112 protein-coding genes, 1 tRNA gene, 1 pseudogene and 1 riboswitch (2 of these 115 running past the window's edge) are annotated in these 109336 nt (G+C 73.0%); of the genes and pseudogenes, 54 read left to right on the plus strand and 60 right to left on the minus strand.

The window, feature by feature from the left end; translation table 11 throughout:
- From O7607_RS10885 to O7607_RS10895, 3 genes and pseudogenes are all read right to left on the minus strand, one after another.
- A protein-coding gene (locus tag O7607_RS10885; protein ID WP_269706941.1) for a FecCD family ABC transporter permease crosses the window boundary here: on the minus strand, window positions 1–511 show its start. The gene continues 584 nt to the left of window position 1, outside the view; 511 of the gene's 1095 nt are visible here — the first part of the coding sequence; the start codon lies at window positions 509–511; its stop codon lies off the left edge, out of view.
- 77 nt (window positions 512–588) lie between these two features.
- Window positions 589–1521 carry an ABC transporter substrate-binding protein gene (locus O7607_RS10890; protein ID WP_269702878.1) on the minus strand — a complete coding sequence of 311 codons (933 nt, stop codon included), beginning with the start codon at window positions 1519–1521 and terminating at the stop codon, window positions 589–591.
- A 107-nt stretch (window positions 1522–1628) separates the two neighbouring features.
- A riboswitch (cobalamin riboswitch) is annotated at window positions 1629–1722 on the minus strand.
- Window positions 1723–1843: 121 nt separating this feature from the next.
- Window positions 1844–3163, minus strand: a pseudogene (locus O7607_RS10895) (M14 family metallopeptidase); the annotation flags it as partial.
- 207 nt (window positions 3164–3370) lie between these two features.
- Here O7607_RS10895 and O7607_RS10900 point away from each other — a divergent pair.
- Window positions 3371–4711 carry a C39 family peptidase gene (locus tag O7607_RS10900; RefSeq protein ID WP_269702880.1) on the plus strand — a complete coding sequence of 447 codons (1341 nt, stop codon included), beginning with the start codon at window positions 3371–3373 and terminating at the stop codon, window positions 4709–4711.
- Between the two features lie 111 nt (window positions 4712–4822).
- Here O7607_RS10900 and O7607_RS10905 read toward each other — a convergent pair whose 3' ends face one another.
- Genes O7607_RS10905 through mqnE form a run of 3 tightly spaced genes read right to left on the minus strand, consistent with a single transcriptional unit; the run spans window position 4823 to window position 6733 of the window.
- The gene (locus tag O7607_RS10905) at window positions 4823–5101 is read right to left on the minus strand and encodes a DUF4229 domain-containing protein (RefSeq protein ID WP_269702882.1); all 279 of its coding nucleotides are present in this window, start codon (window positions 5099–5101) and stop codon (window positions 4823–4825) included.
- A 26-nt stretch (window positions 5102–5127) separates the two neighbouring features.
- Window positions 5128–5556 carry a hypothetical protein gene (locus O7607_RS10910; protein WP_269702884.1) on the minus strand — a complete coding sequence of 143 codons (429 nt, stop codon included), beginning with the start codon at window positions 5554–5556 and terminating at the stop codon, window positions 5128–5130.
- Between the two features lie 7 nt (window positions 5557–5563).
- Window positions 5564–6733, minus strand: a complete 1170-nt coding sequence (gene mqnE / locus O7607_RS10915; RefSeq protein WP_269702886.1) for an aminofutalosine synthase MqnE — start codon at window positions 6731–6733, stop codon at window positions 5564–5566.
- Window positions 6734–6955: 222 nt separating this feature from the next.
- Here mqnE and O7607_RS10920 point away from each other — a divergent pair, with 222 nt between their 5' ends.
- The 3 genes from O7607_RS10920 to O7607_RS10930 all read left to right on the plus strand — a co-directional run bounded on the left by O7607_RS10920 (window position 6956) and on the right by O7607_RS10930 (window position 12574).
- Window positions 6956–8596: a C40 family peptidase gene (locus O7607_RS10920; RefSeq protein WP_269702887.1), complete on the plus strand. Its 1641-nt coding sequence runs from the start codon at window positions 6956–6958 to the stop codon at window positions 8594–8596.
- Between the two features lie 109 nt (window positions 8597–8705).
- Window positions 8706–10424 (plus strand): hypothetical protein, encoded by a 1719-nt coding sequence (locus O7607_RS10925; protein WP_269702888.1) that lies wholly within the window; start codon window positions 8706–8708, stop codon window positions 10422–10424.
- A 188-nt stretch (window positions 10425–10612) separates the two neighbouring features.
- Entirely contained in the window at window positions 10613–12574 is a 1962-nt protein-coding gene (locus O7607_RS10930; RefSeq protein ID WP_269702890.1) for a DEAD/DEAH box helicase, read from the plus strand.
- Window positions 12575–12650: 76 nt separating this feature from the next.
- Here the strand turns inward: O7607_RS10930 and O7607_RS10935 are convergent, their stop codons facing one another.
- The gene (locus O7607_RS10935; protein WP_269702891.1) at window positions 12651–12872 is read right to left on the minus strand and encodes a hypothetical protein; all 222 of its coding nucleotides are present in this window, start codon (window positions 12870–12872) and stop codon (window positions 12651–12653) included.
- Window positions 12865–13116, minus strand: a complete 252-nt coding sequence (locus O7607_RS10940; RefSeq protein ID WP_269702893.1) for a flavin reductase — start codon at window positions 13114–13116, stop codon at window positions 12865–12867. The genes O7607_RS10935 and O7607_RS10940 overlap by 8 nt, the downstream gene beginning before the upstream one ends.
- A gap of 159 nt (window positions 13117–13275) precedes the next feature.
- On the opposite strand from O7607_RS10940, the gene O7607_RS10945 reads away from it, so the two are divergent.
- The gene (locus O7607_RS10945) at window positions 13276–13485 is read left to right on the plus strand and encodes a helix-turn-helix transcriptional regulator (protein ID WP_041798756.1); all 210 of its coding nucleotides are present in this window, start codon (window positions 13276–13278) and stop codon (window positions 13483–13485) included.
- A 75-nt stretch (window positions 13486–13560) separates the two neighbouring features.
- Complete coding sequence (locus O7607_RS10950) at window positions 13561–14181, plus strand: putative glycolipid-binding domain-containing protein (protein ID WP_269702895.1); 621 nt, start codon at window positions 13561–13563, stop codon at window positions 14179–14181.
- A 9-nt stretch (window positions 14182–14190) separates the two neighbouring features.
- On the opposite strand, the gene O7607_RS10955 is transcribed toward O7607_RS10950, so the two are convergent.
- The 3 genes from O7607_RS10955 to O7607_RS10965 are packed head-to-tail and all read right to left on the minus strand — an operon-like array spanning window position 14191 to window position 16638.
- Window positions 14191–15285 carry a PLP-dependent cysteine synthase family protein gene (locus tag O7607_RS10955; protein ID WP_269702896.1) on the minus strand — a complete coding sequence of 365 codons (1095 nt, stop codon included), beginning with the start codon at window positions 15283–15285 and terminating at the stop codon, window positions 14191–14193.
- A gap of 22 nt (window positions 15286–15307) precedes the next feature.
- A complete protein-coding gene (locus O7607_RS10960) occupies window positions 15308–16138 on the minus strand; it encodes an SDR family NAD(P)-dependent oxidoreductase (RefSeq protein ID WP_269702897.1) in 831 nt (276 codons plus the stop codon).
- 41 nt (window positions 16139–16179) lie between these two features.
- The gene (locus O7607_RS10965) at window positions 16180–16638 is read right to left on the minus strand and encodes an Lrp/AsnC family transcriptional regulator (RefSeq protein ID WP_018787850.1); all 459 of its coding nucleotides are present in this window, start codon (window positions 16636–16638) and stop codon (window positions 16180–16182) included.
- Between the two features lie 257 nt (window positions 16639–16895).
- Here O7607_RS10965 and O7607_RS10970 point away from each other — a divergent pair, with 257 nt between their 5' ends.
- Window positions 16896–17162, plus strand: coding sequence for a BldC family transcriptional regulator (locus tag O7607_RS10970; RefSeq protein WP_013473529.1), 267 nt, complete (start codon window positions 16896–16898; stop codon window positions 17160–17162).
- Window positions 17163–17219: 57 nt separating this feature from the next.
- Here O7607_RS10970 and O7607_RS10975 read toward each other — a convergent pair whose 3' ends face one another.
- Window positions 17220–17864, minus strand: coding sequence for a UbiX family flavin prenyltransferase (locus tag O7607_RS10975; RefSeq protein WP_269702898.1), 645 nt, complete (start codon window positions 17862–17864; stop codon window positions 17220–17222).
- 144 nt (window positions 17865–18008) lie between these two features.
- Here O7607_RS10975 and O7607_RS10980 point away from each other — a divergent pair, with 144 nt between their 5' ends.
- A complete protein-coding gene (locus O7607_RS10980) occupies window positions 18009–18974 on the plus strand; it encodes a terpene synthase family protein (protein ID WP_269706942.1) in 966 nt (321 codons plus the stop codon).
- 51 nt (window positions 18975–19025) lie between these two features.
- Here the strand turns inward: O7607_RS10980 and mqnP are convergent, their stop codons facing one another.
- From mqnP to O7607_RS10995, 3 genes are all read right to left on the minus strand, one after another.
- The gene (gene mqnP / locus O7607_RS10985; RefSeq protein WP_269702899.1) at window positions 19026–19928 is read right to left on the minus strand and encodes a menaquinone biosynthesis prenyltransferase MqnP; all 903 of its coding nucleotides are present in this window, start codon (window positions 19926–19928) and stop codon (window positions 19026–19028) included.
- The gene (locus O7607_RS10990; RefSeq protein ID WP_269702900.1) at window positions 19928–21385 is read right to left on the minus strand and encodes a menaquinone biosynthesis decarboxylase; all 1458 of its coding nucleotides are present in this window, start codon (window positions 21383–21385) and stop codon (window positions 19928–19930) included. Before O7607_RS10990 ends, mqnP begins: the two co-directional genes overlap by 1 nt.
- Window positions 21386–21478: 93 nt before the next feature.
- Window positions 21479–22033: a carboxymuconolactone decarboxylase family protein gene (locus tag O7607_RS10995; protein ID WP_269702902.1), complete on the minus strand. Its 555-nt coding sequence runs from the start codon at window positions 22031–22033 to the stop codon at window positions 21479–21481.
- A gap of 63 nt (window positions 22034–22096) precedes the next feature.
- On the opposite strand from O7607_RS10995, the gene O7607_RS11000 reads away from it, so the two are divergent.
- Window positions 22097–22567 (plus strand): MarR family winged helix-turn-helix transcriptional regulator, encoded by a 471-nt coding sequence (locus O7607_RS11000; protein WP_269702904.1) that lies wholly within the window; start codon window positions 22097–22099, stop codon window positions 22565–22567.
- A gap of 44 nt (window positions 22568–22611) precedes the next feature.
- Window positions 22612–22836, plus strand: a complete 225-nt coding sequence (locus tag O7607_RS11005) for a hypothetical protein (RefSeq protein ID WP_269702905.1) — start codon at window positions 22612–22614, stop codon at window positions 22834–22836.
- On the opposite strand, the gene ccsB is transcribed toward O7607_RS11005, so the two are convergent.
- From ccsB to hemL, 6 genes are read right to left on the minus strand one after another with little or no spacing between them, the layout of a single operon-like run.
- Window positions 22802–23779: a c-type cytochrome biogenesis protein CcsB gene (ccsB, locus tag O7607_RS11010; RefSeq protein ID WP_269702907.1), complete on the minus strand. Its 978-nt coding sequence runs from the start codon at window positions 23777–23779 to the stop codon at window positions 22802–22804. The genes O7607_RS11005 and ccsB overlap by 35 nt on opposite strands.
- Window positions 23779–25398: a cytochrome c biogenesis protein ResB gene (gene resB / locus O7607_RS11015; RefSeq protein WP_269702908.1), complete on the minus strand. Its 1620-nt coding sequence runs from the start codon at window positions 25396–25398 to the stop codon at window positions 23779–23781. The genes ccsB and resB overlap by 1 nt, the downstream gene beginning before the upstream one ends.
- A complete protein-coding gene (locus O7607_RS11020) occupies window positions 25398–26312 on the minus strand; it encodes a cytochrome c biogenesis CcdA family protein (RefSeq protein ID WP_269702910.1) in 915 nt (304 codons plus the stop codon). The genes resB and O7607_RS11020 overlap by 1 nt, the downstream gene beginning before the upstream one ends.
- Window positions 26312–26887 (minus strand): TlpA family protein disulfide reductase, encoded by a 576-nt coding sequence (locus O7607_RS11025; RefSeq protein ID WP_269702912.1) that lies wholly within the window; start codon window positions 26885–26887, stop codon window positions 26312–26314. The genes O7607_RS11020 and O7607_RS11025 overlap by 1 nt, the downstream gene beginning before the upstream one ends.
- On the minus strand, window positions 26887–27534 hold the full coding sequence (locus tag O7607_RS11030; RefSeq protein ID WP_184681158.1) for a histidine phosphatase family protein: 648 nt from the start codon (window positions 27532–27534) through the stop codon (window positions 26887–26889). Before O7607_RS11030 ends, O7607_RS11025 begins: the two co-directional genes overlap by 1 nt.
- Before the next feature lie 3 nt (window positions 27535–27537).
- Window positions 27538–28875: a glutamate-1-semialdehyde 2,1-aminomutase gene (gene hemL / locus O7607_RS11035; RefSeq protein WP_269702915.1), complete on the minus strand. Its 1338-nt coding sequence runs from the start codon at window positions 28873–28875 to the stop codon at window positions 27538–27540.
- Window positions 28876–29021: 146 nt separating this feature from the next.
- Between hemL and O7607_RS11040 the strand changes: the two genes are divergently transcribed.
- Window positions 29022–29354 (plus strand): STAS domain-containing protein, encoded by a 333-nt coding sequence (locus O7607_RS11040; RefSeq protein WP_013283540.1) that lies wholly within the window; start codon window positions 29022–29024, stop codon window positions 29352–29354.
- Between the two features lie 96 nt (window positions 29355–29450).
- On the opposite strand, the gene O7607_RS11045 is transcribed toward O7607_RS11040, so the two are convergent.
- Window positions 29451–31043: an ABC transporter permease gene (locus O7607_RS11045; RefSeq protein WP_269702917.1), complete on the minus strand. Its 1593-nt coding sequence runs from the start codon at window positions 31041–31043 to the stop codon at window positions 29451–29453.
- The gene (locus O7607_RS11050) at window positions 31040–32002 is read right to left on the minus strand and encodes an ABC transporter ATP-binding protein (RefSeq protein ID WP_269702919.1); all 963 of its coding nucleotides are present in this window, start codon (window positions 32000–32002) and stop codon (window positions 31040–31042) included. The genes O7607_RS11045 and O7607_RS11050 overlap by 4 nt, the downstream gene beginning before the upstream one ends.
- Before the next feature lie 53 nt (window positions 32003–32055).
- Between O7607_RS11050 and O7607_RS11055 the strand changes: the two genes are divergently transcribed.
- Window positions 32056–32580, plus strand: coding sequence for a GbsR/MarR family transcriptional regulator (locus O7607_RS11055; protein ID WP_269702921.1), 525 nt, complete (start codon window positions 32056–32058; stop codon window positions 32578–32580).
- 4 nt (window positions 32581–32584) lie between these two features.
- Here the strand turns inward: O7607_RS11055 and O7607_RS11060 are convergent, their stop codons facing one another.
- Complete coding sequence (locus O7607_RS11060; protein WP_269702923.1) at window positions 32585–33142, minus strand: response regulator; 558 nt, start codon at window positions 33140–33142, stop codon at window positions 32585–32587.
- Window positions 33139–37503: a HAMP domain-containing protein gene (locus O7607_RS11065; RefSeq protein WP_269702924.1), complete on the minus strand. Its 4365-nt coding sequence runs from the start codon at window positions 37501–37503 to the stop codon at window positions 33139–33141. The genes O7607_RS11060 and O7607_RS11065 overlap by 4 nt, the downstream gene beginning before the upstream one ends.
- Window positions 37504–37673: 170 nt before the next feature.
- Between O7607_RS11065 and O7607_RS11070 the strand changes: the two genes are divergently transcribed.
- Entirely contained in the window at window positions 37674–39734 is a 2061-nt protein-coding gene (locus tag O7607_RS11070; RefSeq protein ID WP_269702926.1) for a SpoIIE family protein phosphatase, read from the plus strand.
- Window positions 39735–40260: 526 nt separating this feature from the next.
- On the opposite strand, the gene O7607_RS11075 is transcribed toward O7607_RS11070, so the two are convergent.
- Complete coding sequence (locus tag O7607_RS11075; protein ID WP_269702928.1) at window positions 40261–41787, minus strand: FAD-binding oxidoreductase; 1527 nt, start codon at window positions 41785–41787, stop codon at window positions 40261–40263.
- Window positions 41788–41887: 100 nt separating this feature from the next.
- Between O7607_RS11075 and O7607_RS11080 the strand changes: the two genes are divergently transcribed.
- Window positions 41888–43984, plus strand: coding sequence for a S9 family peptidase (locus tag O7607_RS11080; protein ID WP_269702930.1), 2097 nt, complete (start codon window positions 41888–41890; stop codon window positions 43982–43984).
- Window positions 43985–44019: 35 nt separating this feature from the next.
- Here O7607_RS11080 and O7607_RS11085 read toward each other — a convergent pair whose 3' ends face one another.
- The 4 genes from O7607_RS11085 to O7607_RS11100 all read right to left on the minus strand — a co-directional run bounded on the left by O7607_RS11085 (window position 44020) and on the right by O7607_RS11100 (window position 47398).
- Window positions 44020–45531, minus strand: coding sequence for an FtsX-like permease family protein (locus O7607_RS11085; protein ID WP_269702932.1), 1512 nt, complete (start codon window positions 45529–45531; stop codon window positions 44020–44022).
- Window positions 45528–46229, minus strand: a complete 702-nt coding sequence (locus O7607_RS11090) for an ABC transporter ATP-binding protein (protein ID WP_269702934.1) — start codon at window positions 46227–46229, stop codon at window positions 45528–45530. Before O7607_RS11090 ends, O7607_RS11085 begins: the two co-directional genes overlap by 4 nt.
- Window positions 46226–46762, minus strand: a complete 537-nt coding sequence (locus O7607_RS11095) for a PadR family transcriptional regulator (protein ID WP_269702936.1) — start codon at window positions 46760–46762, stop codon at window positions 46226–46228. Before O7607_RS11095 ends, O7607_RS11090 begins: the two co-directional genes overlap by 4 nt.
- 69 nt (window positions 46763–46831) lie before the next feature.
- Window positions 46832–47398: a TIGR03086 family metal-binding protein gene (locus O7607_RS11100; protein ID WP_269702938.1), complete on the minus strand. Its 567-nt coding sequence runs from the start codon at window positions 47396–47398 to the stop codon at window positions 46832–46834.
- A gap of 31 nt (window positions 47399–47429) precedes the next feature.
- Here O7607_RS11100 and O7607_RS11105 point away from each other — a divergent pair, with 31 nt between their 5' ends.
- The gene (locus tag O7607_RS11105) at window positions 47430–48218 is read left to right on the plus strand and encodes a helix-turn-helix domain-containing protein (RefSeq protein ID WP_269702940.1); all 789 of its coding nucleotides are present in this window, start codon (window positions 47430–47432) and stop codon (window positions 48216–48218) included.
- A gap of 304 nt (window positions 48219–48522) precedes the next feature.
- Here the strand turns inward: O7607_RS11105 and O7607_RS11110 are convergent, their stop codons facing one another.
- From O7607_RS11110 to O7607_RS11135, 6 genes are read right to left on the minus strand one after another with little or no spacing between them, the layout of a single operon-like run.
- Window positions 48523–50061: a SpoIIE family protein phosphatase gene (locus tag O7607_RS11110; RefSeq protein WP_269702942.1), complete on the minus strand. Its 1539-nt coding sequence runs from the start codon at window positions 50059–50061 to the stop codon at window positions 48523–48525.
- A 2-nt stretch (window positions 50062–50063) separates the two neighbouring features.
- Entirely contained in the window at window positions 50064–51410 is a 1347-nt protein-coding gene (locus O7607_RS11115; protein ID WP_269702944.1) for a sensor histidine kinase, read from the minus strand.
- Window positions 51407–52420: a SpoIIE family protein phosphatase gene (locus O7607_RS11120; RefSeq protein ID WP_269702946.1), complete on the minus strand. Its 1014-nt coding sequence runs from the start codon at window positions 52418–52420 to the stop codon at window positions 51407–51409. Before O7607_RS11120 ends, O7607_RS11115 begins: the two co-directional genes overlap by 4 nt.
- Window positions 52417–52836 (minus strand): ATP-binding protein, encoded by a 420-nt coding sequence (locus O7607_RS11125; protein WP_121684395.1) that lies wholly within the window; start codon window positions 52834–52836, stop codon window positions 52417–52419. Before O7607_RS11125 ends, O7607_RS11120 begins: the two co-directional genes overlap by 4 nt.
- Window positions 52833–53243, minus strand: coding sequence for an STAS domain-containing protein (locus O7607_RS11130; protein WP_194802097.1), 411 nt, complete (start codon window positions 53241–53243; stop codon window positions 52833–52835). Before O7607_RS11130 ends, O7607_RS11125 begins: the two co-directional genes overlap by 4 nt.
- Window positions 53243–54103 carry an STAS domain-containing protein gene (locus tag O7607_RS11135; protein ID WP_269702949.1) on the minus strand — a complete coding sequence of 287 codons (861 nt, stop codon included), beginning with the start codon at window positions 54101–54103 and terminating at the stop codon, window positions 53243–53245. The genes O7607_RS11130 and O7607_RS11135 overlap by 1 nt, the downstream gene beginning before the upstream one ends.
- 159 nt (window positions 54104–54262) lie before the next feature.
- Here O7607_RS11135 and O7607_RS11140 point away from each other — a divergent pair, with 159 nt between their 5' ends.
- Window positions 54263–54619, plus strand: coding sequence for an STAS domain-containing protein (locus tag O7607_RS11140; protein WP_018789120.1), 357 nt, complete (start codon window positions 54263–54265; stop codon window positions 54617–54619).
- Window positions 54620–54629: 10 nt separating this feature from the next.
- Here the strand turns inward: O7607_RS11140 and O7607_RS11145 are convergent, their stop codons facing one another.
- Window positions 54630–55898, minus strand: coding sequence for an MFS transporter (locus O7607_RS11145; RefSeq protein WP_269702951.1), 1269 nt, complete (start codon window positions 55896–55898; stop codon window positions 54630–54632).
- A gap of 49 nt (window positions 55899–55947) precedes the next feature.
- On the opposite strand from O7607_RS11145, the gene O7607_RS11150 reads away from it, so the two are divergent.
- The 4 genes from O7607_RS11150 (at window position 55948) to O7607_RS11165 (ending at window position 57862) form a co-directional block, all read left to right on the plus strand.
- The gene (locus tag O7607_RS11150) at window positions 55948–56631 is read left to right on the plus strand and encodes a FadR/GntR family transcriptional regulator (protein WP_269702953.1); all 684 of its coding nucleotides are present in this window, start codon (window positions 55948–55950) and stop codon (window positions 56629–56631) included.
- A gap of 40 nt (window positions 56632–56671) precedes the next feature.
- On the plus strand, window positions 56672–57142 hold the full coding sequence (gene mscL / locus O7607_RS11155) for a large conductance mechanosensitive channel protein MscL (RefSeq protein ID WP_187690944.1): 471 nt from the start codon (window positions 56672–56674) through the stop codon (window positions 57140–57142).
- A gap of 76 nt (window positions 57143–57218) precedes the next feature.
- Window positions 57219–57467, plus strand: a complete 249-nt coding sequence (locus O7607_RS11160; RefSeq protein WP_026268772.1) for a hypothetical protein — start codon at window positions 57219–57221, stop codon at window positions 57465–57467.
- A gap of 29 nt (window positions 57468–57496) precedes the next feature.
- Window positions 57497–57862 (plus strand): hypothetical protein, encoded by a 366-nt coding sequence (locus O7607_RS11165; RefSeq protein ID WP_269702955.1) that lies wholly within the window; start codon window positions 57497–57499, stop codon window positions 57860–57862.
- Window positions 57863–57866: 4 nt separating this feature from the next.
- Here O7607_RS11165 and O7607_RS11170 read toward each other — a convergent pair whose 3' ends face one another.
- Entirely contained in the window at window positions 57867–59078 is a 1212-nt protein-coding gene (locus tag O7607_RS11170) for a benzoate/H(+) symporter BenE family transporter (RefSeq protein ID WP_269702957.1), read from the minus strand.
- A 59-nt stretch (window positions 59079–59137) separates the two neighbouring features.
- Here O7607_RS11170 and O7607_RS11175 point away from each other — a divergent pair, with 59 nt between their 5' ends.
- The 5 genes from O7607_RS11175 (at window position 59138) to O7607_RS11195 (ending at window position 63824) form a co-directional block, all read left to right on the plus strand.
- Entirely contained in the window at window positions 59138–59701 is a 564-nt protein-coding gene (locus O7607_RS11175) for an XRE family transcriptional regulator (protein WP_269702959.1), read from the plus strand.
- A gap of 93 nt (window positions 59702–59794) precedes the next feature.
- Complete coding sequence (locus tag O7607_RS11180; protein WP_269702961.1) at window positions 59795–60514, plus strand: PP2C family protein-serine/threonine phosphatase; 720 nt, start codon at window positions 59795–59797, stop codon at window positions 60512–60514.
- Between the two features lie 52 nt (window positions 60515–60566).
- A complete protein-coding gene (locus O7607_RS11185) occupies window positions 60567–61766 on the plus strand; it encodes a GNAT family N-acetyltransferase (protein WP_269702963.1) in 1200 nt (399 codons plus the stop codon).
- A 39-nt stretch (window positions 61767–61805) separates the two neighbouring features.
- Window positions 61806–62555 carry a ZIP family metal transporter gene (locus O7607_RS11190; protein WP_269702965.1) on the plus strand — a complete coding sequence of 250 codons (750 nt, stop codon included), beginning with the start codon at window positions 61806–61808 and terminating at the stop codon, window positions 62553–62555.
- A gap of 114 nt (window positions 62556–62669) precedes the next feature.
- Window positions 62670–63824 carry a hypothetical protein gene (locus tag O7607_RS11195; protein WP_269706943.1) on the plus strand — a complete coding sequence of 385 codons (1155 nt, stop codon included), beginning with the start codon at window positions 62670–62672 and terminating at the stop codon, window positions 63822–63824.
- Between the two features lie 444 nt (window positions 63825–64268).
- Here the strand turns inward: O7607_RS11195 and O7607_RS11200 are convergent, their stop codons facing one another.
- The gene (locus O7607_RS11200) at window positions 64269–65351 is read right to left on the minus strand and encodes an NAD-dependent epimerase/dehydratase family protein (RefSeq protein ID WP_269702967.1); all 1083 of its coding nucleotides are present in this window, start codon (window positions 65349–65351) and stop codon (window positions 64269–64271) included.
- Between the two features lie 36 nt (window positions 65352–65387).
- On the minus strand, window positions 65388–65687 hold the full coding sequence (locus O7607_RS11205; protein ID WP_269702968.1) for a hypothetical protein: 300 nt from the start codon (window positions 65685–65687) through the stop codon (window positions 65388–65390).
- 182 nt (window positions 65688–65869) lie between these two features.
- On the opposite strand from O7607_RS11205, the gene O7607_RS11210 reads away from it, so the two are divergent.
- On the plus strand, window positions 65870–66253 hold the full coding sequence (locus tag O7607_RS11210; protein ID WP_269702969.1) for a DUF6223 family protein: 384 nt from the start codon (window positions 65870–65872) through the stop codon (window positions 66251–66253).
- Between the two features lie 48 nt (window positions 66254–66301).
- On the opposite strand, the gene O7607_RS11215 is transcribed toward O7607_RS11210, so the two are convergent.
- Together O7607_RS11215 and O7607_RS11220 are read right to left on the minus strand one after the other, a co-directional pair.
- A complete protein-coding gene (locus O7607_RS11215; protein ID WP_269702970.1) occupies window positions 66302–66964 on the minus strand; it encodes a response regulator in 663 nt (220 codons plus the stop codon).
- A complete protein-coding gene (locus O7607_RS11220) occupies window positions 66961–68127 on the minus strand; it encodes a sensor histidine kinase (protein WP_269702972.1) in 1167 nt (388 codons plus the stop codon). Before O7607_RS11220 ends, O7607_RS11215 begins: the two co-directional genes overlap by 4 nt.
- Before the next feature lie 130 nt (window positions 68128–68257).
- Between O7607_RS11220 and O7607_RS11225 the strand changes: the two genes are divergently transcribed.
- The 3 genes from O7607_RS11225 (at window position 68258) to O7607_RS11235 (ending at window position 69002) form a co-directional block, all read left to right on the plus strand.
- A tRNA-Lys gene (locus O7607_RS11225) sits at window positions 68258–68329 on the plus strand.
- A gap of 143 nt (window positions 68330–68472) precedes the next feature.
- Complete coding sequence (locus O7607_RS11230) at window positions 68473–68748, plus strand: type II toxin-antitoxin system Phd/YefM family antitoxin (protein WP_167493751.1); 276 nt, start codon at window positions 68473–68475, stop codon at window positions 68746–68748.
- Complete coding sequence (locus O7607_RS11235; protein ID WP_269702975.1) at window positions 68745–69002, plus strand: Txe/YoeB family addiction module toxin; 258 nt, start codon at window positions 68745–68747, stop codon at window positions 69000–69002. Before O7607_RS11230 ends, O7607_RS11235 begins: the two co-directional genes overlap by 4 nt.
- On the opposite strand, the gene O7607_RS11240 is transcribed toward O7607_RS11235, so the two are convergent.
- From O7607_RS11240 to O7607_RS11250, 3 genes are read right to left on the minus strand one after another with little or no spacing between them, the layout of a single operon-like run.
- The gene (locus O7607_RS11240) at window positions 68987–69703 is read right to left on the minus strand and encodes a hypothetical protein (RefSeq protein WP_269702977.1); all 717 of its coding nucleotides are present in this window, start codon (window positions 69701–69703) and stop codon (window positions 68987–68989) included. The genes O7607_RS11235 and O7607_RS11240 overlap by 16 nt on opposite strands.
- A gap of 22 nt (window positions 69704–69725) precedes the next feature.
- Complete coding sequence (locus O7607_RS11245) at window positions 69726–70403, minus strand: hypothetical protein (RefSeq protein ID WP_269702978.1); 678 nt, start codon at window positions 70401–70403, stop codon at window positions 69726–69728.
- A 45-nt stretch (window positions 70404–70448) separates the two neighbouring features.
- On the minus strand, window positions 70449–71087 hold the full coding sequence (locus O7607_RS11250) for an NAD(P)-dependent oxidoreductase (protein ID WP_269702979.1): 639 nt from the start codon (window positions 71085–71087) through the stop codon (window positions 70449–70451).
- A 72-nt stretch (window positions 71088–71159) separates the two neighbouring features.
- On the opposite strand from O7607_RS11250, the gene O7607_RS11255 reads away from it, so the two are divergent.
- From O7607_RS11255 to O7607_RS11265, 3 genes are all read left to right on the plus strand, one after another.
- Entirely contained in the window at window positions 71160–71672 is a 513-nt protein-coding gene (locus tag O7607_RS11255; RefSeq protein ID WP_269702980.1) for a MarR family winged helix-turn-helix transcriptional regulator, read from the plus strand.
- A gap of 174 nt (window positions 71673–71846) precedes the next feature.
- Entirely contained in the window at window positions 71847–74702 is a 2856-nt protein-coding gene (locus tag O7607_RS11260) for a hypothetical protein (protein ID WP_269702982.1), read from the plus strand.
- Window positions 74703–74791: 89 nt separating this feature from the next.
- The gene (locus O7607_RS11265; protein ID WP_269702983.1) at window positions 74792–75304 is read left to right on the plus strand and encodes a cupin domain-containing protein; all 513 of its coding nucleotides are present in this window, start codon (window positions 74792–74794) and stop codon (window positions 75302–75304) included.
- Window positions 75305–75387: 83 nt separating this feature from the next.
- On the opposite strand, the gene O7607_RS11270 is transcribed toward O7607_RS11265, so the two are convergent.
- Together O7607_RS11270 and O7607_RS11275 are read right to left on the minus strand one after the other, a co-directional pair.
- A complete protein-coding gene (locus tag O7607_RS11270; protein WP_269702984.1) occupies window positions 75388–76860 on the minus strand; it encodes an endo-1,4-beta-xylanase in 1473 nt (490 codons plus the stop codon).
- Between the two features lie 287 nt (window positions 76861–77147).
- On the minus strand, window positions 77148–77579 hold the full coding sequence (locus O7607_RS11275; RefSeq protein ID WP_269702985.1) for a winged helix-turn-helix transcriptional regulator: 432 nt from the start codon (window positions 77577–77579) through the stop codon (window positions 77148–77150).
- A 114-nt stretch (window positions 77580–77693) separates the two neighbouring features.
- Here O7607_RS11275 and O7607_RS11280 point away from each other — a divergent pair, with 114 nt between their 5' ends.
- Complete coding sequence (locus O7607_RS11280) at window positions 77694–78608, plus strand: NADP-dependent oxidoreductase (protein ID WP_269702986.1); 915 nt, start codon at window positions 77694–77696, stop codon at window positions 78606–78608.
- Between the two features lie 104 nt (window positions 78609–78712).
- Here O7607_RS11280 and O7607_RS11285 read toward each other — a convergent pair whose 3' ends face one another.
- The 5 genes from O7607_RS11285 to O7607_RS11305 all read right to left on the minus strand — a co-directional run bounded on the left by O7607_RS11285 (window position 78713) and on the right by O7607_RS11305 (window position 81912).
- Window positions 78713–79507, minus strand: coding sequence for an ABC transporter permease (locus tag O7607_RS11285; protein ID WP_269702987.1), 795 nt, complete (start codon window positions 79505–79507; stop codon window positions 78713–78715).
- Window positions 79504–80409 (minus strand): ABC transporter ATP-binding protein, encoded by a 906-nt coding sequence (locus O7607_RS11290; protein WP_269702989.1) that lies wholly within the window; start codon window positions 80407–80409, stop codon window positions 79504–79506. The genes O7607_RS11285 and O7607_RS11290 overlap by 4 nt, the downstream gene beginning before the upstream one ends.
- Window positions 80406–80777: a hypothetical protein gene (locus O7607_RS11295; protein ID WP_269702991.1), complete on the minus strand. Its 372-nt coding sequence runs from the start codon at window positions 80775–80777 to the stop codon at window positions 80406–80408. Before O7607_RS11295 ends, O7607_RS11290 begins: the two co-directional genes overlap by 4 nt.
- Complete coding sequence (locus tag O7607_RS11300) at window positions 80777–81379, minus strand: helix-turn-helix domain-containing protein (protein ID WP_269702992.1); 603 nt, start codon at window positions 81377–81379, stop codon at window positions 80777–80779. Before O7607_RS11300 ends, O7607_RS11295 begins: the two co-directional genes overlap by 1 nt.
- 71 nt (window positions 81380–81450) lie before the next feature.
- Window positions 81451–81912 carry a MarR family winged helix-turn-helix transcriptional regulator gene (locus O7607_RS11305; protein ID WP_269702993.1) on the minus strand — a complete coding sequence of 154 codons (462 nt, stop codon included), beginning with the start codon at window positions 81910–81912 and terminating at the stop codon, window positions 81451–81453.
- A gap of 94 nt (window positions 81913–82006) precedes the next feature.
- Here O7607_RS11305 and O7607_RS11310 point away from each other — a divergent pair, with 94 nt between their 5' ends.
- Window positions 82007–83098, plus strand: coding sequence for an epoxide hydrolase family protein (locus O7607_RS11310; protein WP_269702995.1), 1092 nt, complete (start codon window positions 82007–82009; stop codon window positions 83096–83098).
- 9 nt (window positions 83099–83107) lie between these two features.
- On the opposite strand, the gene O7607_RS11315 is transcribed toward O7607_RS11310, so the two are convergent.
- Window positions 83108–83593: a carboxymuconolactone decarboxylase family protein gene (locus O7607_RS11315; RefSeq protein ID WP_269706944.1), complete on the minus strand. Its 486-nt coding sequence runs from the start codon at window positions 83591–83593 to the stop codon at window positions 83108–83110.
- 164 nt (window positions 83594–83757) lie between these two features.
- On the opposite strand from O7607_RS11315, the gene O7607_RS11320 reads away from it, so the two are divergent.
- On the plus strand, window positions 83758–84639 hold the full coding sequence (locus tag O7607_RS11320; protein WP_269702996.1) for an RNA polymerase sigma-70 factor: 882 nt from the start codon (window positions 83758–83760) through the stop codon (window positions 84637–84639).
- A gap of 50 nt (window positions 84640–84689) precedes the next feature.
- Here the strand turns inward: O7607_RS11320 and O7607_RS11325 are convergent, their stop codons facing one another.
- Window positions 84690–85463, minus strand: coding sequence for an SAM-dependent methyltransferase (locus O7607_RS11325; protein WP_269702998.1), 774 nt, complete (start codon window positions 85461–85463; stop codon window positions 84690–84692).
- Window positions 85464–85578: 115 nt separating this feature from the next.
- On the opposite strand from O7607_RS11325, the gene O7607_RS11330 reads away from it, so the two are divergent.
- Window positions 85579–86061: a hypothetical protein gene (locus O7607_RS11330; protein WP_269703000.1), complete on the plus strand. Its 483-nt coding sequence runs from the start codon at window positions 85579–85581 to the stop codon at window positions 86059–86061.
- On the opposite strand, the gene O7607_RS11335 is transcribed toward O7607_RS11330, so the two are convergent.
- Together O7607_RS11335 and O7607_RS11340 are read right to left on the minus strand one after the other, a co-directional pair.
- Window positions 86034–88409, minus strand: a complete 2376-nt coding sequence (locus tag O7607_RS11335; protein ID WP_269703001.1) for a glycoside hydrolase family 65 protein — start codon at window positions 88407–88409, stop codon at window positions 86034–86036. The genes O7607_RS11330 and O7607_RS11335 overlap by 28 nt on opposite strands.
- A gap of 108 nt (window positions 88410–88517) precedes the next feature.
- Window positions 88518–89294 (minus strand): prepilin peptidase, encoded by a 777-nt coding sequence (locus tag O7607_RS11340; protein ID WP_269703002.1) that lies wholly within the window; start codon window positions 89292–89294, stop codon window positions 88518–88520.
- A gap of 559 nt (window positions 89295–89853) precedes the next feature.
- Between O7607_RS11340 and O7607_RS11345 the strand changes: the two genes are divergently transcribed.
- The 12 genes from O7607_RS11345 to O7607_RS11400 are packed head-to-tail and all read left to right on the plus strand — an operon-like array spanning window position 89854 to window position 98795.
- Window positions 89854–90420 (plus strand): hypothetical protein, encoded by a 567-nt coding sequence (locus O7607_RS11345; protein WP_433494707.1) that lies wholly within the window; start codon window positions 89854–89856, stop codon window positions 90418–90420.
- The gene (locus O7607_RS11350) at window positions 90414–91367 is read left to right on the plus strand and encodes a hypothetical protein (RefSeq protein ID WP_269703003.1); all 954 of its coding nucleotides are present in this window, start codon (window positions 90414–90416) and stop codon (window positions 91365–91367) included. Before O7607_RS11345 ends, O7607_RS11350 begins: the two co-directional genes overlap by 7 nt.
- Window positions 91364–92032, plus strand: a complete 669-nt coding sequence (locus O7607_RS11355; RefSeq protein WP_269703005.1) for an SAF domain-containing protein — start codon at window positions 91364–91366, stop codon at window positions 92030–92032. Before O7607_RS11350 ends, O7607_RS11355 begins: the two co-directional genes overlap by 4 nt.
- The gene (locus O7607_RS11360) at window positions 92032–92865 is read left to right on the plus strand and encodes a ParA family protein (RefSeq protein ID WP_269703007.1); all 834 of its coding nucleotides are present in this window, start codon (window positions 92032–92034) and stop codon (window positions 92863–92865) included. The genes O7607_RS11355 and O7607_RS11360 overlap by 1 nt, the downstream gene beginning before the upstream one ends.
- Window positions 92855–94393, plus strand: coding sequence for a CpaF family protein (locus tag O7607_RS11365; protein WP_269703009.1), 1539 nt, complete (start codon window positions 92855–92857; stop codon window positions 94391–94393). Before O7607_RS11360 ends, O7607_RS11365 begins: the two co-directional genes overlap by 11 nt.
- Entirely contained in the window at window positions 94336–95289 is a 954-nt protein-coding gene (locus O7607_RS11370) for a type II secretion system F family protein (RefSeq protein ID WP_433494703.1), read from the plus strand. Before O7607_RS11365 ends, O7607_RS11370 begins: the two co-directional genes overlap by 58 nt.
- Window positions 95286–96149 (plus strand): type II secretion system F family protein, encoded by an 864-nt coding sequence (locus tag O7607_RS11375; protein WP_269703013.1) that lies wholly within the window; start codon window positions 95286–95288, stop codon window positions 96147–96149. The genes O7607_RS11370 and O7607_RS11375 overlap by 4 nt, the downstream gene beginning before the upstream one ends.
- Before the next feature lie 25 nt (window positions 96150–96174).
- Entirely contained in the window at window positions 96175–96384 is a 210-nt protein-coding gene (locus O7607_RS11380) for a hypothetical protein (RefSeq protein WP_013283462.1), read from the plus strand.
- Window positions 96384–96866, plus strand: coding sequence for a TadE family protein (locus O7607_RS11385; RefSeq protein WP_269703015.1), 483 nt, complete (start codon window positions 96384–96386; stop codon window positions 96864–96866). Before O7607_RS11380 ends, O7607_RS11385 begins: the two co-directional genes overlap by 1 nt.
- On the plus strand, window positions 96863–97336 hold the full coding sequence (locus O7607_RS11390) for a TadE/TadG family type IV pilus assembly protein (protein ID WP_269703016.1): 474 nt from the start codon (window positions 96863–96865) through the stop codon (window positions 97334–97336). The genes O7607_RS11385 and O7607_RS11390 overlap by 4 nt, the downstream gene beginning before the upstream one ends.
- Window positions 97333–97764: a hypothetical protein gene (locus O7607_RS11395; protein WP_269703018.1), complete on the plus strand. Its 432-nt coding sequence runs from the start codon at window positions 97333–97335 to the stop codon at window positions 97762–97764. Before O7607_RS11390 ends, O7607_RS11395 begins: the two co-directional genes overlap by 4 nt.
- 14 nt (window positions 97765–97778) lie before the next feature.
- Complete coding sequence (locus O7607_RS11400) at window positions 97779–98795, plus strand: LysM peptidoglycan-binding domain-containing protein (protein WP_269703020.1); 1017 nt, start codon at window positions 97779–97781, stop codon at window positions 98793–98795.
- A gap of 1 nt (window position 98796) precedes the next feature.
- Here O7607_RS11400 and O7607_RS11405 read toward each other — a convergent pair whose 3' ends face one another.
- Window positions 98797–99648 carry a Rieske 2Fe-2S domain-containing protein gene (locus O7607_RS11405; protein WP_269703023.1) on the minus strand — a complete coding sequence of 284 codons (852 nt, stop codon included), beginning with the start codon at window positions 99646–99648 and terminating at the stop codon, window positions 98797–98799.
- A gap of 83 nt (window positions 99649–99731) precedes the next feature.
- Here O7607_RS11405 and O7607_RS11410 point away from each other — a divergent pair, with 83 nt between their 5' ends.
- Window positions 99732–100496, plus strand: a complete 765-nt coding sequence (locus O7607_RS11410) for a crotonase/enoyl-CoA hydratase family protein (RefSeq protein ID WP_269703024.1) — start codon at window positions 99732–99734, stop codon at window positions 100494–100496.
- Window positions 100497–100500: 4 nt separating this feature from the next.
- On the opposite strand, the gene O7607_RS11415 is transcribed toward O7607_RS11410, so the two are convergent.
- Window positions 100501–101985 carry a dihydrolipoyl dehydrogenase family protein gene (locus O7607_RS11415; protein WP_269703025.1) on the minus strand — a complete coding sequence of 495 codons (1485 nt, stop codon included), beginning with the start codon at window positions 101983–101985 and terminating at the stop codon, window positions 100501–100503.
- Between the two features lie 92 nt (window positions 101986–102077).
- Here O7607_RS11415 and O7607_RS11420 point away from each other — a divergent pair, with 92 nt between their 5' ends.
- Complete coding sequence (locus O7607_RS11420) at window positions 102078–103178, plus strand: serine hydrolase domain-containing protein (protein ID WP_269703026.1); 1101 nt, start codon at window positions 102078–102080, stop codon at window positions 103176–103178.
- Between the two features lie 432 nt (window positions 103179–103610).
- Here the strand turns inward: O7607_RS11420 and O7607_RS11425 are convergent, their stop codons facing one another.
- Together O7607_RS11425 and O7607_RS11430 are read right to left on the minus strand one after the other, a co-directional pair.
- On the minus strand, window positions 103611–104933 hold the full coding sequence (locus O7607_RS11425; RefSeq protein WP_269703028.1) for a cryptochrome/photolyase family protein: 1323 nt from the start codon (window positions 104931–104933) through the stop codon (window positions 103611–103613).
- A complete protein-coding gene (locus O7607_RS11430) occupies window positions 104930–105856 on the minus strand; it encodes a phytoene/squalene synthase family protein (RefSeq protein ID WP_269703030.1) in 927 nt (308 codons plus the stop codon). Before O7607_RS11430 ends, O7607_RS11425 begins: the two co-directional genes overlap by 4 nt.
- A 64-nt stretch (window positions 105857–105920) precedes the next feature.
- Here O7607_RS11430 and O7607_RS11435 point away from each other — a divergent pair, with 64 nt between their 5' ends.
- The 4 genes in view from O7607_RS11435 to O7607_RS11450 are tightly spaced (at most 29 nt apart) and all read left to right on the plus strand, a layout consistent with a single transcriptional unit that may run on beyond the window.
- Window positions 105921–107075, plus strand: coding sequence for a polyprenyl synthetase family protein (locus O7607_RS11435; protein WP_269703032.1), 1155 nt, complete (start codon window positions 105921–105923; stop codon window positions 107073–107075).
- Window positions 107076–107104: 29 nt separating this feature from the next.
- A complete protein-coding gene (crtI, locus tag O7607_RS11440) occupies window positions 107105–108586 on the plus strand; it encodes a phytoene desaturase family protein (protein ID WP_269703034.1) in 1482 nt (493 codons plus the stop codon).
- Complete coding sequence (gene idi / locus O7607_RS11445) at window positions 108583–109176, plus strand: isopentenyl-diphosphate Delta-isomerase (protein ID WP_269703036.1); 594 nt, start codon at window positions 108583–108585, stop codon at window positions 109174–109176. The genes crtI and idi overlap by 4 nt, the downstream gene beginning before the upstream one ends.
- A protein-coding gene (locus O7607_RS11450; protein WP_269703038.1) for a MerR family transcriptional regulator crosses the window boundary here: on the plus strand, window positions 109166–109336 show its start. Its footprint extends 777 nt past the window's final position; only the first 171 of its 948 coding nucleotides appear in the window; its start codon is at window positions 109166–109168; its stop codon lies beyond the right edge, outside the window. Before idi ends, O7607_RS11450 begins: the two co-directional genes overlap by 11 nt.

Raw genomic sequence — 109336 nt, forward strand, 5'->3', positions numbered from 1 at the left:
CGGCCGCGCCGAGCAGGTACGTCAGCACGACCGCGCCGAGCGAGCCGACGAACGCGGCGAGCGGGATGGTGATCGGCAGCCCGGTCAGCGCCCCGCCGGCTCCGGCGCCGAGCACGATCGCCGTGGTGACGGCGAAGCCGGCGCCGGCCGCCACGCCGAGCAGGTACGGGTCGGCCAGCGGGTTGCGGAAGACGCCCTGGTAGCAGCCGCCGGCCAGGGCGAGGAGCGCGCCGACGAGCAGCCCGAGCACGACCCGGGGCAGCCGCAGCTCGGTGATGATGGCGACTTCCCGCTCGGTGAGCCCGCTGTCGAGGTGCACCCCGGGTAGCAGGTTGAGCAGTTCGGCCGCGACGCTGCCGGGCGGCAGGCTGACCGGGCCGAGCGAGACGCCCGCGACCAGCGCGACGAGCACCGCCACGACTCCGGCGAGCAGCCAACGCTTGCGCAGCCCGGCGGGCCGGATCGGGGCGCCGCCCGCCCCGGGCGCCCCGCGCCGCCCGGGGCGGGACAGCGGCCGGATGCCCGGCCGGGACGCCCGAGGCGTTCCGGCCGGGTTCGGGGCGGAGTCCGCCTGTCGAAGGGCCACGGTCAGGCCGGGACCTTGGCGGTGGCGTCGACGATGACCTTCAGCAGGTCGACCACGCGCGGGCCCCAGCGCGAGGCGATGTCGTCGTCCAGTTCCACGATCTGGTTGTTCTTCACCGCGTTGATGCCGGCCCACCCGCTGCGCGCCTTCACCGTGTCGGCGCTCTGCTTGCAGCACTTGGTGTCGGAGAGGAAGACGAAGTCGGGGTTCGCCTTGACGATGACCTCCTGGGAGAGCTGCGGGTAGCCGCCGTTCTTCCCGTCGGCGTCGGACGCGTCGGCGATGTTCTCCAGCCCGGCGAGCGCGTAGATGGTGCCGATGAACGTCTTGCTGGTCGCGGTGTACAGCTCCGGGCCCAGCTCGTGGAAGTAGGTCAGCTTCTCGGTGCGCTTGGGCAGGTCCTTGGTCAACGCGGTGATGTCGTCCTTCATCTTCTGCACCACGGCGTCGGCCTCGGACCGGTGGCCGGTGAGCGTGCCCAGGTCGGTGAGCTGCCGGTACGTGTCGTCGAGCGTGGCCGCGGCGGGGATCTGCAGGACCGGGATCTTCAGCGCGACGAGCTGATCGGCGATCTTGTTGAGGTTGTCCGAGATCACCACGAGGTCGGGGTTGCGAGAGGCGACGGCCTCGGCGTTCGGCTGGTAGCCGGAAAGATCGGTGCGGGGCGCCTCGGCCGGGTAGTTCGACTGGTCGTCGACGGCGGTGACCTGCTTGCCGGCGCCGATGGCGAAGAGCATCTCGGTGGAGGTCGGCGAGAGCGAGACGATCTTCTCGGGCCGCTTCTCCAGCGTCAGCTTGCCGACGGTGGCCGGGAACGCGCCGCCGGAGCCACCGGCGGCGGGGGTGTCGGTCGAGGTCTTCTCGGCGCAGCCGCCGAGGAGCAGCACGCCGGCCGCGAGCGCGGTGGCGAAGAGCCGGGGGGTACGTCTGGACATGAAGCCTCCTGTCGGTCGAGGAGTGTGGTGCTTCGCCGACAGGAGAAAAGGCCCGCCCGCGAGGCGCCCTTCCTCGAGAGCGCGTGTCGCGACCGGGCCGCAGGCGACCTGGCTCGTCCCACGTCCGTCGGCGCCGGCGGAAGGCCGACGCCGCGCGTACGGGGCATCACAGTTGCGGGACAGCGCCGGTTTCGCACCGGCTTCGCTGTGGCACGGTCGGTGCCACGGTAGCGCACGACCAGCGGAGATCGTCCGGACGGTGGGGGGTGGGTGGGAACCCCGGCGGGGGTGGAACCGGGGTTCCCACCCGGTGGTGAGGTCAGCAGTACTGGCTCTGCTTCCCGATCGCCCGGTACGGGCAGTCGGCGTACTCGGACAGGATCAGCACGGCCTCCCGGTTGCGTGAGGTCTGCGCCGGGATCACCTCGTCCGGCGGGTAGAAGCCGCCGCCGGAGGCCGAGCCGGGGTACATCTCGAAGGTGTACGCCCAGATCTTGTGAGCGCCCCACATCCAGTCGATGCTGGTGCCGTCGGCGATGTAGAGGTCACTCGACTGTTCCGGGGTGTAGTTGTTCGTCGCCGCCATCTGCCGCCCGATGGTGGCGAAGGTGTTGTACTGGTCGGTGTTCATCCCGGTGGCGGTGTTGTTGTACGTGTACCCGTACGGCCAGAGCACCAGCTGCGAGTACGTGTGGAAGTCGATGTTCGCCTTGATCTGCTGCACCCCGCCGACGACGCGGCTGTTGACGAAGTTGCGCAGCGCCGCGGTCTCCGGGGCGGAGAAGGCGGACGGGCCCCGGTAGGTGTCCGACGACTTGGTGCCGGACGAGCCGCCGCAGCAGCCCCACTGGTAGCTCCAGTTGCGGTTCAGGTCGGTGCCGATGGCTGTGGAACCGCTGTTGGGCTGCCGGTTCTTGCGCCAGGAGCGGTACGAGCCGGTGGCGATGTCGTACTCGCTGCCGTCCGGGTTGACGGTGGGGACGATCCAGATCTCCCGGGTGTTGACGATGCTTGTGATCCGGGAGTCGCTGCCGTAGTTGTCGGTGAAGAGGTTGAGCAGGTAGATCGCCATCTCGACGGTCAGGTGCTCCCGGGCGTGCTGCTGCGCGTTGAACAGGATCTCCGGCTCGGCCTCGTCGGTGGCGACGTTGTCGGAGATCTTCACCGCCATCAGGTCCCGGCCCTGGTACGACGTGCCGATGCTCAGTTTCCGGGCGATGGTCGGGTGGTCGGCGACCACCTTGTTCACCACGGCGGTCAGCTCGGCGTAGTCGTGGTAGTTCGAGTCGGCGGGCGGGAACGCGTTGGCGGTCATGCCCCCGTCGGCGTGGTTGTGCTCCGGCACGACGTCCTTCTCGAGCCGGAATCCGAGCCGGGTGATCGCGTTGGCCTCGGCCTTTGTCGCCGTGACGTGCAGCACACCGTGCTCGGAGTAGTCGATCGCCGCGCCGGTGGAGGCGACGGCGGTGCGGTCGGCCGCCGTACGCGGTCCGAGCACCCGGTAGGCGACGGTGGACGGCTCGCCGGAGCCTTCCGGTGCGGGTCGCGCGACCGCCGGCGCGGCGGCCGCGGCGGCGATGGTGAGGCCGACGGCGGCGGCGAGCGCCAGCCGGCGGCGGAGCGGAGAGGTGCGGAAGGCCATGGACAACCTCCTGGGGGTACGGGAGAGCTCCCGTTGTCCGCACACTCCACCAGGAGACACATGGTCATATCAATATCTGTCTTTCTCTTTAGCCATCCCGACCTGATCGTCACTTCGGCAATGATTTTCTTGGCTCGAACATCTGGCGAAACTTCCCGCCAAGCGCGACAGTGAACGGCAACGATGCCGTCTCCCTGTGGAGCTGCCATGTTCGGAAGACCTATGCGCGCGGCCGCCCTCGCCGGCCTCACCGCGCTCACCCTCCTCGGCACCAGCGCACCGGTCCAGGCACAAGCCCCGCGACCGGGCGTCACGCACGACGAACAGATCACCTTCCAGGAGTTCTCCCGCTTCCCCGACTGGCGTACCGGCACCCACCAGGGCACCCGCGCCGTACCGGGCCGCCACCCGGCGCTGACCATCGACCGGCCGGCGGGCACCACCGAGTTCACCGACGAACACACCGGCACGACACGCACCTGGGAGTACGCCACCTGGACCTCGCCGGAGCGGCGGATCGGCTTCGACGCCACCGAGATGGTCGCGTCGTGGAACGCCGCCACCCCGGCCGGCACCTGGATCCAGGTCGAGCTGCACGGCACGTACAACACCGGGGCGCAGACCCCGTGGTACGTCATGGGCCGCTGGGCCTCCGGCGACCAGGACATCAAGCGGTCCACGCTGGACGGCCAGGGCGACCCGTGGTCGAGCATCTGGACCGACACGTTCTCGATCGACGACGCCGACGCCGGGGTGCTGCTGCGCTCGTACCAGTTGCGGCTGACGCTCTACCGCGCGCCCGGCCAGGCCGCCGCGCCGCAGGTCCGGATGCTCGGGGCGATGGCGTCGAACGTGCCGGACCGGTTCACCGTCACGCCGAGCCGCGGCGGCATCGCCTGGGGCACCGAGCTGGCCGTGCCGCGCTACTCGCAGAACGTCCACATCGGCGAGTACCCCGAGTACGACGGCGGCGGCGAGGCGTGGTGCTCACCCACCTCGACGGAGATGGTGGTCGAGTACTGGGGCCGCAAGCCCTCGGCCGAGGACACCTCCTGGGTCGACCCCTCCTACCCCGACCCGACCGTCGACCACGCCGCCCGGATGACCTACGACTACGAGTACGAAGGCGCCGGCAACTGGCCGTTCAACACCGCGTACGCGGCGAGCTTCCCCGGCCTGGAGGCGCGGGTCACGCGGTTGCACTCGCTGGACGAGGCGGAACGGTTCATCAAGGCGGGCATCCCGGTGGTGACCTCGCAGTCGTTCCTCGCCAGCGAGCTGGACGGCGCCAACTACGGCACCTCCGGGCACCTGTTCGTGATCGTCGGCTTCACGGCCGAGGGCGACGTGATCGTCAACGACCCGGCGTCCTCGTCCAACGACGCGGTCCGCAACGTCTACAAGCGGGAGCAGTTCGAGCAGATCTGGCTGCGCACCAAGCGCTACCGGGCCAACGGCACGGTGGCCTCCGGCTCCGGCGGCATCGCCTACCTGATCAAGCCGGCCGACCGGCCGTGGCCGGTCGTTCCGGGCTCGACCAACTGGTGAACGGCCCGGTCAACCGGTGAACGGCCCGGTCAACCGGTGAACGGCTCGACCGGCCGATGAACGACGAGGGGCCCGGCGCCGCAGATGGCGCCGGGCCCCTCGTTCGTCCGCTCAGCCGTCGCGGCGTTCGGCGTCCGGCTCGGCCTGGTCCTCACCGGCCAGCGCCGAGCGCAGCCGATCCTTCTCCACGCGACGCCGCTCCGCCGCCTCCGCCATCTCCCCGGCCATCTGGTCCCGCAGGCCCTTGAGCAGGAAGAACGACAGCGTGGCGGAGAAGATCAGCGCCAGCATCAGCCGCAGGAACATGTTCATGTCGACGAACCAGAGGGCCGCCAGCACGGCGACGAACAGCCCGATCCGGCCCAGCGTGTACTTGAGCGCCGCGCTCATTCCCGCATTCCCACTCTCTTCGTGCCTCAGCCCGTACGCCGGGCCAGCCAGTGCACGCCATGAAACCAGATGACGGCGTAGACAACGGTGAACACCGCCGCGGCCAACGCGCCGGTGACCAGCGCGGGCAGCCCGGAGGCCAGGCCCGCGGCCAGCAGACCGGCGACGATCCCGAGCCCGAGACCGGCCAGCGCGGCCACCACCCGGGCAGCGCCGAACTCCCAGGCCCGGAACTCGTCCCAGAACAGCCAGAGCGGCAGGATCACCGCGAGCCAGCCGTTTGTGCCCCCGAATCCGCTGTCGCCCACCGTGGCGAACGCGAACTCGAAGACCAGCAGCGCCAGCACCCCGATGACCAGGCCGGCCAGGGTCACGCCGAGCAGGTCACCGAGGGTCAGGATGCGCCCCTCGGCGTCGCGCCGGGGAAAGCCGCGCTGCTGTTCCTCGTCGCTCATCGCCAGGTCAGGCCCAGACCTGCTGCGGCTCGGACCGGCGCTCCGCCAGCGACGGCGGCCCGTCGTACTCGCGGACGATCTCGTAGCGGGTGTTCCGCTCGACCGGACGGAAGCCGGCGTCCCAGATCATGTGCAGCAGGTCGTCGCGGTGCATGGTGTTCGGCGTGCCGTACGAGTCGGCGTCGTGGGTGATCTTGTATTCCACGACCGAGCCGTCCAGGTCGTCGACGCCGAAGTTCAGCGAGAGCTGCGCGACCGACAGGCCGTGCATGACCCAGAAGCACTTGACGTGCGGCACGTTGTCGAACAGCAGCCGGGAGACCGCGAACGTCTTGAGCGACTCGGCCGGCGAGGCCATCGTGGTCCGGGCCTGGATCCGGTTACGGATCTTGCCGTCCGCCGAGTCGACGAAGTCGTGCTGGTAGCGCAGTGGGATGAAGACCTGGAAGCCGCCGGTCTCGTCCTGCAGCTCACGCAGCCGCAGCACGTGGTCGACCCGGTGCCGGGGCTCCTCGATGTGGCCGTAGAGCATCGTCGACGGCGTCTTCATGCCCTTCGAGTGGGCCAGCCGGTGGATGCGCGACCAGTCCTCCCAGTGGCAGTTGTGGTCGACGATGTGCTGCCGGATCTCCCAGTCGAAGATCTCCGCGCCGCCGCCGGTGAGCGACTCCAGGCCGGCGTCCATCAGCTCGTCGAGGATCGCGTCGGCGCTGAGCCCGCTGATCTTCTCGAACCACTGCACCTCGGTAGCGGTGAACGCCTTGAGGTTGACGTTCGGCAGCGCGGCCTTCAGCTCGCGCAGCACCTTCGGGTAGTAGCGCCAGGGCAGCGTGGGGTGCAGGCCGTTGACGATGTGCAGCTCGGTGAGCTGCTCGTCCTCCATCTCCTTGGCCTTGCGGACCGCCTCGTCGATGCGCATCGTGTAGGCGTCCTTCTCGCCCGGCTTGCGCTGGAACGAGCAGTACGCGCACGACGCCGAGCAGACGTTCGTCAGGTTCAGGTGACGGTTGACGTTGAACATCACCCGGTCACCGTTGAGCTCCGTACGCCTGTGGTGGGCCAGCCGGCCCAGCCAGGTCAGGTCGTCGCTGTCGTAGAGGGCGATGCCGTCCTCGCGGGTCAGCCGCTCCCCCGCGTACACCTTCGCCTCGAGTTCGCGCTTGAGTCCGGCGTCCATCCGAAAGCCACGTCCTTCCACCTGGGTTCCCGATCGAGCGTACGTCGCGGGTCCGACCGGCCGCCGACGTGGTCACGGCGGTTCACCCGTCGTCACGCTCCGCACATCGACATCGTCGCAACCGTGAGGTAAGACAGGGTGGGGCGGAACACACACCAGGGCCGTCCTGTCCCGACACGCCCCAACCACGCGTGACGGACCCCAGACCGGACGGGGAGCGGTATGGCTCACAGCACCAAGGCCCGACGGCGACGAGGACGGCAGCCGGTGATCTCACCGATCCTGCGCCCGGCGCTCTGGTCCGCCCTGCTGGGGGCGGTAGCGGCCGCGGCGCTCGCCACACCCGCCTGGGCCGACCCGCTGCCCGACGTGGTGCCCGACACCGGTTCCCGGCCCCAGGTCACCGGCCCCCTGCAGCTCCCCGGCGCGTCCGGCTCCGGCCGCGGCGCACCCGGCACCGTTCCCGGCGTACCGGGCACCGTCCCCGGCCTGCCCGGCACCGTCCCCGGTCTGCCCGGTGTCACCGTCCCGGGTCTGCCCGGCGCGGGTGCCACCACCGGCGTGACCAACCCGGCCGACGGCCCGCTGATCGCGCAGATCAACCAGCTCGACGTCCGGGTCACCCAGCTCGGCGAGGCGCTGCTCCGGATCAAGACCGAGCGGGACGCCGCACAGACCGAGCTGACCCAGTCCGCCGCCCGCCTCAAGGAGGCCCAGGACGCGCTCGCCCGCGCCCAGGACAACGCCAAGAGCGCCGCCGCCGACGCCGTGAAGGCCGACGCGGCGCTGCCGCCCGGCGAGTTCGGCGCCAGCCTGCGCGACTTCGCCAACCTCCAGCGCATCACCCGCGGCGACAAGGCCGCGGGCGCCACCACGTCGGTCACCGGCGAACTCCTCCGCGCCACCAGCGCCGAGCAGGTCGCCCGGGAGGCACACGAGTCGGCCCGGCGCCGGGCCACCGAGAAGGGCGCGGAGTACACCCGCGCCGAGGCCGACCTGCGCAAGCATGAGGCCGCGCTCGTCGCGCTGCGCAAGGAGAACGCGGCGAAGCTGCTGGAGATCGAGCGGCTGGCGGACGCCGCCGAGCAGCAGCTCGGCACCTCGTACGTGGTCGACCAGAGCATCGACGGCCTGGTGGCGGACCCGCGGGCGCTCGCCGCCGTGCGGTACGCCCTCGCCCAGCTCGGCGACCCCTACCTGTGGGCCGCGGAGGGCCCGGACCGGTTCGACTGCTCCGGCCTGATGCTCGCCTCCTACCAGGCGGCCGGCTACCGGGGCCTGCCCCGCGTCGCCAAGGACCAGTACTTCGCCACCCGTTCCCGCACCGTCTCGCCGAACGCTCTGCTCCCCGGTGACCTGCTGTTCTTCGCCTCGGGCAGCAGCTGGACCAGCGTCCACCACGTCGCCATGTACATCGGCAACGGCAAGATGGTCGAGGCGCCGCGGACCGGTGACGTCGTCAAGATCTCGGTGGTCCGCTGGTCGCGGCTCTACGCGGCGACCCGGGTGATCGGTGCGGTACCCGCCCCGGCCACTCCCGCCCCGCCGCCCACGCCGAAGCCGTCGACCACCCCCAAGCCGACGCCCACCACGCCTAAGCCGTCGACCACGCCCAAGCCGACACCGACGACGCCGAAGCCCACCACGCCGACGCCGGATCCGACGACGTCCAGCCCGGCGCCCAGCTCGCCGCCGCCCAGCGAGTCGGCGGAGCCGGAGCCGAGCCAGAGCGCGAGCGCCGAGCCGGACACCAGCAGCGCCGCGCCGAGCAGCAGCAGCGTCGCCCCGAGCACCAGCAGCGCCGCCCCGTCGAGCAGCACGTCCGGCAGCGGCTCCGCCAGCCCGAGCAGCAGCGCCGACTGACCCAACCGCCACTCCGGCTGTGCTCCCGGGCTGGAATATGGCACGGTGAGATCCAGGCACTTCCGGTCGACGCCACGGCCGGAGGCGAGCGTGGGTGCGGAGGGGCGAGATGGGCGAGCAGGACGTTCCGGCGGAGAAGGTCCACCCGGGACCGACGCCCGACCCCGCCGACCCGGCCGGCGACGACGACCGCGGTTCGGCCCCGGCGGTAGCCGTGGCGCGGGCACGGGTGTCGGTCGCCGGCGCGGCCGTGCCGCCGCCCTCCGGTGACGAGCAGCCGCTTCCGCAGGCCGGCCCCACGACGTACCGGGCGGGCACCCCGGCGGACACCCCACCGCCGCTGGATCGGCGCCTCCCCGGCGCCACCGTGCCACCGTCCAGTTGGTCCGCCTTCGCTGTGGCCGAACGCCAGGCGCCGCCCCAGCCCGCCACCGTGCCGCCCGCCTCGGCCGGCACGGCAGCCACGCCCGCCGCCGAGGTGAAGCCGGACGGCGACGCCTTCCCGGGTACGCCCGGCAGTGCTCCGGCGGCCATCCCGGCACCCCGCGTCTCCGGTTCCGCACGCGTGCCCGCATCCACTCCGCCCGCCGCCCCGGACGCCGCGGTCGTGGACGCCGCCGCACCGGCCGTCACCGCGCCGGACCGCGACACCGCACCGGCCCGGCAGGCGGACGCGGCCGACGGGACGGCCTCGGAGCCGGACGACGGCTCCCCGGCCGGGACCGCCGATTCGCTTCCGCGCGAGCCTGCCGACTCCCCGCCGGAAGCGGCACCGGTCTCCACCACCGACCGCCCCGCCGCGCTCGCCAGCGGTACCGGAGCGGCATCCGCCCGGGCCAGCGCGTCGGTGCCCGGCCTGAGCCGCGTCTCGGCCGAGGAGGTCGCCGCCTCCGTGGTGGCCGCTCCGCCCGCCGCCGCCACCGTCTACCGGGCCGGGCCGGTGAACCCGGAACCGCCGGAGCCGGTCCAGCCGCCGGAGCCGGCGCAGCCTCCGGCGCCGAACGGCCCGGAGCCCGAGCCGGCACCCACGCCGGTGCCCGGTCCGACGCCGCCGTCGCCCGCGCCGCCGGTACCCGAACCGGAGCCTCCGCTGCGGCCCACGCCGCCGCTGCCCGCGCCGCCCGCGCCGCCGACGCCGACGCCCGGACCGGTGCCGCCGATCCCCGGCCCACCCGTCCCGCCGCCGGGTCCGCCCGTACCCCCGCCGCCGCCCCCGCCGGGCCCGATGCCCGCGCCGCCGTTCCCGCCGCCACCGGCGATGACCGGCGGGGCGGACCCGCTGCCCGCGCCGCTGTTCCCGGCCCCGTCGGCCGCCCCGGCGTTCCCGCCCGCGCGGGCCGCCGTCCCGAGCCCGCCGGCCGCGCCACCGCCGCCGGCCCCGCTCGTCGCACCGCCGGTCGGCGCCACGCCGCCGTCGTGGGCCGCCGCGCCCGTGTCGGACCCGCCTTCGCCGGTGGTGCCGGCCCCGGCGCTGCCGACCTGGCCGCCGCCGGCCACGCCCGCCCGCGACGCCGACACGACCCGTCCGGTACGCCCGCAGCCCGCCGGCCCGGATCTCGCCACCGCCGCGTACGGCGGAACCGACGGGCCCGGTTTCGCCACCGTGTCGTTCCCGCAGGGCAACCCGCTGGAGAACTCCGGATCGCTGACCGGGCACATCCTGGCCCAGGGCTGGTCCGAGGAGAGCCCGGCGGCCCGGGGTGGCAACACCAAGGTGATCATCGTGCTGGCCGTCGCGCTGACCATGTTGATCGCGATCAGTCTGCTCGTGGTCTTCCTGGCCAACGACGCGTTGAGCGGGCTGACCGGGGCGATGCCGACCGAGTGACGGGGTGAGCCCGCCCACTACGATCTCGCGTCGCCGTGGCGGAGCGGGCTTTGCGCCGTACACTTGTCTCTGATCACTGACCTGGCGCGCCCGATGCGCGCGCCCATGGGCGATCTTGCGGGCGATTCGGCGGCGTGACAGGCCGCGGCGGGCCATCGCGAAGATGCGCCCCGCTCGAGAGGTATTTCTTGACCACCTTCGCTGAATCCAGCATGTCCCCGTCCGTCGACCCGACGCCCGAGACCGTCGACTTCGCCTCGCTCGGCCTGCCCCGGCAGCTCGTCGAGGCGCTCGCCCGGCAGGGCATCACCACCCCGTTCGAAATCCAGCGGGCCACCCTGCCCGACTCGCTCGCGGGCCGCGACGTGCTCGGCCGGGGCCAGACCGGCTCGGGCAAGACGCTCGCCTTCGGCCTGCCGGTGATCGCCCGGCTCGCCGACCGCAACCGGGCCCGGCCGCTGCACCCGCGCGCCCTGGTCCTGGTCCCCACCCGGGAACTGGCCATGCAGGTCAACGACGCGCTCGTGCCGCTCGGCAAGGCGGCGGGCGTGTTCCTGAAGACCGCCGTCGGCGGCGTGCCGTACGACAGGCAGATCGACGCGCTGCGGCGCGGCGTGGAGATCGTCGTGGCCACCCCCGGGCGGCTGGGCGACCTGATCGAGCGCGGCGTGTGCCGCCTCGACGACGTCGAGATCACCGTGCTGGACGAGGCCGACCAGATGGCCGACATGGGCTTCCTGCCCGAGGTCACCCAGCTGCTGTCGAAGACCCCGGCGGACGCGCAGCGGCTGCTGTTCTCGGCCACTCTGGACAACGACGTCGACACGCTCGTCAAGCGGTTCATGACCGACCCGGTCACCCACTCGACCGCACCGGCCACCGCCGCCGTGTCCACCATGGATCACCACATGCTGCTGATCCCGCCGCACGATAAGTTCGCTGTCGCCGCGTCCATCGCCGCCCGTGAGGGCCGCACCATGCTGTTCGCCCGTACGCAGCTCGGCGTGGACCGGCTCGTCGAGCAGCTCGCGGCCGTCGGCGTACGCGCCGGTGGGCTGCACGGCGGCAAGACGCAGCGCATGCGTACCAAGACGCTCGCCGAGTTCCGCGAGGGCCGCACGCCCGTGCTGGTCGCGACCGACGTGGCGGCCCGCGGCATCCACGTCGACGGCGTCTCGCTGGTGCTGCACGTGGACCCGCCGAAGGACCCGAAGGACTACCTGCACCGGGCCGGCCGTACCGCACGGGCCGGCGAGTCGGGCGCGGTGGCGACACTCGTGCTGCCCAAGCAGCGCCGCACCACGCTGGCCATGATGGAGAAGGCGGGCGTCGAGCCGGCCGAGACCCGGGTCCGGGCGGGCGACGAGGCGCTGGCCGAGCTGACCGGCGCGCGTGAGCCCAGCGGCGTACCGGTGCGGGACGAGCCGGAGCCGCGACGTGGTGGCGGCTCGCGCCGCTTCGGCGACCGCGACGGCCGGGGCTTCGACCGTGGCGGGCGCGGCTACTCCGACCGGGGCGAGCGCCGGTTCGGCGACCGTGACGGTCGTGGCGAGCGCCGCTTCGGTGACCGGCCCACGGGCGAACGCCGCTTCGGCGACCGGCCTGCGGGCGAGCGGTCCGGGGACCGGTTCGCGGATCGCGGCGGTGACCGCCGATTCGGCGACCGGCCGGCCGGCGAGCGCTACTCGGGCGAGCGGTCCGGCGGCGAGCGCCGCTTCGACCGGCCCGAGCGTCGCGACGACCGGAGCTACGGTGACCGGAGCTACGGTGACCGGAGCTACGGCGACCGGCGGCCCGACGACCGGCGCTTCGGCGAGCAGCGGTCCGACGACCGCGGCCAGCGCTTCGGCGGCCAGCGCGGCGACGACCGGCGCTTCGGCGACCGGGCCGACCGGCCGTACGGCGACCGGCAGCGGCCGGCGGCCGGACGCGGGTACGACCGCGACGAGCGGCGGTACGACGACCGGCCGGGCGGCTCGCGCGGCTTCGGTGACCGGCGCCAGGACGACCGCCCGCAGGCCGAGCGGCGTTTCGGTGACCGGGGCGACGCACGGCCGGCCGAGCGCCGGAGCGGCGGTTTCCGGGCCGAGGGGCGGGGCCGGGACGACAGGCGCGGCTTCGGCGGGCGCCCGCCGGCACGTACCCACTGATCTGAGCGCACCCACCGCCGCCGCCGAGCACCCGCTCGGCGGCGGCGGTGCGTCTGGGGTGAAGTCGGCTCCCGGTCTAGCTGCGCGGTGTGAGGACGGGATACCGCCGAGTCGGCTCATTCCACAGCGACAGGCGATGACGAGGCTGCCAGTCGGGCGGCGGCGTGGGGATGGTCTTGTCGATGGTCTGCCGCAGGCTGCGGCGAGCGGATCGGCCCCACGACCAGGCGACCCAGCAGCCGAACGCCTGGGCGATGACGGCGGCCAGCAGCAGGCCGGTGCCGATCGGGTCAGACATTGCGCACCGACCGCAGCCAGCCCAGGAACCGGATGTGCATCTCGGCGGGATCCGGCGGCTCGGAGTAGAGCCGGGTCAGGTCATGGGTTGCCTGCCGCATCAGGGCGGCCAGATCGACGGCGAGGTGACGCCGGTCGTGCTCGTAGTCAGCGACCAACTCGACCTTGGCGTTCTCGCACGGCCAGTTGAGCAGGTCTGCCGTACAGACCCAAAGGGGTTTCAGCGGAGCGTGGCGCTGGGTCACTCGGGCCTCCTGCAACGGTTCAAGCGTCAAGGTGGCACCCCCGTCCGCCGCGAACTCGCCACCGGGCGGGGGGCCTGATCCCATCGCACCCCAGCCCGCATGTGGTTGTCAATCTGTAAGTGACAAATGACCAGTAGGTGCCGTGCCTACTTTCGGCGTGTGAGACGACCACGCCTGTACGGGCCCGGCGAGCTGGCCGCCCTGTTCGGCGTTTCGCGTCAGCGGGTCCTCCAGATCACCCGCCGCCCCGGGTTCCCCGAGCCGCTCGCCCGACTGATCGGCATGAACGTCTGGGACGCTGATGAGGTCGACGAGTGGGCCCGCCACAACCGGCCGCCGCGCCCCACGGAGGGCGACGAGCAGGGGTAGTCAGTGGCCATCCGGGCGGCGGCGGCGTTCGCGCATCCGCTGCCGTCGACGGCCGGGTCGCGTAACGTCCGGACCATGCCGAAGTCGCTCTTCTGGGCCCGGACCGACACCGCCGGCTCCGAGCACGTCGTGCTCGGCGACGGTCCGGGGCTGACCGCGCAGGGTGCGGCGCTCGCCGTGGATCCGATCCCGTACACGTGCCGGTACCGGCTGGAGGTCGGGCCGGACTGGTCGACGAACCGGCTTGAGGTCGAGTCCGAGGGCGCGGGCTGGTCGCGGAGCGTACGCCTGGAGCGGGGCCGGGACGGGTGGCGCGTGCGTACCGGCGAGGAGGGCGACCTGGACGCGGCGCTGAGCGCGGCGGGCCACCCACCGGCGGGCCTGCCTGGTACCGACGACCCGGGCCGGCTGGCCGAGGCGCTCGACGTGGACCTGGGCGGCTCGCCGCTGACCAACACGCTGCCGATCCGCCGGATCGGGTTGGGGCGGCTGCCCGCCGACCTGGCGACGGCCGTGAACGTGGCCTGGGTGCTGCTGCCCGGCCTGGCCGTGGTGCCCGCCGAGCAGGTCTACACCTCGCTGGGCCCGGGCCGGGTCCGGTACGCGAGCGGCACGTTCACCGCTGACCTGGAGGTCGACCCGGACGGCTTCGTGGTGCGTTACCCGGGGCTGGCCGAGCGGGTCGATCCGCGCTGACCGCCCGGTTCAGGCCGCCGGCCAGGTGCCGTCGGTCAGGAACCGATCGATGGTGGCGAGGTGCGGGGCGAGGTCGAGGCCCTGCGCGGCCACCCACTCGTCCGAGTAGTAGGTGTCGGCGTACCGGTCGCCCGGGTCGCAGATCAGCGTGACCACCGAGCCGGTACGCCCGGCCGCGCGCATCTGCGCGATCAGCCCGAACGCGCCCCACAGGTTGGTGCCGGTGGAGCCGCCCACGCGGCGGCCGAGCACCGCCGAGCCGGCCCGCATCGCGGCGAGCGACGCGGCGTCCGGCACCTGCACCATCCGGTCCACCACGCTGGGCAGGAAGGACGCCTCGACGGTGGGCCGCCCGATGCCCTCGATCCGGGAGCCGCGGTCGGTGCGTACCGACCAGTCACCGGCCTGCCAGGCGGGGTAGAACGCGGAGTTCTCCGGGTCCACCACGCAGAGCTTGGTGGGCAGCCGGCGATACCGGGCGTACCGGCCGATGGTGGCGCTGGTGCCGCCGGTGCCGGCGCCGACCACGATCCAGGCGGGCACCGGGTGCCGTTCCAGCGCGAGCTGGGCGTAGATCGACTCGGCGATGTTGTTGTTGCCCCGCCAGTCGGTGGCCCGCTCGGCGTAGGTGAACTGGTCCATGAAGCGGCCGCCGCTGTCCTCGGCGAGCCAGCGCGCCTCCACCACGACCTTGGACGGGTCGTCCACCAGGTGGCAGCGCCCGCCCTGGAACTCGATCTGGGCGATCTTCTCCGGCGACGTGGAGGCGGGCATGACCGCGATGAACGGCAGCCCGAGCATCCGGGCGAAGTACGCCTCGGAGACCGCCGTCGAGCCGGACGACGCCTCGACGATCGTGGTGTCCGGGCCGATCCAGCCGTTGCAGAGGCCGTAGAGGAACAGCGACCGGGCGAGCCGGTGCTTCAGCGAGCCGGTGGGGTGCACCGACTCGTCCTTGAGGTAGAGGTCGATCCCCCACTCGCGGGGCAGCGGGAACGGCAGCAGGTGGGTGTCGGCGGAACGGTTGGCGTCGGCCTCGACAGTGGCGATCGCCTCGGTCACCCAGCGCCGGCTGGCCTCGTCGCACCTGTCGAAGTGAGTCACGTCGGCAACGTTACAAGCGAGGTCAGCTCGGGTTTCCCCGGACCCGGCGGGCCTGCCGCCGCTGACCGGCCCGCCCGGTGGCCCGGATCACCGGCGTGAGGGCCAGGGCGAGCCGGGGGAAGGCGTCCAGGAGCCGTACCTGGGCGCCGCGCCAGCGCGGCAGGCTGACCACCGGCCGGGGCCGCCGGGCCAGCCGGACGGCCCGCGCGGCCACCCGGTCCGGCGTGAGCAGCGCGCCGGTGAAGGACGCCAACGCGCCCGGGTCGTCCAGCTTGTCGTGCAGCATCGGCGTCCAGATGCCGTCCGGGCACAGGCACGACACGTGTACGCCCCGGACGCCGGCCATCCGCAGGTCACTCAGGGTGCCGAGGCTGAACGCGAGCAGGGCGTGCTTGCTGGCCGCGTACACCGTCTCGCCGGGCGCGGCGATCAGCCCGGCCAGCGAGACGACGTTGAGCACGTGGCCGCGGCCCTGCTCGCGCATCACCGCGACGGCGGCGAGCGTGCCGTTCATCGCGCCGAGCGCGTTCACCTCGACCACCGCGCGGCGGGTCCGGGCGTCGTGCGCCCAGGACGGGCCGGTGGCCAGGATGCCCGCGTTGTTCACCCAGAGCCCGAGGCCGCCGGGTGCGGCCGCCGCCTCGGCGGCGACGTCCGCGCAGGCGGCTTCGTCGCGTACGTCGAGCGGGCGGGACCAGCCACCCAGCGGCGCGGCGGCGGCCGACGCGGCCCCGGCGTCGACGTCGGTGAGCAGCACGTTCCAGCCGTCGGCGTGCAGCGCGGCGGCGATGGCCCGGCCCAGCCCGCCGGCCGCTCCGGTGACCACTGCGGCACCACGTCCCGAGGTCGTCATCGGCGCACGGTAACCGCAACGCCGCCGCGGGGCCAGAGGCGTCAGGCGGTGGGCGGTTCCAGCGGCTGCGGGCGGTTCTCCCACTTGGTCGACAGGGCGATGCTGGTACGGGTGGACGCCACGCCCGCCGTCCGGTTCAGCCGGACGATCAACTGCTCCAGCTCGGCGATCGTGCCGACCCGCGCCTTGAGCAGGAAGGACTCGACGCCGGCCATGAAGTAGCAGGACTCGATCTCGGGGATGCGGCGGAACGACTCCAGCACGTCGTCGGTGTCCGCGTCGGAGTCCTCGATGATGCCGATGAGTGCGGTGACCCCGAGCCCGATCGACTCCGGCTCGACCTCGGCCCGGTACGCCCGGATCACGCCGCTGGACTCCAGCTTGCCGACCCGCTCGTGCACGGCCGGGGCGGAGAGGCCGACCTGACGGGCCAGCTCGGCGTACGACAGACGGGCGTTGCCCCGCAACAGCTCCACGAGGCTCAGGTCGATCGTGTCCACGGAGAGTGACCCTATCCGTTCGGCGACCACGGAATACGGTCGGTACCCGTGGACCGGCCCTTCACAAACGTACGATCACGGGGGTTCTCCGCCGGTACCATTTCCTATCCTTCCCAGTGTGTGCGTTTTTCGCGTTTGGCGGACACGTCCGGTAGCCGGTGCTGTAATTGCCATACGTCCCTCATGACGGCTCTGGGCTCGCACCGGCCGGGGGCAGTGTGTTCAGCCGGGGGCTTCGTCGACGCGAGGAGGGGGCTGTGGACACTGGAGATCGCCTGCTGACACCGGGTGAGGTCGCTGCGCTGTTTCGGGTTGACCCGAAGACCGTGACCAGATGGGCAGCGGCCGGCCGGATCGGCAGTATCCGGACTCCAGGAGGGCACCGCCGGTTTCGGGAATCCGAGGTGCGGGCCCTGCTCGAGGGGGAGGGCATGCTGGACGAGGCGGAGGACATGGGCAAGGCCCGCAACATGGGCCCGACCGCTTCCACCGGCCCCGGACCGGCGAACGCCGGCATGTACTGAACGTGCGGGGCGCGGTCCGGTCGAGGGCCGCGCCCCCGCACGTCGGCCACGGGTCCGTCAGGCCGGATCCGCCTCCCGGCGACCGGCCGCCAGCTCACCGGACCATCGCCGGAACAGCGTGTGCTCGACGCCCAGCGCGTCGAGCACCTTTCCGGCCACGAAGTCCACGAGCTGCCCGGCGGACGCCGCCGCGCCGGCGCCGTAGAAGCCCGGACTGGCCGGCAGCACCACCGCACCGGCGTCGTGCAGCGCGATGAGATGTTCCAGGTGACTGCGGGTCACCGGCGTCTCCCGGGGCACCACGACGACCGGCCGGCGCTCCTTGAGGTTCACCTCGGCGGCGCGCTGGAGCAGATCCTTCGACAGCCCGATGGCGATGCCCGCGCACGCGGCGGTGCTCGCCGGCACCACCGCCATGCCGCGTACCGGATAGGAGCCGCTGCTCGGGCCGGCGGCCAGGTCACCGGCCGGCCAGTGCCGGAGGTCCGCGCCGGTGAGGTCGCGGTCGAGCCAGGCGGCCAGGTCCTCGGCCCAGTGCGCGTCCCGGAACGGCCGGCCGGTCTCGTCCAGCACTGTCAGCCGGGCCGCCCGGGAGACGATCAGGTCCACCGCCTGGCCGGCGTCGAGTAGGCCCCGGACGACAGCCGCCGCGTACGGCGTCCCGGACGCGCCGGAGACACCCACCACCCATGGTTCGCGCATGCCCTCAAGCGTGCCTGGTCGGCGCGGGCGGCGGGCGACGACCCCCGTTCGGTCGGTCCGCCCGGGATGTCCAGACGGTTCACGGAACGTCCCGCGGCATGAAATTCTTCGATCGGCGATCCCACTTTCACGGAGGGGCCGGTGATGACGGCGGCGGTGCTGCGGGCGCTCCGCTCCGGCTGCCCCATTCCGCCCCGCCTCTCCCCGTACGCCGACGACGTGCAGGGCTGGCTGGTGGAGCACATCGACCGGCTCGGCCTGCCGGCTGACCCGGCCACCCGGCGACGGCTGGCGGCGGCCGGTTTCGCCCGGTACGCGGGCCGCCTCTACCCGGACGCCACCGAGCCCGACCTGCGGGTGCTGACCGCGCTGTTCACCTGGTTCTTCCTCGTCGACGACGCCTGCGACGGGCGGGACGGGCTGACCCCGCCGCAGATCCGCGCGTTGCGCGACGGCGCGCTCGCCCTGCTGCGCGAGGGCCCGCGCGCCCGCCACCCGGGCTTCTCCGGCCCGCTGCGCCGCCTCCTCGTGCAGGCGTGGCGGGAGCCGCGCCGCCGGATGCCGGCCCGCTGGCGGCTGCGCTTCGCCGACGCGGTCGCCGACCACCTCGACGGCGTCCACCGGGAGGCCACCGCCACCGGGTCCGGCCGTCCACCGGGCGTCGCCGAGTACGTGCGGCTGCGCCGGGCCACGTCGGCGGCGTACGTGTCGTACCCGCTGATCGAGTTCGCGTCCGGGCGTCCGCTGCCCGACGCGGTCTACCACCATCCGGCGCTGCGGCGGCTCGCCGGCCTCGCCAACGACCTGCTCTCCTGGTTCAACGACATCGCCTCGCTGGAGCGCGACCGGGCCACCGGCGGCGGGCACAACCTGGTGCTCGCGACGGCCGCCGAGCGGGGCGTGCCGGTGCCGGCGGCGGTCGACCTGGTGGCCGCGCACTGGCGTGCCGAGATGGACCGGTTCGCGGCGCTCCGGGCGGCGGCGCCGTCGTTCGGGCCCACACTCGACGACGCCGTCGCCATCCACCTCGACGGGCTGGCCGCCGCCGTGCGCGGCACCGTCGACTGGACGCTGGAGAGCGCCCGCTACCCGCTCGCCGCGGCGTCCTGACCGGGGTGCGGCCCGGCGTCCTGACCGTCACCGGCGCCCCGGCGTCCCGGCTCAGGGCCGCAGGCCGAGCCGGACCACCAGGTCGAGCAGTGCGAGGACGAACAACGCGATGCCGACGAAGCCGTTCGCGGTGAAGAACGCCCGGTTGACCTTGCTCAGGTCGGTGGGGCTGACCACCATGTGCTGGTAGGCGAAGGCGACGGCGGTGAGCGCCAGCCCGATCCACCACAGCCAGCCGAAGCCGACCCAGGCGCCGAACCAGATGAACAGCGCGAACGTCACCACGTGCGCGACGGTGGAGGCGTGCAGCGCGAAGCGCCGGCCGTACCGGGCGGGGACGCTGTGCACCCCGATCTCCCGGTCGATCTCCGAGTCCTGGCAGGCGTAGATCAGGTCGAAGCCGCCGATCCACAGGCCGACGGCGGCACCGAGCAGCCAGGCCGGGCCGGAGCCGTCGAGCGTGCCGGTGACCGCCAGCCAGGCGCCGACCGGGCCGACCGCCTGGGCCACCGCGAGGATGGCGTGCGGCCAGTTGGTGAACCGCTTGCCGTACGGGTAGACCACCAGCGGCACCACGGCGAGCGGCGCGAGCACCAGGCAGAGCGGGTTGAGCAGGGCGGCGGCGGCCAGGAACACCACGAGCGCGACCGCCGCGCCGGTCCAGGCCGTCCGCACGCTCACCGCGCCGGTGACCAGTTCCCGGTTCGCGGTACGCGGGTTCCGCGCGTCGATCCGCCGGTCCAGGATGCGGTTCGCGGCCATGGCGAACGTCCGCGCGCCGACCATCGCCACGGTGATCAGCAGCAGGTCCAGCCAGCGCACCCGGCCGCCGTTGAGCTGCATCGCGGTCAGCGCCGACAGGTACGCGAACGGCAGCGCGAAGACCGAGTGCTCGATGGCGACGAGCTTGAGGAAGGACGAGACCCGGCCGGGACGTTCCTGCACCGCCGTCATCAGATTCCGTATTCCTTCCAGCGCTTGTCGACGAGCGAGACCACCTCGGGCGACATGCGCATCTCCTCCGGCCAGCCCCGGGTGTAGCCCTCCTCGGGCAGCTTGCGGGTCGCGTCGATGCCCGCCTTGCCGCCCCAGAACTGCTGGTACGAGGCGTGGTCGAGGTGGTCCACCGGGCCCTCGGTGAGCAGCAGGTCGCGGGCGTAGTCGACGTTGCCGAAGGCGCGGAACGCGACCTCGTTGTAGTCGTGCACGTCGCAGTCCTCGTCGACGATCACGATCAGCTTGGTCAGCGACATCATGTGCGCGCCCCAGATCGCGTTCATGACCTTCTGCGCGTGCTTCGGGTAGCGCTTGCGGATCGACACGATCGCGCAGTTGTGGAAGACACCGGCGGCGGGCAGGTCGTAGTCGACGATGTCCGGGATCAGGAAGCGCAGCAGCGGCGCGAAGATCCGCTCGGTGGCCTTGCCGAGGCCGTGGTCCTCCTGCGGCGGCTGGGACGTGACGATCGAGTGGTAGACCGGGTCGCGCTGCATGGTCATGCACTCGATGTGCATGACCGGGAACGGCTCGACCGGCGTGTAGAAGCCGGTGTGGTCGCCGAACGGCCCCTCGGGCAGGCGCTCGCCCGGCTCGATGTAGCCCTCCAGCACGATCTGCGCGTGCGCCGGCACCTGCAGCGGGACGGTCAGGCAGTCGACCATCTCGACCCGCTCACCGGCGAGGAACCCGGCGAACAGGTACTCGTCGATGTCGGCCGGTAGCGGCGCGCTGGCCGAGTACGCCACCACCGGGTCCGCGCCGATCGCGATCGCCACCGGCAGCCGCTGGCCGAGCCGCTCGGCGACCGCGTGGTGCGCGGTCGAGTTCTTGTGGATCTGCCAGTGCATGCCGATGGTGTTGTGCGAGTGCTGCTGGAGCCGGTAGAGCCCGAGGTTGCGCTTGCCGGTCTCCGGGTGCTTGGTGTGGGTCAGCCCGAAGTTGTGGAAGATCCCGCCGTCACCGGGCCACACCTGCAACCCGGGCAGCCGGTTGAGGTCGACGTCGTCGCCCCGGTAGACCACCTGCTGACAGGGGGCGGTCTTCACCTTCTTCGGCGGCATCGACTTGAGCTGCATGACCTTGCCCAGGCCGCCCATCATCCCGGAGAAGCCCTGCGGCAGTTCCGGCTTGAGCATGTCGCCGATCCGCTCGCCGATCTCGTCGAGGTTCTCCACCCCGAGCGCCATCGCCATCCGCTTCTCGGTGCCGAACAGGTTGATCGCCACCGGCATCTCACCCCGGGTGGGGCGCTCGAACAGCAGCGCGGGTCCGCCGGCCCGGACGGTACGGGTGACGATCTCGCTGATCTCCAGCGTGGGGTCGACCGGCGCGCTCACCCGCCGCAGCTCGCCCGCACGCTCCAGCGCCGCGAGGAAGTCCTTCAGATCGGTGTACGGGAAGCGAGCCGCCATACCGCCATCCTCCCGTACCCTCCTGCGGAGGTAAGGACGGGCCCCCTTTTAACGCCTCCGGTAGAGGAGGGGCCCCTTCTTAACACCCGCAGCTCAGGCGGCGGGCGTCCAGGCGTACGCGGCCAGGGGCGCGTCGAGCGGGGCCTCGGTGAGCCGGTTGGCGAACGTGGAGATCGTGTACGTTCCGACGCCGAGCACCACGTCCAGCGCGTGCCGGCGCTGCCATCCGGCGGCCAGCAGCGCGTCCAGGTCGGCGTCGGGGACCGCGCCCCGGTGGTCGAGGACGGCGACGGTGAACCGGCGCAGCGCCTCCAGCCGGGGATCGGGCAGCGCAGCACCGGTCCGCAGCGCCTCGATCAGCTCCGACGCGGCGCCGTGCCGGACCGACGTCGCGGTGTGCATGGCCACGCAGAGGTGGCAGCCGTTGCGGGTGGCGACGGTGAGCACGACCACCTCCCGGGCGACCGGATCCAGGTCGGTGGCCTCGAACGCGGCGTTGGCGGCGAGGAAGCCCTTGAGCAGTTCGGGCGAGCCGGCCATCAGGCTCACGGCGGCGGGCAGGTGGCCCAGCGTGCGGCGTACTCCGGCCATGACCGGGCGGGCGGCGGCGGGTGCGGTGTCCGGCTCGTACGCGGTGAAGCGAGACATTACTGCGCCCCTCTCGTAAGGTAGTCAACGTGGTTGACGAAATAGTAAACGTGGTTGTCGAACATGGCAACGCCTGACCGCCCCGGCTTCGCGCTGCCGCTGCTCCTGCTCGCCGGTTTCCGTACGCTCGTCGACGACCTGCACGCCGAACTGGCCCGCCAGGGGCACCCCGACCTGCGCCCGGCCCACGGGTTCGTCCTGCAGGCCGTCGGCCCGGACGGCACCACCGCCTCCGACCTCGGGCAACGGCTCGGCGTCTCGAAGCAGGCCGCCGGCAAGACGGTGGACCGGCTGGTCGCGCTCGGCTACCTGGAACGCGTGGACGACCCCGCCGACGCCCGCCGCAAGCTGGTCCGGATGACCGCGAAGGGCCGCGACGGACTGCACCGGTCGGCGGTGGTCTTCGACGAGCTACGCGACCGCTGGGCGTCCACGCTCGGCGCGGACCGCGTCGCCGCCATCGAGGACGACCTGCGCCAGGTGGTCCCCGCCGACGTGTTCCGCCTCGACGTCCCCGGCTGGTTCGGCGGATGAATTCGTCACTGACAGCCACGCCGGCGGCGGTTCATCATCGACGGATGGACGACGCATACGTGGTGGGTGACCCGGACGGCCTCAGCCCGCTCCAGTCAGAGATCCGCGACGCGGTGGCCCGCGAGCTGCACGCCCAGTTCGCGCTGCGGGCGGACCGCCTCGAACTGGCCGACCTGCCGGAGGTGGCCTACCAGATCACGCGCCGGGTGGACGAGGTGCTGAGCGCGCGCCCGGTCACTCCACCCCGGCGTACGAGTGCAGACCGGTGAAGAAGAAGTTGACCCCGAACAGGTTCATCATCACGGTCAGGAAGCCCACGATGGCGATCCAGGTGGCCACGTTGCGCTTCACGCTCGGCGTGGCCCGGGCGTGCAGGTAACCCGCGTACACCACCCAGGAGATGAACGCCCAGGTCTCCTTCGGGTCCCAGCCCCAGGCGCGACCCCAGGCCGCCTCGGCCCAGATCGCCCCCGCGATCACCGCGAAGGTGAAGATCGGGAACGAGAAGGCGTGCAGCATGAAGGTCAGCCGCTCCAGCCCGGCCGCCTCCGGGAGGCGGCGGGCCAGGGTGTACGGGAAGCTGCGCCGCCCCTGCTCCCAGCCGGCCCGCATCAGGTACGCGGCGGCGGGCACCACGCCCAGCAGGAAGATGCCCGAGGCGAAGATGATCGTCGAGACGTGGATGATGAACCACCACGACTGCAGCGCCGGCATCAGCGGCTCGATCGGCACGTAGAGCTTCAGCTCGGCGAACGCCAGCAGCAGCACCATGACCAGCGTCAGGAACAGCCCGAGCCGGCGCAGCCACGGCTGCTTCCAGAGCACCACGAGCCAGGCCGCCATGCCGATCCAGGTGCCGGTCAGCACGAACTCGTACATGTTGCCCCAGGGCATCCGGTCGGCGGCGAGGCCCCGGGTGACCACGGCGCCCAAGTGCACGGCGGCGGCCAGCACGGTGAGCCAGGCGGCGATCCGGCCGGCCAGCACTGCCCGGGCGCCGGTGCGGTCCGGCCTCGGCGGCGTAGCCGCGACGGCCGGCTCGTCGACGGTGCCACCGGCGCCGCCGACGCCCGCGCCCACCAGCTCACGCGCCGGCGCGGCCGCGGGCACCCTCCGCGCGTTGCCCAGCGCGAACTCCACGGCGTGGCTGATCATCGCGATCAGGTACGCCAGGATCGCGAACGCGACCAACTGGTCGGAGAGTGCGGACATCACTCGTCTCCTTCTCGCGCCCGCCGCGCGTCCGGCGCATCACCGCTCACCGCGGCGACGAGCTGCGCGAACTCGTCGGCGAACCCTGGGTGCTCGGTGCGCGGCAGCCCACCGGCCTCCACCAAACTACTACCGCCCGTCGGAGATCCCCCCTCGGGGGGCGAAACCCGGAACCACACCCGGCGCCGCCGGGCGAACAGCGAGCCCATCAGGCCGAGCAGCAGCGTGCCGCTCGCCACCAGCAGCAACGTCTGCCCGGGCGCGTGCCGGACCGCGAGCGTGACGTACGGCTTGGTGCCGACGAACTCCAGCGTGCTGCCGTCGTCCAGGGTCCACTTCTCCCCCGGCCGCAGCAGCTTGGTGCCGATCTCCTTGAGCTTGCCGTCGTCGATCTGGCTCCGGTCCAGCGCGTAGACCGAGCCGGGGATGCCCGCGTCCAGCCCGAGATTGCCCCGGTACGCGGTCAGGTTCACCATCGGGTTGCGCTCGGCCGGGTACTGCGACGCCACGTACGGCGCGCTCTCCGGCGCGGTGGGCAGGTAGAGCCCGTCGAAGGCGATCTGCTGGTCCGGGGCGCGCGCGCCGGTCTTCGGGTCGACGTTGGCATCCGGGAAGATCGCCACGCCCTCCTCGGTCGCGTTCGAGTCGCCGGTACGCAGGAACGGCGCCTCGCTGGTCTGGCTGCGGCCGTACTTGTCGGTGTACTTCAGCAGCGGCGCGTAGCCGTTGCCGAGCAGGTAGACGTTCGCCGAGCCGAGCCGCAGCGGCGAGTTGACCGAGAATCCGGCGGTCCGCTCCGCGCCATCCGGCTCGTCCACGGTGACGGTGGCCCAGTAGCGGGACGCCTGCCCGGACGGCAGGTAGTCGGCCTCGAACTTCTCCAGCGTCAGGCAGAACGGAGGCAGGTCGGAGCTGTCCACACGCGGGCCGAGCGACGCCTCGGCGTACTGCTGGCGGGTGTTGCAGAACGCGTTGTCCTCGCCGGCGACCAGGATGCGGTTGCCGTGCCATCCGTACCAGGAACCGAGCGCCACCCCGAGCAGGACGGCGACCAGCGACACGTGGAAGAGCAGGTTGCCGGTCTCCTTGAGGTAGCCCTTCTCGGCGGAGACCTCGTTGCCGCGCACGGTGACCCGCCACCGGCGACGGCGCAGCACCGCCGCGATCGCCTCGGGATCGGCGGCGGCCGGGGCCTCCAGCACCGCGTGCTGCGGCAGCCGGTCGAACCGCCTCGGCGCGGCCGGCGGCCTCATCCGCAGCGCGCGGACGTGGTCCCGGGCGCGGGGCAGGATGCAGCCGATCAGCGAGGTGAACAGCAGCAGGTAGATCGCGGAGAACCAGACCGAGCCGAAGACCTCGAACGCGCCGATCTGGTCCAGCCGGGGCGCGAGGTCGGGGTGGTCGAGGAACCACTGGTTGACGCGTTCCGGGTTGACACCGCGCTGGGGCAGCACCGAGCCGGGGATGGCCGCGATGGCGAGCAGGAACAGCAGGATCAGCGCCGTACGCATGCTGGTGAGCTGCCGCCACGAGTTGCGCAGCAGGGCCAGCACCGGGTTGACCCGTCGCCGGGGCGCCTGCGCGGGTGGGGTCGACGGCCGGTCGTCCACGGTCGTCATCAGATGCTCACCTCGCCCACGCCCACGTTCGTCTGCAGCCAGATCACCACGTTCACCCAGCCGCCGGTGATCAGCGCCAGGCCGATCGCGATCAGCAGCGCGCCGCCGATCCGGGTGACCCAGCGGCTGTTGCGCCGGACGGCGCGGAACACCCCGAGCAGGCGCTGGAAGCCCAGCCCGAAGACGACGAACGGTATCCCCAGCCCGAGGCAGTACGCCACGGCGAGCACCACGGCCCGGTCGGTGCCGCCCTCGGTGGCCGCCATGCCGAGCACCGCGCCGAGCGTGGGGCCGGTGCAGGGCAGCCAGCTGAGCGCGAACACGGCGCCGAGCACCGGCGCGCCGAGCAGTCCGGCGGAGGGCAGCCAGCGGATGCGGAACTCCCGCTGCATGCCGGGGATCACCCCGAGGTAGCCGAGGCCGAGCACCACCACGAGCGCGCCGATGACGATCTCCAGCGTGCGCTCGTACCGGAAGAAGAGCTTGCCGACGCCGGAGAAGAGGATCGCAGTGGCGACGAACACGACTGTGAAGCCGGCGATGAACAGCAGCGTGCCGGCGAGCACGCGGCCCTTGACGGCGGCGACGGTGCGCTCCGGCGCCGCCCGCTCGGCGACGCTCACGCCGCCTGCGCCACCGGTGCCACCGGTGCCACCTGCGCCGCCTGCGCTGCCGCCGCCGGCGGTGCCGGTGTTAAGAAGGGGCCCCTCCTCTACCGGAGGCGTTAACAGGGGGCCCTTCCTTGCACCGCCCTCCAGGTCGGAGCCGGCCAAGCCCGTCACGTACGACAGGTAGCCGGGCATCAGCGGGAGCACGCACGGGGACAGGAAGCTGACCAGTCCGGCCAGTGCGGCCGCACCGACCGCGAGCAGCAGCGGGCCGGACTCGGCGAGCTGCCGGAACGTCTCGCCCATCAGCGGGCGCCGTTCGGCGGTGGCGACTCGGCGGCGATGTCCTCGACGATCGGCCGCAGCTCGGCCTGGGTGACGGCCCGCCGGATCACCACGGCGATCCGGCCCTCGCGGTCGAGCACGACGGTGGCCGGGGTGGTGTTCGGCGGGATGTCGAAGTTCAGCGCCTGCCGGCTGGCCGGGTCGAAGATGCTCGGGTACGTGACCCGGCCCTCCTCGAAGGCGATCGCCTTGTCCTTGCTGTCCTGCACGTTGATGCCGAGGAACGTCACGCCGGAGCCCTTGGTGGCCTGGTAGGTGGCCTCCAGGTCGTCGGCCTCGGCGCGGCAGGGCGCGCACCAGGAGCCCCAGAAGTTGACCACGACGACCTGGCCGCGGTCCCGGGAGATGTCGTAGCTGCCGCCGGTGAGCAGGTCACCACTCACCTTCGGCGTCTTGGAGCGCTGGTCCGGGGCACAGGTGACGGTGGAGCCGTCGGCGGCACACCGGCTCTCCTGGCTGTCGGAGGAGCAGCCGACCAGCGCCGTACCGGCGGTGACGGCGGCGAGCAGGGCGGCGGCGAGCCTCCGGGTGAGCATCAGGCCCCCTTGGCCGTCCGGGCGGTCGGCGAGATCGAGACGAGGTGGGCGGCCGGCTCGGAGTACCCGATACCGACGATCTTGGCGCCGTCGAAGTGGAACGAGGTGAGGCTGGCCAGGCCGCACTGGCGGCGGCGCGGGTCGTGCCAGAGACGCTTGCGTTCGACGTGCCGGCGCAGCGTCCAGATCGGGAGCTGGTGCGACACGAGCACCGCCTCGCGCCCCTCGGCGGCGACGCGGGCGGCGTGCAGCGCGGCGAACATGCGCTCGGCGATGACCCGGTACGCCTCGCCCCAGGACGGGGTCACCGGGTCGCGCAGCACCCACCAGTTGCGCGGGTCGCGGAACGAGCCGTCACCGGGCGAGACCTTCTTGCCCTCGAACCAGTTCGCGCTCTCGATCAGGCGCTCGTCGACGCCGACGGAGAGACCGAACTGCGCCGCGATCGGCTCGGCGGTCTGCTGGGCGCGCTCCAGCGGGCTGGCCACCACGTGCACGACGGTCCGGTCGGCGAGCGCCTGCGCCGCCGCCTTGGCCATCTGCACGCCCAGCTCGGAGAGGCGGAACCCGGGCAGGCGGCCGTAGAGGATGCCGTCCGGGTTGTGCACCTCACCGTGCCGCAGCACGTGCACCACTGTCTCCGCCATGAGTTATCCCCCGCTTCCCGCCGCTGCCGCCGCCCGCGCCGCCACCGGCAGGGCGGCGGCGATCTGCTCCCACGCCGCGTCGTCGATCGCGGTCGAGACGAACCACGACTCGAACGCGCTCGGCGGCAGGTAGACGCCGGCGGCGAGCATCGCGTGGAAGAACGCCTTGAACGCCGGCACCACCTGGGTGCGGGCGCTGTCGTAGTCGTGCACGTCCGCGTCGGTGAAGAAGACCGAGAACATGTTGCCCGCGGTGGAGAGCCGGTGCGGCACTCCCGCCGCGGACAGCGCCTCGGTGGTGAGCTTGCCGAGCGCGGCGGCGGTCTCGTCGAGCCGCCGGTAGAGCGCGTCGTCTGCCAGCCGCAGCGTGGCCAGCCCGGCCGCGCAGGCCAGCGGGTTACCGGAGAGCGTGCCGGCCTGGTAGACCGGGCCGGCCGGGGCGAGTCTCGCCATGATCTCCGCGCGCCCGCCGAACGCCGCCGCGGGCAGGCCACCACCCATGACCTTCCCGTACGTCCACAGATCCGCGTCCGACGGGTCGAGGCCGTGCCATCCGGCGCGGGACACCCGGAACCCGGTCATCACCTCGTCGACGATGAGCAGCGCGCCGTTGGCGTGGGCGATCCGGGCCAGCTCGGCGTTGAAGCCGTCGCGGGGCGCGATCACACCCATGTTGCCGGCGGCCGCCTCGGTGATGATCGCCGCGATGTGCTGCCCCTCGGCGGCGAACGCCTCCTCGACCGCGCGCAGGTCGTTGTACGGCAGCACGATGGTGTCGCCCGCTGCCGCGCCGGTCACGCCGGGCGAGTCGGGCAGGCCGAAGGTGGCCACGCCGGAGCCGGCGGCGGCGAGCAGCGCGTCCGAGTGGCCGTGGTAGCAGCCGGAGAACTTGATGATCTTGGCGCGGCCGGTGAAGCCGCGGGCCAGCCGGATCGCCGACATGGTCGCCTCGGTGCCGGAGTTGACCAGGCGCACCTGCTCCACCGGCGTCCGCGCGATGATCTCCTCGGCCAGGTCCACCTCACCCGGCGTCGGCGTGCCGAAGCTGGTGCCGAGCGCCGCCGCCTCGCGCAGCGCCTCCACCACCGCCGGGTGCGCGTGGCCGAGGATCAGCGGGCCCCAGGAGCAGACCAGGTCGACGTAGCGACGACCGTCGGCATCGAAGAGCCACGGCCCCTCCCCCCGGACCATGAAGCGCGGGGTGCCGCCGACGGCACGGAACGCGCGCACAGGAGAGTTGACCCCGCCGGGCACGACGGCCTTGGCGCGGTCGAACAGGGCCTCGGAGGCCGGGGCGTCGGCCGGGTAGCGGCCGGATCCGGCGGAATGCGTCTCGGTCACGATGAGGCCATTGTGTCAGCGCCGGAGTGCTGCCTGGCAGGCACCCCGCGGCGGGGGTTACCAGGCTCACCCGCCTGAGCGGCGCGACGGGCCGACGGCGATCCGCTCGACAGGCCCGCTGGTCGAGATCGCGATAGGCTGACCGGGTGGATCGTGCCGAACTGTCCATCACCGTACACCGGACGGGTGACGAAGCCGTGCTTCGCCTGGCCGGTGAGATCGACATGCTCACGGCCGCCCAGCTCTCGACGGTGGTCAACGAGGTGCTGGCGGATCCGCCCCCGCGCATCGTGCTCGACCTGGCCGGGGTCACGTTCTGTGACTCGCAGGGCCTCGGCACGCTGGTGGTGCTCAGCCGCAAGGCCAGTCACACCCAGTGCCTGCTGATGCTCACCAACGTCGGTGACTTCCTGATCCGCGTCCTGGACATCACCGGCCTCCGCAGCGCCCTGATGATCCGCAACGAGGCCACCCCGTAGCTCCGCCCCGGCCCTCCCCCGCGATCTTGCACTTGCGGCCCTCGGCGAGGGTGATTCACCCCTTTCGCCGGGGCCACAAGTGCAAGATCAACGGTTTCAGAGGACGGGGATGTCGCGGCGGCGGAACGTCAGCAGGCCCGCTGTGGCCAGGGTCACCGCCAGGGCCGTGAGGACGTAGAGCGGGGTGGCGGTCCAGCTGTCGCGCAGCACCTGGGGGGTGTGCGTGAACGGGGACACGTCCAGCAGCCACTGGTCCAGCTCCAGCACGGCGCCGAGCTGCCCGAGCAGCACGCAGACCGCCAGCACCACCCACGCGGCCGACGCGAGGCGGGGCAGCAGGCCGTAGAGCAGCACGGCGAGCCCGGCCAGCACCCACGCGGCCGGCACCTGGGCCAGACCGGCGGCGAGCATCCGGCCCAGCTGGCGGGGCACGTCGCCGGTGCTCAGCCCGTACGTCAGGCCGGTCGCCAACCCGGTCACCGCGAGCACCACCACCGGGCCGAGCAGCGCGAACGTCACGTGGGAGAGCAGCCAGGTCGAGCGCCGCGTACCGGTGGCGAGCACCGGCTCCGCGTGCCCGGCGGACTCCTCCGCGCGCATCCGCAGCGCCGCCTGGATGCCGTACCCGGCGGCGGCGAGCCCGGCCAGGCTCAACGTGACCCCCAGGTAGGCGTCGGCCATGCCGGACGCCCCGCCGAGCCGGGCCACGATCTCCTCCATCCGCGGGCTCCCCTCGACCGACCGGCCGGCCGCCTCGGCGGCGCCCCCGAGGATCAGCCCGAGCAGGCCGAACCCGACCGACCACCAGAGGATCTGCCCCCGGTGCAGCCGCCAGGCCAGCCCGAACGGCCCGGACAACGCGCCGCCCGCGCCCGCCGGGCCGAGCCGGGGCGGCAGCACGCCCGCGCCCAGGTCGCGGCGGACCGAGATCGGGTACGCGAGCGCGGCGAGCAGCACCGTCGCGGCCAGCGGCAGCAGCAGCGCCCACCACCGCTCCCCCTCGTACGGCCGGACGCGCGCGGCCCAGCCCAGCGGGGACAGCCAGCTCGGCCAGTCGTTGCCGGCGGTGTCCCCGGCCAGGCGCAGCCCGAACGCGGCGCCGAGACCGGCGAGGCCGATGCCCCGCGCCCCGCCCGCGGTCTCGGTGAGCTGGGCGGCCAGCCCGCCGAGCGTGGCGAAGACCACGCCGGTCAGCACGGTGACCAGCCCGTACGCGAGCGAGCCACCGACCGGCAGTCCGGTCGAGACCAGCCCCGCGGCGGTGAGCAGCCCGAGCACCAGGTCTGCGGCGTACGTGACGAGCAGCGCGGCGGTCAGCCCGGCGTGCCGCCCGAGGACGCTGCCGCCGAGCAGTTCCCGCCGCCCGGCCTCCTCCTCGGTGCGGGTGTGCCGGATGACCGTGAGCAGGCTCGCCAGCGCGACGATGAGCAGCAGGAAGCCGCTGCGCTGGGCGGTCAGCCCGCCGATGCTGTCGCCGTACGCCGGGCCGAGCAGCGCGACGATGGACGGGTTGCGGGCGGTGCCCTCCAGGTACGCGGCCCGATCGGCGGCGGTCGGGAACAGCTCGAAGTAGCTGGCCGCGTACGTCGTCGGCAGCACCGCGAGGATCAGCACCCACAGCGGCAGCAGGAGGCGGTCCCGGCGCAGGATCAGCCGGACCAGGTGACGCGTGCCGGTGAGCGTGCTCATGACCGGTCCGCCGTCTCGGGGCGCGCCACGCCGGAGGAGGGCGTCGCGTCGGAGGAGGGCGTCGCGTCGGAGGAGGACGCCGTCTCGTAGTGCCGCAGGAACAGCTCCTCGAGCGTCGGCGGCGTGCTGACCAGGCTGCGGACGCCGAGTTCGGTGAGCCGGCGCAGCGCGGCGTCGAGCGACGCGGTGTCGACGTCGAACCGGACCCGCTGCCCGTCCACCCGCAGGTCGTGCACGCCGGGCAGGTCGGCCAGGCCGTCGAGTGGCGCGGTGACCTCGGCGTCGATCGCGGTGCGGTGCAGGTGGCGCAGGTCGCCGAGCGTGCCGGACTCCACCGTCCGGCCGGCCCGGATGATCGTCACCCGGTCGCAGAGCGCCTCCACCTCGGCCAGGATGTGGCTGGACAGCAGCACCGTGCGCCCGTCCTGGACGGCCCGGCGGACCCAGTGCTGGAAGACCTCCTCCATCAACGGGTCGAGCCCGGAGGTCGGCTCGTCGAGGATGAGCAGGTCGACGTCGGAGGCCAGCGCGGCGACCAGGCCGACCTTCTGCCGGTTGCCCTTGGAGTAGGTGCGGCCCTTCTTGCGCGGGTCCAGCTCGAACGACTCCAGCAGCTCGGCGCGGCGTTTCGGGTCGAGCCCGCCGCGCAGCCGGCCGAGCAGGTCGATCACCTCGCCGCCGCTGAGGCCGGGCCAGAGCGTGACGTCGCCGGGCACGTACGCGAGGCGGCGGTGCAGCGCCACCGCGTCCCGCCAGGGGTCGCCGCCCAGCAGTCGGGCGGCCCCCGCGTCCGCCCGCAGCAGGCCGAGCAGCACCCGGATGGTGGTCGACTTGCCGGAGCCGTTCGGGCCCAGGAAGCCGTGCACCTCCCCGGTGCGGACGGTCAGGTCGAGCCCGTCGAGGGCCCGGGTGCGGCCGAAGGTCTTCACCAGGCCGGACACATCGATTGCCGTTTCCATACTTCAGAAGTTACGCTCGTTTCACAAAGTTGTGAAGACTGTAAGGTCACGGCGTGAGTGTCGAGGAGCCGACCATGAACGTGCCGTCCCGTCACGACGAGGAGGAGGTCCACCTCTTCATCGAGCGGATGGCGATGGCCTTCGCCGACGTGGGCTTCCCCCGGATGGCCGCCCGGGTCCTGTTCACGGTGATGAGCGCCGACGACCCGCTCACCGCCGGCGAGATCGCCGAGCGGCTCGGCGTCAGCGCGGCGGCGGTCAGCGGCGCGGTGCGCTACCTGACCCAGTTCGCCATGCTGGTCCGCGAGCCGGTCAAGGGCTCCCGGCGCGACCGCTACCGGATGCCGGACAACCCCTGGTACGAGGCGACGATCACCAAGACCACGCTCTACAAGAACTTCATCGACATCGCCGCCGGCGGGGTCGACGCGCTGCACGGCCGCAGCACCCCGGCCGGTGAACGGGTGGCCGAGATGCGCGACTTCTTCCTCTTCGTACAGGAGGAACTGGAGTCGCTCGGCGACCGCTGGCGTGCCCGGCGGGCCGCGACCGGGCACGGCGGCCCGGCCGGCGGCTGAACCGTCAGCGGGTGTTGCCCCAGCGCGCCTGCTCCAGCAACTCCACCGCGCGGTCCCGGGTGGACGGGTCGTCGTCGGCGCGCAGCATCGCTGTCGCCTCGTCCACCGCGTCGGTCAGGTGCCGCCACTGCAGGTCCCGCTCCCGCACCAGGTCCGACTGGGCGGCGAGCTGCCGCGTCTTCACCCACAGGTCGACGAAGACCGTCACCTTGGCCCGCAGCACCCACGGGTCGAACGGCTTGGTGAGGTAGTCGACCGCGCCGGCCGCGTAGCCGCGCAGCGCGAGCTGGGCGTCCTTGTCCGCGGCGGTCAGGAAGATGATCGGTACGTGCCGGGTCCGCTCGCGCCGCTTGATGTGGGTGGCGGTCTCGAACCCGTCCATGTCCGGCATCTGGGCGTCCAGCAGGATCACCGCGAAGTCGTCCACCAGGAGCTGCTTGAGCGCCGCCTCGCCGCTCTCCACCGCGACCGACTGCACCGGGAGGCCCTGGAGGATCGCCTCCAGGGCCATCAGGTTCTCCCGCCGGTCGTCCACCAGCAGGGCCTTGGCCGTCTGCGTCACGCGTTCTCCTCGCCTCGGCTCCGGCCGATCCAGGACGCCATCAGTTCGATCAGCTCGTCCAGGTCCACCGGCTTGGTGATGTAGTCGCTGCCGCCGGCGCCGAGCGCCGACTCCCGGTCGCCGGGCATCGCCTTGGCGGTCAGGAAGACGATCGGCAGGTCCGCGAACCGGTGGTTGCGGCGGATCTGCGCTGTCGTCTCGTACCCGTCCTGGTCCGGCATCATGGCGTCCATCAGGACGATGTCCACCTCCGGGTGCTCGGCGAGCTGGCGGACGCCGTCCGCCCCGTTGTCCGAGTACAACACGGTCATCCCGTGCAGTTCCAACGCGGACGTCAGCGCGAACACGTTCCGCACGTCGTCGTCGATGATCAACACGGTCACGCCGTCCAGGCGTCGGGTGGCGGGCGTCTCCTGCGGCTGCGGCAGCTCCATGGGCATGAGCAGCGACGACGGCAGGCCCGCGCGGCTCGGCGACGGTGGCGCCGGTGCCACCACCGCGTCCGGCGCCAGCACGTCGGGTACGAACAGAGTGAACGTCGAACCCTGACCGGGCGCGGACGAGACGGTGATCGTGCCACCGAGCAGGCGGGCCAGGTCACGGCTGATGGACAGCCCGAGACCGGTGCCGCCGTAACGCCGGCTGGTGGTGCCGTCCGCCTGCTGGAACGCCTCGAAGATCAGCGACAGCTTGTCGTCGGAGATCCCGATGCCGGTGTCTATCACGGTGAACGCGATCACCCGCTGCGCGTTCGTCAGCGCCGGCACGTCGAAGACGGCGTTCTCGGCAGCCGGACCGATCCGCAGCGTCACCGCGCCGTTGTCGGTGAACTTCACCGCGTTGGACAGCAGGTTGCGCAGGATCTGCTGCAACCGCTGGGCGTCGGTGACCAGCGCGGGCGGCAGGTCCTGGCTCACCCGTACCTGGAAGTCCAGGCCCTTCTCCTCGGCCTGCGGCGCGAACGCCTGCTCGACGTAGCTCCGGATCTCGGCGAACTGGATCTCCGTGGGCTCCACGTCCATCCGGCCCGCCTCGATCTTCGACAGGTCGAGGATGTCGTCGATCAGCGACAGCAGGTCCGACCCGGCGCCGTGGATGGTCCGGGCGAACTCGATCTGCTTCGCGCTGAGGTTGCGCTCCGGGTTCTCGGCGAGCAGCCGGGCCAGCAGGAGCAGCGAGTTCAGCGGCGTCCGCAGCTCGTGGCTCATGTTCGCCAGGAACTCCGACTTGTACGCCGACGCCCGGGTGAGCTGCTGCGCCTTCTCCTCCAGGCCGAGGCGGGCCAGCTCGATCTCCCGGTTCTGCGTCTCGATGTTGGCCTTCTGCTCGGACAGGAGCTTCGCCTTGTCCTCCAGCTCGGCGTTGGTGCGCTGCAACTCGGCCGACTGGTCCTGCATCTCGTGCGCCAGCCGCTGCGACTGCGCCAGCAGCTCCTCCGTACGCCGGTTGGCCTGGATGGTGTTCACCGCCACGCCAATGGTGAGCACCAGCCGCTCCAGGAACGCCAGGTGCAGCTCGGAGAAGGTGGCCACACCGGCGAACTCGATCACGCCGAGCAGCTCGCCCTCGAACTGGACCGGCAGCACCACCAGATCGGCCGGGGGCGTGTCGGCCAGCCCGGACCGGACGACGAGGCGCCCGTCCGGCTGCGCCTTGACCCGGATCGTCCGGCGCGACAGGGCGGCCTGCCCGACCAGCCCCTCACCCGGGCCGAACGTGACGTCGTGGCCGCGTGCCACGTAACCGTAGGAGGCGGTGAGCCGCAGCCGCATGCTGCCCTCGGAGCTGTCCGCCAGGAAGAACGCGCCGAGCTGCGCGTCCACCAGCGGCGTCACCTCCTGCATGATCATGCGGCAGACCTCGCCCAGGTCGCGCTGGCCCTGCAGTAGACCACCGATCCGGGCCAGGTTCGAGTCGAGCCAGCCCTGCTCGGCGTTCTTCTTCGTCGTCTCCCGGAGGGTGACGATCATCTGGTTGATGTTGTCCTTCAGCTCGGCGACCTCGCCCTGCGCCTTCACGTTGATCCGCTGGGTCAGGTCGCCGCGGGTCACCGACGTGGAGACCTGCGCGATCGCGCGCAACTGCGTGGTGAGGGTCGAGGCGAGCTGGTTGACGTTCTCGGTGAGGTCACGCCACGTACCGGAGACGCCCTTGACCTGGGCCTGACCACCCAGCTTGCCCTCGGTACCCACCTCGCGCGCCACGCGCGTCACCTCGTCGGCGAACGACGACAGCTGGTCCACCATCGTGTTCACGGTGTTCTTCAGCTCGAGGATCTCGCCCTGCGCGTCCACGGTGATCTTCTGACCGAGGTCGCCGTTCGCCACGGCGGTGGTGACCGAGGCGATGTTCCGCACCTGGCTGGTCAGGTTCGACGCCATCGAGTTCACGTTGTCGGTCAGATCCCGCCACGTACCCGAGACGCCCTTGACCTGGGCCTGGCCACCCAGCTTGCCCTCGGTACCCACCTCGCGCGCCACCCGCGTCACCTCGTCGGCGAACGACGACAGCTGGTCCACCATCGTGTTGACAGTGGACTTCAGCTCCAGGATCTCGCCCTGCGCGTCCACGGTGATCTTCTGCGACAGGTCGCCCTTGGCGACAGCTGTCGACACCTGGGCGATGTTGCGCACCTGCGCGGTCAGGTTCGACGCCATCGAGTTCACGTTGTCGGTCAGATCCCGCCAGGTGCCGGCGACGCCGCGTACCTGGGCCTGGCCGCCGAGCTTGCCCTCGGTGCCCACCTCACGCGCCACGCGCGTGACCTCGTCGGCGAACGACGACAGCTGGTCCACCATCGTGTTGACAGTGGACTTCAGCTCCAGGATCTCGCCCCGGGCGTCCACGGTGATCTTCTGACCGAGGTCGCCCTTGGCCACCGCCGTGGTGACCGAGGCGATGTTCCGCACCTGGCTGGTCAGGTTCGACGCCATCGAGTTCACGTTGTCGGTCAGGTCACGCCACGTACCCGAGACGCCCTTGACCTGGGCCTGACCACCCAGCTTGCCCTCGGTACCCACCTCACGGGCCACGCGCGTGACCTCGTCGGCGAACGACGACAGCTGGTCCACCATCGTGTTCACGGTGTTCTTCAGCTCGAGGATCTCGCCCTGCGCGTCCACGGTGATCTTCTGCGACAGGTCGCCCTTCGCCACCGCCGTGGAGACCTGGGAGATGTTGCGGACCTGGCTGGTCAGGTTGCCGGCGAGCTGGTTGACGTTCTCGGTGAGGTCACGCCAGGTGCCGGAGACGCCGCGCACCTGCGCCTGGCCGCCCAGCTTGCCCTCGATGCCCACCTCACGGGCCACCCGCGTGACCTCGTCGGCGAACGACGACAGCTGGTCCACCATCGTGTTCACGGTGTCCTTCAGCTCCAGGATCTCGCCCTGGGCCGCCACCGTGATCTTCTGCGACAGGTCGCCCTTCGCGACCGCCGTCGACACCTGGGCGATGTTGCGCACCTGCGCGGTCAGGTTCGACGCCATCGAGTTGACGTTGTCGGTCAGGTCCTTCCAGGTGCCGGCCACGCCCGGCACCTCGGCCTGCCCGCCGAGCTTGCCCTCGGTGCCCACCTCGCGGGCCACCCGGGTGACCTGCTCGGCGAACAGCCGCAGCGTGTCGGTGAGCGAGTTCATCGTGTCGGCCAGCTCGGCCACCTCGCCGCGCGCCCCGACCGTGATCTTTTGCGACAGGTCGCCCTTCGCGACGGCTGTCGCCACCTGGGAGATCGACCGCACCTGCCCGGTGAGGTTCGACGCCATGGTGTTCACCGAGTCGGTGAGGTCCTTCCAGGTGCCGGCCACCCCGCGTACGTCGGCCTGCCCGCCCAGCTTGCCCTCGGTGCCCACCTCGCGGGCCACCCGGGTCACCTCGTCGGCGAACGACGACAGCTGGTCCACCATCGTGTTCACGGTCCGGCCGATGCGCAGGTACTCACCGCGCAACGGACGCCCGTCGATCTCCAGCGCCATGTGCTGGGACAGGTCGCCGTCGGCCACCGCCACGATGACCCGGGCGATCTCGGTGGTCGGCCGGCCCAGGTCGTCGATGAGCGAGTTGACCGCCCGCTGCCCCTCCGCCCACGAGCCGTCCAGGCCCTCGTCGTCCAGGCGCTCGGTGAGCCGGCCGTCGCGGCCGACGATCCGGCTGATCCGCCGCAGGTCGAGGTGCTGCCGTTCCTGCAACGACACCACGTCGTTGAAGGCGTCGGCGACCTCACCGGGCAGACCCGCCCGCCGGGGCAGGCGCACCCGCAGATCGCCGCGCCCCACCCGGCGCAACGCCTCGACCAGTTCGCCGAGGAGCACCTCGTGGTCGGACGCGGACGGGTCAGCGGTCACCGACTGATTCACCGTGGCCATCGTTCCTCGCTCCGCTCGGGCTCGTGCGGTCACACGGGCCATCCCATCATTGTGCCGCGCGATCCGTCGAGGTCACCGCGTGTGATCGCGCGTCACGTGCGGTATCGACCCGGGTGGTGGGTTCCCCGGGACGCTTGGCACCCGGGGCAGGCGCGGTGGAGGATACGAAGGTGTCAGCGGAGGCAGGGCCGGCCAGCGGCGGCGCGGACGAGCGCGTCCGCCGGGTCCGCCTCCCCGCCGACCGCCGCACCCCCGCGGCGGCCCGCGCGCTGGTCCGCACCATGCTCCTCGAAGCGCGGCTGCCCGAACTGCTGAACGAGGCGCTGCTGCTCACCACCGAGCTGACCACGAACGCCGTCGAGCACGCGCGCACCGAACTGGACATCGAGGTCGACACCGACCGCGACGGCCTCACCGTGACCGTCACCGACTTCGCCTCCGGCCCGGTGGACGAGCTGATCGTGGGCGTGCGCAACACCACGTCCGACATCACCGAGGTCGCCGCCAGAGGGCGCGGGCTGCTGCTCGTCGACCACTTCTCCAGCCGGTGGGGCACCACGTACCTGCCCACCGGCAAGGGCGTCTGGTTCCGCCTCGACCGGCCCGGTCCGGGTGGGTCCGCCCGGCCGTCGGCCGGCCCGCTGCGGGTCGTCGAACCGGAACGGGCCGGCGACGGTACGCCGAGCGCCACGGCCATGAGCGACCTGATGCAGCTCACCCCGGACGCGTACGCCGACGAGCCGCTGCCCGAGTTCGCGGTCGGGCTGCTGACCCGGGTCGCCGAGATGGTGGGCGCCGCCGGTGGCACCGTCCGGCTCGACCGGGGCGACGGACTCGGCACCCAGGTCTTCGCCCGGTACGGCCGGCCGCCACGCGAGGGCAACGAGCTGCTGCGCGTCCCGCTCGCCGTGCACCGGCCGTACGCCGGTGAGCTGGAGCTGGACGCGGCGCCCTCGGCGTACGCCCGGCCGCTGGCCGTACTGGCCGCCGAGCGGCTGTCGCTGCACCTGGAGAACGACCGGCTGCGCCGCGCCGACGTACGCCGGTCCACCTGGCTGACGTTCCTCGCCGAGGCCAGCGAACTGCTCGCCCAGTCGCTGGACGTCGAACTGACCATGGCGCTCGTCCCGCAGCTCGTGGTGCCCCGGCTCGGCCAGTGGTGCGCCGTGCACACCACAGACGAGTGGGGCCGCCTGCGCCTGGCCGCGTCGAGTCACGCCGACGAGGCGATGCTGCCGCAGCTGCACCGGATCCTCCAGGAGACCGGCCCGGACTCGATCCAGTCGCGGCTGCGCGAGGCGTCCCGCAACGCCGCCCAGGTGCCGCTCGGCGGGCCGATGGAGGGCTTCGCCGTACCGTTGATCGCCCGTGGCCAACGGCTCGGCACCCTCGCCGTGGGCCGGCACCAGCGGCACCGGCACGACCCGGACGAGGTCTCGGTGCTGGAGGACGTGGCCCGCCGCGCCGCCCTCGCCATCGAGAACGCCCGCATCCACGCCGAGCGCCGCCGGGTCGCCCAGACGCTCCAGCAGTCGCTGCTGCCGCCGGTGCTCCCGGTGGTCGAGGGCATCGGCTTCGCCGCCGAGTACGTCCCGACCGGCGACGACGCGGAGGTCGGCGGCGACTTCTACGACGTGCTCCCGCTGCCGGACGGCCGCTGGCTCGTGGTGGTCGGCGACGTGTCCGGCAAGGGCGTGCAGGCCGCCGCCGTGACCGGGCTGGTCCGGGACGTGATCCGGGTGCTCGTCGGCGACGGCAAACCGCTGCCCGAGGTGCTCGGCCGGCTCAACGAGACGCTCGTCGAACGTGGCGGCGGACGCTACTGCACGCTGGCGCTGGCGGCTGTCGCACCCGGCGACGGCGACCAGCTCGACGTCTCGCTGCACCTGGCCGGCCACGACCGCCCGGTGCTGCTGCACGGCGGTGGCGGCGCGACGTTCGTCGGGGCGGGCGGTACGGCGCTGGGCCTGCTCGACACGATCACCACACCGACCGCCGAGCTGACGCTCAAGCCCGGCGACGCGCTGATCTTCTACACCGACGGGGTCACCGAGCGGCGGCGCGGGCGGGAGCTGTTCGGCACCGAGCGGCTGCGCGAGTCGGCGGCGCCGCTGGCCGGGTACTCGGCCGACGTGGTGGCCGCACGGCTGCGCGCCGCCACCATCGCCTTCTCGGTCGAGCCCCCACGCGACGACATTGCCATCCTGGTCCTCCGAAACGACACCCCCTAGCCCTCCCGGTCCCCGCGCCCGGCCCCGGCCCCCGGGCGCCCGATCTCGGTTGATCATGAAGTTGGCCGCTCAATTCGCCCGATTCCTCCCCGCCAACTTCATGATCAACGCGCTCCGGCACGCCACGGACACCCCAGCCCGCCCGGCGTCGCGCTCCAGCCCGCCCTCGTCGCACTCCCGCCCGCCCATCAGCGGTGATCAAGGAGTTTGTGTTCTCTGGGGGCGCGAAATCTGACGCAAACTCCTTGATCACCGGGGCGAGGCAGGGCGCGCGGGACGGGGCGGGGCGTGGGGCGGGACGCGCGCGGGCGGTGCGCGGGGCGGGACGCGCGCCGGGGCGCGGGGTCGGACGCGCGCGGGAGGCGGGGTGGGACGCGGGGCGGCACCAGGGCTTGCGGGCCGGGGTGCGCAGACAGACGAGGGCGCCCGGCCCGGCGGGGCGCCCGGCGGGCACCGCCGTCGAGCAGGGCACCGGAACGGGTGCGGCCGGGCGTTGGCAGGCTGGCGCCGGGCCAGCGCGGGCTGGTCAGAGGCCGCCGGGGAGACGGCCGGGGGCCAGACGGTGGTGCGGGTCCAGGTGGGCCTTGGCGCTGCGCAGGCGCGGCAACGCGGGCAGCTCGCCCCAGAGGTCCACGGCACGGCGTACCGCCGCGGGCGCGGCCACCACCACGCACCGGCCCCGCCGGGCGATCAGCACGCTGCGGACGGCGGTGAGGATCGAGGCGACCCGCTCCGGCGGCAGCGCGCCGGACAGTGCGGCGTGGACGGTGCCCGAGCCGGCCGAGCCGCGTACCGGCACCGGGCCGCCGGTCGCGTCGCGCAACGCGTAGACGGCCGCGTGCAGGTCGCCTATCGGCACCTCGATACGTAGCGCCGTGTCGCCGGGCGCGAATGGGTATCGCCCCCACCATTCCGGCGCGTGGTGACTGACCATCGCCTCGGCACCGAGGACGGCGGTGAGCCGCTCGGCCCGCTCGGTCACGTCGGCCGGGCCGCCCTCCAGCAGCACCACCAGGCTGCCGGCAGCGGGTCGCCCGGTCACGGCCGGATGATCGGGGCGATTGATCACCGACGGGTGGGTCGGCGGAATGCGGCGCCGGGGCAGCGGTACCGGCACCGGCAGGTCCAGTTCGACGGCGGCCGGATCGACGCCCGCGGCCAGGACGGCCCGGACCAGGTCGTGCACCTCCAGTGGCGTCCACACCGGGCGGGACACCCAGAGCCGGCCGGCCGGGATGGCGTGCACCCGCATGGTGGCCGAGACCAGCACCCCGAGCCCGCCCTGCGAGCCGCAGAGCAGCCGGGCCACGTCCAGCCCGGGCAGGTCGCCGCGACCGAGGATCGCATCCCCGCCACCCGGAGCGTCGCCGAACGCACCACCGGCACCCCAGCCCGCGCCGCCCGCACCCCGCCCGGCAGCACCGCCACCATCGCCCGCCGGACCGCGCCCGCTCGCCTGGCCACCGCCGGCGCCCGGGGCGGCCCGGCCGAGCGCCTCCGTGCCGGACTCGCCGACGCTCACCAGCTCACCGTCGGCGTCGAGGTAGCGCACCCCGACGAGCTGGGCGCACGGGCTGCCGTGCCGATGGCGCAGCGGACCGGACTCGTCGGCGGCGAGCACCCCGCCGAGGGTCGCGCCCGGCGACGGCGCGTCGACAGGCAGCCGCCGGTTGGTACGCGCCAGCGTGGCCTGGACCGCGCGCAGTGGCGTACCGGCGCCGATCTCGGCCACCGCCGCGTCGCGCGGCTCGTGCCAGACCCCGGCGAGGCGGCCCGTGTCGAGCATGATGTCCACCTGTGCCGGAGCGGCACCCCAGTCGATCTTCGTGCCGGCGCCGCGGGGCACCACTGTCAGGTCGTACGCCGCGGCCAGCCGCAACACCTCCGCCGCGGCGTGCGGGCCACCCGGCACCGCCACCCATCGGGCGGTACGGCTGGCCACCTCGTCGGCCGGACCGGCGAAGCGGGCGAACGGTTCGCCGCAGATCGCGGCCAGCTTCCGGGTGATGTCGAGGGCTCCGAGTCGGTCGGTGGAACGTGCCGCATCCGCCATGGCGGTTATCGTACACATGTTCGAAGGACCTGGCGGCGAGTCGCGGGATTCGGGCGGCGGGCGCGCCCGGCGGCGGCCCGCCGACCGGTAACGTGGCGCCGTGACCGAAACCCCACCGCCCGTCGCCAAGCGCGTCCCGACCGAGCGCGTCCATCACGGTGACACTGTCCTCGACGAGTACGCCTGGCTCGCCGCCAAGGACGACCCGGACACGATCGCGTACCTGGACGCCGAGAACGCGTACACCGAGGCGCGCACCGCCCACCTGGCCGGGCTGCGCGCGGAGCTGTTCGAGGAGACGCGCCGGCGCACCCAGGAGACCGACCTGTCGGTGCCGACCCGCAAGGACGGCTACTGGTACTACACCCGCACGGTCGAGGGTCAGCAGTACGGCGTGCACTGCCGGCGCGCGGTCCGGCCGGGCGAGACGGCGCCCCCGGTCAGCGCGGACGGCGCCCCGCTCGACGGCGAGGAGGTGCTGCTCGACGGCAACCAGCTCGCCGAGGGGCACGACTTCTTCTCCCTCGGCGCGTTCGACGTCAGCCCGGACGGGCGCTGGCTGGCCTACTCCACCGACTTCTCCGGCGACGAGCGCTACACGCTGCGGATCAAGGATCTGAACACCGGCGAGTCACTGCCGGACGAGGTGCCGGACACGTTCTACGGCACGGCCTGGTCCAGCGACGCGTCCACGCTGTTCTACGTGACAGTGGACGAGGCGTGGCGGCCGAACCGGGTCTGGCGGCACACCGTCGGCACCGCGTCCACCGAGGACGTGGTGGTGTACCAGGAGGACGACGAGCGGTTCTGGGTCGGCGTCGAGCTGACCCGCTCCGAGCGCTTCGTGGTCATCGACATCCACAGCAAGATCACCAGCGAGGTCCGGGTGATCCCGGCCGCCAACCCGACCGGCGAGCCCGCCGTCGTGGCCCCGCGGCGTCAGGGCATCGAGTACGCGGTGGAGCACCACGGCCACCGTTTCCTGATCCTGCACAACGACGGCGCGGAGGACTTCGCGCTGGCGTACACCTCGGCGGACACGCCGGGCGACTGGGTGCCGCTGATCCCGCACACGCCGGGCACCCGGCTGGAGGCGGTCGACGCGTTCGAGAACCACCTCGTGGTGTCGCTGCGCACCAACGGCCTGACCGGTCTGCGGGTGCTGGCGGTGGGCAGCGACGACAGCTGGGACATCGACTTCCCCGAGCCGATCTACAGCGTCGGGCTGGACGCCAACCCGGAGTACCGGACGAACGAGGTGCGGCTGCGCTACACCTCGCTCGTCACCCCGGACTCGGTCTACGACTACGACCTGGTGACCCGCGAGCTGACGTTGCGCCGGCAGAAGCCGGTCCGTCCCGGGCCGGACGGGCGGGCCTACGACCCGGCCGACTACGAGCAGCACCGGGACTGGGCGCTGGCCGACGACGGCACCCGCGTACCGATCTCGCTCGTGTGCCGCCGCGGCACGCCGCGCGACGGTTCGGCGCCCGCCGTCATCTACGGCTACGGGTCGTACGAGGCGAGCATGGACCCGTGGTTCTCGATCGCCCGGCTGAGCCTGCTCGACCGCGGCGTGATCTTCGCGGTGGCGCACATCCGGGGTGGCGGTGAGCTGGGCCGGCGCTGGTACGACGAAGGCAAGATGCTGGCCAAGAAGAACACGTTCACCGACTTCGTGGCGTGCGCCCGGCACCTCGTGAAGGCGGGCTGGACGGCGAGCGACCGACTGGCCGCCCGGGGCGCCTCGGCCGGTGGCCTGCTCATGGGCGCGGTGGCGAACCTCGCCCCGGACGCGTTCACCGGGATCGTCGCGCAGGTGCCGTTCGTGGACGCGCTCACCTCGATCCTCGACCCGTCGCTGCCGCTGACAGTGACCGAGTGGGAGGAGTGGGGCAACCCGCTGGACGACCCCGAGGTCTACGCGTACATGAAGTCGTACACGCCGTACGAGAACGTGACCACCGTCAAGTACCCGGCGATCCTGGCGGTGACCAGCCTCAACGACACCCGCGTGCTCTACCACGAGCCGGCCAAGTGGATCGCCCGGCTGCGGTCGCTGGCGCCGGCCGGCGACTACCTGCTCAAGACCGAGATGGGCGCGGGCCACGGCGGTCCCAGCGGCCGGTACGACTCGTGGCGCGAGGAGGCGTTCGTCAACGCCTGGATCCTCGACCGCGTCGGTCTGGCCGTGTAAGGAAGGCTGCGCAGGGCTGCTCGGCCGCTGACCGTTCAGCCCGCGCGCAGTTCCTCCATCGAGGTCGCGGTGCGCAGGAACAGCAGGCCGGCCACGACCGTGCACAGCACCGCCGCCAACCCGCCGGCCGCGAGCCAGGCCAGCTGATCCCACGGTACGTCCGGCGGGATCGTCGTCTTCGGCACCCATTCGGTACTGGTGTACCGCGCCGCGGTGGCCGGGTCGCCGCACAGCTCCGTACCGGCGTCGCAGATCGTCCGCGTGAAGCCGCCACTGCTCGGTGCCGGCATCAGGCCCCGGATCAGCAGGTAGCCGACCGTCAGCGCGAGCCCGATCGCGGGTACGGCGGGTGCGAGCGCGGCCCAGAGCAGCGACCGGCCGATGGTGGCCCGTGGTACGCCGGTGGCCACCTGCGCCGCGTACGCCCGTCGCCGGCTCGTGATCCCCTCGACCACCGCCACGAGCAGCCCACCGCCGGCGATCGCCATCGCCACCACGACCGCGAGGTCGACCAGGTCCATCGCGCCGAGGTAGAAGCCCGGGTCGGCCATTCCGGATCCGGTGCGGCGGGTCAGCTCGGCCTCGGCCCGGAATTCGGCACGTAGCCCCGCGGCACCGGCGCCGAAGATCAGCGCGGCCAGCAACGCGGCGAAGGTTCGGCTGCCGGCCCACGGGTCGGCGGCGAGCCGGCGGGCGGCGAGCAGGGCGGCCGGGCCGCGTCCGTGCCGGTGCAGCAGCCGGCCGGTGTGGTACGAGATCCAGCCCGTACCCGACACGACGCCGATCATCGCGGTCAGCCCGCCGACGACGAGCAATGTCGGCACCAGCCAGTCGGGGGCCACGGCGCCACGCCGCTCGTACCAGAGCAGGAGCGGGCGGATCGCGGCGAAGATCGCCAGCGCGGCGAGGATGAGCACGCCCGGCCACGGCCAGGGCGCCCGGGTGCGGACCCGGCGCACGACGCCGAACGGGGTGGTGGTGACCCGCCGCAGCAGCAGCGCGCTGACCAGTGCGGCCACCAACGGCAGGCCGAGCACCACGGCGGCCACGGCGACCGGCGCCGGACGCACGTCGGTGGGCAGCGGCAGCCGCCCGTCGGCGTCGGGCCGGTGCAGCAGCCGGCACCCGGCCAGGAAGACGGCCAGGCCGACGAGGGTGCCGAGCAGGCTCGCCACGCCGGTCTCGGCGACAGCGAGCCGGGTGACCTGCCCGGGGGTGGCACCGGCCAGCCGGAGCGCGGCGAGCCGCCGGTCCCGGCCCGGCGCGCCGAGGCGGGCGCACTGCCCGGCCAGCCCCAGCACGGGTACGCAGAGCAGCAGCAACGCGAACGCCACGCCCGGGCGCAGGCCGGGTTCCCGCAGCAGCGCGTTCGTGTACTGGTCGGACTGCGTCCAGGCGTGGCCGGACGGTTTCACCACCGACAGCACTGTCAGCGCGGCCAGCCCGGCCAGCGTCGCCAGCGCGGCACTCAGCGCGGTGAGCACCACCCGGGCGACGTCGGTGCGGGTGCCGGCCAGCGCGAGCCGCAGCAGCGTGCCCGGCCTCACCGTGATCCGCCCGGCAGCGCCGGGTCGAGCCCGAGCCCGGTGTGGTCGACCATGCCGTCGCGCAGGCTCACCTCCCGGTCCGCGTACGCGGCGATGCGCGGCTCGTGCGTCACCAGCACGACTGTGGTGCGCTGCTCGCGGGCCAGCCGGACGAGTTGGGTGAGCACCTGCTCGCCGGCCAGCGTGTCGAGCGCGCCGGTCGGCTCGTCGGCGAAGATCACCCGCGGTTCGGTGACCAGGGCCCGGGACAGCGCGCACCGTTGCTGCTGCCCGCCGGACATCTCGCCGGGCCGGACGTCGGCGACGTCGGCCACACCGAGCCGGTCCAGCCAGGAGAGCGCCGCCGTCCGTGCCGCTCGCCGCCCCGTGCCGGCGAGCAACAACGGAAGGGCGACGTTCTCCGCCGCGGTCAGCTCGGCGACGAGCTGGCCGAACTGGAACAACACCCCGAATTCGGTACGGCGCAGCCGGGAGCGGGCCGCCTCCGGCCACGTGTCGATCCGTTCACCGCGCCAGGTGACCTGACCGGCGTCGGGACGCAGGATGCCTGCCAGGCAGTGCAGCAACGTGGACTTGCCGCATCCGCTCGGACCGGTGACCGCGAGGATCTCGCCTTCGGCCACGTCGAGCGTCACGCCACGCAGCGCGGGCGTGTGGCCGTACGCGCGGACCACGCCACGCGCTTGCAGGAACGTCACGAGTGCACCTCCCGGTGCCAGTCGACGACCCGGTCCAGGGTGGTGTGCAGCCACCGGAGATCGGCGTCGAGATGGACGATGGCGAAATCGGCGGCGATCACCTCGTCGAGGCGGGCACCGGGGGCGGTCTTGAGCGCTGTCAGCTCACGCAGCCGCTGCGTGTGCGCCCGGCGCTGGGCGATCAGGTAGTCGCGCGCCTGCCCGGCGTCGGCCACCAGGAGCGCGACGACCACCTTGGCGAACAGCGTGCTCGCCACGTACGGCATCGGTGGTTCGACGGTGCCCAGCCAGTGGTCGAGCGCCGCCCGCCCGTCGTCGGTGAGCGCGTAGGCGGTCCGGTCCGGGCCGCCGTCCCGCTCCTGACCGGCCGGCACGACCAGGCCGTCCCGCTGCAGGCGGGCCAGCGTCGCGTAGACCTGACCGAAGGCGAGCGGCCGGGCCCTGGGCAGTCGCTCGTCGTGCGCACGCTTCAGCTCGTAGCCGTGGCGTGGCCCGGCGGCGAGCAGCCCGAGCAGGACGTGCTGAGTGGACACTCCCTCACTATTCGCTGAATGAATAGTGCTGTCAAGAACGGCCCGCGCGGGACAACGCGGGCCGTTCGATCAGCGGGTCCAGGCCGGATCGCGACCGGCCCGGCCGAGCAGCGCGTCCATGCTGGCCGGTGCCGCGTCGGTGGGCACCGGCGGGCCGAACGCGCCCATCTTCTGGCCCATGTCGCCCATCCGGTCCATGAACTCGTGCCCCGCCGCCACCACGGCCGGGTCCACGCTCAGCTCCTGGCCGGTGGCCCGCGCCAGATCCCATCCGTGGATGGTGAGGTCGATCAGGGCCATCAACCCGACCGTCTCCTGCGGCAGCCCCATCCCGGGCGACACGCCCTCCAGCGCGGCCGGGTCGGACCACGCCTCGATGAGCCGGGTCGCCTCGGTCGCGAACCGGTCGCGCCAGCCGTCGGTCAGGTGGTCGGTCTTGCCGGACCAGTCGACCTCCTCCCGTCGGGCCATCGTCTGGAAGTTGACCACCACGTCGAACAGGTGACCGAGCAGGTCACGCACCGTGTAGTCGGGACAGGGCGTGGGCAGGCCGAGTTGATCGTCCGAAATTCCCCGCACCACCGCGGCCGTACGCGGCGTCGTGACGGCGAGCAGCTCACTAGTCTTCGTGCTCATAGGGGCAGCGTAGGAGGGTGGTATTGAAGAAATGCGACACGAACCGCGGCGCGACAACCGCGGCATCCTCGACCCGGTCCGGTTGCGCCGGCAGGTGCGGTTCCGGCGCCGGATGGCCGCCCCGGCGCTGCGTCAGTGGGTCGAGCACTACTGGTTGATCGACTGGGATCTGGACGAGCCGTTCGAGCAACGGGTGGTGCCGCACCCGACCGTGAACGTGGTGTTCCAGGCGCAGGACGGCGCGGCCGAGCACGGTGAGATCGCCGGCGTCGACACCGGCCTGTTCGCCGTCACGCTGCACGGCGTCGGCCGGGTCTCCGGTGTCCAGTTCCGCCCGGGCGGCTTCCGGCCGTTCTGGCGGCGCCCGGTCGCGGAGTTGACCGGACGGCACGTACCGATCCCCGACGGGCCGGTCTGCCCGGGCACCGACGACGAGCGCTGCGCGAGGCTGGACGACCTGCTGACCTCGTGGTCGCCGGTCGCGGATCCGCTCGCCGCGGAGGCCACCGCGCTGGTCGAGGAGATCCGCGCCGACCGGTCCGTGCTGCGGGTGGCCGACTTCGCCCGGCGGCACGCCGTCTCCACCCGCCGGCTCCAGCGCCTGTTCCTGGACCACGTCGGCGTCGGTCCGAAGTGGGTGATCCGCCGATACCGGCTCCAGGAGGCGATCGAACAGGCCGCCGCCGGGCCGCTCGACTGGTCGCGGGTCGCGGCCGATCTGGGGTACGCCGACCAGGCCCACCTGGTCCGTGAGTTCACCGCCGTCGCCGGGGTCTCGCCCGCGGCGTACGCCCGCTCGCTGGCGGCCCTGGGACAGTGACGCGGGTCCGGCCCTGCCGAGCGCGGGCCAACCTGACTCCGCAGTGACGCACGGTGACAGCCAGCCCGGGCGGCGGGCCTCGCCTCGCGCCGCCTTTGCTCTGCACCCACTGACGCAGCACACACGCACGGTGATGGTAGCTGCGCGACGCCGTCGACCATGGGCAACGGAAAGTGCCTGCTCAGCCGCCTGCTGCGCCGATGGCTGCAGAGCAAAGGCGGCAGCAAGCCCGCTCCCTCGCCCGGCGGCAGCGGTGACGCAGCGCGACAGGAACTTCAGCTACGGTACGTGACGGGAGCGCGCGTCAGCGGCGGCGGACCGCCACCACCGCCACGTCGTCCTGGATCTCCGGCGGCGCCAGCTCGACGAGCAGCCGCCGGCAGAACTCGTCCAGGTCGTCGTCCACCCGGGTGGCGGCCACGCCGAGCGCCGCCATGCCGTCGTCGATCGTGGCGTCCCGCCGTTCGATCAGCCCGTCGGTGTAGAGCACGAGCGTGGCCCCGGCGGGCAGCACGAACTCCAGGTCGGGCGGGCGCGGCGCGCGTACGCCGAGCAGCGGCGCGGACTGCGTCACGAACTCGACCCGCCCGTCCCGGCTCAGCAGTGCCGGCAGGTGCCCGGCGCTGGCCAGCCGGACCAGCCCGGTCGGCGGGTGGAGCAGCAGCACGCAGATGGTGGCCAGCTCGGTCGGCAGCAGGTTGCGCATCAGTTCGTTGACGCGGTCCAGGATCACGCCCGGCTGGTGTCCCTCGACCGCGTACGCGCGCACCGCGTGCCGCAGCTCGGCCATCACGGTGGCGGCGTGCAACGAGTGCCCGGCCACGTCGCCGATCGCCACCAGCAGGTGGCCGTCGAGCATCACCAGCTCGTAGAAGTCGCCGCCCACCTCGGTCTGCGCGCTCGCCGGCTCGTACCGGACGGCCAGGTCCAGGCCGTTCACGTCGGGGAGCCGCTGCGGCAGCAGGCTGCGCTGCAACGTCACCGCGATCCGGTGCTCCTCGTCGAAGGACCGCTGCGCCTCCACCGCCGAGGCGACCGCCTGGGCGAGTTGCACCAGCACCGGAGTACGAACGGTCTGGGTGGCGGTCGGCACCACCACGTAGAGCGGGGCCCGGTCCTCGCGCAGCCGGGAGGCGGCCACCGTGACGGTGTCGCCGTCCGGCCAGCCGGTCAGCGCCCAGTTGGCCGGTTCGTCGACGCGTACCCGGGTGCCGATCGGCACTCCGGTGTCGTCCACCACCCACGGCACGATGGTGGCCGGCGTGTGCGGGTCGACCGCCACCCCGGCCAGGCAGTCCCCGTCGAACGTCTCGGCGACCACCGCCGCGGGCGCCTTGAAGATCCGCGCCGCGCCGCTCGCGGCGGCCTCCAGCAGCCGGACGAAGTTCGGCGTCGCGTGCATCTCCACAGTGGCGTCGGCGAGTGCGGCGAGCCGTTCGGCGAGCTGCTCGGCCCGCCGCCGGGCCTGGTAGTAGCGCAGCACCGCGTGAGCGGTGGCGACCAGTTCCTCCGGCTCGATCGGCTCGGCCAGGTAGGCGTCCGCGCCCCGGGTGAGGCCCTGCGCCCGGTCCACCACGTCGACGGCGTGCGCGGAGACGTGGATGACCGGGATCGACTGGTTCTCCGCCTTGATCCGCTCGCACACCTCGAAACCGCTCATGTCGGGCAGCCGTACGTCGAGCACCACGAGGTCGATGTGTTCCCGGGCCACCCGCTCCAGTGCCGACGTGCCGTTCTCGGCCTCGACGGTGATGAAGCCGGCCCGGGTCAGCCAGTTGACCAGCAGGTATCGCTTGGGGCCGCTGTCGTCGACCACAAGCACGGTCACCGGCCCGCTGTCCACCGTCACGCTCCGCCCGCGGGGAGGACCACTGTGAACGTGCTGCCCCGGCCGGGTTCGCTGGTCAGCTCCAGCGTCCCGCCGAGCAGCGTGATCAGCCGGCGCGCGTACGGCAGGCCGAGCCCGGTGCCACCGACCCGGGTCGTGCCGGGCACCTGGTAGAACTCCTCGAAGACCCGTTCGTGCAGCTCCGGCGGGATGCCCACGCCGGTGTCGGTGACCGACAGCGTCCACTGCTCGCCCCGGTACTCGGCGCGCAGGCGCACCTCGCCTCGCTCGGTGAACTTCAACCCGTTGTGCAGCAGGTTGCGCAGCACCTGGGCGAGCAGTACCTCGTCCGAGCGCACGGTGGCCGGCGACGGCGGTTCCTCGACCACCAACTCCACCTCCGGACGGGAGGCGAGGGCCCGCAGCGTGCCGCGCAACTGCCCGAAGACGGCGCGCAGGTCGACCTCGGACCAGTCCGGCTCGATCCGGCCCGACTCCGCCTTGGCCAGGTCGAGCAGCTCGTTGACCAGCCCCAGCAGGTCGCCCGCTGAGGAGCGGATCAGCCCCACCTGGCGGGCCTGCTCACCGGTGAGCGGGTCGGAGGCGGAGTCGGCCAGCAGCCGGGCCAGGCCGATGATCGCGGTGACCGGGGCGCGCAGCTCGTGGCTGACGTTCGCCAGGAACCGGCTCTTCGACTCGCTCGCGGCCCGCAGCTGGGCGGACTTCTCGTCCAGCTCGGCGTAGAGCGCCACCACGCCGCGGTTGGTCTCCTCCAGCTCCTCGGTGAGCTGGTTGTAGAGCGCCATCACGCCCCGGTTGGTCTCCTGGAGTTCGGAGTTGAGCACCGCCAGCTCGTCGCGCTGACTGCGTACCTCGTCGAGGGCGCCGATGAGCTGCGCGTTCTGGGCGGCCAGCTCGTCCAGCGCGGAACCCGGGGCGCGCTCGGCCAGCTCGGCACGAAGCTCGGCGGCGCGCTCCGCCGTCAGCTCCCCGGCATGGTCGGGCACTCGTCGGGACATCCTGACGACCGTATCGCCCTCGACGGCCACGACCCGCAACGTGTCCACCAGACGCGCGACGGCACCGGACTGCGGCTCGTACCGTCCACCGGGCAGCGGACGCAGCGGCGACAGGTCCACCTGCAGGACCCGGCGGCCCACGCCGTCGCGGTCGAGGGCGAACGTCACGTCCGCGCCGTCGACCCCGTGCAGCAGCTCCCGCGCCACCTCGCTCAGTGCGGTGGCGATGCGTACCTGGTCCTGGTGTTCCAGCCCGACCGCCGCGGCCACCTCCCGGCCGCGCTGCCGGACCAGGAAGATGTCCTGCTCCACCCGGAGTGCGAGATGCAGGAGGGGTTCGGTCATGCCACCCCCCGGGCCACCAGGACGCAGGCGTCGTCGCGACGGACACCCGCGTCACGCAGCAGGGTCGCGGCGGCCAGCAGGGGGGTGCGGCCGGCGAGCCCGGGATAGTCGTCCAGATCCCAGCGATCCACCACCCCGTCACTGTGCATGACCAGGGTGGCGTCGCGCGAGAAGGGGTAGTCGTACCCGCGGATCGTCGGACGCTGGTGCCCGGCGATGCCCGGCAGCGAGACCAGCCCGCGCCGCCGCTCGCCCGGCGCCACGATCATCGCGGCGATGTTGCCCAGCCCGGCGTAGCGGAGCAGCCCGGCGACGGGATCCGGTTCGGCCACCGCGAGTGCGGCGCCCCGGGTGTGCGACATGGCGCCGTGCAGGTGCCGCACCACGACATCCGGCGGACCGTCCGGCGCCGAGCGGAACGCGGACACGGCGGCGCCGGTGGCGGCGGCGGCCAGAGGCCCGTGGCCCAGCCCGTCGGAGACGAGCACCTGCCGCCGTCCGTCGACTTCGCGGACCGCGTACCCGTCGCCGCTGCTCTGCTCGCCGGTGATGGGCCGGGCCAGCCCGGCCGCCCATTCCGGCTCCGGCGGCGTGGTGTCCCAGACCTGGACGACCAGGACCGTGCCCCGGCCCGGCAACGAGTAGCCGTCGAACCGGCTCGACTGCCGGGCGATCGCGCCGAGCCCGATGCCGAGCGTGCCGGCGGTGGAGTGGCCGTCGACCGAGGAGAGCGTCAGGTCGGCCATGCCGGGGCCGGAGTCGATCGCCACCAGCTCCACCCCGGCGTACTCGCCCCGGCGCGCCGGACGCATCAGCAGCGTGCCCTCGCGGGCGTGCTTGACCAGGTTGCTGGTGAGCTCGGCGGTGACGATGGCCAGGTCCGCGACGCGCGGCGCGCTCAGTTCGAGCTGACGGCCGAGGCGCTCGGCCGCCCGGCGTACGCTGCCGGCTGTCGCGCCGGTGTCGACCCGGAACCAGATGCCGTGGTCGGGTACCACGTCGGCGGTCATCGGGACCACTTGGTGACGGTGATCCGCGTCCCCTCGCCGACAGCCGTGCGGATGTCGAAGTCGTCGACGAGCCGGCGGGCGCCGCTCAGTCCCAGGCCCAGCCCGCCGCCGGTGGTGTACCCGTCGGTGAGCGCCAGGTCGAGGTCGGGGATGCCCGGGCCCTCGTCGGCGAAGACGATCCGCACGCCACGCCGGCGGCCGTCGGACACGGTGCTCACCTCGGCGCTGCCCCCGCCGCCGTAGATCAGCGTGTTGCGGGCCAGCTCGCTGGCGGCGGTGACGAGCTTCGTCTGGTCGACGAGGGAGAGCCGGACCGCGACGGCTGTGGTACGCACCAACTGCCGGACCCGCACCACGTCCTCGTCGCTGCGGATCGCCTGGGTCGCCGGCACACCCAGGTCGACGCCCGTGGTCATGCCGTCGCCGTCGTCTCGGTGTCCTCGTCGTCGGCCGCCTCGTCCCAGTCGTCGGCGCGGCTGGCCGCGATCAGCTCCATGCCGCGCTCGACGTTCAGCGCGGTACGGATGCCGTTGAGCGACAATCCCAGCTCGACCAGGGTGATGGCGACGGCCGGACGCATGCCGACCACCACCGTCTCGGCGTCCAGCACCTTCGAGATGGACGCGATGGTGGACAGCATCCGGCCGACGAAGGAGTCGACGATGTCCAGCGCCGTGATGTCGATGATCACGCCGTGGCAGCCGGTGGCGACGATCCGCTCGGCCAGGTCCTCCTGCAGCTGGATGGCCGTCTGGTCGGACATGTCGACCTGGATGGAGACCAGCAGGATGTCGCCGATCTTGAGGATCGGCACGCGTTCCATCAGGACTCCCGCCGCGGGCGGCGAGCGGTGGTCTCGACCCCGGTCAGGCGCAGCACGTGGCGCAGCGCGTCGGCGAGGCTCGCCTTGGTGGCGATGTCACCGAACTCGATGCCGAGGGCGACGATCGTCTGGGCGATCTGCGGGCGGATGCCGGAGATGATGCAGTCGGCGCCCATCAGCCGGGCGGCCACCACGGTCTTGAGGATGTGCTGCGCGACCTGCGTGTCCACCGCCGGTACGCCGGTGATGTCGATGATCGCGTACGGCGAACCGGTGTCGACGAGCGTCTGCAGCAGCCGCTCCATCACCACCTGGGCGCGGGCCGAGTCCAGCGTCCCGACCAGCGGGACGGCGACCACGCCCTCCCAGAGCTTGACCACCGGGGTGGACAGCTCCAGCAGCTGCTCCGCCTGGTCGGCGATCAGACTCTCCCGGGCCCGGACGAACGTCTCGAAGGTGAACAGACCCATCTGGTCGACGAGCGCGGAGAAGGCGACGAAGTCGCGCAGGGTGTCGTCACCCTTCTCCTCCTCCATCAGCTCCAGCAGCGCGTCCTTGAACGCGAACACGCTGATCGCGGTCTCGGTGGCGGAGAATCCCTGGCGGGCCCGGTTGGTGGACAGCTCGGACAGCACCGCCCGCAGCTCACCGCCGTGCTCGTCGGCCAGATCGGCGACGCCCTGACTGCCGGCGTCGACAAGCGCGCGGTGCAGTTCCTGGACCTGCCGGGCCAGCTCGGCACGGCTCAGGCGACCGCGCAGCGAACTCGCGACGATCTCCGTCCAGCGGTTGGTCAACCGGTCCGCGTGCTGACTGAGCAGGTGGGCGAGCCGGCCACCCTGTTCGGCACTCAACGCCATGCTGACCTCCCTGATTTGGACGGGCGGACTCTATCACCGGGGCCTGACGCGGTACTTGTCGCGGAGCAAAGAATGATCGACCGCATCCGTGACCGCTCCCGTTCTGCGCGGCGCGCCCGTCGTGGGATACCGTTTCCACCGAACACAGGAGGTCGACGAATGTCCTTGACGGTGCACACGGAACAGCGCGGCGACGTGGTCGTCGTGTCGGTCGCGGGCGAGCTGGACATGGCCACGGCACCGCAGCTGCAGGACCAGATCACGGATCTGCTGGACAAGGGGCGCAGCCGCCTGGTCTTCGACCTGGCCGAGGTGTCGTTCTGCGACTCCACCGGCCTGTCGGTGTTCGTCCGGGCGAAGAACAACTGTGACGAGGCCGGCGGCGTGGTCCGGCTGGCCGCCCCGCAGCGCGGCGTGCTGCGCATCCTCGAGGTCAGCGGCCTGGTCGAGGTGCTGCACACGTACCCGACGGTCGAGCAGGCCGTCGCGGGCGACCCCACCCCGGCCTCCTCCTGACCGGTCCCGCTCAACGCTCGTCCTCGATGTAGCGGGGACGAGCGATCACCATGCCCGCCGCCGTCTGCACGGCGAGCGCCACCAGCAGGAAACCGATCGGGGCGGTCCAGCCACCGGTCGCCTCGTAGAGGATGCCCACCAGCAGCGGTCCGAGTGCGGCGATCACGTAGCCCGTGCTCTGCGCGAACGCGGACAGCGCCACGGTGCCCTCGGCGGTCCGGGCCCGCAGCCCGATCGTGGTCAGGATGAGCGGGAACGCGCCCTGGCCGAGCGCCAGCAGCAGCACCCACAGCGGCGCCAGGCCGTGCGGGGCCAGCGCCAGACCGGTGTACGCGGCGGCGGAGAAGACGGTCAGCGACAGCACCAGTGGCCGGAGCGTGGCCAGCCGGCCGGCCAGCGTCGGCATCATCAGCGCCACCGGCACGCCCAGCGCGGTCACGCCGGCGAGCAGCAGCCCGGCCGCCTCCGGCCGGTAGCCGGCGTCCCGGAAGAGCTGGGCCAGCCAGCCCATGATCGCGTACCCGCTGAGCGACTGCGCCCCGAAGTACACCGCCATGGCCCAGCCGAGCCGGGTCCGGGCCGGCTGCACCCGGGCCGGGGCGGCGACGGCCACCGCCGGGGGCGCGTTCCGTCGCGCGGCGCGGGCCCGCAGCGCCAGCGGCACCCACGGGAGTACGGCCAGCGCGGCCAGCCCGGCCCAGATGCCGAGTCCGGCCCGCCAGGAGCCGAACGCGTGCGCCACCGGCACGGCGGCCGCGGCGGCCACCGTCGTGCCCACCGTCAGGGCCATCGTGTACGCCCCGGTGACGAGTCCGGTGCGGTGCGGGAAGTGCTGCTTGACGAGCATCGGCAGCAGGATGTTCGCCACCGCGATGCCGGCGAGCGCGAGCGCGCTGGTGAGCACGAAGACCGCGGCCGAGCCGGTGAGCGCGCGCAGCACCTGCCCGACGGTGAGCGCCAGCATCGCCAGCACCAGCACCCGGGGCGCGGCCCAGCGGCGGACCAGCCAGGGGGTGAGCGCGCCCAGCCCGGCGAACGCGATGGTGGGCAGCGTGGTGACCAGACCGGCCATCGCGCCGGAGAGGCCCAGCCCGACCCGGATCTCGTCGAGCAGCGCGCCGAGGCTGGTCACCGCGGCCCGCAGGTTCAGCGCGACGAGCAGCATCCCGGCGAGCACCAGCAGACCGCCCCGGACCGGGCCGACGGCAGGGGCGGGACCCGCCGCGGGGGTGACGCCCGGTGCGGGCACTGTCGCGGCGGGCGCAGGTGGCGGAGTCATGACCTCGAACCTACAATCATGGGATGAATTTCGGCACGAGGTGTAACCGGTGACACCCGCCCGGGATTCCGTCGCCGCGCCTCCGCGCGGTCACCGGGTCCGGCAGACGATCGAGCAGCTCCGGGAACGGATCCTCGGCGGCGAGTGGCCGGTGGGCGGGCGCATCCCCACCGAGCCCCAACTGGTCGCCGCGCTCGGCGTGGGGCGGAACACGGTCCGCGAGGCGGTCCGGGCGCTCGCGCACGCCGGGGTGCTGGAGTGCCGGCAGGGCTCCGGCACCTACGTGGTGTCGACCGACGAGCTGGCACCCGTGGTGGCCCGCCGGCTCACCGACGACCGGATGACCGAGGTGATCGAGGTCCGGCGCGCGTTCGAGGTGGAGGCCGCCCGGCTCGCCGCGTTGAGGCGTACCCCCGAGGACCTGGCGGCGCTCGACGGCGCGCTCGCGGCCCGCGAGGCCGCGTGGCGCGGCGGCCGGGTGGACGAGTTCGTCGAGGCGGACGCCGCGCTGCACACGGCCGTGGTGGCCGCCGCGCACAACGCCATGCTCGCCGAGCTGTACGCCTCGGTCGGCGCCGCGCTGCGCAGCACCGTGGCCCAGGCGATGGGCGAGGCGCTGACCCCGGAGCGGTACGTGGATCACGGCCGGCTGGTTGCGGCGATCCGGGCCGGCGACCCGCAGCGGGCGGCGATCGAGGCCGGTGCTTTTCTCGAAGGGCCCGCCGGGGCATAGGTTGTCCCCGACGCAGACTCATCAGGGCACGGGAGTACGGATGCTCAAGGGCTTCAAAGACTTCATCATGCGCGGCAACGTCGTCGACCTGGCGGTCGGTGTCGTCATCGGCGCGGCTTTCACAGGCGTGGTGACCCAGCTCACCAAGTCGTTCCTGGAACCGCTGGTACGCGTGTTCATCGCGCTGATCACCGGCAGCAAGGACGGCCTCAGCGGCTCCACCCCGAAGTTCCGGGGCATCCCGTTCGACTGGGTGGCCTTCGTCAACGCGGCGATCACGTTCGTGCTCACCGCGGCGGCGCTGTACTTCCTGGTCGTCTACCCGATGAACAAGCTCGCCGAGCGCCGCAAGCGCGGCGAGGAGCCGCCGCCGTCGGCCCCGAGCGAGGAGGTCAAGCTGCTCACCGAGATCCGCGACGCGCTGCTCGCCGGCAACCACGGCACGCCCGGCCAGCGCAGCGCCCTGGACGACGTGCTCGGCCGCCGGCAGGAGCCGCCCGCGCCGCGCTGACGCATAGCCGATCGGCCCTCGCGGGAATCCCGCGGGGGCCGACGTCTATCGAACACATGTTCGATAGAGTCCGGGCATGGAGCAGCGCAGGCACTGGTGGAACGGGAAATGGGGACGGCTCGCCCGGCGTGACGTCTTCCTCCGGGTGGACGGCGACCGCTGGCACGTGGAGCAGCGGGCCGGCGGCGCCGAGGGGGTCTCCCGGTTCTACGAGCACGCCAGCGTCGAGGAGGCCGAGGAGACGGTCCGGGCGCTGCTGGACGGCACCGACACCTGGCGCGAGTTGTCCCCCCGCCCACCGGGCGGCTGGGCGCCCTCCGTTTAGCGCCCGCACGCCCCGGGAACCGCTTCTGCATGAGCCAGCAGCAGGACACCGTCTCCCGGGTCACCACCGGCATGCGGGTGGTCGACTCCGCAGGCGTCGAGGTGGGCACCGTCGATCTCGTGCAGCGCGGCGACCCGGCCGCGGTGACCGTGCAGGCGCCCGCCCCTGTCGACCCGGGCAGCAGCCTCGACGAGCTGATCGAGTCGGCGGCGGCCGAGGAGCCGGACGTACCGGCCGACCTGGCCGCCCGGCTGCTGCGCGACGGCTACCTCAAGGTCTCCACCGAGCTGGTCCGCACCGGCGCGGTCTACGTGCCGGCCGACCGGATCGCCGCGGTGAACGACGGCGCGGTACGTCTCACCGTCCCGGCCGCGGAGCTGCCCGCCGAGGAGTGACGGGTCACCCGGTCCGGCCGGAAAGCGACGGGGCGGATTCGGTCCGGGGCGGCTCGACCGGCGGGGGCGCGGCCCGGCGGCGGAACAGCAGCAGCATCAGCCAGCCCGCTACCAGTCCCCAGAACGCGCCGCCCACCCCGAGCAGGCTCACCCCGGAGGCGGTGACCACGAACGTCACCACCGCCGCCTCCCGCGCGTCCGGCTGGGCGACCGCCGCGGTGACCGCTCCGGCGAGCGCGCCGAGCAGGGCGAGCCCGGCGACGGCCTCGACCAGCACCGGCGGGGAGAGCAGCACCAGGGCGGTGGCCACGCCGGCGCCCAGGCCGAGCAGGGCCAGGCCGATCCCGGCGGTGACCGAGGCGATCCAGCGCCGCTCCGGGTCCGGGTGGGCGTCCGGGCCGGCGGCCAGCGCGGCGGTGATCGCGGCAAGGTTGACCGCGTGCCCGCCCGCCGGGGCGCCGAGCGCGGTGGCGAGGCCTGTCACCCGCAGCGCCGAGCCCAGCGGAGCGCGGTAGCCGTACCCGGCGAGCACCGCGGTGCCGGGCACGTTCTGGGCGGCCATGGTGACCAGGAACAGCGGCAGCGCGAGCCCGACGACGGCGGGCAGCGTCCAGGCCGGGGCGGTGAGCGCGACGACCGGTGCGGCGTCCAGCCGGGCCGGGCCGGTGGTGGTGAGCGCGATCGCGACGACCGCCACGGCGAGCGCGCCGGGTACCGCCCAGCGGCGGGCGAACCGGTGCAGCAGCAGCCAGACCAGCACCACCGGCCCGGCGAGCCGGGGCACCTCGACGAGGGCGCGTACCGGAGCCGTGCACAGCGGCAGCAGCACCCCGGCGAGCATGGCGGAGGCGATCGGGGCGGGGATCGCGGCGACCGCGCGGCCGAGCGCGGGGATCAGCCCGGCCGCGATGATCAGCAGCCCGGCGATCAGGAAGGCGCCGACCGCGGCGGGCCAGCCGCCGGGGACCGGCCCGGTGGCCACGAGCAGCGCCGCGCCCGGCGTGGACCAGGCGATGGCGAGCGGCAGCCGGTGCCGCAGGCCGAGCCATACCGCGCAGGCGCCGCTGGCGACGCAGAGCGCGAGCAGGCCGGAGGCGGCCTGGTCGGGGTTGGCGCCGACCGCGCGCAGCCCGGCCAGGACGACTGTGAACGAGCTGGCGAAGCCGACCAGGGCGGTCACCACGCCGGCCAGGACGGGTTGGAGCCGACCCCCCATTGCTCTCCTCCTCCGACCGTTCCGTTTACGGAACGGCATGGTGTAGCACGATAACCCCCATGACAGCCGCCGCACCAGCCGACGACCGGGCTGCCCAGGAGGTGGGCCGGCGCATCCGCTCACTCCGTACCGAGCGGGGGATCTCCCTGTCCGAGCTGGCCCGCCTCGCGGGCGTCGGCAAGGCCACGCTCTCCGGCCTGGAGAACGGCGTGCGCAACCCCCGGCTGGAAACCCTGTACGCGATCACCGCGCAGCTCGGCGTACCGCTGACCGCCGTGCTCTCCGCGCCCGGCGAGGCGCCGACCGTACGCGGGGCAGCGGTCGGCGCCACGCTGCTGGAGGTGTTCGACGACCGGGAGGCGACCTACGAGCTGTACCGGATGCGGGTCGCGCCGGGGCCGGCGCAGCTCTCCCCCGCCCACTCCACCGGCGTGACCGAACACGTGACGGTCTTCTCCGGCGTGCTCCGCGCCGGCCCGGCCGACGCCCCGCTGACCGCCGGTCCCGATGGCTACCTGCGGTGGACCTCGGACGTGCCGCACACCTACGCGGCGGTGGGCGGGGAGGAGGTCCACGCGAGCCTCCTGTTGCGTTATCCTCGTCCGTCCACACCGGACAGTTGACGCATACCCAGGATGCAAGCGGATGACATTTCTTTCAGCAGACCCGCGAGCGCGTGCAGACGCGGAGCCGTTCTTCTTGGCAAGCTTGTCGTCATGACGCTCATCCTCCGCTCGGCCATCCTCAACGACGTCGGCCTCGTCCGGACCAACAACGAGGACTCCGCCCTCGCCGGTGACCGCCTCGTGGCGGTGGCCGACGGCATGGGCGGGCTCCCCGCCGGCGAGGTGGCCAGCGAGATCGTCATCCGGATCCTGGACGAGCTGACGCCGCCCACCGGCGCCGACGAGGCGGCCGACGCGCTGCGCGCCGTCGTCAGCACCGCGAACCAGCGCATCCGCGCCGCCATCACCGTCGACCCGGCCCGCGACGGCATGGGTACGACGCTCACCGCCGGCCTGCTCGCCGGGGACACCCTGGTCCTGGCCCAGGTCGGCGACTCCCGCTGCTACCTGCTGCGCGACCACGAGCTGACCCAGCTCACCCGCGACGACACGTTCGTCCAGGCGCTCGTCGACCAGGGCGCGCTCTCCCGCGACCAGGCCCGGCACCACCCGCAGCGCTCCCTCGTCACCCGCGCGGTGCAGGGCTCCGACGCCCCGCCCGCGGTCGGGGCGCTCACCGTCTTCCCCGGCGACCGGCTGCTGCTGTGCAGCGACGGCCTCTCCGACTACGTGGAGGACGCCGCCATCGCCGCCGCGCTCGCCACCTACGGGGACCGCCAGCAGTGCGGCGAACAACTGGTGAAACTGGCCCACCAGGCCGGCGCGCCGGACAACGTGACGGTGGTCATCTCGGACGTCACCGAGGCGTGAGCGAGCGCCCTTTCCGGTTGCGGACCGCGCCCGGTGCGGTTGGGATGAACGGATGCACATCCGCCGGCTGGCCGCCGATGAACGACTGACCACCAGCTTCCCGCTCCAGGCGTACGCGTTCGAGGCCTCGCCGATGGTCGCCTCCCGGACCGACCAGTTCCGCGCGTACCTGCCGTACAACGCCGGGAACACGACGCTGGTGGCCGAGGAGGACGGGGTCACCGCGGCGGCCGTGTCGGCGATACCGATGCGGCAGAACCTGCGTGGCGCGGTGCTGCCGATGGCCGGTGTCGCGGGCGTGGCCACCCATCCGCTGGCCCGTCGGCGCGGCCACGTCCGCGCGCTCATGCAGCAGCTCCTCGACGGCGTACGCGACGAGGGACACCAGCTCACCGCGCTGCACCCGTTCCGCGCCTCGTTCTACGAGCGCTTCGGCTACATCGGGTTGCCCCGGCGGCGTACCGCGATCTTCAACCCGGCGGACCTGGCGCCGCTGCTGCGGGCCGAACTGCCCGACGAGCTGGTCTGGGAGCGGATCGGCGCGGGGTATCCGCGGTGGCGCGCGTACACCGAGCGGTGCCTGCGCGAACGCCACGGCTTCGCGGTCTTCCCGGACTTCCGGGCGGTCGGGCTGCGCGACCGCGACGACCGCTGGCTGCTCAGCGTGGTGCGCGGCGGCGAGACGGTCGGCGCTGTGACCTACCGCATCGACGACCACGCCGGCACGCTGTTCGCCGACGACCTGCTGGTCGACGACGCGTACGCCCGCGCGTCGGTGCTCCAGTTCTTCGCCCGGCACGTCGACCAGGTGGCCCGGATCAGCGTCCAGGTGACCCCCGACGAGCTGCCCGAGCTGTGGCTCACCGACCTCGACGTGCAGGTGGAGGCGCGGATCGCCCGGCCCGACCCGACCGCGCCGATGGCCCGGCTGCTCAGCCTGGACGCGCTCGCCGACCAGCCCGTCGGGGTCGGCCGGGTGCTGGTCGAGCTGGTCGGTGACCGGTGGCTCGCCGGCCGCCACCTGCTCGACGGCACCACCGGCAAGCTCGCGGTGCTGCCCGCGCAGACCGCCGCCGAGGGCACCGTGCCGACCGCGCGGCTCACCGCCGCCGGGCTGTCCGCCCTGGCGTACGGGGTGCTCGACCCGGCCGAGGTGGTCGTACGCGGACTGGGCGAGGTGCCGGTGGACGCGGCCGGTGAGCTGCGCCGCCTCTTCCCGCGCGAGCTGCCGCACCTGTTCGCCGACTTCTGACCCGGTTGACGGCGCGGCGCCGGGGGTAGGGTCCAGCGCGTGCCGGAGTGGCTGGAAGCGGGATTCTGGGGCCTGCTCGCCGGGTCGGCCCTGCTGATCGGGGCGGCCGTCGGGTTCTTCGCGCGCGTACCGCGCCGGGTGACCGCCTCGGTGATGGCGTTCGGGGCGGGCGTGCTGCTGTCCGCCGTCTCGTTCGAGCTGATCGACGAGGCGCACGAGCAGGGCGGCCTGCTGCCGGTGGCGATCGGCGCGGCGGCGGGCGCGCTGCTGTACACCGGGGCGAACGTGCTCCTGGCCCGGCACGGCGCGCGGCACCGCAAGCGTTCCGGCGACGAGCAGCCCTCCGAGCGGGAACAGCCCGGCTCGGGTACGGCGATCGCGGTCGGGGCGCTGCTCGACGGCGTACCCGAATCGGTGGTGATCGGCGCGAGCCTGCTCGCCGGCGGCCCGGTCAGCCTGGTCACCGTCATCGCGGTGTTCCTCAGCAACGTGCCGGAAGGGCTCTCCAGCGCGGCCGGCATGCGGCAGGCCGGCCGGACCCGGCGCTACGTGTTCGGGCTGTGGACGGCCATCGCGTTGGTCTCCGGCGCGGCGTCGCTGGCCGGGTACACGCTGCTCGGCGGCGCGCCGCCCGAGGTGCTGGCGACGATCACCGCGCTCGCCGCCGGTGCGATCCTGGCGATGATCACCGACACCATGGTCCCGGAGGCGTTCGCAGACGCGCACCTGCTGGTCGGGCTGATCACCGTACTCGGCTTCCTGGTGGCGTTCGCGCTCTCGCACGCCTGACCGGCGCGGTCGCCGCGTTGCTCCTGCGCTGCCGGCTTCGGCTTAGCGGCGGGTTAAGGATCGCCTGTGGAGTCGTGCCGGGGCGGCCGGTCCTCCTAGCATCGGGCGGTGCGCGTGAAGTCCGCTGTCACCCTGCTCGCCCTCGCCCTGACGACGGCGACGCTCCCCGCCTGCGGCGGCGACGATCCGGCCCCCGCTTCCGCCCCGGCCGCCTCCGGCGCTGCCCCGGCGGCCTCCGGTGCTGCCCCGGCGGCCTCCCCGAGCGGACGGGCCGGTCTCGGCAGCGCCCGGCCGAGCCCCGGCGCGGCCACCGTCACGTTCCGCGCCGGCAACCCGGACGGCCGGGCCGCCGTACCGGCCGAGGCGCGGGCGGTGGACACCTCGCGCCCGACCCGTACCGTCGGCAGCGGCACCCCGGCGAGCTGCACCTCGGAGGCGGTGGTGAAGGCCGTCGCGGCCGGCGGTGTCATCACCTTCGACTGCGGCCCCGCGCCGGTCACCATCACCATGAAGGCCACCGCGAAGGTGGTGAACTCGCACGGCCCGCGCGTCGTGCTGGACGGCGGCGGCACTGTCACGCTGAGCGGTGGCGGCAAACGCCGGATCCTCTACATGAACACCTGCGACGAGGCGCAGGGCTGGACCACCTCGCACTGCCAGAACCAGGACCACCCGCGGCTCACCGTGCAGAACCTGACGTTCGCCGACGGCGACTCCACCGGCGACCGGACCGAGGGCGGCGGAGGCGGCGCGATCTTCGTACGCGGTGGGCGGTTCGCCGTGATCAACTCGCGGTTCGTCGACAACCGCTGCGACCGTACCGGCCCGGACCTCGGGGGCGCCGCGCTGCGCGTGCTCAGCCAGTTCGAGAACAAACCGGTGTACGTGGTGAGCAGCACCTTCACCGGCGGTGTGTGCGCGAACGGCGGGGCGCTGAGCAGCATCGGCGTCTCCTGGACCGTGCTGAACAGCGTCTTCCGCGACAACCGCGCGGTCGGTACGGGCGCGAACCCGGCCCGGGGCGGCACGCCGGGTGGCGGCAGCGGCGGCGCGATCTACTGCGACGGCAACGAGTTCGCGGTGCGGATCGCCGGCACGGTGATCGAGGGCAACAGCGCGAACGAGGGCGGTGGCGCGATCTTCTTCGTCAGCAACAACCGCACCGGCACCCTGAAGATCGACAGCAGCACCCTGTCTCGTAACCCCAGCCGCGGCTTCGAGACAAAGGGCCACCCCGGCATCTTCTTCCTGGGCGCCCAAATCTCCTGACCCGTCCCGCCCTGCCCTGCCCTGCCTGCCCCGCCCTTGCCCTGCCCGCCGTGCCCCGTCGATCATGAGGTTGGCGGTCCCCTCGTCGGCATGTCGCGCCGTCAACCTCATGATCGCCGCCCTCATTGCCCTGCCCCACCCATCCCGCCCTGCCGATCATGAAGTTGACGGTTCCGTCATCGGCGTGTCGCCCCGCCAACTTCATGATCGCCGAGCAATCCCCGGCCGGAGAGCGGCAACTCCGCCCGCGCTCCCTCGCGCCCGCCCCCGGCTCGGTGATCAAGGGGTTTGTGTCCTAGTCGATCTCCGTGCGCAACACAAACTCCTTGATCAACAGGGCGAGGCAGGGCGAGGCGGGGTCGCAGCGGGCGAGGCGAGGGGGCCAGAGCCGGGCCGGGCCGACGCCGGACGGGACAGGGCAGCGCGCAGCGGCGACGGGCGGGGTCAGTAGGGGTTGGGGTGGCCGGGGAGGTCGCCTCTGGTCAGGGCGGCGGGACGGCCGGGCAGCGTCGGGTCCGGGGACAGCGGCGGGGAGTCGGTGCCGGCCCGAGCGGCCATGCCGGCGAACAGCTCCTTCAGGGCGGTCACCGTGTCGATGCGCGGGCTCCAGCCGAGTTCGGTCTCGGCACGGTGGCTGGACATCAGCGGCACGTTCAGCGCCAGGTCGACCCAGCCGGTGTCGACCGGCTGCAGCCGCGCCCGCCAGGTCACCGCCGCCGCGGCGCGCAGCACCGGCACCGCCACCGGCAGCGTCCAGCCGTGGAAGTGCCGGGCCACCAGCTCCGGCGTCAGCACCGGGTCGGCCGCCACGTTGAAGGCGCCGCTCGCATCCCCGACGACCGCCCGGGCGTACGCGTCCGCGACGTCGTCGGCGTGCACCGCCTGCATCCGGAGTCGCCGGTTCGACGGCACCAGCGGAATCCGGCCGTACCGGAGCAGGCACACCGGCACCAGCGGGCCGAGGAAGTAGCGGCTGATCTCCGTACCGGCCTCCCGCTGGAAGATCAGTCCCGGCCGCAGGCGTACCACCCGCAGGTTCGGGTGCTCCCGCTGCACGCCGTCGAGCAGTGCCTCCACCTCCGCCTTGTCCCGGCTGTACGACGACGTCTCCACCCCGGTCGCCGGCCAGTTCTCGCTGACCGGGTGGTTCTTCGGGCCGGGCGCGTAGGTGCCGACGGACGAGGCGTACACCAGGGCCGGAACGCCGACGCGGACGGCGGCCTCGATCACCGCGCGGCTGCCGCCGACGTTGGTCCGGTAGAGCGTGCGCCGGTCGTGGCTGGGCTGGATCTGCCAAGCCAGGTGCACGACTGCCCGCGCCCCGGCGAAGATCCGCACGAGCTGGTCGGCGGCGCCCGGTGCGCCGATGTCGCAGGAGTGCCACTCCACGTCGTCGTACGGTTCACCGGCGTCCGGTCCGGGCAGCCGCCGGGCCACGCCGACCAGTTCGGTGCCCGCCTCCCGCCGCAGCCGGCGCAGCACCGCCGTCCCCACGTTGCCGGTCGCCCCCACGATCACGATGCGCATGGTCGTGCCGTACCCGCTGAACCGGGCAGCAACCGCTCACGGACGGGGGTTCGTCCGCACCCAGCCCTTCTCCCGGTCGCGGCGACCGGCGGTGGCGGCGAGGCAGCGCGGGCAGAGCCAGCCCTCCGGGTCGGCCTCGGTGAGCACGTCGGTGCCGGAGTAGTCGAACGGCACGTGCGGGAAGCGGCGCAGCCGGGTCCGGCTCAGCGGCAGCCCGCACAGCGTCTGGTTCCGCCCCGGCAGCCAGGCGTGCACCTCACCGCCGGGCCGGCGTACGCCGTCGTCGCCCGGCACCTCGCGGGACGCCGCCACGGCAGCGGTGCTCGTGACTCGCATGGTCGCCCAGGTTCCCCGGCCGCCGCCGTTCACGCCTGACGGGCACAACCCCTGGGGTACGCGGGCGGAGCGCGTACTCCCGTGGTGGTAGCCCGCTCGACGACTCCGGGACGACGACCGGCGGCGATGCCCGTCCATACGCTGCGGCCGTCACCACTTGTCGCGACCCGAGGGAGTCCCAGATGTCCATCCGTCACCTGCTCGCCACCACAGTCGTCGGAGAGTTCGCCCCGGCCGCGCACACCTCGCTGGCCGAAGGGGGCATCGGCGGCTCCGGCCGGGCCGGCGCCACTGCCTTCGCCGTGGTGGCCCTGGCCAGCGTGGTCGTCGGCGGGCTGGCGCTCAGCCGCTCCCGCCGCGGGGCGGGCGAGGGGCGCGTCCAGGCCCTGGTGGCTGCCGCGGCGGGAGTGGTCGGGCTGGTCCTGAGCGCGTGGCACCTGGCGCTGACCACCGAGGGTCTCGGCAGCGGTCAGGGCCGGGCCGGCGCGGTCGCCGGTGTGGCGTTCGGGCTGATCGGGGCGGTGCTGGGCGGGCTGGTGCTGGCCCGTTCCCGGCGTACCGCCTGACCGGCCGCTCGGTCCGTCCCGGCAGCTCGGTCCATCCCGGCCTCTCGGTCAGGACGCGGTGAGCCAGCCGGGCACGGTGAGCCCCGACTCGTACGCGAGCACCACCAGCTGGGCCCGGTCCCGTACCCGCGTCTTGGTCATGATCCGGCTGACGTGCGTCTTCGCGGTGGCCGGGCTCAGCACCAACCGGGCCGCGATCTCGTCGTTGGACAGGCCGGCGGCAACCAGGGCGAGCACCTCCCGCTCCCGCTCGGTCAGCGCGTTCAGTCGGGGGCACGGGTCCGGGTGCCGGGTCCGGGCGGCGAACTCGGCGATCAGCCGGCGGGTGACGGCCGGGGCGATCAACGCGTCGCCCCGCGCCACCACCCGTACGCCGTGGATCAGCTCCGCCGGCTCGGTGTCCTTGACCAGGAACCCGCTCGCGCCGGCCCGCAACGCGCCGTAGACGTAGTCGTCCAGGTCGAAGGTGGTCAGGATGATCACCCGGGCGTCGGTGCCGGCGACGATCTCCCGGGTGGCGGCAAGCCCGTCCAGCAGCGGCATCCGGATGTCCATGAGGACGACGTCCGGCCGCAGTTCCCGCGTCAGCCGTACCGCAGTGGTGCCGTCGGCTGCCTCGCCGACCACCTCGATGCCGTCCTCGCCGTCGAGGATGGAGCGGAAGCCGGCGCGTACCAAAGTCTGGTCGTCGGCGAGCAGCAACCGGATCATTTGGTCTCCCCCTGTGCCGTGCGTGGCGCCGGAACCGGCAGCGGGGCGGGCCGCAGCGGAAGGCGGGCCCGCACCAGGAACCCGCCGTCCGGGCCGGGCCCGGTGGTGAGCGAGCCGCCCAGCGCCCGGGCCCGCTCCTCCATGCCGAGGATCCCGTTCCCGGGCGGACCCGTGGGACCGGCGCCGTCGTCCGCCACCTCCACGAGCACCTCGTCGCCGTCCGGCACGACCCGGACCACCGCCGTGCGCGCGCCCGCGTGACGGCTCACGTTGGTGAGCGCCTCCTGGACGATCCGGTACGCGGACAGATCCACCTCCGGCGGGAACGGCCCGGTCTCCGTCACCTCGGTACGCACCGTCAGCCCGCATCGCCCGGCCGCCGTGACCAGCTCGTCGAGGCGTTCGAGGCCGGGTGCGGGACGGCTCGGGGACGTACCCTCCTGCCGGAGCACGCCGAGCGCGGCCCGCAGCTCGCGCAGCGTCTCCCGGCTGGTCTGCTTGATCACCGCGAGCGCCTCCGCCGAGCGATCCGGATCGGGCCGGTGCAGCGCGGCGCTCGCCTGCACGCTGATCAGCGAGAGGTGGTGGCCGAGCAGGTCGTGCAGCTCGCGGGCGATCCGCAGCCGCTCCTCGGTGGCCCGGTGGCGGGCCTCCTCTTCCTTACGCTGCTCGGCTGCGAGCACCCGGGCCTGCACCTCGGCGAGATAGGCCCGCCGGTTACGGGTCACACCGACGATGACCGCGACCAGCCAGCCGGCGTGCAGCAGCGTCGCTCCGTTCCCACCGGCACCGGTCCGGGTGTAGCTGTCGGCGACGGCGAAGGAGACGACCGAGGCCAGGCCGAGCCCCACCGCGACCGCGAGGTATCCCTCGTCGACGACCGTGTACAGCGCCACGACGAACACCAGCATGATCGGCCCGGGCCGGTGCAGCAGAGCCCCGTACGCGGCGACCGCGGCCAGCGCCACCAGGCCCACGGCCACCGGGTGTCGCCGGCGCAGGTAGAGCGCGCCGGAGGACGCCAGGACGACGAACAGCGCCACGAACTCGGCGGTGGTGTCGATGCTCTCCGCCTGCACCACCAGGCCGAGCAGGGCCACCAGGGCGACGGCAGGCACCACTGCGGCTTCCGCTTTGAGGCCGTGCCGGCGCCAGCTCGACATTGCCGAAGCGTAGCGGTCCGGGGACGCAGCGGAGGGCCCCGAAGCGGCGTGGTGCCGGTGTTGGGGCGTGGTCGAGGGCCGGTGCGCGACGCACGCCGGGCTGATCGGGTTCGGGTAACCTGTGCCGTGCGGGCCGCTAGCTCAATGGCAGAGCTGTGGACTTTTAATCCATAGGTTCAGGGTTCGAGTCCCTGGCGGCCCACTCTCCCGCAGGTCAGCGACATCTTGTGGGGTGGCGCGAACCGCGATCCCGGCCCGCCCAGCGGCGAAGGACAGCATCGGCCAGGAGTGGGGCACCAGCGCCCACCAGAGGTACAATTTTCTGTACCTGCCCTGGAGGTCGTCATGCGGACCGTGAACTTCACCCAACTGCGCCAGAACCTGGCCGCCGAACTCGACAGCGTCATCAACGACGCCGAGGAAGTGGTGGTGACCCGCTCGGGCCACGAACCGGTGGTCATCGTGCCGCTTGCCGAGTACGAGGCGATGAAGGAAACCGAGTACCTCCTGCGCAACCCGGCCAACGCCGCCGCCCTGCGCCGCTCGATCGCCGAGCTTGAGGAGGGCGACGCCGCCGAGCGGGACCTGATCGACCCGGCCACCGTGCGGGACGTCGCGTGAGGCTGGTCTTCACCGCGACAGCCTGGAATCAGTACCTCAGCCACACCGACCGCAAGCTGGTCAAACGCATCAACGACCTCATCACCGACGTCATGCGCAACGGTTATGAGGGCATCGGAAAGCCGGAACCCCTTCGGGGCGAGCTGTCCGGCTTCTGGTCCCGCCGAATCGACCGCGAACATCGGCTGGTGTATCGGATCGCCAAGAACGACGTCGAGATCATCGCCTGCCGATACCACTACGGCGACCGATAGCTCGATGCGGCAACTGTGTCGGGCCCGGCGGGCGGAACGGCCGGCTCGGGTGCACGTCGGATCAGGATGACGCTGTACGCCACGATCCACACCAGCCAGAGGAGCCACCCGGCGAGGCCGAGCAGGGCGAGAGGGTTGACGCTGCCGACGCCGTACGGGCTGGTCGTCGCGCTGAGGAAGAGCAGCGCCGCGCCAAGGAGGCCGGTGCCGGCGTGCCATCGGGCGATGGCGCCGGTGCGGATGCCGAACATGGACAACCCGAGCAGCGCGGTCGCCAGGAAGACCTGGTTGAAGCCGAACAGGGCGGTGTACAAGCTCCAGAGGCCGTCGACGCCGCCGTCGTGCCGGGCTGCGGAGATCAGTGCGAGGCGGGTGGCCTCGACGCAGGTGAACACGACCGACTGCATGAGCACTCCGGCGAGTCCGACGAGGGACCACGGGTCCGTCCGGGTCCGCCTGTCACGTCCGACGCACACGCACACCCCGACGGCGAAGATCGTGGCCAGCAGCCAGGCCAACGGGAGCAGGGCCGAGGCCAGGCGCAGCGACCCAGCTCCGGCGGCGAAGACCGTGGTGATCTCGTCGCGGGACGCGGCTTCGGACGGGGTGGGCAGGCCCGCCGTGGTCAGCAGCAGGTTCGCCACGACGAGGATGGCGACGAACCCCAGGCCGGCGATGCCGGCAATCCGGGAGAAACTCACGGCGGTCTCCTTCGATCGAGCGTTACGCCGACGTGTGGACGAGCCGGTGGACGGCCGGCAGGGCGCGCATTCCGTGATCGTCGAGGGTGGCGCGTACGAAGCGATGGAAGCTCGGCCGCGTGAGTTGCCCGGCCAGGAAACGGATCGGTCCGGCGGGCAGACGCGCGTAGTTGACGAGCGCGAACGGCGAGGGTCCGACGGGCCGCAGGGCGGTGGAGTTGTCGACTCCGGTCTTCATGGTGTACCAGCCGGTGACCGAGCGCCAGACGGCTTCGGCGTCGGTCTCCGGCGCGGCGGTGAAGTGGTTGAGCAGGAAGGCGCCGTCGGTCCGGGCGTCGGTGTCGCCGATCCGGGCCACGTTGACGCCGGCGAGAATCTCCTCGCCGGCGAGGGCCGAGACCTCGTCACAGGTACGCACCGTCTGCAGCTGGTCCACGCGCCTCGTGCGGATCAGCATGGCGAGGTCGTACCGCGGTGCGCCCGGCAGTGGCGGGATGAACACCGCCCGGAAGATGCGGACGGACACGACGTCCTCCCGGTCCACGAGGGCGGGAACGGCCTCTACCAGTTCTGCCGCCGCCTGTTGCCGGCGCGGGGTACGGGTGTGGACGGGTGACCGTTGTACGGGCTCGATCTGGAAGCCCAGGTAGATGAATCCGTACGGTTCCGGTTCGGCGAACCGGGGTGGCGGATAGGGCATGGTGCCTCCGTCGGGATTGCCGTTCGCGGGCAGGTCCGCAAGAAGTCAGTACGCGACGCCGATCGCCCGGTGGATGGTCGCGGGATCGTCTGCGGCGGCGAGCATGGCGTGGGCCACGTCGGCCCGCGAGATCGTGTAGCCGCGCGCGACGCTACTGCCGATGGCGGTTCGGTAATGGCCGGTCAGCGGTTTGTTCACCAGCTTCGGCGGCCGTACGACGGTCCATTGCGCCGGGCTGTCCGCCATCGCGTCCTCCATGGCGCGCAGGTCCGCGTACAGGTCTTTGAGCAGCGCGCTGATGGCCGGTAGAAGGATGCGGCGGTTGAGGAAACTGTCCCCGTCGGGTGCCGGGCCGACCGGAGCGGCGCTGACCGCGACGAGGCGGCGGACACCTTCGGCGTGCATCGCGCCCAGAATCGCGCGCGTGGCGGTGGAGGCGACGGGTCCGTCGTGGCGGCCGCGCGGGCCCACGCAGGACAGGACCGCGGCGCTGCCGCGCACCACGGGAGCCAGCGCGTCGATGTCGTCGAGTGTCGACACCGTCGTGACCTCCAGCGCCCTGTGACGCAGGTCGGGGTGGATCGGGTGGCGGGCGACAGCGGTCACGGTGAACCCGCGGTCGAGCGCCTGTCGCACGACGTGGCTGCCGATGCGGCCGTTCGCACCGAAGACGGTCACCCTCATCGACATCCTCCAAATGCGGAGTGGCAGTGACTGTTACCGTAGCGGACAATAACTAGGCCGTACAATATCGGGGTGTACGACGACTCCGCACCACGCGCCGACCGGCCGCTGGCCGGCCGGGCAAACTTCCTGCTGTCACAGCTCGGGTTCCACGTCGCGCAGACGTTCGCCGCGCAGCTGGCACCGCTGGGCATCGCGCCGAACCACTTCGGGCTGCTCATGCACCTGGAGAGCAGCGAAGGCAACACCCAGCAACAGCTCGCCGACGCGCTGGCCATCCACCGCAAGGTCATGGTCGGCCTGCTCGACGACCTCGAGCAGCGCCATCTGGTCGAACGTCGGCGGCATCCCGGCGACCGTCGTGCCCACGCCATCCACCTGACCGACGCCGCGCGCGAGCTGCTGCCCCGTGCTCGTCAGCTCGCCGACCAGCACGAGGCCGAGATCCTCGCCCCGCTCGACGCCGGTGAACGCGCCCGGCTCGTCGCCGTCCTGCAACGGCTCGCCGAGCACACCGGGAACCCGGCCGGCGTCCACCCGGGGCTGCGCCAACCCGCCGCCCGATCTCGCCGGTCCGTCGACTGACCGGGCATCGCCCGGACCACGAGGCCGACCCGGCTCGACCGGCCGACGCCGACAGCGGCGTTGTCCTGGCAAAACGTCGACAGTCAGCCGGCCCCCATCGCATGGATTTCCCTCGCTACGATGACGCCCGCCGGCGTCGATGGAGGCGCCGCCACGGGGGAGGTACGCGTCCACATGAAACGCCTCAAAGCTGCTGTCCCGATCACGGTCCTCGCCGTCGTCGCCGCCGGGCTGACGGTCGGCTCGCCGGCCTCGGCCGCCACTTCCTACGACGTCTCGCTGAAGAGTTGGGCCTATCTCGACTCGCAGAGCCCCAGGACGAAGTTCGTCGACGCGGACGTGACCCCGCCGGTCGGCACGTCGCGCGACGACGCCGACCGGACGCACACCTACCGCTCCTACTTCACGTACGACCTGACCAGCTTGAAGGGTACGGTCGTCCACAGCTCGTACCTGTCCACCGTCGAGAAGACGGTCACCGACTGCTCGGCCCCGGCGACCATCGAGGTGTGGCGGACCCGCCCGGTCACGGACAACACCACCTGGCTGCGTCCCCCGGCCGAGATCGAGAAGCTGCTGACCGCCACGCGCGGGGCCGGTGCCTACTGCCCGGGCTACCTCGGCCTGGACATGACGGCCACGCTCAACGGGGCGCTGGGCCGGGGCGAGAAGAGCATCACCCTGGAGCTTCGGGTCGCAGCCGCGCAGGAAGCCGACGCGCGGACGGGTCGCACCTTCGCGAAGCCGCTGCTCAGTGCCAGCGCGAACCATCCCCCCACGATCACGGGCCTGCAACTGAAGTACCCGGACCGGCCCTGCGGAACGCTCGCCAAGCCGTCGCCGGCGGCGCGGAACACGGTGTTCGCGGCCACCGCCACCGATCGGGACGAGGGCGACTACACGAGCGTGCTGTACGCGATCTGGCCGGTTGACCACCCCGAGCAGCGTCGCGAGTTCCACGACTACTACGGCACGGACCTGAGCCAGTACGCCGACGGCACGGTCCTCGCCTGGCAGGCCCGGGCCAGCGACTACGACGACCAGGGCCCGTGGAGCAAGACCTGCTACATCGTCATGGACGTGACCGCTCCGGCGAATCCGCCGCAGGTCTCGTCGCGGACGTATCCGGAGGGCGACTCCCCGGGCGGTGGCACCGGCATCGAGGGCACGTTCCGCTTCGACGGGGCCGGTGACCGCGACGTGGTCGCCTTCTTCTGGCGTGACTCCTGGGGGTATTCCGGGCAGGTTCCCGCCCGGCGCCCGGGCGGCACGGGGATCCTGAAGTACACCCCGAAGCTGCGGTTCAGCACCGACCTCTACGTCGCGTCCGTCGACGCGGCGGGCAACCGCGGGCCCGAGAAGAACTACCGGTTCCGGGTCGCCGAGACCGCGCCGTACGCCGACGTCGTGGTGAACGGTGTCGGCCTGCCGAGCACGATCACCCTTATCGCTTCCAAGCCCGAGACCACCGCGTTCGGGTACCAGCTCAAGGACGGCGCGGAGGTCCGCCTCCCGGCCGTCGACGGCAGGGCCACCGGTCCGGTCACTTTCACCACCACGGGCCAGGTCGACCTGGCCGTCCGCAGCTACACCCGGAACAAGCTGATCGGGCAGGAGACGCTGCAGGTCTGGGTCACCGACGCCCCCGACGTCGAGTCGACGGAGTTCAACCTGGACACCGACCAGGTCGCGGGCAAGGTCGGCACGTTCCGCTTCACCCCGCGCAACAGCGACGTCGTCGCCTACCAGTACTACCTCGAGGACGAGTGGAAGACCGTCGCGGCGGCCGAGGACGACACCGCTGCGCTGTCGTGGACGGCGACGCCGGGCTGGCACTCGATGGTCGTCCGGTCGGTGAAGGCGGACGGTTCCACGTCGATGGAAACCACCTATCAGTTCAACATCATCGACCCACGTCCGAACGCCTACGCTCATGACTTGACCAGCTGGCCGCGCCGGGACGGCGTCGGTGTGCCGTTGCGCATCGAATTCGACAGCAGGCTGCCGAACCTGACCGGGTTCGTCTACCGTTTCGACGGCGGTGCCGAGCAGACCGTGTCCAGCGAGGGCAATCCGTACGCCTACGTCACTGTCACGCCGCAGCACGCCGGCGACAATGCGGTGGTCGTCCAGGCGCTGTTGGCGGACGGCACCCGATCGCCCGCCGCGACCCACACGTTCCGCATCTGGTCCGGTCCCGTGGTCACGTGGGCACCGGAGGGCGATGCCGTTGTCGGCCGGCCCATGACGTTCACCTTCCGTCCGGGGCTGCCCGATGTCGCCTCGTATCGCTACTCCCTGAACGGTGCCGACGAGGAGACGATCGCGGCCGGTCCCGACGGCACCGCGACCGTCACGTACACGCCGGGTTCGTGGGGCTACAACGACGTACGGGTCACGAGCGTCGGCGCGGACGGCACCGAATCGGAGCTGCGGATCGCGTCCTTCAGCGTCCGGGACAACAGGGTCAGCGTGTACAGCACGTACGACTGGTCGCGGGTGGGGATCGGCTGGACCGGATACTTCCACTTCCACACCCAGCTGTTCGGCGAGGTGACCGAGTACCACTACCGCGTCAACGACGGCCCGGAGCAGATCCTGCCGGCCAGCACCGAGGGCACGTCGACGCTGGTCGCGGTGCCGTTCGACCGCAACGGCACCAACACGATCCACGTGCGGAGCCGTACGGCGAGCGGGGAGTTCTCGCCCGTGACGGACTTCGAGTTCACTGTCGGCAACGCGCCCTACGTCGCGAGCGCGCAGTATCCGAACGGCACCTGGTCGGGCGGCCCTGGTGTGCCCGGCACCTTCGAGTTCAGCGGCGGCACCCCGGGGATCGTGTCCTTCTCCTGGCAGATCGACGGCGGACCGTCGACCGAGGTGCCGGCTGACAGCCAGGGGAAGGCGACGATCACCTACACGCCGACGCAGAGCTACCAGACGTACACCCTGTCGGTGACCGGTCACAAGGCGGACGGCACGGACACCGATGTCACCCAGTACTCCATCTACGTGGCAAACGGCGGCTGACGACGACGGCCGTCGGGAGTGCCGCGTTTAACGGCACTCCCGGCGGCTAAAAGGGTACGGATTCGCCGATCCGATGATGGAGAGAGTCGATGGCCGCTATTCCGTCCGACGATCCGACCCGTACCCTCGTCCACGCCCGTCCCGACGACCCCGCCCTGGCGCACCTCGCCATCGCGGGCGGCACCTACACGATCCTGGTCACCGGCGAGCAGACGGCCGGCCGGTACTGCCTGATCGACATGCGGGTTCCGCCGGGTGGTGGGCCGCCTCCGCACCGGCACGACTTCGAGGAGATGTTCACGGTGCTCGACGGGGCGGTGGAGTTCACGTTCCGGGGCGAGCAGACAGTCGCGCGGGCCGGGGAGACGATCAACATTCCGGCGAACGCGCCGCACTTCTTCCGCAACTCGTTCGACCAGCCCGCGCGGCTGCTCTGCATGTGCACCCCGGCGGGGCAGGACGAGTACTTCCTGCGGGTGGGCGACCGGGTGGACGGTCCCACCTCACCGCCGCCGGCCCTCACCGAGGAGGAGCAGGCCGAGCGCCGGAACCGGGCGGCGGCGCTGGCCCCCGACTACCGCACCGAGTTGCTGATCGGCTGACACCGGCAGCGCGCGAGCACAACGCGGACGGCTCACCGCCGTGGCCGAGGCCACGACGGTGAGCCGTTTTCCGTACGAGAGGATCAGCTCGTGGCGACGAGCTGGAACCGCTGGTTGGCCTGGCCGTTGCAGTCGTAGATCTGCACCTGCTGGCCGTTGCCGGTGCCCCAGACGTCGAGGCAGCGGCCGGACTGGACTCCGGTGATGGTGCCGTTGGAGTTGACGTTCCACTGCTGGTTCGTCTGCCCGTTGCAGCTGTAGATCTGGACTGCCGAGCCGTTGCCGGAGCCGGCGGCGTCCAGGCACATCGAGCCGTACACGGTCAGCTGCCGGCTGGAGGTGTAGGTCCACCGCTGGTTGGTCTGGCCGTGGCAGTCGTAGAGCTGCACCCGGGTGCCGTTGCTCTGCGAGGAGTTCGGTACGTCGATGCACCGGCCGGACTGGCTACCGACGATGCGGCTCGCGCCGGTGGTCGGCGGCGGCGTGGTCGGCCCGCCGGTCGGCCCGGCGGTCGGCGACACGGTAGTGGTCGGCGTGGGGTTGGGCGACGCGGAGTTGAGGACGTTGAGGACCGAGTTGTACGCGGCCTTCTTGTTGCCTCCGCCGTCGAACAGCAGCGGGCTCTCGTTGGAGCGCCACGAGTCGCTGTCACGCACGCCCCAGACGGTGATGCCGATGCAGCGCGGCACGTTGATGCACGCCTGGGTCAGACCCGCGTACTGGCTGGTCGAGGAGTTGGTGACGTCGACCTCGGTCAGCGCCACGTCGACGCCGAGAGCGGCGAAGTTCTGCAGCGTGGTCTGGAAGTTACCCGGCAGCGAACTGCCGCCGGTGAAGTGGGTCTGCAGACCCACACAGTCGATCGGCACACCACGGGACTTGAAGTCCCGGATCATGTTGTACACACCCTGCGTCTTGCCGTACGACCAGTTCTCGATGTTGTAGTCGTTGTAGCAGAGCTTCGTCGACGGGTCGGCCGCCCGCGCGGTGCGGAACGCCACCTCGATCCAGTCGTTACCGGTGCCCTGCAGGTTCGAGCTGCGGCGGCTGCCGTCCTCGTTGAACGCCTCGTTCACCACGTCCCACGCGGCCAGCTTGCCCCGGTAGTGGGCCATCACGCCGTTGATGTGGTCGATCATCGCCTGACGCAGGTTGCTGCCGTTCAGGCTCTGCATCCAACCCGGCTGCTGCGCGTGCCACGCCAGCGTGTGACCACGGACCTTCAGGCCCCGCTGGGTGGCCCAGTTGTAGATCTGGTCACCGGAGGAGAAGTTGAACTGGCCCCGGTTGGGCTGGAGCGCTTCCGGCTTCATCTCGTTCTCGGCGGTGATCATGTTGAACTCACGCGCCGCGATGGTGCTGTACGTGGAGTCGTTCAGCCGGTTCGCCGCGATGGCCGTGCCGAAGTAGCGGCCCGACTGCGCGGCGGCGGCACCGAGCGTGCTCTCCGCTGCCTGGGCCAGGCTGGGCACCACGAGCGCAGCACCGGCCAGGGCCAGCGCGCTGCTGACGGCGGCCAGCACCACGCGGTGGCTGCGCCTCGGTAGATGTTTCATGACACTCCTCTGCATATCGGACGATGATGCGCTGGCGATGCCCGGCTGGACGCGGGTGGGAGCGGCGGTGCGCACACCCCCGCGTCACTGCCCTGAAACTTTTCGAAGATGTACCGGTAACTTCCCTGGGAAGATATCCGCGACGGCACGATCGGTCAATGTCGATGTCGAATCGAACATGGACTCAACCGGCTGATCAGCGCGGGAGCCCATACATGACCATGAGAGCGAAGCGCGACGAGAGGCGCGACGCGGACCGAAAGTTTCGGAGAATCCGGCGTGGCCGGTCAGTGCTGGGCGGCCGCGTCGTACCGCTCGCGGTTGGCGTGCACCTCGTCCATGTGCGCCTCGGCCCACAGCTTCATGCCGTACATCAGCCGGTGCAGCGACTGGCCGAGGTCGGTCAGCTCGTACGTGACGGTCACCGGCACGCTCGGCGTCACGGTGCGGGTGACCAGGCCGTCGCGTTCCAGTGAGCGCAACGTCTGGGTGAGCATCTTCTGGCTGACCCCGGCCAGCCGGCGGGACAACTCGGAGTAGCGCATGACCTGCGGATCCGCGTTGCGGTCCGGGCCGTCGCGGCCGAGCGCGGCCAGGATCAGCGCCACCCACTTGTCGGAGATCCGGTCCAGGAGCTGCCGGCTCGGGCAGCCGGCGAGGAACGCGTCGTACGCCTCCCGCGCCTGCGCCCGCTTCTCCGCCGCCGTCTGCGTCGGCATCGTCCGCCTCCTACTCGGGGGTACCCAACGCACTCCGAAGTGCGTACTTCCCGATGGGAAGTTACCCCTCCATCGTGGAGCAGGGAATCCCCACGAAACAAAAGGAGACACACCATGGGTACGCGTACCTTCCGCACTGCCGTCGTCCGCACCCCGGGCGGACCCGACGCCATCGAGATCATCGACGTCCCGGAGCGCGAGCCGGGGCCCGGTGAGGTCCGGGTGGACGTCGCGGCGGCTCCGGTCAACCCGGCCGACCTCGGCGTCGTCGGCGGCTTCTTCCACTCGCTGGGGCTCATTCGCCAGCCGCACCACACCGGCCTGGGCTGGGACTTCGCCGGTGTCGTCGCCGCCGCCGGGCCGGGCGTCGACCTCGCCGTGGGCACCCGGGTCGCCGGGCTCGTCGGCGGGTTCGACCGCGACTTCGGCACGTACGCCGAGCAGCTCGTCGTACCCGTGGCCGACCTGGCGGTCGTACCCGATGATCTGGATCTGGTGGCGGCGGCGACGGTGCCGCTCAACGGCCTGACCGCGGCGCAGATCGTCGACGTGCTCGGCGAGCCGCCCGCCGGCGGCCGGCTGCTGGTCACCGGCGCGGCCGGCGCGGTGGGCGGCTACGTCGTGCCGCTCGCCCGAGACCGGGGGTGGCGGGTGACCGGCCTGGCGCGGGCCGAGGACGAGGAGTTCGTGCGCGGGCTCGGCGCCGACTTCACCACCGCCGCCGAACCGGGCTGGGACGCGGTCGCCGACGCCGCGGTGCTCCAGGACCGCGGGCTCGTGCTGGTGGGTGACGGCGGCGTGTTCGTCGGGGTACGGCCGAACGCCCACCCGGCCGCCGAGCGCGACGTCACGGTGCGCGCGGTCGAGGTGCACGCCGACGGGGTACGCCTGGCCGACCTGCTCGCCCGCACCGCCGCCGGTGAGCTGCCCGCGCGGGTGCACGCGGTGGTGCCGCTCGACCGGGTGGCGGACGCCCACCGGGAGGCGGCCAAGGGCGGAGTACGCGGACGCTACGTGCTGCGCCCCTGACCGCCGCGAGCGCGGTCCAGCACCTCCTCGACGGTGAGCGGGCTGCGCGGGTGGTGGGTCAGCGAGAGCGAGGTCCCGATCGTGCGGGGGCGCCGCGGCGACACTCAGGTGATGTCGCGGCGCATCGGGACGACCACGGCGAGCGCGGCTGCGGTCAGCGCGTACGCGGTCAGCAGCAGGGCGCCGGCAGCCGGCGGCAGGAGCGCCACGGCGTCGCTGCCGAGCTGCGCGGACATCGCGTCGGCGACGTAGGTGAAGTCGGTGAGCGCGGCGGTGGCCCCGCCGGGCAGGAGCGGGTAGAGCGCGTTGACGCCGGGGATCATCATCAGGACCGGCTCGGCCAGGTACAGGTAGCCGACCACCACGCAGACCGCCGCGACCTGGTTACGGAGCAGGGCGCCCACGCCGACGCCGACGAGCAGGTAGACAGCCATCGCGACGCCGATGCGGGCGAGCAGCGCCAGCACAGTGGGGGCGGGCAGGCCCAGCGGCACGCCGCGCGCGGCGGCGACCGTGAACAGGGCTGCCGAGGCGGCGACGGCGAGCGCGAGTCCGTAGGCGAGGCCGACGACCGCGTGGGTGACGAGTTTGGCGGCGAGCACCCGCCCACGGCGCGGCGCGAACACGAACGTGACGGCGGCGGTGCCGTGCCGGTACTCGGAGGTGGCCGCGAGGGCACCGGCGGCGGCCGGCACGAAGGCGGTGAAGCCGAGAATGCCGAGGATCGACCGCAGGCCCTCCTCGGTGTGCAGGCCGGGCATCGGCGGGTCGAAGTTCTCCGGCCCGACCAGCGCCATCATCCCGACCAGGCCGCCGCCCAGCGCGACGGACGCGAGCAGCAGCGCACCCCACATCCGGGTCGCCAGCACCCGGCGCAGTTCCGCTCTGAGCAGGTTCATCGGGCCTCCGCCTTGTCGGTGGTCAGGTCGAGGAAGAGCTGTTCGAGGCTTGTGGTCTCGGTGACCAGCTCGTGGACCCGCACGCGATGGGCCGCGGCGAGGTCGGCGACGCCCGGCGCGTCCAGTCCGCGTACCCGCAGCCGGCCGGGCCCGGCGGCCTCGACGGACCCGGCGGCGGCCGCCAGCGCGGCGGCCAGAGCTGTCGCGTCCGGCGAGGTGACGAGCACCGTCGGCGGGCCGGTGAGCCGGGACCACGGCCCGGCGGCGACGAGTTCCCCGCGCCGGATGACCACCACGTCGTCCACCACCTGCTGGACCTCGTGCAGGACGTGGCTGGAGATCAGCACGGTGCGGCCCTCGTCGGCGAGGCGGCGCAGCAGCCCGCGCAGCCACGACATGCCTTCCGGGTCCAGGCCGTTCGCCGGTTCGTCGAGCAGGAGGACACGCGGGTCGCCGAGCATCGCCGTGGCGAGGCTGAGCCGTTGCCGCATGCCGGTGGAGAACCCTCGGGTACGACGGTCGGCGGCGTGGGCGAGGCCGAGCAGGTCCAGCAGTTCCGCGACCCTGCCGCCCGGGCAGCCTGCCATCGCGGCGTAGACGCCCAGGTGGTCACGGGCGGTGTGGCCGGGGTGGAACGCGTTGCCGTCGAACACCGCGCCGACGGTCCGTGCCGGCTGGGCCAGCCGGCCGTAGGGCTGCCCGCCGATGGTGGCGGTGCCGCTGGTCGGCGTCACCAGTCCGGTCAGCATGCGCATCGTGGTGGTCTTGCCGGCGCCGTTCGGGCCGAGGAAGCCGGTGACGGCGCCGGGTCGCACGGTGAAGGTCAGATCGCGTACGGCGGTCACGTCGCCGTAGCGTTTGGTCAGGCCCGACGCCTCGATCGCCAGGTGGTCGCCGGTCACGGCCGGCCCCGCGTCGCACGCCCGATCGTCTCGGCGAGGCCCGGCGCGGCCGGGTCGGAGACCACCACCTCGTCGAACTCCCCGCCGGCCGCCGCGCGGTCCAGCACCAGGTGCAGGCCGGGCTGCCCCCGCCGGGCCGCTACGAGCTGCCGGGGACCGCCGAACAGACCCCAGACGCCGATCTTGGCGAAGCCGGACACGGCGTACCCGCGCCGGGCGCCGCGGGCCAGCCGGATCGGCTCGTCCACCGGGGCGGCGTGCCGCACGGCGGCCAGGCGCAGCGCGAACCGCTCCCGCCCGACCCACATCCGTTCCCATCCGGTGAACCGGATGTCGATCACGTCGCCGTCGAGAATTACGGAGGCCATCAGTCGTCGCCCTTCGTCGTGTCGGAGTCGTGCGCTGACGTGTGCGTGTCGCCGGGGGTCGCCTGGCGATCGGCGGGCATCAGGATGGTCGCCAGCAGCCGGGGGGTCCGACCGTCGCCGGGCCCTTTGGCGAGCAACGGGCCGACCAGCGCGTTGAGCCCGGCTGCGAACTCGTGCAGCTCGGCATCGGTCAGGTGCAGGACGAGTTGCTGGTATCCGACCCCGTCGGCGACGAAGTCGACGGAGTCCCGGGCGAGGTAGCGGGAGAACTCGGACAGCAGGCTCGACACGAACGCGGTGAAGTAGCGCGCGTGGTCCTCCGGCGTCGCCGTCGCCAGGGCCGCCGGGTCCAGCGCCGCGCCGTGCGCGGGCAGCGCGTACACCCGCTCGACGGCGCCGCGCACCTTGCGCTCCTCCACCACGTCGAGCATCCCGGTCTTCACGAGCGTCGCCAGGTGCCGGTAGAGCGTGGCGTGCGGGACGTCGGGCAGCAGCTCGGCCAGGTCGTGAGTGGTCACCCGGGTGCCCGCCACGGCACGCAGGACGCGGAGCCGCACCGGGTGCAGCGCCACCTCCGCCCACCGCTCCATCGACATCGCCATGACCGAACGCTATCACTATCAATAGTGATAGCGGTAGTGGATGGAGCGGTCGGGGAGCGAAGGCTGGTCGATCAGACGGACGGACGGGTGTGGTGAGCCAGCACCCGAGCCAGCAGCCGGGTCAGGTCCGCGCGCTCATCAGCCGACAGTGGGGCGAGCAGCTCGTCCTGCACGTCGGCGAGGCGCTTCTCCAGCCGCCGGAGCTGCCGCCGCCCCGCCGCCGTGATGGTGACGACGTTGCGCCGCCGGTCGGCCGGGTCCGGGGTGCGGACCACGAACTCCCGCTCGGCGAGTTCGTTGAGGGCGGCCACCACGTCGCTGACGTGGATGCCGCTGCGCCGGCCGAGCGCCGCCTGGCTGGCCGGGCCGAACTCGTCGAGCGTGGCGAGCAGCCGGAAGTGGTAACCGCGCGCGTCGACCGCCGCCAGCCCGTCGCTCACCAGCCGGCCGGCGCGTACGGCGGTCTGGGTGATCAGCCAGCTCGGCAGGCCGGCCAGGCGGGTCGGTACGAGGTCCGGCTCCGGGTTCTCCACGTGCCCAGCCTATCCGGAAACCATTGGCGCCCCCAACGATCTGCGCTACCGTTGGTCCCCCTAACGTTTGTGGCACTAATGAAAGGCGGCGGTCGTGATCGCACCGTTCCGAGTCCACGTCCCCCAGGCCGACCTCGACGACCTTACGGACCGCCTGACCCGCACCCGCTGGCCCGACGAGCTGCCCGGCGCCGGGTGGGACTACGGCATCCCGCTGGCCCGCGTACGCGAGCTGGCCGAGCGCTGGCGCACCGCGTACGACTGGCGGGCGGCCGAGGCCGAGCTGAACCGGTACCCACAGTTCACCACCACCATCGACGGGCAGAACATCCACTTCCTGCACGTACGGGCCGCCGATCCGGACGCGCTGCCGCTGATCCTCACCCACGGCTGGCCCGGCTCGGTCGTGGAGTTCCTCGACGTGCTCGGCCCGCTGTCCGAGCAGTTCCACCTGGTCGTACCGTCGATCCCCGGATTCGGCTTCTCCGGGCCGACCCGGGAACGCGGGTGGGACGTCGACCGGGTCGCCCGCGCCTGGGCCGAGCTGATGCGCCGGCTCGGCTACCGGCGGTACGGCGCACAGGGCGGCGACTGGGGTTCGGTCATCTCCACCCGGCTCGGCGGCATCGACGCGGAGCACGTCGTCGGCGTGCACCTCACCTACCTGCCCACCCCGCCGCCGCCCGGCTGGACCGGGCAGGCCGGACTGTCCGAGGAGGACCGGGATCGGCTGGCCCGGATCATGCGGCTCAAGACGCAGCGGCACCCGCACCAGGTGCTCTACGCCAGCCGCCCGCAGACCGTCTCGTACGCGCTGCACGACTCACCCGTCGGTCAGCTCGCGTGGATCGCGGAGAAGTTCACCGAGTGGACCGACCCACGCTCCACGGTCAGCGTGGACCGCATCCTCACCGACGTCTCGGTCTACTGGTTCACCGGCACCGCCGCGTCGTCGGCCCGGCTGGTGCGGGAGAGCGCGTTCGGTGGCCCGCCCGCGCCCTGCCCGCCGCCGATCGGGGTAGCCGTGTTCGCGCACGACATCACCCGGTCCGTGCGTCCGATCGCCGAGCTGACGTACACGATCCGGCAGTGGAGCGAGTTCGACCGGGGCGGTCACTTCGCCGCGCTGGAGGTGCCGGACCTGTTCGTCGACGACGTCCGGTCGTTCTTCTGGAACCTGCGATGACGGCCGCGCTCAGCTCATCGCCGCCGCGAACATCCCCGGCTCGTACGAGCCGCCGCGCTGGTGCACGAGCACCGCGAACCGGTTCGCCGCGTTGATCAGCCCGAGCAGGCACACCAGCGCGGCGATCTGGTCGTCGTCGTAGTGCTTGCGCACCTGCTCCCACGTCTCGTCGGAGACCCCCTGGGAGGCGTCGGCGAGCCGGGTGCCCTCCTCGGCGAACGCCAGCGCCGCGCACTCGGCCTCGGTGAACACTGTCGACTCGCGCCAGGCGGCGACCAGGTTCAGCCGGACCGCGCTCTCGCCGCCGGCCACCGCCTCCTTGGTGTGCATGTCGATGCACCAGCCGCAGCCGTTGATCTGGCTGGCTCGCAGCGACACCAGCTCCTGCACCGTGCGGGGCAGCGACGACTGGTGGATCACCAGGCCCGCGCCGGCGAAGCGCTTCATGAACGTCGCGGAGACCGGATTCTCGAACAGGTTGAATCGGGTCATGATGGCGCCCTCTCTGCTGGGGTGGGTGTCGGACGACCACGAGATGCCGGGGACCGCCTCGGCGTTACGGCAACGCCGGGTGAGGACCGCCACAGCGGCCCGGTGTCACACGGCGGCGGCGGGCGGCGTCTGGTGGGGAACGCACCCGATCGGCGAAGGAGCCAACCATGGCGGACCCGGCCACCGAGGACTTCCTCGCGCACCGGAACCTGCTCTTCACCGTCGCGTACGAGATGCTCGGCTCGGCCGCCGACGCGGAGGACGTGGTGCAGGAAACCTGGCTGCGCTGGGCCGGTGTCGACCTCGGCGAGATTCGGGACCGCCGCGCCTACCTGGTGCGGATCACCACCCGCCAGGCGTTGTCCCGGCTGCGCACGCTGGGCCGGCGCAAGGAGTCGTACGTCGGCTCGTGGCTCCCCGAGCCGCTGCTCACCGCGCCCGACGTCGCGGACGACGTGACGCTGGCGGAGAGCGTGTCGATGGCGATGCTGCTGGTGCTGGAGACGCTCACGCCGACCGAGCGGGCCGTGTTCGTGCTGCGGGAGGTGTTCGACGTCGGCTACGACGAGATCGCCGAGACGGTCGAGCGGACCCCGGTCGCGGTGCGGCAGATCGCGCACCGGGCACGGGCCCACGTCGCGGCGCGCCGCCCCCGGCGTACGGTCCCGGCGGCCGAGGCCCGCGACGCCCTGGAGGCGTTCCGGCGGGCCGTCGAGACCGGCGACCTGGACAGGCTGCTCCGCGTCCTGGCCCCGGACGCGGTGCTGGTCGGCGACGGCGGCGGGATCAAGCAGGCGCTCGCCCGCCCGGTCACCGGCGGCGACAGGGTGGCCCGGCTGCTGGCCGGTGGCTGGGGCCGGATCGCCGCCGTGGCGTCGATGGAACCGACGCAGGTCAACGGGTACCCGGCGCTGCTGGTACGCCTCGACGGCGAGCTGGACACCGTCGTCGCGGTACGCCTCGACGACGGCCGGATCAGCGGCCTCTACGCGGTGCGCAACCCGGAGAAGCTGTCCCGCATGACCCGGGAAACCACACTGCACCGGTGAGCACGCGATCGTGCGACCATCGCCGGAGGACTGCGCTGGACCGACCGCGCTCAGCGGCGGACGCCCACCCCGCCGTAGCCGTGCGACACCGCGGCCTGCGGTTCCCCGTCGGGCCGCCAGTCCGCCACCCTGACCAGGCCCGGCTCGACCAGCTCGTACCCGTCGAGGAAGCGGGCCACCTCGTCGCGGGTGCGGGGCACCAGCGGGGAGCTGCTGCGGCGGTAGATCGCGGTGCCCTGCTCGGTGGGCAGCGTCGGGAGGCCGTCCAGGGTGAGGTGGGACAGCGCGAGCACGCTTCCCGGGACGGTGGCGTCGCGCAGCGTCGCCACCGCCGCGTACGGGGCGTCGGCGTCCGGCACGAAGTGCAGCACCGCGAGCAGCAGCACCGCGACCGGCTCGCTCAGGTCGATGGTGGCCCGCAGCGTCGGGTCGGCCAGCAGTTCGCCGGGCCGCCGCAGGTCGCCCCGGAGCACCACGGTACGGCCGTCCGCGGGCAGCAACCGCCGGGCGTACGCGACGGCGACCTCGTCGTGGTCGACGTAGACCACCCGGGCGTCGGGGTGGATCGCACGGACCACCTCGTGCACGTTGCCCTGGGTGGGCAGGCCGGCGCCGATGTCGAGGAACTGACGAATCCCCTGCTCGGCCGCCCAGCGCACGACCCGGCGCAGGAACGCGCGGTTGCTCTGCGCGGCGACGCCGGTGTCCGGGAAGATCCGCAGGATCTCCTCGGCGGCGGCACGGTCGGCGGCGAAGTTGTGGCAGCCGCCCAGGTAGTAGTCGTACATCCGGGCGACATTGGGTCGGTTCTCAGCCTCCGTCACGTCTCGATGTCTAGCACTCTGGGCGACACACCGCTGACCCGTCGTGTCGGTGATCCGGCCGATCCCGGCCGCCACCTGGTACGACGGTGGGACACGCCGTCGCGAGGAGGTACCGATGACAGGTGGACGGGAGACAGTGGAGGTCGAGCCGGCGGTGTTCCGCGCCGTTTACGACTCGCCCGCGTCACTGCCCGGGCGGCACCGGTGGACCACACCGGAGGCGGACGTGCGGCGGCTGGAGAAGCTGCTGAACATGCCGGCGCGCAGCATCGGCGCGCCGCTGTGGGTGAGCGGCGACGAGCCGGACTGCCCGAAGTGCGGGCGGCGGGTCACCTGGTACGACATCGTCGCGTCCGCGCTGCACGGCGTGCACGACCACACGATGATCGCGCGGGTGATCCTCGGCGAACGCAAGTACGTGAACACCGAGGTGCCGGACGCGATCCCCGGTGTCCACTGTGCCGACTGCCGCACCCCGATCACCGGGCTGCGCAGCTTCAAGTGCCACAACTGGGCGTACGCGTTCGAGGCGCTGGAGGAGGTCGTCGCCCGGATGTCCGGCCTGCCGGTTCAGTCGTCGCCGCCGGCCGCCTCCTGAGCACGCCGTTCCGGACGCCGGCCGGGTGGGGACGGCGGCTCGGGACCGGGATCGGGCACCGGCGGCATCGGCCGGGTGACCGGCCCGTCGCCGGTGACCCGGAGCCGTTCGCCGTGGTGCCACAGCTCCACCGCGTCGCCCGGCCCGCCCTCCGGCAACTCGTAGCGGGCCTCGTGCTCGGTGAGCGTGACCCGGAGCCGGTGCCCGTGCCGGCGCAGGTGGAACACGAGCCGGGTGATCGGCCCGGGTAGCCGCGGCTCGAACGCGAGTTCGCCCCGGTCGTCGCGCAGCCCGCCGAAGCCCTGCGCCACCACCAGCCAGGCGCCGGCCAGGGACGCCAGGTGCAGCCCGTCGGCGGTCTTGTCGCCGAGGTCGGCGAGGTCCTGGAGCGCCGTCTCGGCGAACAGGTCGTACGCCAGGTCGAGGTGTCCGACCTCGGCGGCGAGGATCGCCTGCGCGGACGCCGACAGCGACGAGTCCCGGACGGTCCGCGCCTCGTAGTAGGCGACGTTGCGCGTCTTCTCCTCGGCGGTGAACTCCCCCGGGCAACGCAGCATGGCCAGCACCAGGTCGGCCTGCTTGACCACCTGCTTGCGGTACAGCTCCTGGTAGGGGAAGTGCAGCAGCAGCGGGTAGTCGTCCTCGCCGGTGCCGGCGAAGTCCCACTCCGGCTGCGCGGTGAAACCGGCCGACTGCTCGTGCACGCCGCGCTTGCCGTCGTAGGGGACGAACATCGCGTCGGCGGCGGCCCGCCAGCCGGCCACCTCGGCGGCGTCGACGCCCAGCCGGGCGGCCACCTCCGGGCACTGCTCGGCGGCGTCGGCGGCGCCGCGCAGGTTGCGCCGGGCCATCAGGTTGGTGAAGACGTTGTCGTCGACGAGCGCGGAGTACTCGTCCGGGCCGGTGACGCCGGTCAGGTGGAACGCGCCGCCGTCGTCGAAGTGGCCGTAGCCGTGCCACAGCCGGGCGGTTTCGATCAGCACCTCGGCGCCGCACTCGGCGAGGAACGCGGTGTCGCCGGTGGCCGCCACGTACCGCAGGATCGCGTCGGCGATGTCGGCGTTGACGTGCAGGCCCGCGCTGCCCGCCGGCCAGTAGCCGGAGCACTCCCGGCCGCTGAGCGTCCGCCACGGGTAGGTGGCGCCGGTGAGGCGCAGCTCCGCCGCGCGGTCGCGCGCCTCGGGCAGGTGGGCGTGCCGCCAGCGCAGCGCCGAGCGGGCCAGCTCCGGCGCCAGGTACGTCAGCACCGGCAGGACGTAGCCCTCGGTGTCCCAGAGCACGTGCCCGTCGTAGCCGTTGCCGGTCAGCCCCTTGGCCGGGATGGTCCGGGCACCGTCGGCGCGGCCGGACTGGAGCAGGTGGAACACCGAGAACCGGACCGCGAGCTGCAGTTCCGGGTCGCCGTCCAGCTCGACGTCGGCGGTGGCCCACGCGGCGTCGAGCGCGGCGCGCTGCTCGGCGAGCAGGGCGTCGAACCCGTCGGCCCGGGCCGTGTCCGCCTCCGCGACGACCAGGTCGGCCAGCTCACCGGCCGGGGTGCCGTCGACGTCCGCGCACTCGTACGCGGCGAACCGGGTGACCCGGATCCGCTCGCCGGGGCGTACCGGGCCGGACAGCGCCAGCCGGAACCGGTCGGCGGTCAGTTCGGTGTCGGTGGCGATCTCGTCGGGCGCCTCGACCCGGTGCGCGACGGCGACGGCGACCCGCTGGCCGCTGCGCCCGGTCCGGTGCACGAGCACGCCGTCGAGGCCGTCGTGGCGGCGGAGTTCACCGGTGAGCGGGTCGTGGATCACCGAGGCGGCCCGGGGGTCGTCGGCGCGTTCCGGCACCCGCTGGTTGGCGAGCAGGTCGGCGCCGACCCGCAACCGGACCGGCTCGTCCAGCGGCTCGACAGTCCAGTCGAGCGCGGCGACCGGGCGGCGGGTCAGCGACACCAGGCGGGTGCTGCGGATCCGGACGCCCCGGCCACCCGGCGAGACCCACTCGGTCTCCCGGCGGACCACCCCGGCGCGCAGGTCCAGCTCCTGGTGGTGCTGCCGGATCGTGCCGGTGCCCAGGTCCAGCGGCTCGTCGTCGACCCAGAGCCGGATCAGGGCCGCGTTCGGCGCGCTGATCACGGTGTCGCTGCATTCCGGGAACGCGTACCCGCTCTCCGGGTAGCTCAGCTCGTGCTGTTCGTGGAACCCGTTGAGGTAGCTGCCGGGCATGCCGCAGGGCTCGCCCTCGTCGAGGGTGCCCCGCCAGCCCACCCAGCCGTTCGCGAGCGCGAAGACGGACTCGGTCTCGCCCAGCCGGTCCAGGTCCGCGCTCGTGCGCCGGATCCGCCAACCGTCGTCGCCCTGCGGCACGTGCCCTCCCGAGTCCGAAGCCTGGACCGCCACCGAACCAGACCCGGCTGGGAGGCGGCTGGGACTCGATACCCCTGGGATTGCCCGCCCGCACCTGCGGGTGGCCGATCACACGGTGACGAGCACCAGCGTGGCGGCGGCGCCCAGCACCAGGAACGGCCCGAACGGCAGGTGCCCGGACCAGCGGACCCGCCGGGCGGCGAGCAGCACCACCCCGGCCAGTCCGGCGAGGGTCACCGCGAGCATCAGCCCGGCCACCAGCACCGGCCAGCCGTACCAGCCGAGCAGCGCGCCCGCGCCGAGCGCCAGCTTCGCGTCGCCGAGGCCGAAGCCCCGCCGCCCGAACAGCAGCGTGGTCGCGGCGAAGCCGCCGCCGAGCGCCAGACCGGCCAGGACGGCGCGTACCAGCGGGTCGGCGTCCGGACCGGTCAGCGCGGCCACCCCGAGCAGCGCCCACGCGCCGGCGGCGGCCGGCCAGGTGAGCCGGTCGGGCAGCCGGTGCGCCATCGCGTCCACGATCGTCATCGGTACCGACCACACCAGCCACCACGCCAGCGCCAGGCGCGCGGCGGGCGCGCCGCCGGCGACCACCGGCACCGCCACCGCGAGCAGCAGCGCCACCTCCACCACCGCGGGCGCCGCGCCGACCCGGGCCCGGCAGGCCGGGCAGCGGGCCGCGGGGCTGAGCGCCGGCAGCGGCCGGTCCAGCCCGATCGGGGCGCCGCAGCCGTCGCACGCCGTCCGGTCCGCAGACCCCGGCGGTACGGCGTAGCGCGCCACCGCCAACCGGAGCAGCGGTACGACCGCCAGGGCGGCGGCCAGCCGGGCGCCCGGACGGCGGACATCGACCACCGGTCCGGTACGCCGCACCCGTTCGGCCGTCATGCCGGCTCCCCCGTCCGGTCGCCGTGTGTTCCATCGTGGAGCACGCAGAGTGATTTCCCGTTCGCCCACGTGTGACGGGGGAGGCCCGTGGCGGCGTGTGGCGCGACGCGCGACCGGCCGGGACGAGCCACGGCGTGACCCCCGGCGGAGCGGCGGGACGGATCGGACGAGCGGCACGCTCCCCACCCATACCGACGGCCCGTCGACACCGCCGCGGGGCGTACGGGTGAGCACACGCCCGCCGGCCCGGAGCGCCGCGGAAGCCCGCTCGTCATCGTGGTGACACACACCGGCCACCACCTCCCGTCTTCACTCACCGTGTTCACGTGAATTGCCTCTGTTGCATCGGCGGACGTGAGCCTATGCTCGCCCCTTGGGTACGACGCAACCCCCGATCAATTGGCGTCGGAGGAGTCAGGGCACCGAATCCGCAGCGATCAGTACAGGTCAATACAAGTGATGGCGACGGGGGCCCGGAGTGACAGATCCGGGCGCGCTTCCGCATGCCCGGAGCGGGTCGGCGTGATCGCCCCGGGCCGGCACCGAGGAGGGATCGGCGTTGCGCACACGGCAATCCCGCCGATGGGAAATCTTCCTGCTCAGCGTCGTGCTGGTGGTCGGCACGGCCGGCTGCGGCACCGAACCGGAGGCGGCCACCGGTCCGCTGACCGGCCGCACCGTCGCACCCGCCGGCCATTCCAGCGCCGAGGAGAACGCCGCCGGAAAAGCGGCGCTGGCCGCCTATTCCGGCTATCTCGACGCGTCCCGGGCAGCCAGTGCGCGCAGCGATCCGTCCCATCCCGCTCTGACCCGATTTCTGGCTGACCCGCTGCTGACTCGGGTGCGAATGGCGATTCTCGACGCGAAGGAGCACGGCGCGATGCGTACCGGGAAACTGATCTCCAACCCTGAGGTCGTCTCGGTCGACCTGACCGCGAGCCCACCCACCGTCGAGATCCAGGACTGCCTGGACGCCAGCGGCTACCGGCTCGTCTACGCCAAGAACCGCAAGGCCGTGCCCGGCACCCGCGGCGGGCGCTACCTCGCCACCGCCACAGCGGTCCGCTTCCCGGACGGCCGGTGGCTGGTCAACGGCGGCGCCGCGCACCAGGACCAGCCGTGCTGACCTGGGGAGGAAGGGGTGTCCCGGCCCATCCGACCCGGGCCGGGACGCCCCGCCGGCTGCTCCTCGCCGCCGGCCTGGCCGCGCTGCTGACGCTCACCGGCGCACCCGCCCGCGCCGCCGACCCGGGCGGCTCCTGCCCACCGGAGCAGACCGACTGCGACGTCTGGGACGACGACCCCGGCACCCCGGGTGGTCCGGGCGGACCGGGTGGCGGCGGGGACAACGGCGGCGGGGGCGGCAACGGAGGCGCCGCGCCGAAGTGTCAGTGGAACGGCCGCGTCATCCCCTGCTACCACGAGGTGCTCGGCTGGTTCAACAACGCCGACGGCTGCTACTACAAGCTCGCCGAGCCGCAGGACGAGGCGCCCGAAGGCCAGCAGTGGTACGTCGCCACCTGCAACGGCGGCGACCTGGGCCAGCAGGAACTCGTACTGCGCGACGCCCCGCCGCCCGGATACGGCGCGCCGCCGGACCCGGAGGAGCTGGCCCGCCGCGCGCTGGCCTCGATCTCGCTGCTCCCGCCCCGGGCGTCGGTGGCGCCCCGGCGCAGCCAGGGCCCCGGCCTGGTCGGGCTGCCGGTCTGGATGTGGGCCAGCCCGGGCGAGGCGTACTTCGGGCCGCTGAGGGCGTCCGCCTCCGACCGCGGGCTGACCGTCAGGATCACCGCCCGGGTGACCCGGATCGTCTGGCACATGTCCGACGACATCGACGTCACCTGCGACGGTCCGGGCACGCCGTACCGGGCCGACGGGCCGCGAGCCGGCTCCACCTCGCCCGACTGCGGTCTCGACGCGGGCTATCCGAAGGCCGACACCTACCAGGTGAGCGCCACGACGTTCTGGACCGTCGAGTGGTCCGGCGGCGGGGAGAGCGGCGTGATCGCCCAGAGCCGGTCCAGCGGCGTCATCCCGGTACAGATCAACGAGCTTCAGGTGGTGACCCGATGAGTGTCGTGGCAGCCCGCAACGGAACCCCGGTGGAGGCCCCGGTCGCGCCGCCGAAGGTGGTCCGGCAACGACGCGTCCGCCCCGGCCTGCTCGGCCTGGCGGTCCTGCTGATCGCCCTCGGCGGACTGGGCGCCGCGTTCGCTGTCACCTCGGTCCGCTCCACCGGCACGTACCTGGCCGTGGCCCGGCAGGTCGACGTGGGACAGCAGCTCACCGCCGACGACCTGGTGCCGGTACGCGTCTCCGGCGGCCGGGAACTCCGGCCGGTGCCCGCCGACCGGATGAACGAGGTGCTGGGGTTGCGGGCGGCCGTCCGGCTCACCCCCGGCACGCTGCTCACCGCGGCGCAGCTCACCGAGGCCCCGCTGCTCGGCGCCGGTCAGCAGCAGATCGCGCTGGGGCTGGAGCCCGAGCAGGTGCCGGCCCGCAAGCTGAACCCCGGCGACAAGGTGCTGCTGGTCAGCACACCCTCGAACGCCACCGGAGGCGGCTCGGAGGCGTCCCGTGGCGGCGGCACCCGGTTCGAGGGCACCGTGATCGACACCGCCACGCCGCAGAACGGCGACGTGGTGGTCTACCTGGCGCTGGCCGTACGGGACGTGCCGGCCGTCGTGGCGCTCGCCGCCGACGACCGGATCGCGCTCGTGCTCACCGAGGCGGCCTGATGGCGATCATCGCCCTGGTCTCGGCGAAGGGCTCGCCGGGCGTCACCACCGCCGCGCTCGCCGCCGCGCTGAGCTGGCACCGGCGGCTCGTGCTGGCCGAGTGCGACCCGGCGGGCGGCTCGATCCTCGCCGGTTACCTCGGCGGCGCGCTGGACGGTCCGCGCGGCATCGGCGAACTGGCGGTGGGTGAGCTGCGCGACGGCAGCCTGGAGCACGCGTTCTGGTCGCAGCTGGTCGACCTGGACGCCCCCCGCCGCGAGCGGCTGCTGCTGCCGGGCGTGGTCGACCCGGCCCAGGCCGGCAGCGTCATCCCGCTCTGGCAGCGCTTCGCCGACTACTTCACCGGGCTGGAGCGGGGCGAACCGCCGTACGACGTGCTCGTCGACTGTGGCCGGCTGGCGGTGGGCGGTCCACCGTGGCCGCTGCTGCGGGCCGCCGCTGTGGTGCTGCTCGTCACCCGCGCGCACCTGCCCGACCTCTCCGCCACCCGGGCCACCGCCCGCGCGATCGAGCGGGACCTCACCGAGCACCGCGTACCGCCGGGCACGCTGCGGCTGCTCGTGGTCGGGGACGGGCACGGCACCAGCGAGATCAGCAAGGCGCTCCGGCTGCCGGTGATCGCCCGCCTGCCGCTCGACCCGCGTACCGCCGAGGTGCTCGCCCACGGCGGCACCGTACGCGCGAACCGGCCGCTGATGCGCGCGGCCGGCGCCCTGGAGGTGCCGGTCCGGGCGCTGCTGGACCGGCGGCGCGCCCGGCTGGCCTGGCCCGGCGCGACGACACCGCGCGCGGTGACCGCGCCGAGCCTGCCGGGGGTGTCCGGTGCGGTTTGAGCCGGTCTCCCACGACCCGCGCGTCCAGCAGCCGGGCGTCGTCTCCACTGTCCCCCCGCTGGCCCCGCCGAACGGGCGGCACCACGTACCCGGCCCGCTGCCCGCCGCGCCGGCGGCGCCGCCACGCCCCCGGGTCGACTTCGCGGTGGTCCGCGAGCTGCGGCGGGAGCTGAGCGAGCGGCTCACCCACTGGCAGCGCGGACGCGAGTTCGACGCCGACGCCGAGGAGGTCGAGCGCGCCCGGCTGGCCGTGGCGGTGGTCTCCGCGTACGCCGACTCGGTACGCCGGTCCGGCACGCCGATGGCCGCGGACTCCGAACGGCTGCTGCTCGACCAGGTGACAGCCGAACTCGTCGGGCTGGGCCGGCTCCAGACGCTGCTCGTCGACGACAGCATCGAGGAGGTGCACATCCTCGGCTGCGACCAGGTACGGATCACCCGGCACGGCGGCGGCGTCGACTGGGCCGAGCCGATCGCCGAGACCGACGACGAGCTGGTGGAGATCCTCCAGGCGGCGGCCCGCCGGGCCGGTGCCACCGAACGCTCGCTGTCCACGTCGAAGCCCACGCTCGACCTGCAACTTCCCGACGGCAGCCGTCTCGCCGCCGTGTTCCTCGTCAGCCACCGCCCGTACGCGGTGATCCGCAAGCACAACACGCTCGAGGTGAGCCTGGAGGACATCGCGGGCGGCCGGCCCGACCTGGACGAGATGATCGATCCGCTGCTGCGCGACTTCCTCCGCGCGTCCATGCGGGCCGGGCTGAACATCATGGTGGCCGGGCTCGCCGGGGCCGGGAAGACCACTGTCATCCGCGCGCTGATGGACGAGATCCCGGCCGACGAGCCGTACGTGCTGCTGGAGGAGAGCCGGGAACTGCTGCCGGCCCGGCGCGGACACAAACACCGCGCGGTGATGAGCTTCGAGTCCCGGGAGGGGCACGGCGAGCGCGGCGCGGACGGGCGGCCGGCGGGTGAGGTCAGCATCGCCGACCTGATCCCGGTGTCGCTGCGCATGGGCGTGCTGCGGATCATCGTCGGCGAGGTGCGGTCCCGGGAGATCGTGCCGATGCTCCAGGCGATGACCACCAGCCGCGGGTCGATGTGCACCATCCACGCGCGTACCCCCTCGGGGGTGAGCGAACGCATCATCGAGCTGGCGCTGTCCCACGGCCGGGAGATGACTGTCGACCAGGCCCGCCGGATGGCTGGCAACGCGCTCGACCTGATCGTCTACGTGACGGTCGAGGACGAGACGGCGATCGGCGGGCGCAAGCACCGGTTCGTCTCGCACGTCGAGGAGGTCATCGGCGTCGGCGAGGGCAACCGGATCACCACGACGACCGTCTTCGGCCCCGGCCCGGACGGCCGGGCGGTCCCCCGCCACCTGCCCGAACGCGTCCGCGACCAACTGCTGCGCGTCGGCTACGACGCCCGCCTGCTCACCCGGTTCGTCGAGGCCGGGGTGGGCGCGTGGCGGCGGCCCCGGCACACCCGCCTCGGGGCGCGGCCGAGCGGAGGCCCGTCGTGACGCAGATCGAACTGATCGCCCTGGTCTCCGGTGCGGCCTGCGTGGCCGGGCTGGTGCTGACGGTGGTCGCGCTGGTCGGCACCCGCCGCCCGCCGGGTCCGGCGCCCGGCTCCGGGCCGGGTCTGAGCCGGCTCTGGACCGGTTCCGGTGCGAGCCGCGCCGACCAGCGCCGCTACCAGCTCCTGCTCGGTGCCGCTGTGGTCGCCGGGGCGGCGGCGTTCCTGCTCACCGGGCTGCCGGTGGTCGGCCTGCTGGTGGTGCTCGCGGTGCCGGGCGTGCCGTGGCTGTTCGCTGTGGGCCGGGCCGAGCAGCGGGCCATCGCCCGGGTCGAAGCCGTAGGCGAGTGGACCCGCCGGCTCAAGGACATCTCCGCCACCGGCCAGGGGCTCCAGCAGGCGATCATCGGCACCATCGCCACCGCGCCGGAGGAGATCCAGGAGGAGGTACGCACGCTCGCCGCCCGCCTCCAGGCCGGCTGGCTGGCCCGCTCCGCCCTGCTCGCCTTCGCCGACGAGATCGCCGACCCGGTCGCCGACCAGGTGGTGGCCGCGCTGATCCTGCACCTCACCGACCGGGGCGAGCGCCTCGGCGACGTGCTCGGGTCGATCGCCGGCGCCGCCTCGGCCGAGGTGGCGACGCGGCGCGAGGTCGAGGCCAAACGCACCCAGCCCCGGTTCGCGGTCCGCTTCCTCACCGGCATGACGCTGGCGACGCTCGCGTACGGGCTGGTGAACAGCGACTACATCCGTCCGTACGGGACGGTCACCGGTCAGCTCGTGATGGCGGTGCTCGGTGCGGCGTTCGTCGGCCTGCTGGTCTGGGTGCGCTCGATGAGCCAGCCGCCCCGGCCGGCGCGGTTCCTGCCGGCGCCCGACCTGGACGAGGCGATCGCATGATCCTCAACTGGCAGATGGCGATCGCGGTGCTCGGCGGGTGCGCGGTCGGGCTCGGGCTGTTCCTTGTCGTCCGCGAGACGCTGCCGGCCACCCCGGCGCTCGGCCCGGCGCTGCGCCGCCTGCACCAGCCGCCCGGCCAGCCCTCGGCCGCCAGCGCCGGGCCGGACTGGCTCGGCGGGTTCGCCCGCTGGCTGCGCCCGCCGCACCGGCAACTCGCCCTGCTCGACCGCACCCCCGAGCAGTACGCCCTGTCCGTGCTGCTCTCCGCGCTCGTCGGGTTCGCCACCCCGGCGGTCGCCTCGGCAGTGCTCTTCGTCGGCGGGGTGGCGCTGCCGGTGGCCGTACCGGTGGTGGCCAGCCTGGGCCTTGCGCTCGGCGCCGGTCTGCTGGCGCACCGCGCGGTCCTGGCCAAGGCCGACGCCGCCCGGGACGAGTTCCGGCAGGCCGTCTGCACCTACCTCGACCTGGTGGCGTTGCAACTGTCCGCCGCGCACGGCCCGGTCCAGTCGCTGGAACGCGCGGCGGCGGTCTGCGACGGCTGGGTGTTCGACCGGATCCGGGAGGCGCTGCGGCTCGCCCAGCTCCAGATGCACTCGCCCTGGGACGAGTTGCAGGAGCTGGCCGACCGGATCGGCATCCCGGAGCTGGGCGACGTGGGCGCCATCATGCGCTCCTCCGGCAGCGAGGGCGCCCAGGTGCACGAGACGTTGCGGTCCCGCGCCGACTCGCTGCGCGACCAGATCCGTACCGACAACCTGGCGCGGGCCGAGGGGGTGACCAGCAAGTTGGACATCCCCGGCTCACTGCTGGTGTTCGTCCTGCTCGGCTTCGCCGTCTATCCGTTCCTCGCCCGCCTGTGAACCCACCTTCGAGAAGGAGACGACCATGCACCTCTACGCCTACCTGTACGTGGCGGTGAGCACCCGCCTCGCCGAGCTGCGCCGGGACTCCGAGCGCGGCGACAGCCCGGTACCGACCGCGGTGATCATCTTCGGGCTGGTCGCGGTGGCCATGGCGGTCACCGGGCTCGCCCTGGCCAAGGCGAACAACTGGATGAACGCCATCCCGAACAACACGGCGCCGCAGGCCCCGTGATGCCGCGCCCCGCCCGTACGGTCCGGAGCCGGCCGGCGTCTGCCGGCCGGCCCGCCGGCCCGCCCGGTCGGGGGCGGTTCGCCGCTGCCCTGCGCGCCCGCCTGGCCGAGGGTGAGCGGGGCGCCAACCCGGTCGAGCTGGCCGTGGTGATGCCGGTGATCCTGGTGATGCTGTTCGGCTCGATCCAGGTCGCCGTCTGGTTCGTGGCCCGGTCCACAGCGCTCAACGCCGCGCAGACCGCGGTGAACGCCCAGCGCACGATCGACGCCGGGCCGGACGCCGGCCGCCAGCGGGCGATCAGCTTCCTGCAGCAGTCCGGGGACTGGCTGGTCGGCTGGGAGCAGACCGGCCCGACCTGCGTCGAGACGGCCACCGACGTCACCTGCACGGTGCGGGGACGCTCCCTGTCGGTCATCCCGGGCGTGTCGTTCGAGGTCACGCAGACCGCGCACGGCCCGGCCGAACGGTGGACCACCGGATGAGCGCCGGGGCGCGGCGGGACCGGGGTTCCGTCTCGATCGAGGTGGCGGTGCTCGCGCCCGCCTTCATCGGACTGATGGTGCTGGCCGGCGTCGCCGGGCGGACCGCTGTCGCGGACGAGGCGGTGGAGTCGGCGGCCCACGACGCCGCCCGGGCCGCCTCGCTCGCCCGCACCGCCGACGACGGTGCGGAGGCCGCCGAGGAGGCCGCACTCGACCAGCTCGGCTGGGCGGGGCTGAACTGCACCGGCCCGCCCCGGATCGACCTCGCGGGCTCGGTGGCCGGGACGACGACGAGCTTCGCCGCCGCGTACCAGAGCGCCGCAGGCGTGCCGGCGACCGTGACGGTCACCGTGACCTGCACCGTCTCCTTCGACGACCTGAGCGCGCCCGGCCTGCCGGGCGTGCCGGGCGGCAAGACCGTTTCGGCGAGATTCACCTCGCCGCTGGACACCTACCGGAGCCGCGGATGACCGGGCGACGCGCGGCGGAGAACGGCCGGGTGAGTCTCTTCCTGGCCGTGGCGATGACCGGCGTGCTGGCGATCATCAGCCTCGCCTACGACGGCGCCGGTCAACTGCGCACGCTGCAGCGCGCGGACAACCTGGCCGCCGAGGCGGCCCGCGCGGGCGGCCAGATGATCGACCGCGCGCGGGCCATCGAGGGCGGTCCGAAGCGGATCGACCAGGTCGCCGCCCGCGCCGCGGTCGCCGCCTACCTCGACGCCGCGGGCGGCGTCCGGGACCACGAGGTCGACTTCCCCGTGGTCGGCGCCGAGACCCAGATCCGGGTACGCGTGCAGATCACCTACAGCCGGGACCTGCTGGGTCTGTTCGGCGTGCAGAACACCGCCATCGTCTCCGGTGAGGCCACCGCTCGGGCGCTCACCGGCCCACCGTAGGAAGGAAGGCCGCCATGCGTGCACCCCGACGCTCCCCCGTCCGCCGCGCCGGCCAGGTCCTCACCGGGCTCGGCGCCCTCGTCGTGCTCGTCGGGGTGCTGGCCGGCGGGCCGGTCGCGTTGCTGGCGTTCGCCGGCAATCCACTGCCGGATCACCTGCCCACGTTCGCCGAGATCGGTACGGCGTTGACCAGCCGCGACGACGGCCAGCTGTTCCTGCGCGCGCTGGCGGTGGTGGGCTGGTTCGGCTGGGCCACGTTCGCGTTCTCCGTCGTGGTGGAACTGCTCGCGGCGGCGGTACGGCGGCCGGCACCGAAGCTGCCCGGCATGCACCGCCAGCAGAAGGCCGCCGCCGCGCTCGTCGGGTCAGTGGCGCTGATCCTGGTCGCGAGCCCGGCCGCGGCGAGCGCCGCCGCGCTGACCGCCCCGCAACCGGCGGTCGCCGCCGTCACCTCACCGGCGGTGGCCGCGAGTCAGGTCGCGGCCCCGGCCCCGGTCGCGCCGAAGGTGGGCGACCCGGCCGTGTACCGGGTGGCGAAGGGCGACTACCTGGGCGAGGTGGCGGACCGCTACCTGGACGACTTCGACAGGTACAAGGAGCTGGCGCGATTGAACCGGCTCGCCGACCCGGACCGGATCCGCCCCGGTCAGCTCATCACGCTGCCGGACGGCGCGACGGATTCGGGTGCCCGGCGGCACGCCGCCGGACGGATCGTGGTCACCAAGCCGGCCGAGACGGCACCGGCGAAGCCGGGCGGTGGTGGCGCCTCGTCGACCACCCCGAAGGCCAAGCCGAAGCCCACGCCACGCGACGCGACGCCGACGGTGGAGGCACCTGTCGCACAGCCGCCGGCCATGTCGGCGGGCGCGTCCCGGGCCACCGCCGAGGAGGGCATCAACCGTCCGCTGGCCATCTCGGCGGTGCTGGCCGTGGCGAGCATCGTGGGTGCGCAGATCGGCGCGCTGCTCGGGCTGCGCAAGCGGCCGGTGCCCGCCCGTGCGCTGTCCAGCGGACGGCACCGGCGGGACTGACTCAGGGCAGCCGGGCCTCGACCCGGCCGGCGACCACGCGGCTGGGCAGCACGATCTGGTCGTTCGCGGCCGGGCCGTGCATCACCTCGCCGCCGTCGAGCCGGAACGCGCTGCCGTGCCAGGGGCAGACCACGCAGGCGTGGCCGTCGATCTGCTCGACCTTGCCCTCGCCGAGCGGGCCGCTCTGGTGCGGGCAGCGCTCCAGCATCACGCTGACGTCGTCGCCGTCCCGGTAGAGGATCACCGAGACCTCGTCGATCTTCTTGGTGACCAGTTCGTGCCGGGGCAGGCTGCTCAGGTCGCCCACCCGGTGCCAGCCGTCGCTGATCAGGTGCAGCTCGGAGACGCTCTGGCTGGCCTGGGCGCCCTGCTTGTACGCGAGGTGCCCGCCCAGGTACGCCCCACCGCTCGCGGCGGACAGCCCCAGGTAGGACAGCGTCCGGCCGAGGCCGTGCCGTCCGTTGAGCCGGGCCGCGAGCGAGCCGGCGAACAACGCCAGGCCGACCGTGTTGGCGGCGGCGTGCACCAGCCCGACCCGGCGTTGGTCGCGGGAGAGCGAGGCCCAGTCGTTGAGCCCGGCGACCGCGGCGGGCAGCGCGCTCACCGTACCGAGACCCACCAGCGCGGTGGCGGCCCGGCGCTGACCGGGCAGCAGGTCCACCACGGCGGCGGAGATCCAGGCGCCGACCGGCACCTGCACCATCGCGGGGTGGAGCGGATGGCCGAGCCACACGCCGTGCAGGGCGTCGCGTACCCGCTGCGAGCGCAGCGTGCCCTGGACGGCGCGCTGCAACCGGTCACCCACCCGGTCGAGAACGGTGGCCTGTTCGATCTTCGTCAGTAGTTCGCGCACCCGTTCCGACTTCCCGGCAGGAGAGCCCCCAAACCGGACGCCCCGGAATTCCCTCACAGGTGCGTCGCGGGCATGCTGAGCCCATGGGGGTACGCGTCGAGCACGCCGGTGCCGTGACCACTGTGATCCTGGACCGGCCCGAGGCGCGTAACGCCGTGGACGGGCCGACCGCACGAGCACTGGCCGACGCGTTCCGCGCGTTCGACGCCGACCCGGACGCGGCGGTCGCCGTGCTCTGGGGAGCGGGTGGCACGTTCTGCTCCGGCGCCGACCTGAAGGCCGTCGGCACGGCGCGCGGCAACCGGGTCGAGCCCGACGGCGACGGGCCGATGGGCCCCACCCGGATGCGACTGTCCAAGCCGGTGCTCGCCGCGATCTCCGGGTACGCGGTGGCCGGCGGGCTGGAGCTGGCGCTCTGGTGCGATCTGCGGGTCGCCGAGTCGGACGCGACGCTGGGCGTGTTCTGCCGCCGGTGGGGCGTACCGCTGATCGACGGCGGGACGGTCCGGCTGCCCCGGCTGATCGGGGAGAGCCGCGCGATGGACCTGATCCTCACCGGCCGGCCGGTGGGCGCCGACGAGGCGTACGCGATGGGTCTGGTCAACCGGCTGGTCGCGCCGGGTGAGGCCCGCGCGGCGGCCGAGGAACTGGCCGCCGCGATCGCCCGGTCTCCGCAGACGTGCCTGCGCAACGACCGGGCGGCGGTGCTGGACGGCGCGGGGCTGCCCGAGCCGGAGGCGATGGCGACCGAGCTGGCCTACGGCCTGGAGTCGCTGGCGGTGGACGGGGTACGCGGTGCCGGCCGGTTCGCCGACGGGGCCGGCCGGCACGGTGCGCCGGCCGGCTGAGGCGTCACTTCAGCGCGCGCAGCGCGTCCTCGATGGCGCGGTGGAACGTCGGGTACGCGTAGATCATGTGCCGGAGCTGGCTGATCGGCACCGCCGCGTGCACCGCCACGACGAGCGCGGAGAGCACCTCGCCGCCGGCCGGTCCGGCCGAGGTGGCACCGATGAGGACGCCCTGGTCGGCGTCGGCGATCAGCTTGATGAACCCGGCGTTGCCGGTCTTGTGGATCCAGCCCCGGGCCGACGAGGTGAGGTCGGCGTACCCGACCTGGACGTTGACGCCGCGCTCGCGGGCCTGCTGCTCGGTGAGGCCGACCGCGCCGACCTCGGGGTCGGTGAACGTGACCCGGGGAAGCGCCCGGTAGTCGGCGACCGGGACGCTGCCCGGTGCGGCAGTCGACCCGCCCGCGCTCATCGCGCCGCCGACCGAGCTGACCACCCCGGCCGCACCGCCGACGACGCTCGCGGTGCCGCTGGCGTCCGGGCCGCCCTTGGTACGCCGCATGTGGTCGAGCACGTCCGCCACCACGATGCCGGCCTGGTACATGGCGATGTGGGTGAACGCGCCCTCGCCGGTGAGGTCGCCGACCGCCCAGATCCCCTCGGTGACGTGCATCCGGTCGTTCACCGGCAGGTAGCGCTGCCCGGCGTCCACCCCGACGGTGTCCAGGCCCAGCTCCTCCAGGTGTGCCTTGCGGCCGGTCACCACGAGCAGCTTCTCGCCGGTGAACTCGGCGCCGTCGGCGTACACGGTGAACGCACCGCCGTCGTGGCCGACCCGGCCGGCCTTGACCCCGGTGTGGATCTCCATCCCGTCGGCGCGCAGCGCGTCGGCGGCGAGCGCGGACGCCTCCGGCTCCTCGACCGCGAGCACCCGGTCGGCCGCCTCGATCACCGTCACCCGCACGCCGAACCGGGCGAAGACCTGTGCCAGTTCCAGCCCGATCGCGCCGCCGCCGAGCACCAGCAGCGACGCGGGCAGTTCCTCCACCTCGATGGCCTGGTGATTGGTCCAGTACGGCGTGTCGGCCAGCCCGTCGATCGGCGGGACCGAGGGCCGGGTGCCGGTACCGAGCACCACGCCGTAGCGCGCCTGGAACACCTGGTCGCCGACGCGTACCCGGTTCGGGCCGTCGAGCCGTCCGCTGCCCCTGACGAACCGGCCGCCCTTGCCGGTGAACCGGTCCACCGCCACCTTGTCGTCCCAGGTGTCGGTGGCCTCGGCCCGGATCCGCTTCGCCACCGGTGCCCAGTCGGGCCGCACCTGGGCGGACCCCGCCAGCTCGTTGACCCGGTGCGCCTCGGCCAGCGCGTTCGCCGCCCGGATCATCATCTTGCTGGGCACGCACCCCCAGTAGGGGCATTCGCCGCCGACCAGATCCCGTTCGATGCCGACCACGGTGAGGCCGGCCTCGGCGAGCCGCCCGGCCACCTCCTCGCCGCCGACTCCGAGCCCGACCACCACTACGTCCACCAGTTCCGGCTCCGCCATTCCGCAAGCATTCCGCACCTTCGGGACACCGACCACCGCACCGGGCCGGAATTCCCGCGCTCGTCACGAACGCGACCGCCTACCGTGGCCGCATGCACACGCGCTTCACCCCGGTCCGGGACTGCTTCCACGACCTGTTCGCCACCGGCCGGGAGACGGGCGCGTCGCTGGCGGTGTGGCACGGCGGCGTACCGGTGATCGAGCTGGTGGGCGGCACCACCGCGGCGGTCCCGCCCGGCGTGGTCGTACCGGTTTCCGGGGCGGACCGGCCGTGGCGGCCGGACACGCTCGTCGACGTCTACTCGGTCGGCAAGCCGGTGGTCGCGCTCTGTCTGCTGCTGCTCGTCGACCGGGGCCGGGTCGACCTGGACGCGCCGGTCTCGGCGTACTGGCCGGAGTTCCGCACCCCGGCCACCGTCCGGCACGTGCTCGCCCACACCGCCGGGCTGCCCGCCTTCCCGGTGCCCCGGCCCGCCGCCGCCGTCGCCGACTGGGATCTGCTCTGCGCCGACCTGGCCGCCGCCGACCCCGAGTGGACGCCGGGCGCCGTCGCGGCCGAGCACGCCTGGACGTACGGGCACCTGGTGGGCGAGATGGTCCGCCGGGTGGACGGACGCTCGGTGGGCCGGTTCCTTGCCGAGGAGATCGCCGGACCGTGGCGCCTGGACGTCGCCTTCGGACTGGACGAGGCCGGCCGGCGGCGGTGCGCCGACCTGTCGTACGCCGATCCGGCCTGGCCGGACGCGATGCGCGGCGAGCCGGGCTCGTTGCGGGCGCGGGCGCTGGACAACCCGCCGGGCGGGCGCGACGTCGCGATGGTGAACAGCGACCTCTGGCGGGCCGCCGAGATCCCGGCGGCGAACCTGCACGCCACCGCCGCCGGGCTCGCCCGGCTGTACGCGGGCCTGCTCGCCGGCGGCACGCTGGACGGGGTACGCCTGTTCAGTCCGGAACTGGTCGCGGAGGCGACGCGGGTGCAGTACAGCGGGCCGGACCTGCTGCTGGACCGACCGGTGGACTGGACGCTCGGCATGCAGTGGGAGCCGGACGGCAGCTGGGGCATGGGCGGGATCGGCGGCAGCAGCGCCTGGGCCGACCCGGAGCGCGGTTACACCTTCGCGTACGCGACCGCCCGGCTGGCCGACCACGATCGAGTGGAGGACCTGGTCGAGGCGCTGCACTCCTGCCTCTGACCGACCGTCACAGTCAGTACTGCCGGGCTTCGTCACGCAGCGCATTCGGCCGGCCGGGCAGCCCGGACTCCCTATTCCGCCTTTGCTCTGCAGCCATCGGCGCAGCATCGCGTTGAGCAGGCATTTCCTCGCAGGTCCGAAAACCGCGCGAGGCCGGGACGGTCACTTTCGGCAACCGATGCGGATATGGCTGCAGAGCAAAGGGGACCAGAGGTGAACGGTGTCGGCGGGTAACCCGATCACCGACGGTAACCGAGGAGGCCGGCCCGCGACGCGCGGGAGGTCTGCGCCGACGGGGTTCGTGACCGTGCGCGGGCGACGCATCTGGCGCGACCGCCCGCGCGTCCACGCACGCCGACGCGCGGCGGGTCGGCGGGCGGCGGGCGGCGGGTCGGCGGGCGGCGAGGCCGGTCGGCGGGGCCGGGGGCGGCGTCAGCGGAGCCAGACCGGGTCGGCGCCCGGCACCTCCAGCGGTGGCGGGTAGTCGAGGGTGCGGCGCACCTCGCCTGGAAGCCGCCACGGCTGGTGGACCGCCTTGCCCGCCACCGACGCGAGCTCGGGCACCCAGCGCCGCACGTACACGCCGTCGGGGTCGTAGCGCTCGGCCTGCCGTACCGGGTTGAAGCCGCGGTACGGCCGGGTGTCGTTGCCGGTGCCGGCCACCCACTGCCAGTTGCCCGAGTTGTTGACCCGGTCGCCGTCGAGCAGCCGGCGGAAGAAGACCTCCAGGCCGGGCCGCCAGTCCAGCCCGAGGTGCTTGGTCAGGTAGCCGGCGGTGATCAGCCGCGCCCGGTTGTGCATCCAGCCCTCGGCGCGCAACTGGCGCATGCCGGCGTCCACGATCGGCATGCCGGTACGCCCCTCGGTCCAGGCGTCGAGCGCGTGCGCGTCTTCGCGCCACTCCTCGCGGGCGCCGCGCCGGTAGGCGACCGTGGACAGGTCGGGGAAACCGGCCACCACCTGGTGGTAGAAGTCGCGCCAGCAGAGCTGCCGGACGAAGGGTCCTTCCCGGTCACCCGCCCGGTTCGCCACGGCCAGCGGCGACACGCAGCCGAAGCGCAGGTACGGGCTGAGCCGCGAGGTCTCGTCGCCGGCCATGTCGTCGTGGATGTCGTCGTACCGATGGAGGGTGGGCAGCCAGGCGGTGAGCCGGCGCCTGGCGACGGCCTCGCCGCCGACGGCGGCATCCGGGCTGTCGCCCTTCGGCGGGTCCGGCAGGCGGCCGGGGTCGACGCCGTCGGGCAGCCGAACCCGCTTCGGCGCGGCCAGCTCGTCCCGCCACCGGGCGCCCTGCCAGGCGCGGAAGTAGGGGCTGAAGACGCGGTAGTGGTCGCCGCCGCCGGGGCGCAGCGTGCCGGGCTCGACGACGGTCAGGCCGGGGAACAGGCGCAGGAACATCCGGTGCCGCTCGCACTCGGCGCGCAGCCGGCGTTCCCGGCGGTGTGCGTAGCGGCTGACATCGGCCGAGAGCCCGACGCCCTCGGCGCCCACCTTCCGGGCCAGCTCGATTGTTTCGGCCACCGGGTCGCCGCGCCGGATCACCAGGTCCCCGCCGCGTCTGCGGAGCGCCTCACGCAGGTCGGCCAGGCTCTGGTGCAGGAACCGGGTGCGGTTCGGCGAGAGCTTCTGCAACGCCGGATCGAGCACGTAGAGCGGCACCACCCGGTCGAACGCGGAGCAGGCGGCGGCGAGCGCCGGGTGGTCGTGCACCCGCAGGTCACGGGTGAACAGCACGACCGCCGTGCGGCCGGTCATCCGGCCAGGGCCGGTTCCAGTGCCGGGCCGGGCACCCGCACCGGCGTGCCCGACGGGGTGAGCAGCGCCCGCGCGGCCACCGCCATCCGGCGCCGCTGCGGCACCAGGGCCCGGCGGACGAAGACGTCGTAGTCCTGCGCGGCCACCTCGTCGAGGATGCCGCCGTAGAGCGCGTACGCGGTGCGCATGCACGCCTGCGAGGCGGGGTGAAGCAGCGGGATGCCGGGCGCGGCGGCCACGTAGTGGGCCTGGGCGCGGGTCACCTCGTACTCGATCAGCTCGCGGATGCGCGGCGTGGTGCGGCCGGCGGCCTTGGCGGCGAGCAGGTCGTCGCGGGTGAGGTCGAACTTGGCCAGGTCCTCGTCGGGCAGGTAGGTCCGGCCCCGGTCGAGGTCCTCGGCGACGTCGCGGATGAAGTTGGTGAGCTGGAACGCGAAGCCGAGCTGGCGGGCGGGCTCGCGGGCGGCGGCCGGGTCGGAGCTGCCGAGGATCGGCAGCATCATGGTGCCGATGACCGCGGCCGAGCCCTCCATGTAGTCGAGCAGGTCGTCGTAGGTCGGGTACGACATGACCGTCAGGTCCATCGCCATGCTGCGCAGGAACGACGCGAAGTCGTCGCGGTCCAGGTCGAACACGGCGATGGTGTGCAGCACCGCGGGGAGCAGCGGGTCGTCGACCGACGCACCGTGCAGCCCGGCGACGAATCGATCCGACCACTCGCGCAGCCGGGCCGCGCGCTCGGCCGGCGGCAGGTCCTCGGTGCGGTCGACGATCTCGTCCGCGTAGCGGGTGAAGCCGTACAAGGCGTGCACATGCCGCCGTTTCCAGGCGGGAAGCAGCCGGGTGGCGAGATAGTAGGTACGGCCGTGACGCCGGTGCAGCTCGCGGCAACGGTCATAGGCAGCGGTCAGATCCGTGTCCATCGGCCCTCCTCAGTTTCGACGCAGCAATCGACGCAACTCGTAACCCTAGGGTACGCTCGCCCACATGGCCAACGACGCAGTTGCGGGTAATGCGCTCCGCGTCGCGCCGGCTCAGCCCGGGGCGACGGACGATCCGGTCCGCGGCGTACTGGCCGCGTTCACGAAAGACCTGATCAAAGGGGTCGATGAGACGCTGGTGGCGTTCCTGGCCGCGGAAGTCGACTCGCTCACCGAGATCGACGCAGCGATGGGTGGTTTCGCCGCGACGGCACGCGACAGCGTGCTGGCCGGCGGCAAGCGGGTCCGCCCCACGTTCGCGTACTGGGGATGGCGAGGTGTGGTCGGCGGTGAGGAACCGCTGTGCTCGGTGCTCCCCGCGCTGTCCGCGCTGGAACTGCTGCACACGTTCGCGCTTGTGCACGACGACGTGATGGACGCCTCCGACACGCGGCGAGGGCTGCCCACCGCGCACCGGGCCGCCGCCGCCCGACACCGGGCCGCCGGGCACACCGGCGACCCCGACCGGTACGGCGAAGCCGTCGCCGTCCTCATCGGCGACCTCTGCATGGTGTGGGCCGACCGGCTCATGGCACACGCGGCGGTCCCGGCGGACCGGCTGCTCGACGTACGCCGCTGCTACGACCAGATGCGGGTGGAGACGGTCGCCGGGCAGTTCCTGGACGTGCTCGGCGAGAACGACTCGGCGAACTGGACCGTCGACCGGGCGCTACGGGTGGCCCGCTACAAGACGGCCAGCTACACCGTCCAGCGTCCGCTGCTGTTCGGCGCCTGCCTGGCCGGCGCCGACGCGGACGGCCCGCTCATCGCCGCGTACACCCGGTACGGGCTGGCCGTCGGCGAGGCGTTCCAGCTCCGCGACGACCTGCTGGGCGTCTACGGCGACCCGGAGACCACCGGCAAGCCGGCCGGGGACGACCTGCGTACCGGCAAGCCGACCGCGCTGCTGATGCTGGCCCGGCAACTCGCCGACCCGGCGCAGCGCCGCGTCCTGGAGCGGGCCGGCTCGGTCACGTCGGCACACGAGGTGGACCGGCTGGCCGACGTGGTCCGGGACACCGGGGCCGCGGCCCGGGTGGAAAGGATGATCTCCGAGCGGGTGACCGAGGCGCTCGCCGCGCTCGGCACCGCACCGATCGACGAGACCGCGCGCACCGCGCTGACCGGCCTCGCCACCGCCGCCACGGCGCGGCGGGCATGATGAGCAACTTCGCGAGCAAGGGGGCCGGAATGCGTACCGTCAAGGGACGGACCGACCGGGTGGTCGTGGTCGGCGCCGGGCTGGGTGGGCTGGCCTGCGCGCTGCACCTGGCCGGCAGTGGCCGGCAGGTGACAGTGCTGGAACGCGAGCCGGTGCCGGGCGGACGCGCCGGGCGGCTGAGCGTCGACGGGTACGAGTTCGACACCGGCCCGACCGTCCTCACCATGCCCGACCTGATCGCCGAGGCGCTCGGCGCGGTGGGCGAGGAACTGACCGACTGGCTCGACCTGACCCCGCTCGACCCGGCGTACCGCGCCTACTACCCGGACGGGTCGACGCTGGACGTCATCACCGACACCACCCGGATGGCGGCCGAGATCGCCCGCGTCTGCGGCCCCCGGGAGGCGGACGGCTACCTGCGTTTCGTCGACTACGCCCGCAACCTGTGGCAGTGGGAACGGGCCGACTTCATCGAGCGCAACCTCGACGCGCCGACCGACCTGCTCACCGGCAACCTGCTGAAGCTGTTCGCGAGCGGCGCCTTCCGGCGGCTCCAGACGAAGATCAACCAATTCTTCCGCGACCCGCGTACCCAGCGGATCTTCTCCTTCCAGGCCATGTACGCGGGCCTGTCGCCGCACGACGCGCTGGCCATCTACGCGGTCATCGCGTACCTCGACTCGGTGGCCGGGGTGTGCTTCCCGCGCGGCGGCATCCACGCGGTCTCGCGCGGCATGGCCGGCGCGGCCGAGAAGCACGGCGTGCAGATCCGGTACGGCACCACGGTGACCCGGGTGGAAACCGCCAACGGCCGCGCGACCGGCGTCGTCACCGCGGACGGCGACTTCGTCCCCGCCGACACGGTCGTGCTCAACCCTGACCTGCCGGTCGCCTACCAGGACCTGCTGCCGCCCAGCCGCCAGCGCAAGCTCACCTACTCGCCGTCCTGCGTGGTGCTGCACATCGGTTCGACGCAGGGCTATGGCAAGATCGCCCACCACAACATTCACTTCGGGCGGTCCTGGAAGGGCACGTTCGACGAGGTGATCCGCCGAGGCGAGCTGATGACCGACCCGTCGCTGCTGGTGACGAACCCGAGCCGCACCGACCCGTCGGTGGCGCCGGCCGGCAAGCACACCTACTACGTGCTGGCGCCGGTGCCGAACCTGGAGCGCGCGCCGTTCGACTGGACGGGCGACCTCACCCAGCGGTACGCCGACCAGCTCGTGAGCACGCTCGAGGAGCGCGGCTACGTCGGCTTCGGCGACGGCATCGAGGTGATGCGGGCGGTCACCCCGGCCGACTGGGCGGCGCAGGGCATGGCCGCCGGCACCCCGTTCGCCGCCGCGCACAGCCTCTTCCAGACCGGCCCGTTCCGCCCCTCCAACCTGCACCGGACGCTGGACAACGTGGTGTTCGTCGGCTCCGGCACGCAGCCGGGCGTCGGGGTGCCGATGGTGCTGATCAGCGGCAAGATCGCCGCCACCCGGATCACCGGGACGATGTCGTGAGCGAGCGGGAGACACATCTCGTCGAGCTGGTCGGCGACGACGGCCGGGTGCTCGGCGAGACCACAGTGGCGAGCGCCCACCAGCCACCCGGGCGGCTGCACCGTGCCTTCTCGGTGCTCCTCGTCGACCCCGAGGGGCGGGTGCTGCTGCAGCAGCGGGCCGCGGTCAAGACGCGGTTCCCGCTGCGCTGGGCGAACTCCTGCTGCGGGCACCCGCTGCCCGGCCAGTCGCCGGCCGAGGCCGCCAACCGGCGGCTCGCCGAGGAACTCGGCGTCGACCCGGTCGACCTCACCGAGGTCGGCGTCTACCTCTACTACGCCGAGGACCCGGCGACCGGACGGGTCGAGTTCGAGTACGACCACGTGCTGCGCGCCGACGTACCCGCCGACCTGGTGACACGGCCCGACCCGGACGAGGTGGCCGACCTGCGCTGGGTCGACCCCGGCGCGGTGGTGGCCGACCTGGACGCCCACCCCCGCGAGTACGCCCCGTGGCTCGGCGGCGTGGTCAACCGGCTGCTGCACCCGACCGACGCGTCCCGGCCGGGCGTACCGGCCACCGAGGCACCGGAGCGGTCGGGTGGCCGATGAGGCGCTGAGCGCGGGGGCCGTCGCACGCCGACTCGGCGTGGCGGTCACCACGCTGCGTACCTGGCACCAGCGCTACGGTCTCGGTCCCAGCGAGCACGTACCGGGCCATCACCGGCGGTACACGCCGGCCGACCTCGCCCGCCTGGAGATCATGCGCCGG

This window comes from Micromonospora sp. WMMA1949, from assembly GCF_027460145.1.
GTDB lineage: Bacteria > Actinomycetota > Actinomycetes > Mycobacteriales > Micromonosporaceae > Micromonospora.

What these genes read in the sequence shown, in the direction of transcription:
- O7607_RS10890 (WP_269702878.1), bottom strand. Translation starts at nt 1,521, where the DNA reads ATGTCCAGACGTACCCCCCGGCTCTTCGCCACCGCGCTCGCGGCCGGC.
- O7607_RS10900 (WP_269702880.1), top strand. Translation starts at nt 3,371, where the DNA reads ATGTTCGGAAGACCTATGCGCGCGGCCGCCCTCGCCGGCCTCACCGCG.
- O7607_RS10905 (WP_269702882.1), bottom strand. Translation starts at nt 5,101, where the DNA reads ATGAGCGCGGCGCTCAAGTACACGCTGGGCCGGATCGGGCTGTTCGTC.
- O7607_RS10910 (WP_269702884.1), bottom strand. Translation starts at nt 5,556, where the DNA reads ATGAGCGACGAGGAACAGCAGCGCGGCTTTCCCCGGCGCGACGCCGAG.
- mqnE (WP_269702886.1), bottom strand. Translation starts at nt 6,733, where the DNA reads ATGGACGCCGGACTCAAGCGCGAACTCGAGGCGAAGGTGTACGCGGGG.
- O7607_RS10920 (WP_269702887.1), top strand. Translation starts at nt 6,956, where the DNA reads ATGGCTCACAGCACCAAGGCCCGACGGCGACGAGGACGGCAGCCGGTG.
- O7607_RS10925 (WP_269702888.1), top strand. Translation starts at nt 8,706, where the DNA reads ATGGGCGAGCAGGACGTTCCGGCGGAGAAGGTCCACCCGGGACCGACG.
- O7607_RS10935 (WP_269702891.1), bottom strand. Translation starts at nt 12,872, where the DNA reads ATGTCTGACCCGATCGGCACCGGCCTGCTGCTGGCCGCCGTCATCGCC.
- O7607_RS10950 (WP_269702895.1), top strand. Translation starts at nt 13,561, where the DNA reads ATGCCGAAGTCGCTCTTCTGGGCCCGGACCGACACCGCCGGCTCCGAG.
- O7607_RS10960 (WP_269702897.1), bottom strand. Translation starts at nt 16,138, where the DNA reads ATGACGACCTCGGGACGTGGTGCCGCAGTGGTCACCGGAGCGGCCGGC.
- O7607_RS10975 (WP_269702898.1), bottom strand. Translation starts at nt 17,864, where the DNA reads ATGCGCGAACCATGGGTGGTGGGTGTCTCCGGCGCGTCCGGGACGCCG.
- O7607_RS10980 (WP_269706942.1), top strand. Translation starts at nt 18,009, where the DNA reads ATGACGGCGGCGGTGCTGCGGGCGCTCCGCTCCGGCTGCCCCATTCCG.
- mqnP (WP_269702899.1), bottom strand. Translation starts at nt 19,928, where the DNA reads ATGACGGCGGTGCAGGAACGTCCCGGCCGGGTCTCGTCCTTCCTCAAG.
- O7607_RS10990 (WP_269702900.1), bottom strand. Translation starts at nt 21,385, where the DNA reads ATGGCGGCTCGCTTCCCGTACACCGATCTGAAGGACTTCCTCGCGGCG.
- O7607_RS10995 (WP_269702902.1), bottom strand. Translation starts at nt 22,033, where the DNA reads ATGTCTCGCTTCACCGCGTACGAGCCGGACACCGCACCCGCCGCCGCC.
- O7607_RS11000 (WP_269702904.1), top strand. Translation starts at nt 22,097, where the DNA reads ATGGCAACGCCTGACCGCCCCGGCTTCGCGCTGCCGCTGCTCCTGCTC.
- O7607_RS11005 (WP_269702905.1), top strand. Translation starts at nt 22,612, where the DNA reads ATGGACGACGCATACGTGGTGGGTGACCCGGACGGCCTCAGCCCGCTC.
- ccsB (WP_269702907.1), bottom strand. Translation starts at nt 23,779, where the DNA reads ATGTCCGCACTCTCCGACCAGTTGGTCGCGTTCGCGATCCTGGCGTAC.
- resB (WP_269702908.1), bottom strand. Translation starts at nt 25,398, where the DNA reads ATGACGACCGTGGACGACCGGCCGTCGACCCCACCCGCGCAGGCGCCC.
- O7607_RS11020 (WP_269702910.1), bottom strand. Translation starts at nt 26,312, where the DNA reads ATGGGCGAGACGTTCCGGCAGCTCGCCGAGTCCGGCCCGCTGCTGCTC.
- O7607_RS11025 (WP_269702912.1), bottom strand. Translation starts at nt 26,887, where the DNA reads ATGCTCACCCGGAGGCTCGCCGCCGCCCTGCTCGCCGCCGTCACCGCC.
- O7607_RS11030 (WP_184681158.1), bottom strand. Translation starts at nt 27,534, where the DNA reads ATGGCGGAGACAGTGGTGCACGTGCTGCGGCACGGTGAGGTGCACAAC.
- O7607_RS11045 (WP_269702917.1), bottom strand. Translation starts at nt 31,043, where the DNA reads ATGAGCACGCTCACCGGCACGCGTCACCTGGTCCGGCTGATCCTGCGC.
- O7607_RS11050 (WP_269702919.1), bottom strand. Translation starts at nt 32,002, where the DNA reads ATGGAAACGGCAATCGATGTGTCCGGCCTGGTGAAGACCTTCGGCCGC.
- O7607_RS11065 (WP_269702924.1), bottom strand. Translation starts at nt 37,503, where the DNA reads ATGGCCACGGTGAATCAGTCGGTGACCGCTGACCCGTCCGCGTCCGAC.
- O7607_RS11075 (WP_269702928.1), bottom strand. Translation starts at nt 41,787, where the DNA reads ATGGCGGATGCGGCACGTTCCACCGACCGACTCGGAGCCCTCGACATC.
- O7607_RS11100 (WP_269702938.1), bottom strand. Translation starts at nt 47,398, where the DNA reads ATGAGCACGAAGACTAGTGAGCTGCTCGCCGTCACGACGCCGCGTACG.
- O7607_RS11105 (WP_269702940.1), top strand. Translation starts at nt 47,430, where the DNA reads ATGCGACACGAACCGCGGCGCGACAACCGCGGCATCCTCGACCCGGTC.
- O7607_RS11115 (WP_269702944.1), bottom strand. Translation starts at nt 51,410, where the DNA reads ATGACCGAACCCCTCCTGCATCTCGCACTCCGGGTGGAGCAGGACATC.
- O7607_RS11120 (WP_269702946.1), bottom strand. Translation starts at nt 52,420, where the DNA reads ATGACCGCCGACGTGGTACCCGACCACGGCATCTGGTTCCGGGTCGAC.
- O7607_RS11125 (WP_121684395.1), bottom strand. Translation starts at nt 52,836, where the DNA reads ATGACCACGGGCGTCGACCTGGGTGTGCCGGCGACCCAGGCGATCCGC.
- O7607_RS11130 (WP_194802097.1), bottom strand. Translation starts at nt 53,243, where the DNA reads ATGGAACGCGTGCCGATCCTCAAGATCGGCGACATCCTGCTGGTCTCC.
- O7607_RS11135 (WP_269702949.1), bottom strand. Translation starts at nt 54,103, where the DNA reads ATGGCGTTGAGTGCCGAACAGGGTGGCCGGCTCGCCCACCTGCTCAGT.
- O7607_RS11140 (WP_018789120.1), top strand. Translation starts at nt 54,263, where the DNA reads ATGTCCTTGACGGTGCACACGGAACAGCGCGGCGACGTGGTCGTCGTG.
- O7607_RS11145 (WP_269702951.1), bottom strand. Translation starts at nt 55,898, where the DNA reads ATGACTCCGCCACCTGCGCCCGCCGCGACAGTGCCCGCACCGGGCGTC.
- mscL (WP_187690944.1), top strand. Translation starts at nt 56,672, where the DNA reads ATGCTCAAGGGCTTCAAAGACTTCATCATGCGCGGCAACGTCGTCGAC.
- O7607_RS11160 (WP_026268772.1), top strand. Translation starts at nt 57,219, where the DNA reads ATGGAGCAGCGCAGGCACTGGTGGAACGGGAAATGGGGACGGCTCGCC.
- O7607_RS11165 (WP_269702955.1), top strand. Translation starts at nt 57,497, where the DNA reads ATGAGCCAGCAGCAGGACACCGTCTCCCGGGTCACCACCGGCATGCGG.
- O7607_RS11170 (WP_269702957.1), bottom strand. Translation starts at nt 59,078, where the DNA reads ATGGGGGGTCGGCTCCAACCCGTCCTGGCCGGCGTGGTGACCGCCCTG.
- O7607_RS11175 (WP_269702959.1), top strand. Translation starts at nt 59,138, where the DNA reads ATGACAGCCGCCGCACCAGCCGACGACCGGGCTGCCCAGGAGGTGGGC.
- O7607_RS11180 (WP_269702961.1), top strand. Translation starts at nt 59,795, where the DNA reads ATGACGCTCATCCTCCGCTCGGCCATCCTCAACGACGTCGGCCTCGTC.
- O7607_RS11185 (WP_269702963.1), top strand. Translation starts at nt 60,567, where the DNA reads ATGCACATCCGCCGGCTGGCCGCCGATGAACGACTGACCACCAGCTTC.
- O7607_RS11200 (WP_269702967.1), bottom strand. Translation starts at nt 65,351, where the DNA reads ATGCGCATCGTGATCGTGGGGGCGACCGGCAACGTGGGGACGGCGGTG.
- O7607_RS11205 (WP_269702968.1), bottom strand. Translation starts at nt 65,687, where the DNA reads ATGCGAGTCACGAGCACCGCTGCCGTGGCGGCGTCCCGCGAGGTGCCG.
- O7607_RS11210 (WP_269702969.1), top strand. Translation starts at nt 65,870, where the DNA reads ATGTCCATCCGTCACCTGCTCGCCACCACAGTCGTCGGAGAGTTCGCC.
- O7607_RS11215 (WP_269702970.1), bottom strand. Translation starts at nt 66,964, where the DNA reads ATGATCCGGTTGCTGCTCGCCGACGACCAGACTTTGGTACGCGCCGGC.
- O7607_RS11220 (WP_269702972.1), bottom strand. Translation starts at nt 68,127, where the DNA reads ATGTCGAGCTGGCGCCGGCACGGCCTCAAAGCGGAAGCCGCAGTGGTG.
- O7607_RS11230 (WP_167493751.1), top strand. Translation starts at nt 68,473, where the DNA reads ATGCGGACCGTGAACTTCACCCAACTGCGCCAGAACCTGGCCGCCGAA.
- O7607_RS11245 (WP_269702978.1), bottom strand. Translation starts at nt 70,403, where the DNA reads ATGCCCTATCCGCCACCCCGGTTCGCCGAACCGGAACCGTACGGATTC.
- O7607_RS11250 (WP_269702979.1), bottom strand. Translation starts at nt 71,087, where the DNA reads ATGAGGGTGACCGTCTTCGGTGCGAACGGCCGCATCGGCAGCCACGTC.
- O7607_RS11260 (WP_269702982.1), top strand. Translation starts at nt 71,847, where the DNA reads ATGAAACGCCTCAAAGCTGCTGTCCCGATCACGGTCCTCGCCGTCGTC.
- O7607_RS11265 (WP_269702983.1), top strand. Translation starts at nt 74,792, where the DNA reads ATGGCCGCTATTCCGTCCGACGATCCGACCCGTACCCTCGTCCACGCC.
- O7607_RS11270 (WP_269702984.1), bottom strand. Translation starts at nt 76,860, where the DNA reads ATGAAACATCTACCGAGGCGCAGCCACCGCGTGGTGCTGGCCGCCGTC.
- O7607_RS11275 (WP_269702985.1), bottom strand. Translation starts at nt 77,579, where the DNA reads ATGCCGACGCAGACGGCGGCGGAGAAGCGGGCGCAGGCGCGGGAGGCG.
- O7607_RS11280 (WP_269702986.1), top strand. Translation starts at nt 77,694, where the DNA reads ATGGGTACGCGTACCTTCCGCACTGCCGTCGTCCGCACCCCGGGCGGA.
- O7607_RS11285 (WP_269702987.1), bottom strand. Translation starts at nt 79,507, where the DNA reads ATGAACCTGCTCAGAGCGGAACTGCGCCGGGTGCTGGCGACCCGGATG.
- O7607_RS11295 (WP_269702991.1), bottom strand. Translation starts at nt 80,777, where the DNA reads ATGGCCTCCGTAATTCTCGACGGCGACGTGATCGACATCCGGTTCACC.
- O7607_RS11300 (WP_269702992.1), bottom strand. Translation starts at nt 81,379, where the DNA reads ATGGCGATGTCGATGGAGCGGTGGGCGGAGGTGGCGCTGCACCCGGTG.
- O7607_RS11320 (WP_269702996.1), top strand. Translation starts at nt 83,758, where the DNA reads ATGGCGGACCCGGCCACCGAGGACTTCCTCGCGCACCGGAACCTGCTC.
- O7607_RS11330 (WP_269703000.1), top strand. Translation starts at nt 85,579, where the DNA reads ATGACAGGTGGACGGGAGACAGTGGAGGTCGAGCCGGCGGTGTTCCGC.
- O7607_RS11340 (WP_269703002.1), bottom strand. Translation starts at nt 89,294, where the DNA reads ATGACGGCCGAACGGGTGCGGCGTACCGGACCGGTGGTCGATGTCCGC.
- O7607_RS11355 (WP_269703005.1), top strand. Translation starts at nt 91,364, where the DNA reads ATGAGTGTCGTGGCAGCCCGCAACGGAACCCCGGTGGAGGCCCCGGTC.
- O7607_RS11360 (WP_269703007.1), top strand. Translation starts at nt 92,032, where the DNA reads ATGGCGATCATCGCCCTGGTCTCGGCGAAGGGCTCGCCGGGCGTCACC.
- O7607_RS11375 (WP_269703013.1), top strand. Translation starts at nt 95,286, where the DNA reads ATGATCCTCAACTGGCAGATGGCGATCGCGGTGCTCGGCGGGTGCGCG.
- O7607_RS11380 (WP_013283462.1), top strand. Translation starts at nt 96,175, where the DNA reads ATGCACCTCTACGCCTACCTGTACGTGGCGGTGAGCACCCGCCTCGCC.
- O7607_RS11385 (WP_269703015.1), top strand. Translation starts at nt 96,384, where the DNA reads ATGCCGCGCCCCGCCCGTACGGTCCGGAGCCGGCCGGCGTCTGCCGGC.
- O7607_RS11390 (WP_269703016.1), top strand. Translation starts at nt 96,863, where the DNA reads ATGAGCGCCGGGGCGCGGCGGGACCGGGGTTCCGTCTCGATCGAGGTG.
- O7607_RS11395 (WP_269703018.1), top strand. Translation starts at nt 97,333, where the DNA reads ATGACCGGGCGACGCGCGGCGGAGAACGGCCGGGTGAGTCTCTTCCTG.
- O7607_RS11400 (WP_269703020.1), top strand. Translation starts at nt 97,779, where the DNA reads ATGCGTGCACCCCGACGCTCCCCCGTCCGCCGCGCCGGCCAGGTCCTC.
- O7607_RS11410 (WP_269703024.1), top strand. Translation starts at nt 99,732, where the DNA reads ATGGGGGTACGCGTCGAGCACGCCGGTGCCGTGACCACTGTGATCCTG.
- O7607_RS11415 (WP_269703025.1), bottom strand. Translation starts at nt 101,985, where the DNA reads ATGGCGGAGCCGGAACTGGTGGACGTAGTGGTGGTCGGGCTCGGAGTC.
- O7607_RS11420 (WP_269703026.1), top strand. Translation starts at nt 102,078, where the DNA reads ATGCACACGCGCTTCACCCCGGTCCGGGACTGCTTCCACGACCTGTTC.
- O7607_RS11425 (WP_269703028.1), bottom strand. Translation starts at nt 104,933, where the DNA reads ATGACCGGCCGCACGGCGGTCGTGCTGTTCACCCGTGACCTGCGGGTG.
- O7607_RS11430 (WP_269703030.1), bottom strand. Translation starts at nt 105,856, where the DNA reads ATGGACACGGATCTGACCGCTGCCTATGACCGTTGCCGCGAGCTGCAC.
- O7607_RS11435 (WP_269703032.1), top strand. Translation starts at nt 105,921, where the DNA reads ATGGCCAACGACGCAGTTGCGGGTAATGCGCTCCGCGTCGCGCCGGCT.
- crtI (WP_269703034.1), top strand. Translation starts at nt 107,105, where the DNA reads ATGCGTACCGTCAAGGGACGGACCGACCGGGTGGTCGTGGTCGGCGCC.